113 protein-coding genes, 6 tRNA genes and 2 pseudogenes (1 of these 121 only partly in view) are annotated in these 109,818 nt (G+C 72.6%); 83 read left to right on the top strand and 38 right to left on the bottom strand.

The genetic code is table 11. From position 1 onward, the window contains the following. The 8 genes from ACWEVP_RS00605 to ACWEVP_RS00570 form a co-directional block, all read left to right on the top strand. Positions 1–84: the 3' end of an ADP-ribosylglycohydrolase family protein gene (locus ACWEVP_RS00605; RefSeq protein ID WP_452060493.1), read on the top strand. The gene continues 1,209 nt to the left of window position 1, outside the view; 84 of the gene's 1,293 nt are visible here — the last part of the coding sequence; its start codon lies beyond the left edge, outside the window; its stop codon occupies positions 82–84. Next, positions 81–1,103: a ribokinase gene (locus ACWEVP_RS00600; protein ID WP_452060492.1), complete on the top strand. Its 1,023-nt coding sequence runs from the start codon at positions 81–83 to the stop codon at positions 1,101–1,103. The genes ACWEVP_RS00605 and ACWEVP_RS00600 overlap by 4 nt, the downstream gene beginning before the upstream one ends. Next, positions 1,100–2,947, top strand: a complete 1,848-nt coding sequence (locus ACWEVP_RS00595; protein WP_452060491.1) for a formylglycine-generating enzyme family protein — start codon at positions 1,100–1,102, stop codon at positions 2,945–2,947. Before ACWEVP_RS00600 ends, ACWEVP_RS00595 begins: the two co-directional genes overlap by 4 nt. Beyond that, a complete protein-coding gene (locus ACWEVP_RS00590; protein ID WP_452060490.1) occupies positions 2,944–4,152 on the top strand; it encodes a CaiB/BaiF CoA transferase family protein in 1,209 nt (402 codons plus the stop codon). The genes ACWEVP_RS00595 and ACWEVP_RS00590 overlap by 4 nt, the downstream gene beginning before the upstream one ends. Then, complete coding sequence (locus ACWEVP_RS00585; RefSeq protein ID WP_452060489.1) at positions 4,149–4,964, top strand: HpcH/HpaI aldolase/citrate lyase family protein; 816 nt, start codon at positions 4,149–4,151, stop codon at positions 4,962–4,964. Before ACWEVP_RS00590 ends, ACWEVP_RS00585 begins: the two co-directional genes overlap by 4 nt. Before the next feature lie 42 nt (positions 4,965–5,006). After that, positions 5,007–5,429 (top strand): MarR family winged helix-turn-helix transcriptional regulator, encoded by a 423-nt coding sequence (locus ACWEVP_RS00580; RefSeq protein WP_452060488.1) that lies wholly within the window; start codon positions 5,007–5,009, stop codon positions 5,427–5,429. Positions 5,430–5,477: 48 nt separating this feature from the next. Then, positions 5,478–6,461: an alcohol dehydrogenase catalytic domain-containing protein gene (locus ACWEVP_RS00575; RefSeq protein WP_452060487.1), complete on the top strand. Its 984-nt coding sequence runs from the start codon at positions 5,478–5,480 to the stop codon at positions 6,459–6,461. Positions 6,462–6,523: 62 nt separating this feature from the next. After that, a complete protein-coding gene (locus tag ACWEVP_RS00570; RefSeq protein ID WP_452060486.1) occupies positions 6,524–7,750 on the top strand; it encodes a hypothetical protein in 1,227 nt (408 codons plus the stop codon). On the opposite strand, the gene ACWEVP_RS00565 is transcribed toward ACWEVP_RS00570, so the two are convergent. Further along, complete coding sequence (locus tag ACWEVP_RS00565; protein ID WP_452060485.1) at positions 7,747–8,715, bottom strand: DUF5937 family protein; 969 nt, start codon at positions 8,713–8,715, stop codon at positions 7,747–7,749. The genes ACWEVP_RS00570 and ACWEVP_RS00565 overlap by 4 nt on opposite strands. 69 nt (positions 8,716–8,784) lie before the next feature. Here ACWEVP_RS00565 and ACWEVP_RS00560 point away from each other — a divergent pair, with 69 nt between their 5' ends. After that, positions 8,785–9,990: an MFS transporter gene (locus tag ACWEVP_RS00560; protein WP_452060484.1), complete on the top strand. Its 1,206-nt coding sequence runs from the start codon at positions 8,785–8,787 to the stop codon at positions 9,988–9,990. Here the strand turns inward: ACWEVP_RS00560 and ACWEVP_RS00555 are convergent. The 3 genes from ACWEVP_RS00555 to ACWEVP_RS00545 form a co-directional block, all read right to left on the bottom strand. Continuing rightward, complete coding sequence (locus tag ACWEVP_RS00555) at positions 9,975–11,285, bottom strand: jacalin-like lectin (RefSeq protein WP_452061302.1); 1,311 nt, start codon at positions 11,283–11,285, stop codon at positions 9,975–9,977. The genes ACWEVP_RS00560 and ACWEVP_RS00555 overlap by 16 nt on opposite strands. 105 nt (positions 11,286–11,390) lie before the next feature. Then, positions 11,391–11,591, bottom strand: coding sequence for a hypothetical protein (locus ACWEVP_RS00550; RefSeq protein WP_452060483.1), 201 nt, complete (start codon positions 11,589–11,591; stop codon positions 11,391–11,393). Between the two features lie 2 nt (positions 11,592–11,593). Continuing rightward, a complete protein-coding gene (locus tag ACWEVP_RS00545; RefSeq protein WP_452060482.1) occupies positions 11,594–12,010 on the bottom strand; it encodes a DUF6010 family protein in 417 nt (138 codons plus the stop codon). Positions 12,011–12,218: 208 nt separating this feature from the next. Here ACWEVP_RS00545 and ACWEVP_RS00540 point away from each other — a divergent pair, with 208 nt between their 5' ends. The 12 genes from ACWEVP_RS00540 to ACWEVP_RS00485 all read left to right on the top strand — a co-directional run bounded on the left by ACWEVP_RS00540 (position 12,219) and on the right by ACWEVP_RS00485 (position 28,098). Continuing rightward, positions 12,219–13,691, top strand: coding sequence for an amidohydrolase family protein (locus ACWEVP_RS00540; protein WP_452060481.1), 1,473 nt, complete (start codon positions 12,219–12,221; stop codon positions 13,689–13,691). Next, positions 13,688–14,809, top strand: a complete 1,122-nt coding sequence (locus tag ACWEVP_RS00535) for a M20 family metallopeptidase (protein ID WP_452060480.1) — start codon at positions 13,688–13,690, stop codon at positions 14,807–14,809. The genes ACWEVP_RS00540 and ACWEVP_RS00535 overlap by 4 nt, the downstream gene beginning before the upstream one ends. Positions 14,810–14,841: 32 nt before the next feature. Next, positions 14,842–15,726 carry a GNAT family N-acetyltransferase gene (locus tag ACWEVP_RS00530; RefSeq protein ID WP_452060479.1) on the top strand — a complete coding sequence of 295 codons (885 nt, stop codon included), beginning with the start codon at positions 14,842–14,844 and terminating at the stop codon, positions 15,724–15,726. Next, positions 15,723–16,829 carry an o-succinylbenzoate synthase gene (gene menC / locus ACWEVP_RS00525; protein ID WP_452060478.1) on the top strand — a complete coding sequence of 369 codons (1,107 nt, stop codon included), beginning with the start codon at positions 15,723–15,725 and terminating at the stop codon, positions 16,827–16,829. Before ACWEVP_RS00530 ends, menC begins: the two co-directional genes overlap by 4 nt. Continuing rightward, positions 16,826–16,978 (top strand): hypothetical protein, encoded by a 153-nt coding sequence (locus ACWEVP_RS00520; RefSeq protein ID WP_452060477.1) that lies wholly within the window; start codon positions 16,826–16,828, stop codon positions 16,976–16,978. Before menC ends, ACWEVP_RS00520 begins: the two co-directional genes overlap by 4 nt. Positions 16,979–17,086: 108 nt before the next feature. Next, positions 17,087–18,466 (top strand): serine hydrolase domain-containing protein, encoded by a 1,380-nt coding sequence (locus tag ACWEVP_RS00515; protein ID WP_452060476.1) that lies wholly within the window; start codon positions 17,087–17,089, stop codon positions 18,464–18,466. After that, a complete protein-coding gene (locus ACWEVP_RS00510; RefSeq protein WP_452060475.1) occupies positions 18,463–19,353 on the top strand; it encodes a serine hydrolase in 891 nt (296 codons plus the stop codon). The genes ACWEVP_RS00515 and ACWEVP_RS00510 overlap by 4 nt, the downstream gene beginning before the upstream one ends. Continuing rightward, positions 19,350–20,936 (top strand): ABC transporter substrate-binding protein, encoded by a 1,587-nt coding sequence (locus ACWEVP_RS00505; RefSeq protein WP_452060474.1) that lies wholly within the window; start codon positions 19,350–19,352, stop codon positions 20,934–20,936. The genes ACWEVP_RS00510 and ACWEVP_RS00505 overlap by 4 nt, the downstream gene beginning before the upstream one ends. Beyond that, on the top strand, positions 20,933–21,913 hold the full coding sequence (locus ACWEVP_RS00500) for an ABC transporter permease (protein ID WP_452060473.1): 981 nt from the start codon (positions 20,933–20,935) through the stop codon (positions 21,911–21,913). The genes ACWEVP_RS00505 and ACWEVP_RS00500 overlap by 4 nt, the downstream gene beginning before the upstream one ends. A gap of 1 nt (position 21,914) precedes the next feature. Beyond that, positions 21,915–23,798, top strand: coding sequence for a dipeptide/oligopeptide/nickel ABC transporter permease/ATP-binding protein (locus ACWEVP_RS00495; protein ID WP_452060472.1), 1,884 nt, complete (start codon positions 21,915–21,917; stop codon positions 23,796–23,798). Then, entirely contained in the window at positions 23,795–24,724 is a 930-nt protein-coding gene (locus tag ACWEVP_RS00490) for an ABC transporter ATP-binding protein (protein WP_452060471.1), read from the top strand. Before ACWEVP_RS00495 ends, ACWEVP_RS00490 begins: the two co-directional genes overlap by 4 nt. Before the next feature lie 26 nt (positions 24,725–24,750). Further along, the gene (locus ACWEVP_RS00485; RefSeq protein ID WP_452060470.1) at positions 24,751–28,098 is read left to right on the top strand and encodes a serine hydrolase; all 3,348 of its coding nucleotides are present in this window, start codon (positions 24,751–24,753) and stop codon (positions 28,096–28,098) included. On the opposite strand, the gene ACWEVP_RS00480 is transcribed toward ACWEVP_RS00485, so the two are convergent. Further along, complete coding sequence (locus tag ACWEVP_RS00480) at positions 28,088–29,002, bottom strand: quinone oxidoreductase family protein (RefSeq protein ID WP_452060469.1); 915 nt, start codon at positions 29,000–29,002, stop codon at positions 28,088–28,090. The genes ACWEVP_RS00485 and ACWEVP_RS00480 overlap by 11 nt on opposite strands. A 76-nt stretch (positions 29,003–29,078) precedes the next feature. On the opposite strand from ACWEVP_RS00480, the gene ACWEVP_RS00475 reads away from it, so the two are divergent. After that, a complete protein-coding gene (locus ACWEVP_RS00475; RefSeq protein WP_452060468.1) occupies positions 29,079–29,486 on the top strand; it encodes a MarR family winged helix-turn-helix transcriptional regulator in 408 nt (135 codons plus the stop codon). A gap of 239 nt (positions 29,487–29,725) precedes the next feature. On the opposite strand, the gene ACWEVP_RS00470 is transcribed toward ACWEVP_RS00475, so the two are convergent. Then, positions 29,726–31,174, bottom strand: coding sequence for a DHA2 family efflux MFS transporter permease subunit (locus ACWEVP_RS00470; RefSeq protein WP_452060467.1), 1,449 nt, complete (start codon positions 31,172–31,174; stop codon positions 29,726–29,728). A gap of 194 nt (positions 31,175–31,368) precedes the next feature. On the opposite strand from ACWEVP_RS00470, the gene ACWEVP_RS00465 reads away from it, so the two are divergent. Beyond that, positions 31,369–31,443: transfer RNA gene (locus ACWEVP_RS00465), tRNA-Val, on the top strand. Between the two features lie 38 nt (positions 31,444–31,481). Continuing rightward, positions 31,482–31,553, top strand: a tRNA-Val gene (locus tag ACWEVP_RS00460). A gap of 164 nt (positions 31,554–31,717) precedes the next feature. Here ACWEVP_RS00460 and ACWEVP_RS00455 read toward each other — a convergent pair. Further along, a complete protein-coding gene (locus ACWEVP_RS00455) occupies positions 31,718–32,317 on the bottom strand; it encodes a TetR/AcrR family transcriptional regulator (RefSeq protein WP_452060466.1) in 600 nt (199 codons plus the stop codon). 77 nt (positions 32,318–32,394) lie between these two features. Here ACWEVP_RS00455 and ACWEVP_RS00450 point away from each other — a divergent pair, with 77 nt between their 5' ends. Both ACWEVP_RS00450 and ACWEVP_RS00445 read left to right on the top strand, forming a co-directional pair. Continuing rightward, entirely contained in the window at positions 32,395–33,177 is a 783-nt protein-coding gene (locus tag ACWEVP_RS00450) for a class I SAM-dependent methyltransferase (RefSeq protein WP_452060465.1), read from the top strand. A gap of 76 nt (positions 33,178–33,253) precedes the next feature. Continuing rightward, the gene (locus tag ACWEVP_RS00445) at positions 33,254–33,505 is read left to right on the top strand and encodes a DUF4287 domain-containing protein (RefSeq protein ID WP_452060464.1); all 252 of its coding nucleotides are present in this window, start codon (positions 33,254–33,256) and stop codon (positions 33,503–33,505) included. A 50-nt stretch (positions 33,506–33,555) separates the two neighbouring features. Here the strand turns inward: ACWEVP_RS00445 and lexA are convergent, their stop codons facing one another. Then, positions 33,556–34,209, bottom strand: coding sequence for a transcriptional repressor LexA (gene lexA, locus ACWEVP_RS00440; protein ID WP_364454794.1), 654 nt, complete (start codon positions 34,207–34,209; stop codon positions 33,556–33,558). A gap of 257 nt (positions 34,210–34,466) precedes the next feature. Between lexA and ACWEVP_RS00435 the strand changes: the two genes are divergently transcribed. The 3 genes from ACWEVP_RS00435 to ACWEVP_RS00425 all read left to right on the top strand — a co-directional run bounded on the left by ACWEVP_RS00435 (position 34,467) and on the right by ACWEVP_RS00425 (position 36,769). Further along, on the top strand, positions 34,467–34,979 hold the full coding sequence (locus ACWEVP_RS00435; RefSeq protein WP_452060463.1) for a lytic polysaccharide monooxygenase auxiliary activity family 9 protein: 513 nt from the start codon (positions 34,467–34,469) through the stop codon (positions 34,977–34,979). Positions 34,980–35,117: 138 nt separating this feature from the next. Continuing rightward, the gene (locus ACWEVP_RS00430) at positions 35,118–35,783 is read left to right on the top strand and encodes a HEAT repeat domain-containing protein (RefSeq protein WP_452060462.1); all 666 of its coding nucleotides are present in this window, start codon (positions 35,118–35,120) and stop codon (positions 35,781–35,783) included. Then, positions 35,777–36,769: a HEAT repeat domain-containing protein gene (locus ACWEVP_RS00425; RefSeq protein WP_452060461.1), complete on the top strand. Its 993-nt coding sequence runs from the start codon at positions 35,777–35,779 to the stop codon at positions 36,767–36,769. Before ACWEVP_RS00430 ends, ACWEVP_RS00425 begins: the two co-directional genes overlap by 7 nt. Positions 36,770–36,820: 51 nt before the next feature. Here ACWEVP_RS00425 and ACWEVP_RS00420 read toward each other — a convergent pair. From ACWEVP_RS00420 to ACWEVP_RS00410, 3 genes and pseudogenes are all read right to left on the bottom strand, one after another. Next, a pseudogene (locus tag ACWEVP_RS00420) lies at positions 36,821–37,091 on the bottom strand (hypothetical protein); the annotation flags it as partial. A 5-nt stretch (positions 37,092–37,096) separates the two neighbouring features. Then, positions 37,097–37,357, bottom strand: a pseudogene (locus tag ACWEVP_RS00415) (ABC transporter ATP-binding protein); the annotation flags it as partial. A 161-nt stretch (positions 37,358–37,518) separates the two neighbouring features. Continuing rightward, positions 37,519–37,812, bottom strand: a complete 294-nt coding sequence (locus tag ACWEVP_RS00410; RefSeq protein WP_452060460.1) for a hypothetical protein — start codon at positions 37,810–37,812, stop codon at positions 37,519–37,521. Between the two features lie 220 nt (positions 37,813–38,032). Between ACWEVP_RS00410 and ACWEVP_RS00405 the strand changes: the two genes are divergently transcribed. After that, positions 38,033–38,449 (top strand): hypothetical protein, encoded by a 417-nt coding sequence (locus tag ACWEVP_RS00405; RefSeq protein WP_452060459.1) that lies wholly within the window; start codon positions 38,033–38,035, stop codon positions 38,447–38,449. 58 nt (positions 38,450–38,507) lie between these two features. Next, complete coding sequence (locus ACWEVP_RS00400; protein WP_452060458.1) at positions 38,508–39,311, top strand: alpha/beta fold hydrolase; 804 nt, start codon at positions 38,508–38,510, stop codon at positions 39,309–39,311. A gap of 50 nt (positions 39,312–39,361) precedes the next feature. On the opposite strand, the gene ACWEVP_RS00395 is transcribed toward ACWEVP_RS00400, so the two are convergent. Continuing rightward, a complete protein-coding gene (locus ACWEVP_RS00395) occupies positions 39,362–40,582 on the bottom strand; it encodes an MFS transporter (RefSeq protein ID WP_452060457.1) in 1,221 nt (406 codons plus the stop codon). Positions 40,583–40,654: 72 nt separating this feature from the next. Continuing rightward, positions 40,655–41,590, bottom strand: a complete 936-nt coding sequence (locus ACWEVP_RS00390) for a LysR family transcriptional regulator (RefSeq protein WP_452060456.1) — start codon at positions 41,588–41,590, stop codon at positions 40,655–40,657. Positions 41,591–41,674: 84 nt separating this feature from the next. Between ACWEVP_RS00390 and ACWEVP_RS00385 the strand changes: the two genes are divergently transcribed. Genes ACWEVP_RS00385 through ACWEVP_RS00360 form a run of 6 tightly spaced genes read left to right on the top strand, consistent with a single transcriptional unit; the run spans position 41,675 to position 47,527 of the window. Further along, positions 41,675–42,637 carry a cyclase family protein gene (locus ACWEVP_RS00385; protein ID WP_452060455.1) on the top strand — a complete coding sequence of 321 codons (963 nt, stop codon included), beginning with the start codon at positions 41,675–41,677 and terminating at the stop codon, positions 42,635–42,637. Between the two features lie 29 nt (positions 42,638–42,666). Continuing rightward, entirely contained in the window at positions 42,667–43,797 is a 1,131-nt protein-coding gene (locus tag ACWEVP_RS00380; protein WP_452060454.1) for an FAD-dependent oxidoreductase, read from the top strand. A 19-nt stretch (positions 43,798–43,816) separates the two neighbouring features. Continuing rightward, entirely contained in the window at positions 43,817–44,743 is a 927-nt protein-coding gene (locus ACWEVP_RS00375; protein WP_452060453.1) for a VOC family protein, read from the top strand. Next, entirely contained in the window at positions 44,743–45,630 is an 888-nt protein-coding gene (locus ACWEVP_RS00370) for a fumarylacetoacetate hydrolase family protein (protein ID WP_452060452.1), read from the top strand. Before ACWEVP_RS00375 ends, ACWEVP_RS00370 begins: the two co-directional genes overlap by 1 nt. Then, positions 45,627–46,349, top strand: a complete 723-nt coding sequence (locus ACWEVP_RS00365; protein WP_452060451.1) for an SDR family NAD(P)-dependent oxidoreductase — start codon at positions 45,627–45,629, stop codon at positions 46,347–46,349. Before ACWEVP_RS00370 ends, ACWEVP_RS00365 begins: the two co-directional genes overlap by 4 nt. Positions 46,350–46,360: 11 nt before the next feature. Next, positions 46,361–47,527: an alpha/beta hydrolase family protein gene (locus ACWEVP_RS00360; protein WP_452060450.1), complete on the top strand. Its 1,167-nt coding sequence runs from the start codon at positions 46,361–46,363 to the stop codon at positions 47,525–47,527. Here ACWEVP_RS00360 and ACWEVP_RS00355 read toward each other — a convergent pair. Both ACWEVP_RS00355 and ACWEVP_RS00350 read right to left on the bottom strand, forming a co-directional pair. Further along, positions 47,473–48,108 carry a VC0807 family protein gene (locus ACWEVP_RS00355; RefSeq protein WP_452060449.1) on the bottom strand — a complete coding sequence of 212 codons (636 nt, stop codon included), beginning with the start codon at positions 48,106–48,108 and terminating at the stop codon, positions 47,473–47,475. The genes ACWEVP_RS00360 and ACWEVP_RS00355 overlap by 55 nt on opposite strands. Beyond that, a complete protein-coding gene (locus tag ACWEVP_RS00350) occupies positions 48,105–48,581 on the bottom strand; it encodes a MarR family winged helix-turn-helix transcriptional regulator (protein ID WP_452060448.1) in 477 nt (158 codons plus the stop codon). Before ACWEVP_RS00350 ends, ACWEVP_RS00355 begins: the two co-directional genes overlap by 4 nt. An 89-nt stretch (positions 48,582–48,670) precedes the next feature. On the opposite strand from ACWEVP_RS00350, the gene ACWEVP_RS00345 reads away from it, so the two are divergent. Continuing rightward, complete coding sequence (locus ACWEVP_RS00345) at positions 48,671–49,957, top strand: FAD-dependent oxidoreductase (RefSeq protein WP_452060447.1); 1,287 nt, start codon at positions 48,671–48,673, stop codon at positions 49,955–49,957. 318 nt (positions 49,958–50,275) lie between these two features. Here the strand turns inward: ACWEVP_RS00345 and ACWEVP_RS00340 are convergent, their stop codons facing one another. Together ACWEVP_RS00340 and ACWEVP_RS00335 are read right to left on the bottom strand one after the other, a co-directional pair. Further along, positions 50,276–50,959, bottom strand: a complete 684-nt coding sequence (locus ACWEVP_RS00340) for an ABC transporter ATP-binding protein (protein WP_452060446.1) — start codon at positions 50,957–50,959, stop codon at positions 50,276–50,278. Beyond that, the gene (locus tag ACWEVP_RS00335; RefSeq protein ID WP_452061301.1) at positions 50,956–52,032 is read right to left on the bottom strand and encodes an ABC transporter permease; all 1,077 of its coding nucleotides are present in this window, start codon (positions 52,030–52,032) and stop codon (positions 50,956–50,958) included. The genes ACWEVP_RS00340 and ACWEVP_RS00335 overlap by 4 nt, the downstream gene beginning before the upstream one ends. A gap of 135 nt (positions 52,033–52,167) precedes the next feature. Here ACWEVP_RS00335 and ACWEVP_RS00330 point away from each other — a divergent pair, with 135 nt between their 5' ends. From ACWEVP_RS00330 to ACWEVP_RS00320, 3 genes are all read left to right on the top strand, one after another. Next, positions 52,168–53,379: a sensor histidine kinase gene (locus ACWEVP_RS00330; protein ID WP_452060445.1), complete on the top strand. Its 1,212-nt coding sequence runs from the start codon at positions 52,168–52,170 to the stop codon at positions 53,377–53,379. Continuing rightward, positions 53,376–54,011, top strand: a complete 636-nt coding sequence (locus ACWEVP_RS00325; RefSeq protein WP_452060444.1) for a response regulator — start codon at positions 53,376–53,378, stop codon at positions 54,009–54,011. Before ACWEVP_RS00330 ends, ACWEVP_RS00325 begins: the two co-directional genes overlap by 4 nt. A gap of 161 nt (positions 54,012–54,172) precedes the next feature. Then, a complete protein-coding gene (locus tag ACWEVP_RS00320; protein ID WP_452060443.1) occupies positions 54,173–54,601 on the top strand; it encodes an SRPBCC family protein in 429 nt (142 codons plus the stop codon). An 87-nt stretch (positions 54,602–54,688) separates the two neighbouring features. Here the strand turns inward: ACWEVP_RS00320 and ACWEVP_RS00315 are convergent, their stop codons facing one another. The 6 genes from ACWEVP_RS00315 to ACWEVP_RS00290 all read right to left on the bottom strand — a co-directional run bounded on the left by ACWEVP_RS00315 (position 54,689) and on the right by ACWEVP_RS00290 (position 56,997). Continuing rightward, entirely contained in the window at positions 54,689–55,453 is a 765-nt protein-coding gene (locus ACWEVP_RS00315) for a DUF1206 domain-containing protein (protein WP_452060442.1), read from the bottom strand. Positions 55,454–55,662: 209 nt separating this feature from the next. After that, entirely contained in the window at positions 55,663–56,010 is a 348-nt protein-coding gene (locus ACWEVP_RS00310) for a TraR/DksA family transcriptional regulator (RefSeq protein ID WP_452060441.1), read from the bottom strand. A gap of 181 nt (positions 56,011–56,191) precedes the next feature. Then, positions 56,192–56,266, bottom strand: a tRNA-Val gene (locus ACWEVP_RS00305). 1 nt (position 56,267) lies between these two features. Beyond that, a tRNA-Cys gene (locus tag ACWEVP_RS00300) sits at positions 56,268–56,338 on the bottom strand. A gap of 24 nt (positions 56,339–56,362) precedes the next feature. Next, positions 56,363–56,435: transfer RNA gene (locus ACWEVP_RS00295), tRNA-Gly, on the bottom strand. Positions 56,436–56,571: 136 nt separating this feature from the next. Beyond that, positions 56,572–56,997 carry an SsgA family sporulation/cell division regulator gene (locus ACWEVP_RS00290; RefSeq protein ID WP_033293569.1) on the bottom strand — a complete coding sequence of 142 codons (426 nt, stop codon included), beginning with the start codon at positions 56,995–56,997 and terminating at the stop codon, positions 56,572–56,574. A 393-nt stretch (positions 56,998–57,390) separates the two neighbouring features. Between ACWEVP_RS00290 and ACWEVP_RS00285 the strand changes: the two genes are divergently transcribed. The 14 genes from ACWEVP_RS00285 to ACWEVP_RS00220 all read left to right on the top strand — a co-directional run bounded on the left by ACWEVP_RS00285 (position 57,391) and on the right by ACWEVP_RS00220 (position 68,659). Next, a tRNA-Val gene (locus ACWEVP_RS00285) sits at positions 57,391–57,462 on the top strand. A gap of 699 nt (positions 57,463–58,161) precedes the next feature. Beyond that, a complete protein-coding gene (locus tag ACWEVP_RS00280; RefSeq protein WP_452060440.1) occupies positions 58,162–59,688 on the top strand; it encodes a sugar transferase in 1,527 nt (508 codons plus the stop codon). Between the two features lie 450 nt (positions 59,689–60,138). Next, positions 60,139–60,753: a malonic semialdehyde reductase gene (locus ACWEVP_RS00275; RefSeq protein ID WP_452060439.1), complete on the top strand. Its 615-nt coding sequence runs from the start codon at positions 60,139–60,141 to the stop codon at positions 60,751–60,753. A gap of 132 nt (positions 60,754–60,885) precedes the next feature. Beyond that, positions 60,886–62,913 (top strand): threonine--tRNA ligase, encoded by a 2,028-nt coding sequence (thrS, locus tag ACWEVP_RS00270; protein WP_452060438.1) that lies wholly within the window; start codon positions 60,886–60,888, stop codon positions 62,911–62,913. Further along, a complete protein-coding gene (locus ACWEVP_RS00265) occupies positions 62,910–63,452 on the top strand; it encodes an HIT family protein (RefSeq protein WP_452060437.1) in 543 nt (180 codons plus the stop codon). Before thrS ends, ACWEVP_RS00265 begins: the two co-directional genes overlap by 4 nt. A gap of 62 nt (positions 63,453–63,514) precedes the next feature. After that, positions 63,515–64,045: a MarR family winged helix-turn-helix transcriptional regulator gene (locus tag ACWEVP_RS00260; protein ID WP_452060436.1), complete on the top strand. Its 531-nt coding sequence runs from the start codon at positions 63,515–63,517 to the stop codon at positions 64,043–64,045. Positions 64,046–64,134: 89 nt separating this feature from the next. Next, positions 64,135–64,761, top strand: coding sequence for a phosphatidylinositol phosphate synthase (gene pgsA, locus ACWEVP_RS00255; protein WP_452060435.1), 627 nt, complete (start codon positions 64,135–64,137; stop codon positions 64,759–64,761). After that, the gene (locus ACWEVP_RS00250) at positions 64,758–65,675 is read left to right on the top strand and encodes a phosphatidylinositol mannoside acyltransferase (RefSeq protein WP_452060434.1); all 918 of its coding nucleotides are present in this window, start codon (positions 64,758–64,760) and stop codon (positions 65,673–65,675) included. Before pgsA ends, ACWEVP_RS00250 begins: the two co-directional genes overlap by 4 nt. Positions 65,676–65,693: 18 nt before the next feature. Further along, positions 65,694–66,839, top strand: a complete 1,146-nt coding sequence (locus ACWEVP_RS00245) for a glycosyltransferase family 4 protein (protein ID WP_452061300.1) — start codon at positions 65,694–65,696, stop codon at positions 66,837–66,839. Then, positions 66,836–67,318 (top strand): NUDIX hydrolase, encoded by a 483-nt coding sequence (locus ACWEVP_RS00240; protein ID WP_452060433.1) that lies wholly within the window; start codon positions 66,836–66,838, stop codon positions 67,316–67,318. The genes ACWEVP_RS00245 and ACWEVP_RS00240 overlap by 4 nt, the downstream gene beginning before the upstream one ends. A 1-nt stretch (position 67,319) precedes the next feature. Then, complete coding sequence (locus ACWEVP_RS00235) at positions 67,320–67,589, top strand: hypothetical protein (RefSeq protein ID WP_452060432.1); 270 nt, start codon at positions 67,320–67,322, stop codon at positions 67,587–67,589. Further along, positions 67,586–67,843 carry a hypothetical protein gene (locus ACWEVP_RS00230; protein ID WP_452060431.1) on the top strand — a complete coding sequence of 86 codons (258 nt, stop codon included), beginning with the start codon at positions 67,586–67,588 and terminating at the stop codon, positions 67,841–67,843. Before ACWEVP_RS00235 ends, ACWEVP_RS00230 begins: the two co-directional genes overlap by 4 nt. 32 nt (positions 67,844–67,875) lie before the next feature. Then, complete coding sequence (locus tag ACWEVP_RS00225) at positions 67,876–68,142, top strand: hypothetical protein (protein WP_452060430.1); 267 nt, start codon at positions 67,876–67,878, stop codon at positions 68,140–68,142. A gap of 13 nt (positions 68,143–68,155) precedes the next feature. Next, on the top strand, positions 68,156–68,659 hold the full coding sequence (locus ACWEVP_RS00220; protein ID WP_452060429.1) for an XdhC family protein: 504 nt from the start codon (positions 68,156–68,158) through the stop codon (positions 68,657–68,659). 56 nt (positions 68,660–68,715) lie between these two features. On the opposite strand, the gene ACWEVP_RS00215 is transcribed toward ACWEVP_RS00220, so the two are convergent. Beyond that, positions 68,716–70,824, bottom strand: a complete 2,109-nt coding sequence (locus ACWEVP_RS00215) for an elongation factor G-like protein EF-G2 (protein WP_452060428.1) — start codon at positions 70,822–70,824, stop codon at positions 68,716–68,718. 130 nt (positions 70,825–70,954) lie between these two features. Here ACWEVP_RS00215 and ACWEVP_RS00210 point away from each other — a divergent pair, with 130 nt between their 5' ends. The 3 genes from ACWEVP_RS00210 to pdxS all read left to right on the top strand — a co-directional run bounded on the left by ACWEVP_RS00210 (position 70,955) and on the right by pdxS (position 74,424). Next, entirely contained in the window at positions 70,955–72,397 is a 1,443-nt protein-coding gene (locus ACWEVP_RS00210; protein ID WP_452060427.1) for an FAD-binding oxidoreductase, read from the top strand. Positions 72,398–72,427: 30 nt separating this feature from the next. Next, complete coding sequence (locus ACWEVP_RS00205) at positions 72,428–73,417, top strand: DUF5937 family protein (RefSeq protein ID WP_452060426.1); 990 nt, start codon at positions 72,428–72,430, stop codon at positions 73,415–73,417. A gap of 83 nt (positions 73,418–73,500) precedes the next feature. After that, positions 73,501–74,424: a pyridoxal 5'-phosphate synthase lyase subunit PdxS gene (gene pdxS / locus ACWEVP_RS00200; RefSeq protein ID WP_452061299.1), complete on the top strand. Its 924-nt coding sequence runs from the start codon at positions 73,501–73,503 to the stop codon at positions 74,422–74,424. Positions 74,425–74,428: 4 nt separating this feature from the next. Here the strand turns inward: pdxS and ACWEVP_RS00195 are convergent, their stop codons facing one another. Then, a complete protein-coding gene (locus ACWEVP_RS00195; RefSeq protein WP_086675259.1) occupies positions 74,429–74,992 on the bottom strand; it encodes a helix-turn-helix domain-containing protein in 564 nt (187 codons plus the stop codon). Positions 74,993–75,061: 69 nt separating this feature from the next. Between ACWEVP_RS00195 and ACWEVP_RS00190 the strand changes: the two genes are divergently transcribed. From ACWEVP_RS00190 to ACWEVP_RS00170, 5 genes are all read left to right on the top strand, one after another. Further along, positions 75,062–75,754, top strand: coding sequence for an AzlC family ABC transporter permease (locus tag ACWEVP_RS00190; RefSeq protein WP_452060425.1), 693 nt, complete (start codon positions 75,062–75,064; stop codon positions 75,752–75,754). Beyond that, complete coding sequence (locus ACWEVP_RS00185) at positions 75,754–76,074, top strand: AzlD domain-containing protein (RefSeq protein ID WP_452060424.1); 321 nt, start codon at positions 75,754–75,756, stop codon at positions 76,072–76,074. Before ACWEVP_RS00190 ends, ACWEVP_RS00185 begins: the two co-directional genes overlap by 1 nt. A gap of 142 nt (positions 76,075–76,216) precedes the next feature. Next, positions 76,217–76,834: a pyridoxal 5'-phosphate synthase glutaminase subunit PdxT gene (gene pdxT, locus ACWEVP_RS00180; protein WP_452060423.1), complete on the top strand. Its 618-nt coding sequence runs from the start codon at positions 76,217–76,219 to the stop codon at positions 76,832–76,834. 41 nt (positions 76,835–76,875) lie between these two features. Continuing rightward, a complete protein-coding gene (locus tag ACWEVP_RS00175; protein WP_452060422.1) occupies positions 76,876–77,631 on the top strand; it encodes a YebC/PmpR family DNA-binding transcriptional regulator in 756 nt (251 codons plus the stop codon). A gap of 86 nt (positions 77,632–77,717) precedes the next feature. Then, positions 77,718–78,269 (top strand): DUF4262 domain-containing protein, encoded by a 552-nt coding sequence (locus ACWEVP_RS00170; protein WP_452060421.1) that lies wholly within the window; start codon positions 77,718–77,720, stop codon positions 78,267–78,269. Here ACWEVP_RS00170 and ACWEVP_RS00165 read toward each other — a convergent pair. Beyond that, the gene (locus tag ACWEVP_RS00165; RefSeq protein WP_452060420.1) at positions 78,266–78,706 is read right to left on the bottom strand and encodes a cupin domain-containing protein; all 441 of its coding nucleotides are present in this window, start codon (positions 78,704–78,706) and stop codon (positions 78,266–78,268) included. The two genes, ACWEVP_RS00170 and ACWEVP_RS00165, sit on opposite strands and share 4 nt — an antisense overlap. A 73-nt stretch (positions 78,707–78,779) precedes the next feature. On the opposite strand from ACWEVP_RS00165, the gene ruvC reads away from it, so the two are divergent. The 8 genes from ruvC (at position 78,780) to ACWEVP_RS00125 (ending at position 88,018) form a co-directional block, all read left to right on the top strand. Beyond that, positions 78,780–79,364: a crossover junction endodeoxyribonuclease RuvC gene (gene ruvC / locus ACWEVP_RS00160; protein WP_364269660.1), complete on the top strand. Its 585-nt coding sequence runs from the start codon at positions 78,780–78,782 to the stop codon at positions 79,362–79,364. Next, positions 79,361–79,957, top strand: a complete 597-nt coding sequence (ruvA, locus tag ACWEVP_RS00155; protein WP_452060419.1) for a Holliday junction branch migration protein RuvA — start codon at positions 79,361–79,363, stop codon at positions 79,955–79,957. The genes ruvC and ruvA overlap by 4 nt, the downstream gene beginning before the upstream one ends. Before the next feature lie 8 nt (positions 79,958–79,965). After that, positions 79,966–81,033 carry a Holliday junction branch migration DNA helicase RuvB gene (gene ruvB, locus ACWEVP_RS00150; protein ID WP_452060418.1) on the top strand — a complete coding sequence of 356 codons (1,068 nt, stop codon included), beginning with the start codon at positions 79,966–79,968 and terminating at the stop codon, positions 81,031–81,033. Between the two features lie 120 nt (positions 81,034–81,153). Beyond that, positions 81,154–81,558: a preprotein translocase subunit YajC gene (gene yajC, locus ACWEVP_RS00145; RefSeq protein WP_452060417.1), complete on the top strand. Its 405-nt coding sequence runs from the start codon at positions 81,154–81,156 to the stop codon at positions 81,556–81,558. 218 nt (positions 81,559–81,776) lie between these two features. Next, positions 81,777–83,579, top strand: coding sequence for a protein translocase subunit SecD (secD, locus tag ACWEVP_RS00140; protein WP_452060416.1), 1,803 nt, complete (start codon positions 81,777–81,779; stop codon positions 83,577–83,579). Position 83,580: 1 nt separating this feature from the next. After that, the gene (gene secF / locus ACWEVP_RS00135) at positions 83,581–84,810 is read left to right on the top strand and encodes a protein translocase subunit SecF (RefSeq protein ID WP_452060415.1); all 1,230 of its coding nucleotides are present in this window, start codon (positions 83,581–83,583) and stop codon (positions 84,808–84,810) included. 1 nt (position 84,811) lies between these two features. After that, a complete protein-coding gene (locus ACWEVP_RS00130) occupies positions 84,812–85,330 on the top strand; it encodes an adenine phosphoribosyltransferase (protein WP_452060414.1) in 519 nt (172 codons plus the stop codon). A 339-nt stretch (positions 85,331–85,669) separates the two neighbouring features. Continuing rightward, positions 85,670–88,018 (top strand): RelA/SpoT family protein, encoded by a 2,349-nt coding sequence (locus ACWEVP_RS00125; protein ID WP_436385753.1) that lies wholly within the window; start codon positions 85,670–85,672, stop codon positions 88,016–88,018. On the opposite strand, the gene ACWEVP_RS00120 is transcribed toward ACWEVP_RS00125, so the two are convergent. Beyond that, entirely contained in the window at positions 87,994–89,250 is a 1,257-nt protein-coding gene (locus ACWEVP_RS00120) for an amidohydrolase family protein (RefSeq protein WP_452060413.1), read from the bottom strand. The genes ACWEVP_RS00125 and ACWEVP_RS00120 overlap by 25 nt on opposite strands. A gap of 45 nt (positions 89,251–89,295) precedes the next feature. On the opposite strand from ACWEVP_RS00120, the gene ACWEVP_RS00115 reads away from it, so the two are divergent. Next, on the top strand, positions 89,296–89,718 hold the full coding sequence (locus tag ACWEVP_RS00115) for a MarR family winged helix-turn-helix transcriptional regulator (RefSeq protein ID WP_452060412.1): 423 nt from the start codon (positions 89,296–89,298) through the stop codon (positions 89,716–89,718). Here ACWEVP_RS00115 and ACWEVP_RS00110 read toward each other — a convergent pair. Together ACWEVP_RS00110 and ACWEVP_RS00105 are read right to left on the bottom strand one after the other, a co-directional pair. After that, complete coding sequence (locus tag ACWEVP_RS00110; RefSeq protein WP_452060411.1) at positions 89,715–90,116, bottom strand: DUF1304 domain-containing protein; 402 nt, start codon at positions 90,114–90,116, stop codon at positions 89,715–89,717. The genes ACWEVP_RS00115 and ACWEVP_RS00110 overlap by 4 nt on opposite strands. Next, positions 90,113–90,529: a cupin domain-containing protein gene (locus ACWEVP_RS00105; protein ID WP_452060410.1), complete on the bottom strand. Its 417-nt coding sequence runs from the start codon at positions 90,527–90,529 to the stop codon at positions 90,113–90,115. The genes ACWEVP_RS00110 and ACWEVP_RS00105 overlap by 4 nt, the downstream gene beginning before the upstream one ends. A gap of 88 nt (positions 90,530–90,617) precedes the next feature. On the opposite strand from ACWEVP_RS00105, the gene ACWEVP_RS00100 reads away from it, so the two are divergent. From ACWEVP_RS00100 to ACWEVP_RS00090, 3 genes are all read left to right on the top strand, one after another. Continuing rightward, positions 90,618–91,637: a helix-turn-helix transcriptional regulator gene (locus ACWEVP_RS00100; protein ID WP_452060409.1), complete on the top strand. Its 1,020-nt coding sequence runs from the start codon at positions 90,618–90,620 to the stop codon at positions 91,635–91,637. Between the two features lie 114 nt (positions 91,638–91,751). Continuing rightward, a complete protein-coding gene (locus tag ACWEVP_RS00095) occupies positions 91,752–93,419 on the top strand; it encodes a hypothetical protein (protein WP_452060408.1) in 1,668 nt (555 codons plus the stop codon). Next, entirely contained in the window at positions 93,419–93,760 is a 342-nt protein-coding gene (locus tag ACWEVP_RS00090; RefSeq protein ID WP_452060407.1) for a hypothetical protein, read from the top strand. The genes ACWEVP_RS00095 and ACWEVP_RS00090 overlap by 1 nt, the downstream gene beginning before the upstream one ends. 8 nt (positions 93,761–93,768) lie before the next feature. On the opposite strand, the gene ACWEVP_RS00085 is transcribed toward ACWEVP_RS00090, so the two are convergent. Further along, positions 93,769–94,602 carry an alpha/beta fold hydrolase gene (locus ACWEVP_RS00085; RefSeq protein ID WP_452060406.1) on the bottom strand — a complete coding sequence of 278 codons (834 nt, stop codon included), beginning with the start codon at positions 94,600–94,602 and terminating at the stop codon, positions 93,769–93,771. 73 nt (positions 94,603–94,675) lie between these two features. Between ACWEVP_RS00085 and ACWEVP_RS00080 the strand changes: the two genes are divergently transcribed. After that, complete coding sequence (locus tag ACWEVP_RS00080; protein ID WP_452060405.1) at positions 94,676–95,455, top strand: enoyl-CoA hydratase/isomerase family protein; 780 nt, start codon at positions 94,676–94,678, stop codon at positions 95,453–95,455. A gap of 27 nt (positions 95,456–95,482) precedes the next feature. On the opposite strand, the gene ACWEVP_RS00075 is transcribed toward ACWEVP_RS00080, so the two are convergent. From ACWEVP_RS00075 to ACWEVP_RS00065, 3 genes are all read right to left on the bottom strand, one after another. Beyond that, positions 95,483–96,046 carry a hypothetical protein gene (locus ACWEVP_RS00075; RefSeq protein ID WP_452060404.1) on the bottom strand — a complete coding sequence of 188 codons (564 nt, stop codon included), beginning with the start codon at positions 96,044–96,046 and terminating at the stop codon, positions 95,483–95,485. Between the two features lie 65 nt (positions 96,047–96,111). Further along, positions 96,112–96,882: a LysM peptidoglycan-binding domain-containing protein gene (locus ACWEVP_RS00070; RefSeq protein WP_452060403.1), complete on the bottom strand. Its 771-nt coding sequence runs from the start codon at positions 96,880–96,882 to the stop codon at positions 96,112–96,114. Between the two features lie 282 nt (positions 96,883–97,164). Continuing rightward, positions 97,165–98,037, bottom strand: a complete 873-nt coding sequence (locus ACWEVP_RS00065; RefSeq protein ID WP_364465793.1) for a peptidylprolyl isomerase — start codon at positions 98,035–98,037, stop codon at positions 97,165–97,167. 147 nt (positions 98,038–98,184) lie between these two features. Here ACWEVP_RS00065 and ACWEVP_RS00060 point away from each other — a divergent pair, with 147 nt between their 5' ends. Both ACWEVP_RS00060 and ACWEVP_RS00055 read left to right on the top strand, forming a co-directional pair. Beyond that, positions 98,185–98,751 (top strand): MBL fold metallo-hydrolase, encoded by a 567-nt coding sequence (locus ACWEVP_RS00060; RefSeq protein WP_452061298.1) that lies wholly within the window; start codon positions 98,185–98,187, stop codon positions 98,749–98,751. A 2-nt stretch (positions 98,752–98,753) separates the two neighbouring features. Beyond that, entirely contained in the window at positions 98,754–99,395 is a 642-nt protein-coding gene (locus ACWEVP_RS00055; RefSeq protein ID WP_452060402.1) for a hypothetical protein, read from the top strand. Here the strand turns inward: ACWEVP_RS00055 and ACWEVP_RS00050 are convergent. From ACWEVP_RS00050 to ACWEVP_RS00040, 3 genes are all read right to left on the bottom strand, one after another. Next, positions 99,367–99,612 (bottom strand): hypothetical protein, encoded by a 246-nt coding sequence (locus tag ACWEVP_RS00050; RefSeq protein WP_452060401.1) that lies wholly within the window; start codon positions 99,610–99,612, stop codon positions 99,367–99,369. The two genes, ACWEVP_RS00055 and ACWEVP_RS00050, sit on opposite strands and share 29 nt — an antisense overlap. Before the next feature lie 73 nt (positions 99,613–99,685). Next, complete coding sequence (locus ACWEVP_RS00045; RefSeq protein ID WP_452060400.1) at positions 99,686–101,209, bottom strand: YibE/F family protein; 1,524 nt, start codon at positions 101,207–101,209, stop codon at positions 99,686–99,688. 71 nt (positions 101,210–101,280) lie between these two features. Continuing rightward, positions 101,281–102,258 carry a GlxA family transcriptional regulator gene (locus ACWEVP_RS00040; protein ID WP_452060399.1) on the bottom strand — a complete coding sequence of 326 codons (978 nt, stop codon included), beginning with the start codon at positions 102,256–102,258 and terminating at the stop codon, positions 101,281–101,283. A 97-nt stretch (positions 102,259–102,355) separates the two neighbouring features. Between ACWEVP_RS00040 and ACWEVP_RS00035 the strand changes: the two genes are divergently transcribed. The 4 genes from ACWEVP_RS00035 to ACWEVP_RS00020 all read left to right on the top strand — a co-directional run bounded on the left by ACWEVP_RS00035 (position 102,356) and on the right by ACWEVP_RS00020 (position 107,234). After that, positions 102,356–103,060 carry a DJ-1/PfpI family protein gene (locus ACWEVP_RS00035; protein ID WP_452060398.1) on the top strand — a complete coding sequence of 235 codons (705 nt, stop codon included), beginning with the start codon at positions 102,356–102,358 and terminating at the stop codon, positions 103,058–103,060. A gap of 102 nt (positions 103,061–103,162) precedes the next feature. Next, the gene (locus tag ACWEVP_RS00030; RefSeq protein ID WP_452060397.1) at positions 103,163–106,147 is read left to right on the top strand and encodes a BTAD domain-containing putative transcriptional regulator; all 2,985 of its coding nucleotides are present in this window, start codon (positions 103,163–103,165) and stop codon (positions 106,145–106,147) included. A 100-nt stretch (positions 106,148–106,247) separates the two neighbouring features. Then, positions 106,248–106,757, top strand: a complete 510-nt coding sequence (locus ACWEVP_RS00025; protein ID WP_452060396.1) for a hypothetical protein — start codon at positions 106,248–106,250, stop codon at positions 106,755–106,757. A gap of 99 nt (positions 106,758–106,856) precedes the next feature. Continuing rightward, complete coding sequence (locus ACWEVP_RS00020; protein WP_452060395.1) at positions 106,857–107,234, top strand: SPW repeat protein; 378 nt, start codon at positions 106,857–106,859, stop codon at positions 107,232–107,234. 20 nt (positions 107,235–107,254) lie between these two features. On the opposite strand, the gene ACWEVP_RS00015 is transcribed toward ACWEVP_RS00020, so the two are convergent. Next, complete coding sequence (locus tag ACWEVP_RS00015; protein ID WP_452060394.1) at positions 107,255–108,319, bottom strand: DNA polymerase ligase N-terminal domain-containing protein; 1,065 nt, start codon at positions 108,317–108,319, stop codon at positions 107,255–107,257. A 53-nt stretch (positions 108,320–108,372) separates the two neighbouring features. Continuing rightward, on the bottom strand, positions 108,373–108,843 hold the full coding sequence (locus ACWEVP_RS00010) for a hypothetical protein (protein ID WP_452060393.1): 471 nt from the start codon (positions 108,841–108,843) through the stop codon (positions 108,373–108,375). Positions 108,844–109,017: 174 nt separating this feature from the next. On the opposite strand from ACWEVP_RS00010, the gene ACWEVP_RS00005 reads away from it, so the two are divergent. Continuing rightward, a partial coding sequence (locus ACWEVP_RS00005) for an IS30 family transposase (RefSeq protein WP_452060392.1) occupies positions 109,018–109,818 on the top strand: 801 nt, incomplete at its 3' end.

Here is a 109,818-nt window from a genome sequence, read left to right as displayed (position 1 = left end):
ATCGCGACGTCGCTGCCGGGTGGCGAGCGGCGGATCGCGGACCTCGCGGCCCGCACGGCGGCGCTGGCGGAGGCCGGCCGATGACCGGCCGGCCGGTGCCCGACGGCCGGGCCGCACCCGGCACTCCGGCGGGCGGCCCGGCTTCCGCCGCCGGTCGAGTGGCGCCCGGCGACCGGTCGGCCGGCGGCGCGCCCCTTGGCGAAGGCCGCGCGGAAGGTGACCGGGCTTCGGCCTCCGGGCGGGTCGTGGTCGTCGGGTCGGCCAACGTGGACCTCGCCGTCGATGTCCCTCGGCCGCCCCGCGCCGGCGAAACCATCCTCGGGGAGCGCCTCCGCCGCAGCCCCGGCGGCAAAGGCGCCAACCAGGCCGTCGCCGCCGCGCTGGCCGGGGGCGCCGACACCACCTTCGTCGGCGCGCTCGGCGAAGACGAAGGCGCCGACCTCCTCCTCGTCTCCCTCGGGGGCGCCGGCGTCCGGACCGACCTGGTCGAACGGGCCGACGCGCCCACCGGTACCGCCTTCATCACCGTCGCCCCCGACGGCGAGAACGCCATCGTCGTCGCCCCCGGCGCGAATGATCACGTGCGGATCGGCGCGGCGCAGGCCGACCGGATCGCCGAGGCCGACGTCGTGCTCGCCCAGCTGGAAATCCCCCTCGACGTGGTGGCCGCGGCCGCCGCGGCCCGGAAGCCCGCGGCCCTGATGATCCTCAACGCCGCGCCGGCGCGGGACCTCCCGGACTCGCTCTGGGAGGTCCTCGACCTGCTCGTCGTCAACGAACACGAGGCCGCCGACCTCGCCGGCGAACCCGAAAAGCTGCTCGAGCGCGTGCCCGCCGTGGTCGTCACCCTCGGCGGGGAGGGCTGCGTCGTGCTCCGCCGCGACCACGAGCCCGTGCGGATCCCCGGCCTCCGCGTCGACGCGGTCGACACCACCGGCGCCGGCGACACCTTCTGCGGCGTCCTCGCGGCCGCGCTCGCGCAGGGCGCAAGCCTTCCCGAGGCCGCCGGACGAGCGACCGTGGCCGGTGCGCTCGCCGTCACCAAACCCGGCGCCCAAGCCGCCGTCCCCACCACAGCCGAGGTCGCAGGGAAGACACCATGACCTACCAGTTCGACCCCCTCGTCCCGCGGCCGATCGACCGTCCCACCGAGGTCCGCGGCCCCCTCGCCGACCTCGACGACGCCAAGATCTTCGCCGCACCGGCCGATCCCGCGGATCGCCCGGCGTGGCGCGCGAAGCTCCTCGAGTGGCGGGAAGACGCCCGGCGCCGGCACGGCTACACCGGCGCCGCCTACGACCGTCCACAAGCGGCTTGGTCGCAGACGTGCTACGCCGTCGCGCAGGTCTGGCTCTGGGACGAGCTGCTCTACGACTTCGACGCGCGCCGCTTCACCCCGGACCGCTTCCTCGACGACGCCCGCGCCCGCTTCGGCGGGCTCGACGCCGTCGTGCTCTGGCACGCCTACCCGGTGATCGGCCTCGACGACCGCAACCAGTGGGACTTCTACCGCGCCGTCCCCGGGCTCGCCACGCTCGTCGAAACCCTGCACGACGAAGGGCTGCACGTCTTCGTCGACTACAACCCCTGGGACGTCGGCACCCGTCGCGGCAGCGACGACCTCACCGAGCTGGCCGCCCTCGTCGAAGATCTGCAGGCGGACGGCGTCTTCCTCGACACGCTCAAGAAGGCCGAGCCGGACTTCGTCGACCGCCTGGAGGCCGCCCGGCCCGGCATCGTCCTCGAAGGCGAGTCCAAGCTCCCGGTCGAGCGGATCGAGGACCACACCGCGTCGTGGGCCCAGTTCTTCGCCGACTCGCCGGTGCCCGGCGTCCTGCGCGCCCACTGGTACGAACGCCGCCACATGCAGCACCACGTCCGCCGCTGGCACCGCGACCACAGCGAGGAACTCCAGTCCGCGTGGCTCAACGGCGTCGGCGTCATGGTCTGGGAGGTCGTCTTCGGCGCGTGGGTCGGCTGGTCGCCGCGCGACGCCGCGACCGTCCGCCGGATGGTGACGCTCCAACGCGCGGCGAAGGACCTGCTCCTCGAAGGAGAGTGGACGCCCCTCGTCGAGCTCGCGGAAGAAGCCGAAGCCGCGGGCGTTTACGCGTCCGCATGGGAACTGGACGGCCGGACACTGTGGACACTCGTCAACCGCGGCGACACCGACTACCACGGCCCGCTGCCCGGCACGGACCTCCTCGGCGGGGTACCGGCTCGCGGCATCGGCGCCGCCGTCGAAGGGTGGCTGCCGGACCTCCCGCCGTTGCCGCACGACCCGGATGCCCGCTTCCCGCACCGGATCGCCACCCGGAAAAGTCCACAGAGGACAACCGGCACGCCCGAAGCGGACGCTGTGGTCGTCCCGGCCGGTCCGTACGTGCTGACCGTCCGCTACCGCGCCCGGGAGACCGGCATGTACCAGGGAGCGCCCTATGTGGACGAATGGAAACCGCTCCCGCCGCGCCTGCACGACGCCCGCACCCTGCAGCGTGAAGGCGAATTGACCACCGCGGTGGCGATAGCGGCCACCGAAGTGACCAACGCGCAGTTCGCGGAGTTCGCGGCCGCCACCGGCCACGACTGGACCCCGGAGGGCGCTCCGGACGAGCCCGCCACCCACGTCGACCTCGACGACGCCCGCGCGTACTGCGCGTGGCGTGGTGGCCGCCTGCCCACCGAGGACGAATGGCAGCTGGCGGGGGAGAAGCTTCGCCGCGGCACCCCCGCCGTGTGGAACTGGACCGAAAGCGAACACTCCGACGGCCGCACGCGGTTCGTGATGCTCAAAGGTGGCAGCGACTACCGCGCCGGAAGCTCCGAGTGGTACGTCGAAGGCGGGGTCAAGGACCCGGACTACACCGTGAAGCTCCTCCTGCCCGGCCTGGGGCTCGCGCGCAGCGCCACCGTCGGCTTCCGTTGCGCGTGGGAGGTGCCCTCGTGACCGTCTCCCGTGACCCCTCGACCGGGGCGCTGGCCGGGCTGCGCGTCATCGACGCGTCCACGCTCTTCGCCGGCCCGATGGCCGCGATGCACCTGGGCGACATGGGCGCCGACGTGATCAAGGTCGAGCACCCGCGCAAGCCCGACCCGTCGCGTACCCACGGCGCCGCGAAGGACGGCGTAAACCTGTGGTGGAAGACCCTGGGCCGCAACAAGCGCACGGTGACCGCCGACCTCGGCAGCGAAGGCGGCCGCGAGGTGTTCCTCGCGCTGGCCACCACGGCCGACGTCGTGATCGAGAACTTCCGGCCGGGCACGCTCGAACGCTGGGGGCTCGGCTACGAGGAGCTGGCGAGCTGGAACCCGAAGCTCGTGCTCGCCCGTGTCACCGGCTTCGGGCAGCTCGGCCCCTACCGGTCCCGGCCCGGCTTCGGCACGCTCGCCGAGGCGATGAGCGGGTTCGCGGCGACCACCGGCGAGCCGGACGGGCCGCCGACGCTGCCGCCGTTCGGGCTCGCCGACGGTGTCGCGTCGCTGGCGACCGCGTACGCGATCATGGTCGCGCTGGCCGCGCGCGCGAACACCGGCCGCGGGCAGGTCGTCGACACCGCGATCATCGAACCGATGCTCGCCATGCTCGGCCCGCAGATCACGCGCTGGGACCAGCTGCGCACCGTCCAGCCGCGCACCGGCAACCGCTCGACCAACAACGCGCCGCGCAACACCTACCGGACCGCCGACGGCCAGTGGGTCGCGGTGTCCACTTCGGCCCAGTCGATCGCCGAGCGGGTGGTCCGGATGGTCGGCCGGCCGGACCTGGCCGGCGAACCCTGGTTCGTGAGTGGGGCCGAGCGGGCCCTGCACGCCGACGAACTCGACGAAGCCGTCGGCAAGTGGATCGGGCAGCGCACGCGCGACGAGGTCGTGGCCGCGTTCGAGGAGGCGCAGGCGGCGGTGGCGCCGATCTACGACGCCGCCGACATCGTCGCGGACCCGCAGTTCCGCGCGCTCGGGACGATCCACGAGATCGACGACGCCGAGCTCGGCCCGATGCTGATGCAGGGGCCGCTGTTCCGGCTGTCCGGCCACGACGGCGTCATCGGCTTCACCGGCCGCCCGCACGGCGCGGACACCGACGCGGTGCTGGAAGTGCTGGGGTTCTCGGCCGAACGGGTCGCCGAACTGCGCGAGCGGGGCGCGGTGTGAGCCCCCCGCTGACGTTCCTCTACACGCCGGCCGACCGCCCGGACCGGGTCCGCAAGGCCCTCGGCTCCGAAGCCGACGTCGTGCTCGTCGACCTCGAGGACGCCGTCGCCCCGGCGCGCAAGGACGAAGCCCGCGCGAACGTCCTGGAGCTGCTCGCCTCGGTGGCGCGGCCGGTGCAGGTGCGCGTCAACCACCCGAGCACGCCGTGGCACGACGCCGACCTCGCGGCGGTCGCGCGCCTGCCGCTCGCGGTGGGCGCGCGGCTGCCGAAGGTCGAGACACCGCAGGAGGTCCTGGCAGTCGAGGCCGTGCTGCCGGGCCGGTCGCTGCACCCGCTGATCGAGTCGGCGCTCGGTGTCGAACGGGCCCTGGAGGTCGCGACGGCGTCGACGGCGATCGCGTCGATCGGGCTCGGCGAGGCCGACCTGCGCTCGGACCTCGGCGTGGCCGACGACGCCGGGCTGGCGTGGGCGCGCAGCCGCGTGATCGTCGCGGCGCGGGCGGCCCGGCTCGCCCCGCCCGCGATGTCCGCTTACGCGAACGTCCGCGACCTCGACGGGCTGGCGGCGTCGTGCCGGGCGGGGCGAGCACTCGGGTTCCGCGGCCGCACCGCGATCCACCCGGTCCAGCTCGCCACGATCCGGACGGCGTTCTTGCCTACGCGCGAGGAGGTTTCGCGGGCGCGCGAGGTCATCGCGCGGGTCGCCGGGGCGACGGCCGCCGGGGTCGGTGCGATCGCGTTGCCGGACGGGACTTTCCTCGACGTGGCGATGGTGGAACAGGCGCGGACGGTGCTCTCGCTGGCCGACTAGTGGTGAAGCAACTCCAGGAGTACCTCAAGCTAAGCTCGGTGCATGGCGGTCGATGAGCTCGCGGCTTCGTTGCTGTACCAGGTGACGGCCCTGGCCGGAGAGGTTGCCGGCCGGATGCACGACGGCCTGGAGCGGCTGGAGCTCACCGGGCCGACGGCGAACCTGCTGTGGATCCTCGACCCGGATGCCGAGCCGCAGCCGCTGCGCAAGCTGGCCGCCCTCATGCGGTGCGACCCCTCCAACATCAGTCTGCTCAGCGCGCAGCTGGAGGAACGCGGGCTCGCCGAGCGGCGCCCGCATCCCCGGGACGGGCGCGTCCGGACGCTGGTGCCGACCGCCGAAGGCCGGAAGGTGCGCGAGCGGCTCCTCGCCGTCGTCGCCAGGCACTCTCCCTTCGCTCACCTCGGCGAAGAGGAACAGGTGCTCCTGCAGTCCCTGCTGGCCAAGGCACTCGCCGACCGGTAGCCGAAACCAGTTGAGCAGTTCCTTGAAATTCTCATGTATCTTGGGGGCATGACCACTTCGGCGGGCGCGAGACGGGTACGGCTGACCTCCACGGGAGGTCCTGAGGTGCTCCGGGTGGAGGCCATGCCGGTGCCGGAACCAGGCCCCGGACAGGTCCTGATCACCACGGAGGCCGCGGGAGTGGCGTTCCACGACATCTCGACCCGCCGCGGTCTCACTCCCGGCACCCTCCCGGAGGTCCCGGGGTTCGATGTCGTCGGGCACGTCGCACGGGTCGGCGCGGGCGTCGCGGAATTCACCGTCGGCCAGCGCGTCGGTGCCCTGATCGGCGCCGGCGGGTACGCGACGCACGTGCTGGCGCCGGCGTCGCGGACCGCCCCACTGCCCGAGGGACCTCCCGCCGAACACCTCGACGCGCTGATGCTCAACTACCTCACGGCCTGGCAGATGTTCCACCGGATGGCCGGGCCGGTGCCCGGCGAGGCCGTGCTGGTGCTCGGCGCCGCCGGAGGAGTCGGGTCGGCGTTGTCCCAGATCGCCAGGTCGGCGGGGGTCGAGGTCTACGGCACCTCCAGCCCGGGCAGGCGCGGCCGGGTTCAGGCGGGCGGCGCCACCTGGGTCGCGGACCAGGCCGCGGTGCCCGTGCCGGTCGCGGCCGCGTTCGACCCGGTGGGCGGCCCTTCGCTGGCGCGTTCCCGGCGTGTCACGAAACCGTCGGGTGTGGTCGTGTCGTACGGATTCAGCTTCGCCGCCGGAGCCGGCTACTCGAAGGCCGGCGCCATGACGCGCACCGTCGGCGCCCTCCTGCGGGCCAAGCTCACGCCGGGTCCCCGGGTCGCGGTGCACACCGTGGCACGCGCGGTGGACAAGGATCCGGCCGGGTTCCGGGCCGACATCGCGGCACTGGTCGGGCACCTGGCAGCCGGCGCCATCGAGCCCGAGGTCGTCACCCTGCCACTGGAGCAGGCCGCGGAAGCCCACCGCCGTCTGGAGAACCGCGAGGTCGACGGAAAAGTGGTGCTGGTTCCCTGACCACCACCCGCTAGTACGAGCGTTGTACGAATTTTGGATTCGCGTGTGGCGCACTGTCGCCCATGCGAATCCGTGAAGTCCTCCTCCTCGCGCTGGCCGTGGCGGCCGGCGCGCTGGCGCTGCCCGGGACGGCGAGCGCCGCCTACAGCGACCCCCTCACCACGACGACCAAGCAGAACCTGGTCTGGCACGCGACACCCGCCGCGGCGCTGACCGCGCTGGACAACGCGCTGCCGAACGTCAGCCTCAACACCGTCGTCAACGACCCCAGCTACCCGATGACCGGCTGTACCAGCGCCGAAAAGGCCGCGCTGCCCAAGGCGCCGGCGGCCGCCAAGTCCCTGTGCTGGGACTCCGAACGCGCGGGCAGCACCACCTGGGTCCCGCAGGGCATCACGACCTCCGGCGACGCCGACAACGACGGCATGTGGGGCGCGGACAAGATCATCCTGTCCGGCTGGCACGGCACCGACGCGCTCGGCCGCTACAACGACGCCCGGATCCAGGCGATCAACTACAACGACCCCGCCTCGGCCGCGCACCGGATGATGTACCTGGCCGTGCCGAACAGCACCGGCAGCAGCTTCTCCGGCGCGCAGGCCCACATGGGCGGGATGGCCTGGTACGGCGACAAGATCTACGTGACCGCCGTCGGGAACACCTCGACCGCCATCCGGGTGTTCAGCACCAAGCACATCCTGCAGATGACCGACACGACGTCGAACGCGATCGGCAAGACCTCGTCCGGGTACGCGGCCTGGACCTACAAGTACGCGATGATGCAGATCGGCTACTACACCTACGCCGGCGGCACGTGCAGCATGTCCTCCGACACCGGGGTGCCGTGCTTCTCGTCGCTGTCGCTGGACCGCAGCACGAGCCCCGCGTCGATCGTGACGACGGAGTACTTCTCCGACCAGAGCCTCCACGGCCGCCTGTACCGCTTCCCGATGGGCGAGGACTACCTGCTGACCGGCACGGCGTCCGAGGCGTTCCGCAGCTACGTGGGCAACATGCAGGGCGTGCTGTCCAACAACGGGAAGTGGTACGTGGCCCACAGCTCGGCGACGATCAACGGCCAGCTCTGGGCCCAGACGACGGCGGCGAGCACATCCGCGACCTGCGGCTCCACGGCGGCCTGCTGGGCGATCCACCCGGAGGCGCTGACCTACGACTGGTCGACCGGGCTGGTGTGGTCGCAGTCGGAGTGGTCGACCGCGGACTGCACGGCGCAGAACCAGGTCTGCGGCCGCGCGGTGTTCGCGGTGCCGCTGACCTCGCTGGGCTAGCCGCCGAGCAGGGACGCTCCGAGCGCCGTGGTCAGGTACAGCACCCGGCGCCCGGAGCGTTCCCGTTCGACCAGGCCGTTCTCGCGCAGCACGGCCAGGTGCTGCGACACGGCGCTGGGCGTCACGCCGAGCGCCCGGGCCAGCTCGGTCGTCGTGGCGGGGGAGCGCAGGGCTTCGAGGAGCCCGGCCCGCGCCCGGCCGAGCAGCCGGACGGTGCCGTCCGGCGGCGGCCGCGTCCCCGCCGTCCAGAGGGCGCCGCGGCCGCGGGCCGGGTAGCGGACCGTCGTCTGGGTGGACGTGTGCCGCTTGACCAGGACGTACGGCGAGCCGAGCACGACGGGGATGAGGACGAGCCCGCCGGGACCGCGGTGCACCGGGCGGTCGCCGGTCAGCAGCAGCCCGCCGTCGCGCCAGCGCAGGTCGGGGTGCAGGCCGTCGAACAGCTTCGCGGCGCCGCCGGTGGCGAGCGCTCGGGCGCGGTGGGCGACGTCGGCGTCGAGGACGGCCCGGATCCGCGGCCAGTGCGGGGCGACCAGCCGGTCGTGCGCCTCGCGCAGCTCCGCGGCGATCGCCGTCAACCCGGCCGCCGGCCGCTCGGCCAGGTCGCGGACGGTTCCCCGCAGGTCCGTGCCGAACACGCGGCCGAGGCTGGCGCGGACCTGACGGGCGGTCGTCCGCCGGAGCGCCGCCAGATCGTCCACTATGGACGGACCGGCTCCGCGCGGAGCGGGAACCAGGAACTCCGGCCAGCTCGGCCGGCCGTTGACGATCAGCGGCCACGTCCAGGGCAGGTCCAGTGGTATGCGGGCGAGCTCTTCTTCCGCCCAGCGCAGCCACGGCAGCACGGTCGCCTGCCGCTCGTACCCGCCCAGCTGCCGAAGGCACGCGACCGTCTCGGAGAGCGGGGAGATCGCGACGCGGGTCGCCGCCAGCTCTGCGACGCCGAGTTCGATCGTCAGGGCCATGCGCCCGAGTATGTAGCACCGCGCTAAATCCTGTCCCGGTCCGAGCGGGCGTCGGCAGGATTTCCGGCCATGACCTTGCCGAAGGCGTTCGGGCGGCTCTGGTGGGCCACCGGCATCGACAACCTCGGCACCGGGGCGTTCACCGCGGCGGTGCCGCTGCTGACCGTCACGGTGACCCAGGACCCGAGGCTCGTCTCGCTCGTCTCGGCGGCGGCCTACCTGCCGTGGCTGCTGCTGTCCCTGCCCGCCGGGGCGCTGGCCGACCGCCACGACCGCGCCGCCCTGATGTGGCGCGCGCAGGCGGTGCAGGCCGCGCTCGTCGCGGTGACCGCGGTCCTGGCCGCCCGCGGCGCGGCCGGGGTCGGGCTTCTCGTCGTCACGGCGTTCGGGCTCGGCGCGGGGGAGGTCGTCTTCACCATGGCGGCCCAGGCGATCCTGCCGGACCTGGTCACGCCGGCGCTACTGCCGCGCGCCAACGGCCGTCAGCAAGCGGTCACCACGGTCGCCGAACAGTTCGCCGGGCCGCCGCTGGGCAGCCTGCTGTTCGGCGTCGCGGCGGCGTTGCCGTTCGCGCTCGACGCCGTTTCGTTCGCGCTTTCCGCGGTGCTGGTCGCGACGCTGCCCCGCCGAACCCACGTCGTGCGGACGCGTTCCGCGGTCCGCGAAGGTCTGTCGTGGCTCTGGCGGCACCGGCTGCTGCGCACGCTGGCGATCCTGGTGGGCGTCAACACCTTCTGCGGCCAGCTCGCCTTCGCGACACTGGTTTTGCTCGCCACCGAGGTCGTGCACCTCGACGCTCGCGGCTACGGCCTGCTGCTCGCCGGGGCGGCGCTCGGCAGCGTGCTCGGCGGCCTGGTCAACGCTCGGGTCGTGGCCCGGATCGGGGCCCGGGCGGCGCTGCTCACCGCACTGGCGGCCAACGTCGGCGCGTTCGCGGGCGTCGGCCTGAGCCGCGGTCCCGTCGTGCTCGGCGGTTTCCTCGCCGTGACGGGTTTCGTGACGACCCTGTGGAACATCGTCACCGTCGGCCTTCGCCAGCAGCTCGTGCCGCCCGAGCTGCTGGGCCGGGTCACGAGCGCGTACCGCCTGCTCGGCTGGGGCCTGATCCCGGTGGGCAGCCTGGCCGGTGGGCTGGTCGCCCACGGGCTCGGTCCGCGGGCGCCGTACCTCGTGGCGGCCGCCGCGCGCGGGATCGCTTTGCTGACGGTGCTTCCCGTGCTGGTCCGGTCGCTGCGCAGTCCGTTGTGGACCTACGGCGGTCAGCGGCGCGTGTAGATCAGGCCCAGCTGGTCGACCTCGTCACCCGCGCGGCCGTGGAAGCCCGCGATCTGCCACCCGTCCGGAGCCGTCGCCGTGGTGCAGTCCGACGTCGTGGTGCCGCCGGCCAGGACGCCGCCCCGGTTCGTCGTGATGCGGGCGGAAAAGATCCGCGTGTGCCCGTTGTAGCTGCCGCGGCACAACTCGGCCGAGACGGCGTACTCGCCGTCGGCCAGCTGGTAACTCCGCGCCGTGCCGCCGGTTCCGCCGTGGCCGACCGTCGTACCGCCGGCGAGCGTCAAGCCGATCCGGTCGACGCGGCTGCCCGCGCTCAAGGTCAGCGTCGTGGCGCGGGCGGCGGGCGGAACGCGGTCGAGGTCGGTGAACGGCGTTCCGTGCGGGCCGCCGAAGTGGTCGCTCAGCCGGAACGCGGGATCGGCCGTCCAGCCGAACCGCACGGTCACCGGATCGTGGTCCGACAGCATCGCCCCCGACGCGTCGAGGAACGCGTTGTGCTCGTTGTTGTAGTACGTCGCGTCCAGGGAGATCTGCTTGCTGCCGCGGTAGAGCACCTTGTCGACGATCTCGCAGGCGTTGGTGACCGCGGTTTCGTCGCACACCAGGGGATCGCTGCCCGCCGCGGGCGGGACGCCGCCGCGTTCGAGCCGGACCCACGCGTCGGTCAGGCCGTTGTCGGCGGCGAACGCCCGGATCGTGTCGGCGGCCCGCGTGTAGCGCGTGTTGGTGTCGCCCATGACGACGACCGCGTTGCCCGCCGAATGCGTGGCGATGTACGCCGTGAGCTGGCGCAGGTTCGCCGCGCGCGACGCGAGGTCGCCCTCGTTCGTCCCCGCGTTCGTGTGGACGTTGTACGCGTCGACGTAGACGCCCTCGGCGAGCCGCAGCCGGGTGAACGTGAACCCCTTGGGCGTCAGGCAGTCGCCGGAGTCGAACTGGCACGAGTCCCAGCGGACGCGCTCCAGCTCGTCGAACGGCACGGACGACAGGCTGTTCAGCCCGCTCCCGAACCCGGCTCCGCCACTCGTCGGCGTCCGGTACGGGTGGGTGTCGGCCGCGTAGAGGTTGGCGTGGTAGTTGAAGTCCTCCTGGACGTGCACCACGTCGTACGGGCCGAGGCGCTGCCCGATCGCGGTCGTGCTCGGCGCGCGCGGGGTGGGCGCGCTGGAGATGCCTTCGGGCAGCCCGGCGACGTTGTAGGTCAGCACGCTGAAGGTGCCGCCCGCGGCGGCGGGGAGGGAGGTGGCGGCCAGCCCGGAGGCGGCCAGCAGGGCCGTCGCGAAGGCGGTGAACACTCTGCGCAAGGCGGTGTTCCTTCCGTGGCGGGGAAGCGGGAACAGCCGGCAGGTACGTGAAGGATTCTCACGTTAGCTGGTTGTTCGCGCTCACACAACCGCCCTTCAGCCCCCGGGGTGACCGCACGCGTAGACCGGCGCCGACGCCAGCCGGACACACGCCGGGCACTGGTTCACCGGCCGGTCGCGGCGCCCGTGAAAGGGGTGCCGGGCGCCGCACAGGGCGGTGAGCACTTCGCCCGGTCGCGGGTCCGGGTGGCACCGCGGGCAGAAGGCGTGCGCGGCGCGTTCGACGTCGGTGCTCATGCTCAGCCGAGTACCCGCGGCTCCGGCTCGCCAACCCGCCGGGACCGGGGCCACACCGAGCGGCCGCCGGTGAAGCACCAGATCGCGATCACCGGGTCGCAGAAGGCGCAGCCGAACGACGAGTCGTGCGCGAACGGCAGGATCGGCTGCCCCTTGAGGTGGTGCACGACGTCCCAGCCGGTGTGCAGGAGCCAGCCGATGCCGATGAACGTCCACGAGTCGAGCCCGCGGAAGGCGACGTAGGTCATGACCGCGCAGAACAGCAGCTCCCACGGCCCGAGCGCGCCGCCGGAGAGGTAGGCCGCGCCGGCGCCGCCGACCATGACGGCGTTGAACTTCCGGCGGTGCGGCTCGGCGATGAGGGAGCTGAGCGCGACGTAGAGGAGGCCGATCAGGACCGGCGCGAGCACTGCGATCATGATCGACCACGTTAGGAACGCGCCACCCGCCGGGCCAGTGGCTGTTCTGCCAGGCTCCGCCGATTTCTCGCCAGCGCGGCGGCCTTCGGTGCGCCGGACGCGACCAAGGTCACCTTGGGGCGCGTTCGTCCCCGCGGCTGAACCCCGCCGTCCCGATTCGTCGCAGCGGACGAACGGCCCCGCCCGAAAGCCACCTAACGTCGGCCCGATGCGAACACTTTTGCGGGGTGGCCGGGTCGTGGACCCCGGGAGCGGGTTCGACGGCGCCGCCGACGTCCTGCTGAACGGTGCCCGGGTCGAAGCCGTCGGTCCGGACCTCGAGGCCCCGGATGCCACCGGAGTCGACGTCAGCGGCCTGGTCGTCGGGCCCGGGTTCGTCGATCTGCACAGCCACGTGCACTCCGTCGCCGGGCAGCGGCTGCAGGCGATGGACGGCGTCACCACCGCCCTCGACCTCGAAGCCGGGCTCATGCCCATCGACCGGGCCTACGCCGAAGCCGCGGAAGCCGGGCGGCCGCTGCACTACGGCTTCTCGGCCTCCTGGGGTGCCGCCCGGGCGCAGGTGCTCGCGAACATCGCGCCCGACGCGAGCATCGACAGCGGCCTCGCCGTCCTGGGGAACCCGCGGTGGCAACGGAGTTCGTCCACAAAGGAACTGACCGCGTGGCTCGCCCTGCTCGAAGGCGAACTGGCGCGCGGGGCCCTCGGCATCGGCATCCTGATGGGGTACGCGCCCGCCACCGAGCCCGGTGAGTTCCTGGCCGTCGCGCACCTCGCCGCGAAGGCCGGTGTGCCGACCTACACCCACGTCCGCGAGCTCGTCGAGGTCGACCCGGCGATCCCCGTCGACGGCTCCGTCGAGATCGTCGCCGCCGCGGGGGAGACCGGGGCCGCGATGCACCACTGCCACGTCAACAGCACCTCCGGCCACCACATCGACCGCGTGCTCGCCACGCTCGAAACCGCCCGGAGCGAAGGGTCGCGCGTCACCGTCGAGGCCTACCCCTACGGCGCGGGCAGCACGGCCGTCGGTGCCGCCTTCATCGAGCCGGACCGCTTGCGGCTCAAGGGGTTGAAGCCCTCCAGCGTCGTCATCCTCGAGACGGGGGAGCGGGTGCGCGACGAAGCCCGCCTGCGGCAGCTCCGGAAAGACGACCCGGGCGCGCCCTGCCTGCTCGAGTTCCTCGACGAGGCCGACCCCCGCGAACGCGGGCTGCTGCACCAGGCCCTGGCCTTCCCCGACGCCGTCGTCGCCAGTGACGCGATGCCCGTGTACTGGAAGGACGGCCGCACCGAGAGCACCGAGTGGCCGCTGCCCCCGGGCGGCACGACGCACCCGCGGACCGCGGGCACCTTCGCGAAGACCCTGCGCCTGATGGTCCGCGAAACCGGGGCGTGGAGCTGGCTCGAAGCGTTCCGCCGCTGCTCGTACCTGCCTTCGCGGCTCCTCGACGACGTCGCGCCCGCCGCGCGCCGCAAGGGCCACCTCGGGGCCGGTGCCGACGCCGACCTCGTCGTCCTCGACCCCGCCGCGATCACCGACACCGCCACCTACACCGACCCGACCCGGCCGTCGGTGGGCGTGCGGCACCTCTACGTCGCCGGGGTTCCCGTGGTCAGCGGGGGAATTCTCGACACCGGCGCGCTGCCTGGTGAGCCCCTGCGGGGTGAGCCGCGGTGATCGGCGACATCGAGACGCTCGTCCGCTGCGAGTCACCTTCCGAGGACCACGAGGCAGTCGCCCGCAGTGCCGATGCCGTCGCCGCGATCGGCCGTCGCCTGCTCGGCGCCGAACCCGAGTTCATCGTCACCGACGGCTGCACGCACCTGCGCTGGCGGTTCGGCGACGGCGAGCCGCGGGTACTGCTGCTCGGCCACCACGACACCGTGTGGCCGCTGGGATCCCTGCGCACGCACCCCTTCGAGGTCCGCGACGGGATCCTGCGCGGACCCGGCTGCTTCGACATGAAGGCCGGCGTCGTGATGGCGCTGCACGCCGCCGCCGCGCTGCCCGATCGCGACGGGCTCTCCATCCTCGTCACCGGTGACGAGGAAATCGGCTCGCCGTCGTCGCGCCCGCTCATCGAGGAAGAAGCCAAGAGCTGCGACGCGGTCTTCGTGCTCGAAGCCTCGGCCGACGGCGGCGCGCTGAAGACCCGCCGCAAAGGTGTTTCCCTGTACCGCGTCGAGGTCGACGGCCGGGCCGCGCACGCCGGGCTCGAGCCGGAGAAGGGCGTCAACGCGGGGATCGAGATCGCCCACCAGATCCTCGCGATCGCCGCGCTCGCCGACCCGGCGAAGGGCACCACGGTCGTCCCGACCGCGCTCACCGCCGGGACGACGACGAACACCGTGCCCGCCAGGGCGAGCGTCGCCGTCGACGTGCGGGTGTGGGACACGGCCGAGCAAGATCGCGTCGACCGCGCCATCAGAAGCCTTGCCCCGGTGCACGAAGACGCGCGGATCCGCATCGACGGCGGGATCAACCGCGCGCCGCTGGACGCGGGTGCGTCGGCGGAGCTGTTCGTGCTCGCGAACGAACTCGCGGCCGGGACGCTCACCGAAGCCGCGGTCGGCGGCGCTTCCGACGGCAATTTCACCGCGGGGCTGGGCATTCCGACGCTCGACGGCCTCGGCGCGGTCGGCGGCGGTGCCCACGCCGACGACGAGCACGTCGTCGTCGCCGAGCTGCCCCGCCGGACCGCGCTGCTCGCCGCGCTCACCGAAACCGTGCTGGCGCAACGGAGTTCGTCCGCGCCGACGAACGCGCGGGGCGAAACCGGTGCGGGACAACGGTGACCGGCCGCCGGTCTCCGGCGAGGATCGGAGACGTGACAGAAGTCGTGACGAACACAGCCCCGCCGCTGCGGGACGAGGCGGCCGCCACGGCGGCCGCCGCCGCCACGGCCTCGGGGGTCGAAGTCCGGACCCTGGCCGAGGTCGCCGACCTGACCGCCGTGACCCGGCTCTTCGAGTCGATCTGGCGCCCGGCGCCGGGCAACCAGCCCGTGACGTCCGAGCTGCTGCGGGCCATGGTCTCGGCGGGCAACTACGTCGCCGGCGCCTTCGACGGCCCCGAACTGCTCGGCGCCTGCTTCGGGTTCTTCGGCGGACCCGCGAAGGGGGGACTGCACAGTCACATCGCCGGCGTCGCCACCGCCGGGCACGGCCGCGGCATCGGCTTCGCGCTCAAGCTGCACCAGCGCGCGTGGGCGCTGCGCCAGGACGTCCCGGTGATCTCGTGGACGTTCGACCCGCTGGTGCGCCGCAACGCCCACTTCAACCTGACCAAGCTCGCCGCTCTCCCCGAGCAGTACCTGCCCGACTTCTACGGCCCGATGAACGACGGCATCAACGGAGCCGGCGACACCGACCGGATCATGGCCGTGTGGCATCTGGCGAGCCCGGCCGTGCGTTCGGCCGCCGACGGCTCGCCCGCCCCCTTCGACGCGGCGGCGCTGAGGGCCCAGGGTGCCGCGGTCGCGCTGACGGCGGACGCCGGCGGCGGCCCGGTCACCGGACCGGCCGACGCGCCGGTCGTGCTCGTCGCCGTGCCGCCGGACATCGAGGCGCTCCGGCGCACCGACCCCCGGCGGGCCGGGGCGTGGCGGGTGGCGCTGCGGGAGGTGCTCGGCGGCCTGCTCGCCGGCGGCGCCTCGGTCATCGGATTCGATCGGGCCGGCTGGTACGTCGTCGCGAAGGAGCATTCGTCGTGAAACTCACCGGAGTGGAACTGCTGCGCGTCCGGATGCCCCTCGTAGCACCGTTCCGGACGTCGTTCGGCACGCAGGCCGAACGCGAACTCCTGCTCCTGCGCGCGGTGACGTCCGAAGGCGAGGGCTGGGGCGAGTGCGGCGCGATGGTCGACCCGCTCTACTCGTCGGAGTACGTCGACGGCGTCGAGCACGTCCTGCGGACCTTCCTCGTCCCCGCGCTGCTCGCCGCGGACGACCTCACCGCGAACAAGGTCGCGCCGCTGCTGGCGAAGTTCAAGGGCCACCGGATGGCCAAGGCCGCGCTGGAGATGGCGGTGCTCGACGCCGAACTCCGCGCGCACGGGATGTCCTTCGCGACGGCGCTGGGGTCCACGAAGGACTCGGTGCCGTGCGGGGTGTCGGTCGGCATCATGGACACGATCCCGCGCCTGCTGGACGTCGTCGGCGGCTACCTCGACGCCGGGTACGTGCGGATCAAGCTGAAGATCGAGCCGGGCTGGGACGTCGAGCCGGTGCGCGCGGTCCGCGAGCGCTTCGGCGACGACATCCTGCTCCAGGTCGACGCGAACACCGCCTACACGCTCTCGGACGTGCCGCAGCTGCAGCGGCTCGACCCCTTCGAGCTGCTGCTGATCGAGCAGCCCCTCGAAGAGGAGGACGTCCTCGGCCACGCCGAGCTGGCGAAGCACATCCGGACGCCGATCTGCCTGGACGAGTCCGTCGTCTCCGCGCGCTCGGCCGCCGACGCGATCACGCTCGGCGCCTGCCGGATCGTCAACATCAAGCCCAGCCGCGTCGGCGGGTACCTGGAGGCGCGGCGGGTGCACGACGTCTGCGCCGCGCACGGTGTGCCGGTGTGGTGCGGCGGGATGATCGAGACCGGCCTCGGCCGGGCGGCCAACGTCGCCTTGGCGTCGCTGCCCGGGTTCACCCTGCCCGGCGACACCTCGGCGTCGGACCGGTTCTACACCAGCGACATCACCGAGCCGTTCGTGCTCGAAGGCGGCCGGCTGCCGGTGCCGTCCGGGCCCGGCCTCGGCGTCACGCCGATCCCGGAACGGCTGGCCGAGGTCACCACCGCCAAGTCCTGGCTGACGTCATGACCACAGTAGACGCGGTGGCCGCGCGGGCCCGGGAGTACGCCCTCAAGGCGGCGGTCGCCACGTCGAAGGCGCGGGTCCGGGTCGCGGTGGCGTACGCGGCGGTCCGGGCCGCGCCGTCCCGGCGGTTCCGGCCGCGCGACCCGCGGTGATTCGTCCCCCGCGATGAAAGTTCCGCCGGGTCTCGTCGGTTTCGACGAATCGCCCGCCCCGGTCCCCGTCATAGCATCCCCGCAACGCCGGTTCCCAGAGAGGCAACCATGTCGAAACTCACCGAACTCGCCGCCTGGCTCGAAAGCCGGCTCCCCGCCGTCCTGGCCGAGCACGACGTGCCCGGCGCGGCCGTGGCCGTGTACGCCGGCGGGGAGATCATCGACCACGCGGCCGGGGTGCTCAACAAGGGCACCGGTGTCGAGGCCGACACCGACTCGCTGTTCCAGATCGGGTCGATCACCAAGATCTGGACGACCACGCTGGCCCTGCAGCTCGCCGACGAGGGCCTGCTCGACCTGGACCAGCCGGTGCGGAAGTACCTGCCCGAGTTCACGATCGCCGACGAAGACGCCGCCACGCGGATCACTGTCAGGCAGCTGATGTGCCACACCGCCGGCTTCGAGGGCGACATTTTCACCGACACCGGGCGCGGCGACGACTGCGTCGAGAAGTACGTCGCCACCCTCGGCGACGTCCCGCAGCTGTTCGCGCCCGGCGAGATGTTCTCCTACAACAACGCCGCCTTCTGCGTGCTCGGCCGGGTCGTGGAGGTGCTGCGCGGCAAGTCCTACAACGACTGCCTGGCCGACCACCTGTTCGTCCCCTTGGGACTGACGCACGCCGCGGCCAGCCCGTACGAGGCGATCCGCTTCCGCGCCGCGCTCGGCCACCTCACGCCCGAGCCGGGCGCCGACCCGCAGCCCGCCGGCGTCTGGGCGCTGGCCGCGTCCAACGCCCCGGCCGGCTCGATGCTCGCCATGCGCCCGCGCGACCTGGTGACGTTCGCCGGCATGCACCTGCGCGACGGCGAAGGCCCGGACGGCACCCGCGTGCTCGGCGCGGAAAGCGCCCGCGCCATGCGGGAACGCGTCGTGGAGCTGCCCGACCTCGGCCTGATGGGGGAGGCGTGGGGCCTCGGCTGGTCGCTGTCCGAAGGCGGCGAGGTCGTCGGCCACGACGGCGGCACGATCGGCCAGTCGGCCTTTCTGCGGCTCGTGCCCGGGCACGACGTCGCCGTGGCGCTGCTGACCAACGGCGGCAACCCGCTCGCCGTCTACACCGAGGTCGTCGGCCACCTCCTCAAGGAGCTGACCGGCATCGAACTCAAGGTGCCGCCGGTGCCCGACCCGGCCGCGCCGCGGATCGACGCCACCCGGTACGTCGGCGAGTACTCCTCGTCCGTCGCGGACATCACGGTCAGCCAGGACGAAGACGGCCGCATCTGGGTCGAGCGCGTCCCGAAGGGGATCTTCGCCGAGCTGGCCAAGCCGGAGAAGACCGAGCTGGTCGCGATGAACGGCGACACGCTGATCCTGCGCGAGCCGATGCAGGGGATGTACCTGCCGCACGCGTTCGTCGGCGACGACGGCACCGGCCGCGCGCTCTACCTGCACACCGGCCGCGCCGACCGGCGGGTGAGCGCGTGAGCGAAGTCGAACAACGGATCTCGGACGCCTTCCTGGCGGCCGGCGCGCGGGGTTTCCTGCACGCGCGGGAGATCGGCGGCGGGGGCGAAGTGGCCGTCGGCGCGGACGACCCGGTGGTGCTCGCGTCGGTGTTCAAGATCCCGGTCGCCGTCGCCTACGCCCGCGAGGTCGTCGCGGGCCGGCTCGACGAGACCGAGCGGACCCGCGTCGGGAAGCGGTACCGCATCGGCGGGATCGGCACCGCGGGCTGCGCGGACGACGTCGAAATGACGTGGCGCGACCTCGCGCTGTTCATGCTGACCATGAGCGACAACGCGGCGACCGACGTCATCTTCCACCGGGTCGGCCAGGAGGCCGTCGACCGCGTCCTCGCCGACCTGGGCCTGCACCGCACCCGGCTGATCGGCTGCTGCGAAGACCTCTTCGCGTCGGTACTGGCCGACCTGGGCGCGGCCGGGGACGCCGATCTCGACGCCGTGTTCGCCGGGGCGACCCCCGAGCAGACGTGGAAGCTCGCGGTGCTCGATCCGGAGCGGACCACGGCGTCGACCCCCCGCGAAATCACCACGCTGCTCGAAGCGATCTGGACCGACCGCGCCGGCGAACCAGCCGCATGCGAGCGGGTGCGCACGATCATGGCGCAGCAGATCTGGCCGCACCGGATCTCCTCCGGTTTCGGCTCCGACGTACGGATCGCGGCCAAGACCGGGACGCTCCCGGCGGTCCGCAACGAAGCCGGCGTCCTGTCCTACCCCGACGGCCGCCGGTTCGCCGTCGCCGTCTTCACCCGCGCGGACTCCCTCGCCGAGCGCCAGCCCGCCGTCGACGCCGCGATCGGCAAGGCCGCCCGCCTCGCCGTGGACCACCTCCGGAAGGAAACACCATGACCAGGATTCGGACGGCGGGGGTCGTGCTCGGGGTGCTCGCGCTCACCGCGACCGCCTGCGGGGGATCGGGCAGCGCCGGCAGCGCGGACGGCACGCCGGTCGACGGCAAGACGTTCAGCCTCGGCGTCGGCTCCGACCCCGGCAGCCTCGACCCGCACATGACCGTGCTCTCGGTGGCCATCCAGGTCGACCGGTTCCTCTACGACACGCTGCTGAACATCGACGACGCCGGCAAGCCGATCGCCGGGCTGGCCGCGAAGTGGGAGGCGTCGACGACGACCGCGTCCTTCACGCTCCGCCAGGGCCTCACGTGCGCCGACGGCAGCCCGCTGACCGCCGCCGACGTCGCGGCCAACATCAACTTCATCGGCGACCCGGCGAACAAGTCGCCCATCGCGGGGCTGTACATCGCCCCGGGCACCAAGGCGACCGCGGACGCGGCCGGCACGATCAACGTCACCAGCGGGAAGCCGGACGCCTTCCTGGCCCGCAACGTCGGCGGGGTGCCGATCGCCTGCGCCAAGGGGCTCGCGGACCGCAAGCTGCTCGCCAAGGGCGAGGCCGGCACCGGGATGTTCACCGTCACCGAGTCCGTGCCCAACGACCACTACACGTTCACCCGCCGCAAGGACTACGTCTGGGGCCCCGGCGACTGGAAGGCCGAACCCGGCCTGCCGGACAAGGTCGTCGTGCGGGTCGTCCCGAACACCACGACCGCCACGAACCTGCTGCTGTCCGGCGAGCTGAACGCGGCCCAGATCAACGGGCCGGACCGGCAGCGGCTGGAGGGGCGCAAGCTCTTCCACACCGACTTCACCGCGCCGATGGGCGAGCTGTTCTACAACCAGGCAGCCGGGCGGCCCGGGCAGGACGAAGCCGTCCGGCGGGCGCTGACCCAGGCGCTCGACCTGGCCCAGCTCGGCAAGGTGCTGACCAACGGCGCCGGCAAGCCGTCGAAAGGCATGATCACGAACGAGCCCGAGGTGTGCCCCGGCGACACCGTCACCGGCAACCTGCCGGCCCACGACCCGGCCGCGGCGGCGTCCGCTCTGGACGCGGCGGGCTGGCAGAAGGGCGCGGACGGCGTGCGGGCCAAGGGCGGCAAGAAGCTGGCGCTCACCGTCCTCTACGGCACCCAGCTCGGCCCGACGATGGCGCCGACCGCGGAGCTGGTCCAGCAGCAGTGGAAGTCCCTCGGTGCCGAGGTGACGCTCAAGGCGGTCGACAGCCCCGGCCTCAGCCAGGTCCTGTTCGGCACCGGCGAGTGGGAGGTCTCCCTCGGCCCGGTCGGCTTCTCGCTGCCGAGCCAGCTGGTGCCGTTCGTCTCCGGCCCGGCCGCGCCCGACGGGACGAACTTCGCCCACGTCGCCAACCCGGCGTACGACCAGGCGGTGCAGCAGGCGGCGGCGAAGCCCGGCGACGCCAGCTGCGCGGACTGGAACGCGGCGGAGACCGCGCTCATCAAGCGGGTGGACGCGGTGCCGTACTTCGACTCCGTCGTCCCGTTCTACGCCAGCGGCGCGAAGTTCGCCCTCAGCCAGGGCAGCCTGACGCCGACCTCGATCCGGATGTACGCGAAATGACCACGGCGGCGGCGCCCGCCGGCCTGCGGGGCTCCCCGTGGCCGGCGTTCGCCGCGCGGCGGCTGGCCCGGTTCGCCGTCTCGGTGTGGGCTTTGCTCACCGCGGCGTTCCTGATGATCCACCTGGTCCCCGGCGACCCGGTGCGCGCCTCGCTCGGCATGACCGCGCCCGCCGAGCTGGTGGCGGCGAAGCGGGCCGAGCTCGGGCTCGACGACCCGCTGTGGGTGCAGTACGGGCACTACGTGCGCAACCTGCTGTCCGGGGACTTGGGCACGTCGATGGCCAGCGGGCAGCCGGTCTCGCAGGTGATCGGCGACCGGTTGCCCTCGACCCTGCAGCTGGCCGTGCTGGCCTTCGCCGTCGTGGTCGTCGTCGCGGTCCCGGTCGGCGTCTGCTTCGCGGTGCTCACGCGCGGCGGCCGCCGCCGGGGCGCGGAGCTGGGCTTCACGTCGGTGAGCGTGTTCCTCGCCGCCATCCCGGAGTTCCTGATCGCGGTCGGGCTGGTGGCGCTGCTCGCCGTCGGCCTGGGCTGGTTCCCGGTGGCCGGCAGCGACGACGTGAGCTCCTACGTCCTGCCCGTGGCGGCGCTGGCCGTCGGGCCGGCGGCGGTGCTGTCCCGGATGATCCGGGTGGAGCTGCTTTCGGTGCTGGGCGCCGACTTCGTCCGCACGGCGCGGGCGAAACGGCTGCCCGCGCGGCTGGTGTACGTCCGGCACGCCCTGCCGAACGCGCTGACCGCGACGCTCACGCTCGGCGGGCTGATGCTGACCGGGATGGTGGCGGGCACCGTGCTCGTGGAGAACGTGTTCGCCTGGCCCGGCCTCGGTTCGACGATCGTGCAGTCGATCCTGCAGAAGGACTACCCGCTGGTGCAGGGGATCGTGCTCGTCTACGGCGTCGGCGTGCTGCTGGTGAACCTGCTGGTCGACGTCGTGCTCGGGGTACTGGACCCGCGCTCGGCCATTCGGGAGGCGTGAGATGGCGCGACGCGGATCGGCCTGGGCGGCGGCGGTGCGCACGCCGGTGGGCGCGTGCTCGGCGGTGCTGCTGGCGGGGGTCGTCGTGCTGGCGGTGCTGGCCCCGCTGCTGTGGGGCGGTGCCGCCGCGGCCATCGACACCGACGCGATCGGGCAAGGACCGTCCGGGGCGCACTGGTTCGGCACCGACGCCCTCGGCCGCGACCTCTTCTTCCGCACCCTGGTGGCGACGCGGCTCTCGGTCGGGCTCGCTGTGCTGGCCACCGCGATCGGCGTCGGCGTCGGGGTCGTCCTCGGGACGCTGCCCTCGGTGCTGCCGCGCTGGGCGGGCCGCTTGCTCACCGCGGTCGTCAACATCGCGGTGGCGTTCCCCGGCCTGCTGCTGGCGCTGTTCTTCGCGGTGATCTTCGGCGTCGGCACGCAGGGCGCGGTGCTGGCCATCGCGTTCGCGGTGGCGCCGGCGTTCGCGCGGCTGGTGCAGACGCTGTCGGCGTCCGTCGGCGGCCGCGACTTCGTCGCCGCGGCCAGGGTTTCCGGCGTCGGCCGGATCCGGCTGCTGGCCCGGCACGTGCTGCCCAACATCGCCGAACCCCTGGTCGTGAACGCGACCATCGGCGCGGGCTCGGCGTTGCTCGCCTTCGCCGGGCTGTCGTTCCTCGGGATCGGCGTGCAGGCCCCGGACTACGACTGGGGCCGGCTGCTGCGTGAAGGCCTGGACGGCATCTACGTCAACCCGGTGGCCGCGCTCGCGCCCTGCGGAGCCGTGGTCCTGGCCGGGCTCGCGTTCAACCTGGTCGGCGAAACGGTCGCCGGCGTGGTCGGGGTCCGGACCCGCACGTCGCGCCGCGCCGCGGGACCTCTGCCCGCCGGGCTCCCGGCGATGGCGGCCGAACCCGCCGCCGACGCGGTGCTGGTCGTCGAAAACCTCCGGGTCGCGTTCCCGGGCCCGGGCGGGTGGACCGTGCCGGTGCGCGGGGTGAGCTTCAGCGTCCGCCCGGGCGAGGCGGTCGGCGTCGTCGGCGAGTCCGGCTCGGGCAAGAGCCTGACCGCGCTGGCGGTGTCGCGCCTGATCGAGGCACCCGGGGTGGTCACCGCGGACCGGCTGGAGTTCGACGGCAAGCCCGTGGAGAAGGCACCCGACCGGGAGCTCGGCACGGCGCTCGCGATGGTGTTCCAGGACCCGATGACGTCGTTCAACCCGGCCCGCCGGGTGGGGCGGCAGCTCGCCGAGGTGTCCGAGCAGCACCACGGCCTGTCGCGGCGGGCCGCGTTCGCCCGCGCCGTCGACCGGCTGGCCGCGGTGCGCGTCCCGGCCGCGGCCCGGCGCGCCCGCCAGTACCCGCACGAGTTCTCCGGCGGCATGCGGCAGCGGGCGATGATCGGGATGGGCCTGATGGGGCAGCCGAAGCTCGTCATCGCCGACGAGCCGACGACCGCGCTCGACGTCACCGTCCAGCGCCAGGTCCTGCGCCTGCTCGCCCGCACCCGCGAAGCCGAAGGCGCGGCGATCCTGCTGATCAGCCACGACATCGCCGTCGTTTCCCAGACGTGCGAACGGATGCTGGTGATGTACGCCGGCCGCGTGGTCGAGGACCTGCCGACCGGGAGCCCGGCCCAGCACCCGTACACGCGGGCGCTGCTGGCCACGACGGTGGAGCTCGACACCGACCGCGACGAGCCCCTGGAAGTGATCCCCGGCCGCCCGCCGGAGCCGGACCAGGTGCCGGCGGGCTGCGCGTTCGCCCCCCGGTGCCCGCTGGCCTCGGACCGGTGCCGGACCGAGGACCCGGCGCTGGAACCGGCCGCGGGGGACCACCGGGTCGCCTGCTGGCACCCGCAGGTCGGTGTCCTTTCCGGACAGTCGCACGAGGAAGGCGCGGCATGAGTTCTCTCGAGTTCGCAGGAGTGAGCGTCCGGTACGGCAGGCTGACCGCCGTCGACGGCGTGACCCTGACCGTCCCTTCCGGACAGGTCGTCGGCCTGGTCGGCGAGTCCGGGTCGGGCAAGTCCACGCTCGCCAAGGCCGCCGTCGGGCTCGCGCCGGTGAGCGCGGGCCGGGTGCTGCTCGACGGCGTCGACGTGCGGCGGCTGCCGCGGCGCCGCCCGCTGCAGATGGTGTTCCAGGACCCGTACTCGTCGCTGGACCCGCGGATGGCGATCGGCGAGTCGATCACCGAGGCCATGCCCCGCGGCACGGCCCGCGGGGCGCGCCGCGCCGAGGTGGCCCGGCTGCTCGAACTGGTCCACCTCGACCCGGACCGGGCCGCGATGCTGCCGGGTCAGCTGTCGGGCGGGCAACGCCAGCGCGTCGCGCTCGCCAGGGCGCTGGCGGGGCAGCCGAAGGTGCTGATCGCCGACGAGATCACCTCTGCGCTCGACGTCTCGGTGCAGGGCGCGGTGCTCAACCTGGTCCGCGACGTCCAGCGGCGGCTGGCGCTGTCGATGCTGTTCATCTCCCACAACCTCGCCGTGGTGCGGTACGTCAGCGACGTCGTCGCCGTCATGTACCTCGGGCGGATCGTCGAGGCCGGGCCGGCCGAGCAGGTGCTCACCGACCCCCAGCACCCGTACACCCGGGATCTGCTCGCCTCGGCGCCGTCCACGCACCGCAACCTGCTCGCCGACACCGACGACCCGCTCGCCGACACCGAACCCGCCGACCCGCACCACCCGCCGTCCGGGTGCCGCTACCACCCGCGCTGCCCGATCGGCCCGCTCGTGCACACCGAGCGCACGCTGTGCGCCGAAGCCGACCCGGCCGACGACGCCGCCCACCGGCCGCACCGCGCGGCCTGCCACTTCGCCGCGTGAACCCGTTTCCCACAAGGAGATCCCGCATGACCCGACGTCTGGGCACCGACGACCTGTACGCCCTGGAGTTCCCCGAACAGCCGGCGATCTCGCCCGACGGCACCCGGATCGTCTACGCCGTGCGCACCGCCGACCGCGAGCAGGACACCGACACGCGCTCGCTCTGGCAGGTCGGCACCGACGGCGGTGCGGCCCGCCGGCTGACCCGCGGCCGGGCCGACGCGGCCCCGGTGTGGTCGCCGGACGGGACGCGGATCGCGTTCCTGCGCGCCCAGGACGGCCCGGCGCAGCTGTGGCTGCTGCCCGCCGACGGCGGCGAGCCCGAGCAGGTCACCACGCTGCCGCTCGGCGCGGGCACCCCGGTGTGGCGGCCCGACGGCGCCGAGATCGCCTTCAGCGCCCCGATCGACCTCGCCGCCGAAGAGGGCGAAGACGACGGCGCACAGGGCCGCCGCGCGAGCGCCCCGATCGTCGCCGACCGGGTCGACTTCAAGGCCGACGGCGCCGGGTTCCTGCGGACGCTGCGCAAGCACGTGCACGTCCTCGACGTCGCCACCGGTGAGATCCGCCGCGTCACCGCGGGGGACTGGCACGCGGGTGACCCGGCGTGGTCGCCGGACGGCGCCCTGCTGGCCTTCCCGGCGGCGCGCGACGCCGACGCCGACCTCACCTTCCGGTCTGCCGTCCACGTTCTCGACCCCGGCGACCGCACCGCCGAGCCGCGGCAGGTGGGTTCGGCCGAGGGCGTGGCCGGGACCGTCACCTGGACCGCGGACGGCGAAGCGCTGCTCGTCATCGGCCGCCTCGACACCGCGCCGGGGCACGCCGGGCTGCTGCGCGTGCCCCTGGACGGCGGTGAGACCGTCGACCTCGCCGCGTCGCTCGACCGCAACGTCATGCCGGGCGGCCCGGGCTACCCGGGTGCGGTGCCGCGGCTCGCCGGCGACGGCTCGACGGTCCTCTTCTGCGTCCGGGACCGCGGCTGCACGCACCTCTACGCGGTCGACGTCACCGGCGGCGAGCCGCGCCGCGTCTTCGGCGAGGCCGGCACCGCGGTCGACGGGCTGAGCGTCGCCGGGACCACCGCGGCGGTCGTGCTGACCACGCCGACGTCGTTCGGCGAGGTCGCGACGGTCGACGTCACCGGGGGAGCGGCGCGGGTGCACACCGCGCACGGCCCGGACGAGATCGAGCTGTTCACCCGCGAGGAACGCGAGTTCACCGTCTCCGACGGCACGGTCGTGCAGGGCTGGCTGCTGCGCGACCCCGCCCGCAGCGGCCCGCTCCCGCTGCTGCTCGACATCCACGGCGGCCCGCACAACGCGTGGAACGGCACCGCCGACGCCGTGCACGTCCACCACCAGGAGCTCGCTGCCCGCGGATGGGCGGTGCTGCTGCTCAACCCGCGCGGCAGCGACGGCTACGGCGAAGCGTTCCTGACCGCGGCGGTCGGCGCCTGGGGCGTGGCCGACGCCAAGGACTTCCTCGAGCCGCTCGACGACCTCGTCGCCGAAGGGGTGGCGGACCCGCGGCGGCTCGCGGTCACCGGCTACAGCTACGGCGGCTTCATGACGTGCTACCTCACCAGCCGCGACGACCGGTTCGCCGCCGCGGTCGCGGGCGGGGTGGTCAGCGACCCGGTCAGCATGGCGGGCACGTCCGACGCCGGGCACTACCTCGGCGTCGCCGAACTCGGCTCGATCCCGTCGGAGAACCGCGCGCACTACGCGGCGCTTTCCCCGCTGGCGCAGGTGGAAAAGGTGCGCACGCCGACGCTGGTGGTGCACGGCGCCGACGACGACCGGTGCCCGGCGGGGCAGGCCGAGCAGTGGTTCACCGCGCTGCGCGAGCAGGGCGTGCCGACCCGGCTGGTGCTCTACCCTGGCGCGTCGCACCTGTTCATCCTCGAAGGCAGGCCGTCGCACCGCGCCGACTTCAACCGCCGCGTCGTGGACTGGGTCGAGCAGTACGCGGGGGAGCCGGGCAAGCCGGCGCGGGTCCCGCTCGACGCCGCGCACTGGCGACGGCGGCTGGCCGAGCTCGCGCGCAAGTACCGCGTCCCCGGCGCGGCGCTCGGCATCCTGCGGCTCGACGGCGACGAGGTCGTCCAGGTGAGCCACGGCGTGCTGAACAAGGCGACCGGCGTCGAGGTCACCGACGACTCGGTGTTCCAGATCGGCTCGATCACCAAGGTGTGGACGGCGACCGTCGCGATGCAGCTGGTCGACGAAGGGCTGCTGACGCTGGACGCGCCGATCATCGATGTCCTGCCGGAGCTGAAGCTCGCCGACCCCGACGTCACGAAGAAGGTGACGCTGCGGCACCTGCTGACCCACACCAGCGGCATCGACGGCGACGTCTTCACCGACACCGGCCGCGGCGACGACTGCCTCGAGAAGTACGTCGCGATCCTCGACCAGGCCGCGCAGACCCACCCCCTCGGCGCGACGCTGTCCTACTGCAACTCGGGATTCGTGCTCGTCGGCCGGGTGATCGAGAAGCTGACCGGCAAGACCTGGGACGCGGCCCTGCGCGAGCGGCTGTTCACCCCGCTCGGCCTCAAGCGGACGACCACGCTGCCGGAGGAGGCGCTCCTGCACCGCGCCGCGATGGGGCACGTCGCGGCCGGGGACGCCGAGCCCGAACCGGCGCCCGTGTGGGGATTGCAGCGCTCGGCGGGCCCGGCCGGGCTCATCACGGCGTCCACGGACGACGTGCTGGCGTTCGCCCGCCTGCACCTGACCGGCGGCCTCGGCCCGGACGGCTCGCGCCTGCTCTCGGCCGAGTCAGCCCAGGCGATGACCGAAGAGCAGTTCGAAATGCCGGACAAGGACACCCTCGGCGACTCGTGGGGCCTGGGCTGGATCCGCTTCGGCTGGGACGGCCACCGCGTCTACGGCCACGACGGCAACACGATCGGGCAGGCGGCGTTCCTGCGGATCCTGCCGGGGCACGGGCTGGCGGTCACGCTGCTCACCAACGGCGGCAGCACCCACGACCTGTACGAGGAGCTCTACCGCGAGATCTTCGCCGAGCTGGCGGGGGTCGCGATGCCGCGTCCGCTCGAACCGGCCGTGCCGGCTCCCGACGTCGACGCTTCGGAGTTCCTCGGCGTCTACGAGCGGGAGTCGGTCCGCACCGAAGTCCTCGACCGGGACGGCAAGCTGTGGCTCCGGCAGACCGTCACCGGCCCGCTCGCCGAGCTGGTGCCGGAGCCGACGACCGAGGACGAGCTGGTGGCGGTCGGCCCGGCGCACTTCGCGTACAGCCCGGCGGGCATGCGCGGCTGGGTGTCGGTGACGTTCTACGAGCTGCCGACGGGGGAGCGGTACCTGCACTCCGGCGTGCGGGCGACGCCGAAGGTCAAGGAGTGACGACGATGCGCTGAGTGCTCCCGGTGTCCCGCCAGGCTCGTCCGACGTCCTGGAGGGGCACCGGGCGCGCGTCGATCCGGAAGCTCCCGATTTCGCTCACGAGCGCCTGGAGCTCGGCGACGATGTCCCGGGTGGGCACCGAACCCTGGCCGCTGCCGACGAGCTGCAGGCGCGCCGCCCGGAGCGCGGCCGACGGGAGTTCGATCGCCGGCCCGGCCACCGAGCCGATCTCGACCCACGTCAACGGGCGGCCCCGGTCCGCGCGCTCGGTGACGATGGTGCGCAGGGCAGCGGTGGTCGGCGGGCCCCAGACGTAGTCGAGGACGACGTCGACGTCGGCGGCTTTGCCGAGGTCGCCGAAGGTTCTGGTTTCGTCCGCCTCGACCCCGGCGAGTTTTTCCGGATCGCGGCCGGCGGCGATCACCCGGCCCGCGCCGAGGTGCTTCGCGACCTGGACGGCCAGCCGTCCCGCGTTCCCGGTCGCCCCGAGCACGAGGACGTCCTGCCCGGCGGTGAACTCGATCCGCCGGCGCAGGGCGATCCACGCGGACATCGCGGGGTTCATGCCCGCGGCGACGGTGACGGGGTCGGCGTCCGCGGGCAGGACGACGCTGCGTCTGACGTCGACGACGGTCCGTTCGGCCATCGAGCCCAGCGTCGTGTCGGGCAGGACGAAGTACCGGAGCGTGCCATCGGGGGCCCGGCCGACGCCGTCGATGCCGGGAACGAGCGGAAGTTCACCCGTTCCGGTGTAGTGCGAGCCGTCGGCCTGGGAGCGGACCCGCGGGTGCAGCCCGGCGGCGAGGACGTCGACGACGACCTCGTCTTCGCCGCGGGACCCGGGATCGGCGAAGTCCCGGTAGGTGGGCGGAGTACCGAACTCGGTGACGACGGCTGCGTGCATGACGGCTCCTGAGTTAGTTGGGAATGCCCACTACTTTAGATGGCATTCCCAACTAGTTCAAGGTAGTCTCGACGGCATGACCGAACCCGACGAGGTGCTGGACAACCTGGCCCAGGTGTCCTTCGCGGTGATGGCGGTGCTGAGCCAGGTCGCGGCGGCGCACGAGCTTTCCCTGACGCAGCTGCGGGTACTGGGCATCCTGCGCGACCGCACGCCGAAGATGGCGGAGCTGGCGGCGCACCTCGGGCTGGACCGGTCATCGGTGAGCGGCCTGGTCGACCGCGCGGTCCGCCGCGGCCTGGTGCTCCGGGAGGCCAGCCGCGACGACGGCCGGTCGGTGCGCGTCAGCCTGACCCCGGCGGGCGTCGCCCTGGCCCGGGAACTGACGGCGGAGGTGTCGCGGGCGATGGCGCCGCTGACGGCCGGGCTGGGCACGGCCGACCGCACCCGCCTGGGCGTCCTGCTCGGGCGGATGCTGGCATGAGCCCGGTCACGTCGGGGAACACCGGCGTCGCCGCGGCGTTGTAAGGGCTGTCGGTACGGAGGAGTCCCCGAGCCTCACCCCTTGCCTTCACGGAGTGCCAGTCCGGCTGGAGCCGTGGAGCGCCACTCGCCGCGAGGCGACCCCCGTACCGGCCTCGAACTCCCGCTTCCGCTCGCAGGTCTCCCCCCAGCCTTCGCTGAGCGGAAGCGGGACTTGTGTCCTCAGTGGACCGACTCGGGTCAGTGGTGCGAAGCCGCGTTGGCGCCGGGCACCGACTTCCGGATCAGCCAAGTCCCCGCGAAGGCCAGCAACCCGATCACCCCCGCCACCACGAACGCCGCCCGCAAGCCCGAAGCGTCCGGCCCGGCGGCCGCCGCGTCCGCGCTCCACACGGTCGCCACGCTCACGAACACCGCCGTCCCCAGCGCGCCCGCCACCTGCTGCAACGTCGACAGGATCGCGCTCCCGTGCGAATACAGGTGATCCGGCAGCACACCCAGCGACTCGGTGAACAACGGCGTCATCATCAGCCCCAGCCCGGCCATCAGCAGCACGTGGATCCCGATCACCGCGATCAGCGGCGAACCCGGCCCCAGCGTCGTGAACAGCCACAGCGACGCCGCCATCGCCGCCGCGCCCGGGATCACCAGCGGGCGCGCGCCGACCTTGTCGAACAGTGCCCCCACCGGACGGCCCAGCAGCCCCAGCACCAGCCCGCCCGGCAGCACCGCCAGCCCGCTCACGAACGTGCTCGTGTGCAGCACCGTCTGCAGGTACAGCGGCAGCAGGATCGCCGCCGCACCGATCAGGCACACGAACAGCAGCGCCGTCAGCACCAGCGCCACCACGAAACTCCGGTGCGTGAACGGCCGCAGGTCCAGCAACGCCCGGTCACGGCGCTGCAACCGCAGCTGCCGCCACGTGAACACCACCAGCGCGACCACGCCCACGACGATCGGCACCCACGCCGGCACCAGCGGCGCCGCCCCGGCCTGCTCGCCACTCGACGACAACCCGTACAGCACCCCGCCGAACCCGATCGCCGACAGCAGCACCGACGGCACGTCCAACGGCACCCGCCGCGTCTCGCTCTCCAGCCGCAGCTGCAGCGCGCCGGTCACCAGCGCCGCCACCGACAGCGGCAGCACGATCCAGAACATCCAGCGCCAGCCCAGCGAAGACAGCACCGCGCCACCGATCGTCGGCCCGATCGCCGGCGCCACCGCGATGACGATCGTGATCGTGCCCATCGTCGCGCCACGCCGCTCCGGCGGCACCAGCCGCATCACCGTCGTCATCAGCAACGGCAGCATCACCGCCGTCCCGCACGCCTGCACCACCCGCCCCGCCATCAACATCCCGAAACCCGGCGCGAGCGCGCTCAGCAACGTCCCCAGACTGAACGCCGACAGCGAAAACAAGAACACCTGCCGCGGCGTGAACCGCTCCAGCAGAAACCCCGTCGTCGGGATGACCACGGCCATCGTCAACAGGAACCCGCTGGTCAGCCACTGCACAGTCGTCGTCGGCACCCGCAGGTCGACCGTCAGGTCACGCAACGCGACACTCAGGATCGTCTCGTTCAGGATCATCACGAACGCGGACAGCACCAGGACCCCGATCAGGAGCCCCGGCCGCGCCGGAGCGCGGTCCAGGTCGGCGGGCGGAGTGGACACGGTGTCGGTCATCGGGGCGGAAGCTCTCTCGGTCGGGCGCACGGGCCCGGCGACGGCCGGGGCGAAGGCATGCGGTCTCCTTGCAGTCTGCCCGTTCCGTCGCCTTCGTGTCACGGCGGTTTCGGCGGTGCCCCCGGTCACAGGGGACCCCCTGCTGACGCTCCGGAACCGTCCGATATGCTTCAGCAAGTACGGAGTTCCGCAGCGCGCGATTAGCTCAGCGGGAGAGCGCTTCCCTGACACGGAAGAGGTCACTGGTTCAATCCCAGTATCGCGCACCACGAGCCCACCCCCGGGAACTCGTGGAAGTTCGTACCACGGGCGATTAGCTCAGGGGGAGAGCGCTTCGTTCACACCGAAGAGGTCACTGGTTCGATCCCAGTATCGCCCACGAGATGGTTGAGAGGGTCATGTTCGCGGAAAGCGCGAACATGACCCTCTCGTTGTGTCTTGTGGAGGCCGAGCCCCCACGCCCCCGCCGGGGGCAAGCCCCCGGACCCCCGCTTGTGGTTGCGTTGGGTGGCCGGGTGCCGGTCTGTCCTTAGTGGACTTTCTTTACAGAAGCCTGCGCTGGACTACGTCCGCTGTCACCGTGTTCACCAGCTTCTCCAGCTCCGCCGGGTCCGGCAGCGTGTGCTTTTTCCGGCCTGCGAACAACAGGTGGCTTGCTCCGATCAAGGAAAGGGCCAAGGAGTCCACGTTCGCGTCCGCCGCTATGCGGCCCTGCGCTCGCTCTGCCTCCAGATACGTCGAGAGCATCTCCCTTGCCTCCGCCAGGAACGGCAGTCCGTCGCCCGGCCGGCGCAGACGTGTACGAAGCTCGTCGCGGAAGAACACCAAGCTCGTCAGCGCTATCGAAACCGGATCGAACAGCTCCGTCAGCGCGTCCGTCAGGTTTGCCGAGACCGTTCGCGTTCCCGCCGACGCCTCCAGGATCGCCGACTGGTCCGCCAGACGGGCTATCCGGTCCTTCACCAGCTCCGCCAGGAACTCGTCGAAGTCCGTGAAATGCCGGTGCAGCACGCCCTTCGCCACGTCCGCTTCGGCTGTCACCGCCCGGCTCGTCAACGCGTTCGGGCCCTCGCGGAGCAGCACTCGCTCCGCCGCCTCGAACAGCTGCTTGCGTACGTCGCGCAAGTGGACACCGGTCGGCATGGCCCCATTCTCCGTTACGCCCGCGGCGAACGCTCGGGCGGTTGCCCGAGTGGGCGAGTGCCCATTATAGTGGGCGCATGCCCACTCAGCCTCACGAAGCCCGTCACTTCGCCGAATCCTTCGGGGTCGACACCGAACGCTACGACCGCGCCCGGCCCGAGTACCCCGCCGGACTCGTCGCTCGCGTGGTCGCCGAAAGTCCTGGTCGCGACTTCCTCGACGTCGGCTGCGGTACCGGCATCGAGGCTCGGCAGTTCCGGGCCGCCGGCTGCCGGGTGCTCGGTGTCGACCCCGATCCGCGGATGGCCGCGTTCGCGCGGGCCACCGGCGTCGACGTCGAGGTCGCGAAGTTCGAGGACTGGGACAGCGCGGGGCGGACCTTCGACGCCGTCGTCGCCGGGCAGGCCTGGCACTGGGTCGATCCCGTCGCCGGCGCGGCCAAGGCGGCCGGCCTGGTGCGTCCGGGTGGCCTGCTCGCCGTGTTCGCGCACGTGTTCCAGCCGCCGGCCCCGGTGGCGGAAGCCTTGGCCGACGGCATCCGGCGGGTGGTGCCCGGCTCGCCGTTCGCGGGGGAGTCCAGGAGTGCCGCCGAACTCTACGACGTCATGTTCACCAAGTTCGCCGACGGGATCCGGGACGCGGGCGGCTTCGCCGCGCCCGAGCGGTGGTCCTTCGCGTGGGAACGGACCTACACCCGCGACGAATGGCTCGACCTCCTGCCCACGACCGGCGGCCTGACGCGGCTCGAGCCCGGCGCGCTGGCGGACGTCCTCGGTGGCGTCGGCGCGGCCATCGACGCTCTCGGCGGTGGCTTCACCCTCGAGTACACGACCTTGGCGGTCGCGGCGAAGAAGGCTTGACAAGAAAAGTTGTCGGTGAGACCTTGGTGGCAAGCACGACGTACCGAACGAGCTTCGGCCGGAACTGGGAGTCACCATGTCTTTTCAGGCTTACCTCGACAACGCCGAGAAGCAGACCGGCATCACCCCGCGCGCCTTCCTCGACCTCGCGGCGGAGAAGAACCTCACTAAGCACGGCGAGATCATCACCTGGCTGAAGACCGAGCACGGCCTCGGCCACGGTCATGCGACGGCGATCGCCCGGCTGGTCACGAAAGGGCCGGAGTTCGTCGCCGCGCACCACGCCGAAGGGGTGCTGCACCTCGACGGGGTGGCCGCCCGCTCCTGACCGAGCCCGCAGGACCGGCCGCGACCGACCCGGTCACGTGGTGAAGCGGGTCAGACGCTCCGCAGCACCGAGACGACCACGCCCAGGATCGCCGCCCGGTCGCCGTCGATGACGGCGTAGGCCGGGTTGCGGGGCTCGAGGTAGACGTGGCCGTCGCGGCGGCGGTACACCTTGACCGTCGCCTCCTCGTCGATCATCGCCGCGACGATCTGGCCGGAGTGGGCCTCGGTCTGCTGCTTGACCACGACGATGTCGCCGTCGCAGATGGCCGCGTCGATCATCGAGTCGCCGCGCACGCGCAGGCCGAAGACGGTGCCGCGCCCGGTCAGGTCGCGCGGCAGCTTGAGGACGTCGTCGACGTGCTCCACGGCCGAGATCGGCGTGCCGGCCGCGATGTCGCCGACGACGGGGACGGGCACGGAGTCGGCGTCCGCGGCGGGCGCGCTGCCGTGCAGGAACGCGCGGACGTCCATCGGGCGCGACACCGTGGCGCCGCGGCGCAGGAAACCCTTGTCCTCCAGGCTCGCCAGGTGCTTCGACACCGACGACGTCGACTGCAGGCCGACGGCCTCGCCGATCTCGCGGGTGCTGGGAGAGTAGCCGTGGCGGACCACCCAGTCCCGGATCACGACCAGGATCTTCTGCTGCCGCTCCGGCAGGGCCGAGGCGTCGAGGTGCTCGAACGTGTCGTCGTAGGTGGTCACCGGCGGAATCCTAGAGGCAGCCGCGGCGCGCGGTGCGGCCTGGTCACCTCGCGCGGTCCCGCTGACCGGAACACCGGGTGACAGTTGGCGTCTTACCAACATGAACCTGGACTTTGCCAGCTGTTGACCTGATGTCCGATTCGCCGTATGGTCTAGACCACAATTTTCCTTCGCTCGAACCCCTTCCCGGCGCGGTGGGCATCCCCACCGCGGCTTCGTCGTACCCGGGAAACGAGCCTGTCCCCGAAGGAGCGTCTATGAACCGCAAACTGGCCGCCGCCGCGGCGGGTGCACTCCTCGCCCCGGTCCTGGTGGTGGTGAGCCCCGCCGGCACCGCGAGCGCGCACGGCTACGTCAACGCCCCGGCCAGCCGCCAGGCGCAGTGCGCGCAGGGCACGGTGTCCTGCGGCGACATCAAGTACGAGCCGCAGAGCGTCGAAGGGCCGAAGGGCCTGAAGTCCTGCGACGGCGGCAACTCCCAGTTCGCCGAGCTCAACGACGACGGCAAGGGCTGGCAGGCCTCCCCGGTCGGCACGACGGCCACGTTCACCTGGACCTTCACCGCCCGCCACCGCACGAGCAACTACGAGTACTGGATCGGCGACGACAAGGTCGCCGACATCAGCGGCAACGACCAGCAGCCTCCGGAAACCGTTTCGCACCAGGTGAACCTGGGCGGCCACCCGGGGCGCCAGACCGTGCTGGCGGTGTGGAACATCGCGGACACGGCGAACGCGTTCTACAGCTGCATCGACCTCCAGGTGGGCTGAGACCCCGGCCGCCCGGGAGCGCGCGGCTCCCGGGCGGCCGGTTCCCGCGGCCGTTCACCCGAACGGGATCACCTCGCCTGCCGCCGCTTGACCTTGACACTGTGACAAGGTCTTCACTGGCGGCTGGAGGTGATCCCCATGAACCGGAACCAAGACCCACGCCTGGTCGCCGCGCTGGCGGCCGGCACCTCGTCGACGCGCCTGGAGGCGGCGCTCGCCGCCGGCACGCTCGCCGACCCCGGCCTGGCCGACGCCCTCGTCGGCCGGTGCGCGGTCGAGCCGGACTTCTTCGTGCGCGACATGCTCACTTGGGCCCTGACCCGGCTGCCCGCCGAGAGCACCGTCCCCCGGCTCGTGGCCGAGCTCCGTTCGGAGCGGGCGCAGGCCAGGAGCCAGGCGTTGCACACGCTGTCGAAGATCGGCGACCGGACCGCGTGGCCCGCGATCACGCCGGCGCTGCTCGCCGACGCCGACGACGAGGTCAAACGCAGCGCGTGGCGGGCCGCCGTCGTCCTCGTGCCCGACGGCGGCCGCGAGGAGCTGGCCGGGCAGCTGGCCGCGCAGCTCGGGCGCGGCGACCGGGACACGCGGCTGAGCCTCAGCCGGGCCCTGGCCGCGCTCGGGGACGTGATCGAGCCCGTCCTGCGGACGGCGCTGGCCGCCGCCGACCCGGCGGTGCGCGCCCACGCCCGTGCCACCGAACGGCTCCTGCACGACCCGGACGCGGGGTTCGACCTGGCCGTCGACGAGGCGAAGCGGGTCGTCGCGCTCGGCCCGGAGCGCGCCGGGGGAGCGGCGTGCTGATCGGCGAGGTGGCCCGCCGGTCCGGGGTGAGCACGCGGATGCTGCGGCACTACGACTCCCTCGGGCTGGTGCGGCCGACCGGCCGCACCGTCGGCGGCTACCGCGAATACTCCGAAGCCGACATCCGCCGGATCTTCCACGTGGAAGGCCTGCGCTCACTCGGGTTGTCGCTGCGGCAGATCGGCGACGCGCTGGCGGACCCGGACTTCCCGCCCGCCGTCCTGGTCGGCGACCTCATCCGGCGGACCGAGGACCGGCTGAAGCGGGAGAACGAGCTGCTCGAACGGCTGCGGGCGATCGACGCCTCGGCCCCCGACGGCTGGCCCGACGTGCTGCGCGTCGTCGAGCTGCTGCACGGGCTCGACTCGCCCCACGCCGCGCGCCGGCAGCAGGCCGTCCTCGCCCCGGCCGAGGACGGGCCGGTGCCCGCCGACGTGCTGGCCAAGGCGGTCCTCGCCGAGTCCGACGCGTACGTCGCCGGCGCGCTCCGGTGGGCGCTGGCGCGGGCCGGCGGCGACGCCGTGGCGAGCCTGGCCGCCGGCCTGCGCTCGGCCGACGCCGGCGTCCGGCGGCGCGCGGTCCGGGCGATCGCCGAGCTGCCCGGCGACGAAGCCGCGTCGGCCCTGGTCGGCGCGCTCGGCGACCCGGACCCGGCGGTGCGCCGGACCGCCGCGCTCGCGGCGGGCAACCGCGGCGGCAGCGCGGCGGTGCCGGTCCTCGCCGGCATGGTCGTCGAGGGCACGAACGACGTCGAGGCCGCCGAGGTCCTGAGCTGCCTGGCCACCGAACACGGCTGCGCGGAGCAGGTCATGAGCGCGATCACCGGCGCGCTGGCGAACACCGCGGACCCGGCGGTGCGGATCCGCCTGACCCAGGCGCTGGCCGAGCTGCCGCCGTCCCTCGCCGGCGACGTCCTGCGGGACCTGGCCCGCGACGACGACCAGGCCGTCGCCCGCGTCGCCGCCGCACTGGTGGCCGACCGGTGACCCGCTCCCACACGGCACTAGACCCAGGAGATCTTGCGGCGGTAAACGGCCGCCCTCCGCCGTTTCGGCGGTGAGGCCGGCGAGCACCGCGATCCACGTCAGCGCCAGGGTGAACAGCAGCAGGATGCCGGTCACCGCCAGCCACGCCGTGACGTCCGCGCTCGAGCGGAAGCCCATCAGCGCCGCCGAACACGTAGCCGAACATCAGCATCATGGCGATCGGCGTGACCGCGGTCGTGATGACGGTGTCCAGGCTGCGCGTGACGTGCTTCAGCGACCGTCCCAACAGGACGGTCGTGTCGCCGAGGACGTGCGTGGTCATGGTGCTCACCTTTCCTGGCGGGAGCCGAAGACGTCCTCGAGGGTCGGCTGCTTCTCGACGAGTTCGACCTCGGCGGGCGGCAGCAGCCGCTTGAGCTCGGCGAGGGTGCCGTCGACGATGATCCGGCCCTCGTGCAGGATCGCGATCCGGTCGGCGAGCGGCTCGGCCTCGTCGAGGTACTGGGTCGTCAGCAGCACGGTGGTGCCGCGTGCGGCGAGGCCCTTCACCGTGTCCCAAACCTCGATGCGGGCTTCGGGGTCGAGGCCACGACCTGATCGCCGATTCACCGGAAGCGTGAGCGCGATGGCGGACTACCGGGACGGCGGGCGCTGCCAGGCGTGGAGCCGCAGGGCCACGGTCGAGGAGCGGACCTTCCGCCGGTAGCGTCGATGATTTCCGCCTCGTGCGATCCGGCGCCCGGCGGGGATCAGAGCTGCCCGGTGCCGAACTCCGTGACCCAGCGGTGCGCGGTCCCGCACGCCTCGGCTTCGGTGGTGCGCAGGTGCTCGACGACTTCGCCGTCGGCCCACAGCATGAGCGCGACGACGCCGGGCCGGATCGGGGTCAGCCCGATGAGCCGGCGGTGCCCGTTCCCCTCGACGATCCGCTCGGCGGTGAGCCACTGCCCGGTCGTGCCGGTGCGGGTGACCGTCCAGCCGGGATCGGTCGTGAGCTCGGCCACCGACCGGGGAACGAGCTCCACCCGCTGTTCGTCGTGCATGGCCACCTACCCCGCATGGTTACCCTCATCCGGTGATCCACGGATGAATCTCAGGTTAACAACGTCTGGCACGGCGTTCGCGTGCAGGCCGCTGACCTGGGTCTTCACCGCGTGTCCGGCCGGTCGGCGCACCGCCGGCGTGCCACTGGCGGTGTCCTCGCGTGGTCATGATCCACTACGGTGTGCCGGAACCTGGGGGCCGCGACCGCAGGGAGCCCTCATGCCGACTCTCACCACCGTGGCCGACTGGACGATCACCGCGTCCGGGGACACCGCGACGTTCACCCACGCCTCCGGCGGCGGCTACTGGGCGCCGCGGGTGTGGAACGGGCGGGGGCTCGCGCTCGCCAAGAACGACCTCCCCGCCTTCGACAAGGCACTCGGCGAGGTGCTGAAGCTGCCCATCTACTGGCTGGCCCGCGCCCGGCGCCGCGACGCCGCGGCCGGGCAGGCGGTGGTGTGGTCGGAGCCGTGGTACGACCCGGACGACGAGTTCGTCTACCTCACCGGCCCATGCCGGACCGGCGAGCCCGCCGCGGGCTACCGGCCGGCGACGGCGTTCGGCATCGATCTGGTTCACCTGCGTGGTCTGCGGATCAGGATCGCCGCCTACCTCGCGTCACCGGCCGGCTCCTGAGGTGGCAGCGTCAGTTCGGTGTCAGGGCCGTGTCAGCCCGCGCCGCCACAGTGCTCTCATGACCAAGAACAGCACCTCCTCGACCGCCACCTCGACCTGGACCGGCCTGGTGCCGGTCGACGACACGGCCTTGGCCGTCACCGACACCGGCGGCCCCGGCATCCCCGTCGTCTACCTCAACGGCCAGTTCGCCACCCAGGGCTACTGGAAGCGCGTCCTCGCCGACCTCGGCGACGGTTTCCGCCACATCACCTACGACGAACGCGCCCGCGGCAAGTCCGCGCGCTCGGCGGACTACTCGTTCGCGGCCGCCGTCCGGGACGTCGACGCGGTCCTCGATGCCCGTGGCGTCGAGAAAGCTCTGGTGGTCGGCTGGTCCTACGGTGCCTTCGTCGCCGCGCACTGGGCCGGCCGGAACCCGGAACGCGCGCTGGGCGCGGTGTTCGTCGACGGCGCGCAGCCCTACGACTGGCTCGACGACGCCATGGAACAGCGCATCCGCAAGCTGTTCAAGCGCATGAGCTGGTTCCTCCCGCTGCTGCGCCCCACCGGGCTCGCGCCGCGGATGTCGGCCGATCAGCAGGCCGAGAGCAACATCGAGCTCGGCAAACTGTCCCGTGTGGACGAACTGGGTCCGGTGCTGGACGCCATCACCGTCCCCGCCCGCTACGTGCTGGCCTCCGGAACCTCCTTCGGCAGCAAGGGTGATGAGCAGGAACGCGTCCGCTCCGGTGTCGCCGCGGTGGCCGCCCGCAACCCGCACATCACCGTCCACGCCAAGGTCGCCAGCAACCACGGCGCCATCCTGCGCAAGGACCACCAGGAGGTCGCCGGCGCCGTGCGGGAAATCGCGCTGGGGTGACGCGCCCGGCCGCCGGGGTCACGCGGCTCGCGACCGAGCCGTGTCACCGGTCAGTCCCTGGTGACGTCGAGCGGCTGGTCGTTCCGCCGCAGCAGGACCGCGGTCAGGACCCCGGCGATGACGGACGCGATGCCGAGGACGGCGAGCGCGCCCTGCAGCCCGCCGGTACCGGCGCCGATCGCCGCGAGGGTCAGCGGGCACGCGAATTCGCCGATGAACAGCGTGCCGGTCCACAGGCCGGTGCCGCGGCCTCGCTGGTCGAACGTGAGCCGGTTGACCGCCCACGTCAGCAGGGTGGGCAGCAGCATGCCGGTGCCGAAGCCGGTGAACACCGCGCCCACGGTGATGACGGCCGGCGACGCGGTGGCGAACACCAGGAGCAGGCCGGTACCGGCGAGGCCGAACTCGGCCGGCAGCAGGAGCCGGGGCGTCTTGCCGGACAGGCGGCTGAACGCGATCGCCCCCGCGGCGGTCGCCAGGGACATGACCGCGGAGATCGCGCCGATGGTCCCGGTGGCCGTCACGCCGACGCCGGTGAGCACGAAGGACAGTTCGACGATCAGGGCGTAGAAGACGATCCCGCCGAACAGGGTGACGAGGCAGGGCGCGGCCAGCTGACGCCAGGGCAGTCTCGCGAGGTGCGTGACCGGCCGGCGCCTCGGTTGCCAGAGCTTGAGCGCCATGGGGATCGCCAGCGGGGCGGCGACGGCGTACAGCCAGAACGGCGTGCGCCAGCCCGACGCGCCGAGAACACCGCCGAGAGCGAGGAACGCGGTGGCCGACAACGTCGCGACCAGGGTCTGCAGGCTCAGGTACCGCGCCCGGCGCGCGCCGGACCAGTAGTCGCCGATGAGGGTGGTGCAGCAGGTCATGATGGCGCCCTCGCACAGCCCGACGAGGACGCGGCTCGCGAGGATCGCGCCGAGCGAGTCCACATAGAGCGGAGCCGTCCCGAACACGGCGTACGCGAGCATCGCCAGCAGCAGCAACCGTTTCCGGTCGATCCGGTCGACGACGACGCCGGCGAACGGCGCGGTCAGCCCGATCAGCAGCGCCGGCGCGGTCAGCACGATCGGGACGAGGACGTCGGCGCCCGGCGTGTCCGCGAACGCCCGGGACAGCTGCGGCAGGACGGGGGCGATGAGGACGGCGCCGAGCACCGACAGGCAGCTCCCGGCGAGCAGCAGGACCAGCTGGACCCGCCCGGCGGTCGCCCCTCGGCCGGTGGACGTGGCTGCCGGTGACAGGTTCACCGCTGGGGTTTCGGGCATGTCGGCACCTGAGTTCCGTCGTTGGGTCAGGGAGGTGCCGAAAGTGTGGGTTCCGCGCCGGGAAAGCGGAAATCACTTCTGGTGAACCGCGGTATCAGCGCGATGGATGCCGTCGGCGATCCGCGCCAGCAGGTCGCGGAGGTACTGGTGCTCCGGGTCGTGCTCGTACATCGGGTGCCACCAGACCGCCTCGACGAGTGGCCCGGCTTCGAACGGGCACGGCAGCGCCCGCACGTTCGTGTCGGCCGGGATGCGCTCCGCGAGCCGCCGCTGCAGCAACGCCACCCGGCCGGTCCCGGCGACCAGGCCCGGGACGGTCAGGAAGTTCTCGGTGACGACCTGGACGTGCGGCTCGATGCCGAGGATCCGCATCTGCAGCGCGGCCGGGGTCGACGCGGTGGGCCCGTGGTAGGAAACCACCCACGGCATGGTGCGCAGCTGGTCCACCGTCAGCCCGGTTTCCACCGCCGGGTGACCGGCGTCGACCAGGCAGACCCAGTCGTCGCGGTGGAGGTCCCGGTGCGGCAGGCCGTGGAGGAAGCCGTGCGGCAGCACCAGCAGGTCGATGCCGGTGAGGGCCTGGCGGGCGTTGTCGACGATCGCCGGCGTGTTGGCGATGAACCGCACGCGGGCGCCGGGCGCCTCGCGTGCCAGGGTGGCGGCCAGTTCGGCGCCGAGGACCGCGACGCCGTAGTCGCTCATGGCGAGGGAGAACTCCCGGGCGGTGGTCGCCGGGTCGAAGTCGGGCTCGGCGGCGAACACGCGCTCGACGCCGTTCACCGCCGTGCGCACGCGGCCGCGCAGCTGGACGGCCAGCGGCGTGAGGCGGTACTGGTTGCCGAAGCGGGCCAGCAGGTCGTCGCCGAAGTGGCGGCGCAACCGCGCCAGCTGGGCCGACACCGCGGGCTGGCTGAGGCCGACCTGCTCCGCCGCGCGGCTCACGCTGCGGTGTTCGAGCAGCGCGTCGAGCGTCACGAGCAGGTTCAGGTCCAGACTCGCCAGGTTCACCACCTCAGGTTATCCACCGGGTGGATAGCGTGCATCACCTATTTCGTCTTCCCTGATGCTGTGGTCCGCCGCACAGTGAGCGGCATGGACCGCACCGATCCCGAAGCCGCGATCGCCGCCGCCGCCAAGCGCTGTTCCAACTGGGGCCGCTGGGGTGCCGACGACGTCCTCGGCACCCTGAACTTCCTCGACGAAACCAAGCGCCGCGAAGGCGCGGCCCTGGTCCGCCGGGGCGTCAGCTTCTCCCTGGCGCAACGCTTCGACGCCGACGGCCCGCAGAAAGGCTGGCGGCGGCGGACCAACCCGGTGCACACGATGCTGGACACCGGACTGGACGCCGAGCGCGGCACCCAGGGCTTCCCGCACGGCATCGGCGGCGCCGACGACGTGGTGTTCATGCCGCTGCAGGCGTCGACGCAGTGGGACGGGCTCGGCCACATCTTCGACCACGGCGTGGCGTGGAACGGCCGCCGGGCCGGCGACGTCGTGACCAGCGAAGGCGACCGCGTCACCGGGATCGAGACCGCGTCGGGCCGGATCGCCGGACGCGGGGTCCTGCTCGACGTCGGCCGCGCGCTCGGCACGGACGGCGAACTGCCGGACGGGTTCGCGATCACCGCGGCGCACCTCGAGGAAACCCTGGCCGCGCAAGGGGAAACCGCGCGCGTCGGCAAAGGCGACCTGCTCCTGGTGCGGACCGGGCGGCTCGCCCGGGCGCGGCGCGAGGGCTGGGGCGACTACGCGGGCGGGCCCGCGCCCGGGCTGTCGTTCACCACCGCGGACTGGCTGCACGACACCGAAATCGCCGCGATCGCCACCGACACCTGGGGGTTCGAGGTCCGGCCCAACGAGTTCGACGACGCGTTCCAGCCGCTGCACCAGGTCGCCATCCCGCACATCGGGCTGTTCCTCGGCGAGATGTGGGACCTCGACGCGCTGGCCGCGGACTGCGCCGCCGACGGCCGGTACGAGTTCTGGCTGACCGCCGACCCCCTGCCGGTGACCGGGGCGGTCGGCGCGCCGGTCGCCCCGATCGCCGTCAAGTAGTCCATTCCGGACCGGACGAAGGAGTCCCCATGCCCGCCGTGCACACCGTCCTCGTGGTCGGCAGTGGCCTCGCCGGTAGCGCGACCGCGATCCACCTCGCCGCGCACGGCGTCGCGGTCGACCTGATCGAGCTGAAGCCGGACATCGCCGCCGTCGGCTCCGGAATCACCCTGCAGGGCAACGCCTTGCGCGAGCTGCGCAAGCTCGGCGTCTGGGAAGCCGTGCGGACGCAGGGATACAGCTTCGACAGTCTCGGCCTGCGTGCCCCGGACCCCGCCGGGACACTGCTCGCCGAGCTCCCCGACGTGCGGACCGGCGGCCCCGACCTGCCGGCCACGGTGGGGATACCCCGGCCGGACCTGGCGCGGATCCTGCACGAGCGCGCCGGTTCGGCCGGGGTGAAGATCCGCTTCGGGCTCACGGTGACCACGTTGGCGCAGGACGCGAGCGGCGTCGAGGTCACGTTCTCCGACGGTTCGGCCGGCCGCTACGACCTCGTCGTGGGCGCCGACGGCATCCGCTCGACGGTCCGCCGGCTGCTGGGCATCGAGCCGGGGATCCGGCCGACGGGCATGGGCATCTGGCGCGCGTTCGGCCCGCGTCCGGCTTCGGTGACCCGGACCGACCTGTTCTACGGCGGCCCGTCCTACATCGCCGGGTACTGCCCGACCAGCGAGGACACGCTGTACGCCTACGTCGTCGAGGCCGCGCAGGACCGCGGCGGCCTGTCCCCGGCGGACCAGCTCGCGACCATGCGCGAACTCGCTTCGGCGTACCACGGCCCGTGGGACGACGTCCGGGCCACGCTCACCGACGCGTCCCGGGTCAACTACACCCTGTTCGAGACCCACGTCCTGCCGGCGCCGTGGCACCGCGGGCGCGTGGTGCTGATCGGCGACGCCGCGCACTCCTGCCCGCCCACCCTGGCCCAGGGCGGGGCCCAGGCCCTCGAAGACGCAGCCGTGCTGACCGAGCTGCTGCTGGCCGCGGAGACCCTCGACGACCGCGTCTGGACCGAGTTCGCCGACCGCCGCTGCGCGCGGGCGGCCACGGTCGTCGAGGCGTCCGTCCAGCTCGGACAGTGGCTCCTGGGCCGGGAACAAGGCGACGTCCCGGGGCTGATCGCCCGGATCGCCGCCCTCGTCGTCGAACCCGCCTGACCCTCCGGAGGAGAACGAGATGATCACCCACCTGCGGCACGTCGACCTCGCCGTGCCGGACCTGGCCCGCCAACGGGACTTCTACACCGGTGCCTGGGGCCTGAAGACCGAGCACACCGACACCGGTGTCGCGTTCCTCGCCGCGGAAGGCTCGCCCGAGCAGTACGTCGTGCGGCTGCGCCAAGCCGGTGACAAGCGGATCGACCTGATCGCGTTCGGCGTTGCCACCCCGTCCGATGTGGACACGCTCGCGGCTCGCCTGGCCACCGCGGGGGTGACCCTCGTCCACGAGCCCCGGGCGCTGCACACGCCGGGCGGCGGCTACGGGTTCCGGTTCTTCGACAACGAGGGCCGCACGATCGAGATCAGCGCCGGCGTCGCCGTCCGCGCCCACCGCAGGATCGAAGCCGGCGAAGCGGTCCCGGTCCGCCTGTCCCACGTCGTGATCAATTCGGCGGACCCCGAGGCGACCCGGGCGTTCTACGAGAAGCACCTCGGGTTCCGGTTGTCGGACATCCTGACCCACCCGCGGATGGGGGAGATGATGTGGTTCCTGCGGGTGAACTCCTGGCACCACAGCATGGCCATCGCCCGGTGCCCGCACCCGTCGCTGCACCACGTGTCGTTCGAGATGCGCGGCCTGGACGAGTACATGCGCGGCACCGGACGGCTGCTGCGCGCGGGTGTCGAGAAGATCTGGGGGCCGGGCCGGCACCTGGCGGGCAACAACACCTTCAGCTACTTCCTCGACCCGCACGGCAACACGGTGGAGTACACGACCGAGCTGGAGCTCGTCGACGAGGACACCTGGCACCCGCACCTCTACGACTTCAGCGACCCCGAGGTGTCCGACCAGTGGGGCACGGCGAACGCGATGAACGAGTTCGTCGCCCGGAAGTCGTTCAACGACCCCGACAAGGGTCTGTTCGTGGCGCCCCCGGTCTGATGCGCTTCGCCACCTACGAGCACGGCGGTACCGTGCACGCGGGCGTCGTCTCCGGCGACGGCGTCCACGCTTTCCCGGCCGGGGTGACGGTGCTCGACGTGATCCGCGGCGGACCGGCCGTCCCCGGCGGACCCTCGGTGCCGCTGGCCGAGGTGCGGCTGCTGCCGCCGCTCGATCCGCCGAGCGTCCGGGACTTCGTGGCGTTCGAGGAACACGTCGAAGGCATGGTCGCACCGGGGTCGGTGCCGCCGGAGTGGTACGAGGCGCCGACGTTCTACTTCACCAATCCCTGCGCGCTGGTCGGCGCGCACGACGACGTGCCGGTCCCGCCGGGCTCGCGGCTGTTCGACTTCGAGCTGGAGGTCGCCGCCGTGCTGGGCCCCGACGGGATCTTCGGCTACACGATCCTCAACGACTGGTCCGCCCGCGACCTCCAGCGCCGCGAGATGAAGGTCAACCTCGGGCCGGCCAAGGGCAAGGATTCGGCCACGACGCTCGGCCCGTGGCTCGTCACGGCCGACGAACTCGAGCCCTACCGCGACGCGGACGGCTTCCTGGCGCTGGACCTGCGGGTGGCGGTCAACGGCGTGCAAGTGGGGCAGGACCTGCTGTCCAACATGGGCTGGCCGTTCGAGGAGCTGGCCGCCTACGCCGGCCGGGGTACCCGGCTGAGGGCCGGCGACGTCCTGGGCTCCGGGACCTGCGGCAACGGCGGCTGCCTGGCGGAACTGTGGGGCCGCGGTGGCACGCAGGAGCCGCTGCGCCCGGGTGACGTCGTGGAGATGACGGTCGAAGGCATCGGGACGATCCGCAATACCGTCGTCGCCGGGGCAGAGCTGCCGCCGGTCCGGCCGGCCCGCTCGCGGCCGCGGCGGCGGTCGCGGTGACCGGCAAGGTCGTGGTCGTCACCGGTGCGGCACACGGCATCGGCGCGGCGACGGCGCGGCTGCTGGCCGCGGCAGGCGCACGCGTGATCGGCGTCGACCGTGCCGAGGACCCCGGCCTGCCCGGCGTCGAGCACCACCGGTTCGACGTGACCGACGACGACGGGTGGGCGGGGCTCGCCGCGAACCTCGGGCGGGTCGACGGGCTCGTCGCCGCCGCGGGCACCACCTGGCGGACCCGGCTCGGCGAGCTGGCTCCCGGCGACCTGGCGCGCGTGCAGGACGTCAACGTCGGCGGCGTCCTGCGGGCCGTGCAGGCGGTGGTGCCGCTGATGCCGCCCGGTGGGTCGATCGTCGTGACCGGCTCGGCCGCGGCGCTGACCGGGCACTACCCGCTCGCCTACACCGCGAGCAAGTGGGCGCTGCGCGGCTTCGTCAAGGCCGCGTGCCTGGAGCTGGGCGGCCGGGGCATCCGCGTCAACGCCGTGCACCCCGGGTACATCGAAACCCCGATGACGGAGTCGGCGCCGCCCGGCTTCCGGGCCGCGAACGTCGCCGAGACCCCGCTCGGCCGCACCGGGACCGCCGAGGAGGTCGCCGCGCTCGTCGCGTTCTTGATCGGCGACGCGGCCTCCTACATCTCCGGCGCCGAGATCCCCGTCGACGGCGGCCTGACCGCGCACGGCGGCGTCAAGTCGATCAGCGAAGCCGCCCGAACCTGAAAGGGAACCCCGTGTTCGAATACTTCCCCGGCAACTACGTCTGGAACCTCGGCGTGGTCGCCGCGCTCAACAGCGGCGGCCTGATCGACGAGGTCGACCGCGCCTGCCGCCCCATCCGCGAAGCCGCGGCCCGGGGCTCGGACGCCGGAACGCCGGACTTCCTGCGAGCCTGGACCGCGCTCACCGACCAGCTCGTGACCCGAGCCGAGCAGGCCGAGAAGGCCGGGCACGCCCGCACCGCCGGCGAACTGTACTTCCGGGCCACGAACTACCTCTGCCAAGCCGAGCGCATGCTCGCCCACGCCGACCCGAACCGGCTGCCGACCTACCGCCGGGTCCTCGAACTCGCGCAGAAGTCCTTCGACCTTCGCGACCGGCGGATCTCCCGGGTGGCGATCCCGTACGAAGGCACGACCCTGCCGGCCTACCTTTCCCTGGCGCCGGCCACCGACGCCGGGCCGGCCCCGGTGATCGTCCTGGTCAACGGCTTGGACTCGACCAAGGAGCACATGTACAGCTCGGCGCACTGGCGGGAGCTGGCCGAGCGCGGGATCTCGTGCCTGATGCTCGACCAGCCCGGCACCGGCGAAGCCCTGCGCCTGCAAGGCCTCACGGCCCGCATCGACGCCGAAGCCTGGGCGGGCGCGGCCGTGGACTGGCTCGAAACGCGGTCCGAAGTGGACACCGGCCGGATCGGGATCGTGGGCTGGTCCCTGGGCGGCTACTACGCGCCCCGCGCGGCGGCGTTCGAGAAGCGGTTCGCGCTGTGCGTCGCCTGGGGCGCGAACCACAACTGGGGCGCGGTGCAACGGCGCCGCCTGGAACGCGAGGGGGAGCGGCCGGTCCCGCACTACTGGGAGCACGTGCTGTGGGTCTGGGGCCAGGACGACCTCGACAGGTTCGTCGCCTTGGCCGACGACGTGCACCTGGACGGCGTGGTCGAGAAGATCACGGTCCCGTTCCTCATCGCCCACGGCGAGAACGACCGCCAGATCCCGCTGGAGTACGCCCACCGCTCCTACGACCAGGCGGTCAACTCGCCTCGGCGCGAATTGCGGGTCTTCACACCGGAAGAGGGGGCGACCGAGCACATCGGACTCGATCACCTGCCTTATGTCAGCACCTACATCGCCGACTGGGTGATGGACCGGTTCGGCGAAGGGTGCGTGCCGGTGTAGCGGCGAGCGCGCCACTCGGTCAGGGTGATCAGCCCGGCCAGCGTCGCCGGGGCCAGCACCGAGGTGGCGACGACGGCGGCGGTGAGCGGCAGGCTGTAGATCACCACGAACGCCACCGCTCCCTCCGCCACCAGGCCCGCCGACCAGGCGACGGTGAGCCGCCGGTGCACCAGGCGGAACCCGCGGTCCGCGGCCCACCAGCGGTCGAACCCGCCGGGATCGCCGGACAGGTCACGGCGGATGCGCGCGATGAGCGGGCGGCGGAAGAGCAGGCTGAGAGCCGCGAACCCGCCGATGGCCGAAGTGATCACGAAGTCCTTGGCCAGCTCCAGGCGAGCGTCGCCGGTCACCGCCGCGACGACCACGCCGAGGGCGAAGCGGGCCAGCACCAGCACACCCAAAGTGGTCAGCTCACGCTTGCGCACGTACTGCGCGGCGAGGACCAGCACGGACACCCCGGCCGCGCCGACCAGCGCCCACACCGGCGGCCAGCCCACCGACGTCAGCAGCAGGTAGCTGCCGACCGGAACGCCGACGTTCTCCGCCACGGCCAGGAGCAGCCGCCGCCACGACCGGTTCACGAACCCGGCCGCCGTGCGGTGCGCCCGCTCCGGTCGCGGGCGGCGATCAGCTTGTGCAGCAAGGCAGTGAGCATGCCTGCCTCGTACGGAGCCAATCCCAGCTGGGCCGGTTCGTTGAAGTCCCGCATCGACTCGGCCGCGGCGGCGAGTACCCGCCGGCCGTGCTCGGTGATCCGCACCGGCGCCGGTCTGCCCCGGCCGCCGGGTCCTTCGCGCCGAAGCAAGTCCCGGGCGACGAGATCGCTGATGATCGCCGTCATGCTCTGCGGCCGGACCAGTACCCGCCGGGCCAGCTCCGCCTGCACCAGGCCGGGTGATTCGGCCAGCTGGGCCAGGACGCCGAACTGGACCGGCGTGAGCTCGTGGCGGGCGAACAGTTCGTACAGCTCACGCGCGAGCGCGTGGTAGGCCTGCACCACCGCCCAAGCCGGGAGGTCCGCCAGCGCGACCGAGTTTCGGTTCGAGTCAGTCACCTCGCCAAAGTATCAGCTGGCTGATAGCTTGGCGAGACGAGCAAGGAGAGTTCGCTCGAGAACTATCAACCGGCTGATTCGGAGTGGCGATGCGCGTGATCGTTGTCGGAGCCGGCGTCGGCGGGCTCGTGCTGGCTCAGGGACTGCGGCGCGCCGGAATCGAGGTGACCGTCCACGAGCGGGACACCGAGCTGGCACTGACCGGGGGCTACCGGCTGCACCTGAATCCGGCCGCGACGGCGGCGCTGCGGCGGCGGCTCCCGGCGCCGCTGTTCCAGGCGGTGCTGGCCAGCAGCTCGGGATCGAGGTCGTCCCGGCAGTTCGGGATCCTGGACCACCGGCTGCGGCAGCTGGCGCGGATCCCCCGAGGCGACGACGGCGAGCACCTGATGATCGGGCGGATCCCGCTGCGCCGGCTCCTCGGCCACGGCCTGCGGGAGGAAATCCGCCTGGGTGCCGAGTTCACCGGCTTCGCCCACGACCCCGATGGCTCCGTGACCGCGGAGTTCGCCGACGGCTCCCGCGAAACCGCGGACGTGCTCGTCGGCGCGGACGGCGCCCGATCCGCTGTGCTGACCGCCCTGACGGGCGCCGCCACGGCCCGCAAGCTCGCCACCTTCGGGCTGGCCGGCAGCGCCGCGCTCGACGCGGAGATCCGGTCGGCGATGCCGCCGGCGCTGCGGCACGGTCCGGCCTTCGCCCTCGCCCCCGACGGCACGGCGGTGTTCCTGACCCTGCACGACCCGGCCACCGCGCCCATCGCCGCGCAGGCCTGCCGCGACGTGCCCGCGATCGTCGAACCCGGGTACGTGGTGTGGGGTGTCGTCGTGCCCACCGTCGGGGACGACGCCGCCGGCGACGCACCGCCACTCGCCGAGGCACGGCGGCTGCTGGCCGGCTTCGCGCCGTGGATGCACGCGGTGCTCGACCGGTCCGACCCCGCCCAGGCCACGCGCTTTTCCCACTACGCCGCCGATCCGGCCGCCGACCTGACACCGTGGCCGGTGCAGGCCGTGACCGCGCTGGGGGATGCCGTGCACGCCATGCCGCCCACCGGTGGACAGGGCGCCTCGACCGCGATCCGCGACGCCGACCTGCTGACCGGCCACCTCGTCCGCGCGGCCGGCGGGCACCGCGACGAGGTCGCCGGTTCGTCGCCGCGGGGCTTGCCGGTCGCGACGGCACTGCACGACTTCCACCGCGACATGACCCGTTACGCGGTGCCGGCGCTGCGGGAGTCGCTGCAGCCGTTGCGCTGGCAGCGCTGGCTGGCGGCACCCGCCGCCCGCCCGCTGCTGCACACGGCGTTCGCGATCGCCGGGACAGCGGCCGCTCTGCGAAGTGCGGCGCGACCGGCACTCGCCGTCGGACGGTGAGAGCTTTCCCCGTCTCGGCGACGCGACCCCAAACCCGTGAGTTCCGCGCGATCGTGGCGGCCGCGGTCCTCGTCGGCGCCCGCCTCGTCGGTGCCCAGTACCGAGTCGGCGGCGCCTTCTCCCCGAACACGAACCGCGGACAGATCCGCGTCGAGGCCAGGGTCGGCACTAGCCGGGTCGGGGCAGGTGCCGGACACGTCGAGCACCACCCTGGAGCTGCCCGGCACCCTGCCGGCCATCGGCACGGCCGACACCTTCGTCGTCGACACCCGGATCGAGCACCCCGAACCGGACAGCGAGGGTGAGCCGCGCCGCGGGTCAGCGGGCCGGATCCGGTACGCGCAGCCGACCGTCCCGGACTTCGGTGACCTGGTCGACCGAGGTGAGGTGGGTGCGGTCGTGCGTCACCAGGACGGTCGCGGTGGCCCGCTGGTGGGTGAGGCGGGTGATGAGGTCGATGACCGCGGCGCCGCGCTCGTGGTCGAGCGCGCTGGTGGGTTCGTCGACCAGGAGGACGGTCGGGTCGTTCATCAGCGCCCGGGCGATGTTCACGCGCTGGCGCTGGCCGCCGGAGAGCTGGTGGGGGCGGCGGGCGGCCTGGGGTGCGAGGCCGACGGCGTCGAGCAGGTCCAGTGCGCGGGCGCGGGCCTTGGCCGGGGAGCGTCCGTCGATGCGGGCTATCACCTGGAGCTGTTCGGCGGCGGTGAGCGCGGGCAGCAGGTTGGGCTGCTGGAAGACGATCCCGATCGTGCGCCGGCGCAGGTCGGTGAGCTGTCCCCGGGGCAGGCCGGTGGCGGTGGTGCCGTCGACGACGACGGTGCCGGAGTCGGGCGTCACGAGCGTGGCGGCGACGGCCAGCAGGCTGGACTTACCGGAACCGGACGGGCCGGCGACGGCGGTGAGGCTGCCGCGGGGGACGTCGAGGGTGACCCGGTCGAGGGCGGTGAGGCGGGTGTCGCCGTCGGGGTAGGTGAGAGTGACGTCGGTCAGGGTGAGGCTCATCGGGTGCTCCCCAGTGCGGTCAGCGGGTCGACGGAGGTGATGCGGCGGATCGCGAGCGTGGCGCCCAGCGCGCCGAGCAGGACCATCACGGCGGCCGGGACGAGCACCGTGGCGGGGGTGAGGACGAAGGGGATCGCGGAGCCGCTGAGAGCGGCGCCGGCGGCGGCGGCGAGCCCGGTGCCGGCGAGGGTGCCGCCGGCGAGCAGGACGAAGGCCTGGCCCAGGGCGTCCTTGAGCAGCGTCGCCGTGGTCGCGCCCAGGGCCTTGAGGATGGCGACGTCGGCGCTGCGCTGGATGGTCCAGACGGTGAAGAAGGCGCCGATGACCAGGGCGGAAATGGCGAACAGGAAGCCACGCATCAGCTGCAGGGAACCGTTCTCGGACGAGTAGGAGCCGATCGCGGACAGCGAGTCGTCCCGGGCGACGGTCCTGGTTCCGGCTGCGTGGTCGGTGGACTCGATGGCGGCGCCGGCTGTGGTGGTCAGGGCGATCACGGTCGCGTCGCCGCCGGTCGGCGGGGCGACCGTCCGCCAGGTCTCGAGCGTGGTCCAGATGACGGGGGTGTGGCTGAAGGAGGCGTCTCCGGCGACGGCGGCCACGGTCAGCCGCCGTCCGGCCAGGGTTACGTCGTCTCCGGGCCGGATGCCCAGGTCCGCGGCGGCTGTGGTGGACAGGATCACGCCGTGCTCGGTGAGCTTGACGCCGTCCGGGGCGAGGGCGGAGCCGGCCCGGACACCGAAGGCCGAGACGCCGGTGCTCCGGGCGCCCGCGGTGGCCCTGGTGGTCGTGATGCCCAGCGGTTCGGCCCTGGTGACCCCGGGGGCGGTGGACCACTGCCGCACCTGGGTGTCGGTGACGGCGGAGTCGGCGTAGGACACACCCTGGTCGCCGCTGGGTGCGGCGAAGGCGATCTTGTCGGCGTCCAGGCCGGTGATGGCGGAAACGTTCTGCCGGCCGAGCCCGGCGGTCAGCCCGGACAGCAGGCCGACCAGCAGGGTGATCAGCACGATGACGGCGCCCATCAGGGCGAACCGCCCTTTGGCGAACTTCAGGTCTCTCCAGGCGACGAACATGGCGTCGATCGTCGTCGCGAACGTCCGCTGCGGCATCGCGCCGGGGATGGCACTTCCCGGGCCGGAGGGCGGCGCGCCGGTTCCACCTTTCGATAGAGGTGGTTCCCGCCCCGGCTCCGTAGCCTGGGAGGCACTGTGACCGCCGCCCCTGCCCTGACCCCGACCAGCCGGGTGCTGACCTGGTGCCTGCACCTGCTGGTCGTCGCCCTGCTCGGCTTGGCGGCGGCGCGGGCCTTGGCCGGGGGACAGCCCCGGGCCGCGGCGGTCGTCGTGGTGGCGGTGGCCTGCGGTGTGATCTACGCGGCCGGGCCGCTCCTGCCGCACGTCCGTGCGTCCCGGCGGGCCGCCGCGGCGTGGCTGGGTGTCCTGGGCGCCGGGTGGCTCGCCCTGGTGGTGCTGACCGGCGACGGGGTGTGGGTCGCCTTTCCCCTGTACTTCCTGCAGCTTCACCTGCTTTCGCGCCGGAGCGGGCTGACCGCGGTGATCGCGACGGCGGTGGCCGCGATCGCGGCGTTCGCCGCGCACCAGGGTGCCTTCAGCCCGGCCGCCGCGATCGGCCCGGCGCTCGGTGCGGCCGTCGCGGTCGCCGTGGTGTGGGGATACCAGGCGCTGTACCGGGAAAGCGAGCAGCGGCGGCGCCTGATCGACGAGCTGACCGCGACCCGCGCCGACCTGGCCGAGGCCCAGCACGAAGCCGGGGTGCTGGCCGAACGGGAACGCCTGGCCCGCGAGATCCACGACACCCTCGCCCAGGGGCTGTCGAGCATCCAGCTGCTGCTGCGGGCCGCCGGCCGGTCCCTGCCCGAAACCTCGGGCAACGCCGCCCGGTACGTGGACCAAGCACGCCAGGCGGCCGCGGACAACCTCGCCGAAGCGCGCCGTTTCGTCGTCGCCCTCACGCCGCCGGCGCTCGACGGCACCACGCTCGCCGGCGCACTGGAACGCTTGTGTGCCAACACCAGTGGCCGGCACCGGATCACCGCGCGCTTGCACCTCGCCGGTGCCGTGGTGCCGCTGCCGACCGCGCACGAAGTCGCCCTGCTGCGCGTGGCCCAGGCCACCCTCGCCAACACCGTCCGCCACTCCGGCGCCACCGCGGTCGAGCTCACCTTGAGCTACCTCGGCGACGAGGTCACGCTCGACGTCGTCGACGACGGCGCCGGCTTCGACCCCGACGCCCGGCCGGCGTCCGACCCCGGCGAAGGCGGGTTCGGGCTGGCCGCGATGCGGGCCCGCACGCGCGCGCTCGGTGGTTCCCTCACCGTCGGGTCGGCACCCGGCCACGGCACCGCTTTGACCGCCCGGCTTCCCCTGTCCGGCGACACCCCGCGCGAGGCCCGTCCGTGACCGAGACGCCGATCCGCCTGCTGCTGGCCGACGACCACCCGGTCGTGCGCGCCGGGCTGCGTGCCGTGCTGGAGACCGAGCCCGGTCTCGTCGTGGTCGCCGAAGCCGCGACGGGCGAGGCCGCGGTGATCCGGGCGGCCGAGGGCGACATCGACGTGGTCTTGATGGACCTGCAGTTCGGTGCGGGGATGAGCGGGGCCGAAGCCACCGCGGCGATCACCGCACGGCCCGGCGCGCCCCGCGTCCTGGTCGTCACCACCTACGACACCGACGCCGACACCCTGCCCGCCATCGAGGCCGGGGCCACCGGATACTTGCTCAAGGACGCCGATCCCGACGACTTGGCCGCCGCCGTGCGCACCGCCGCGGCCGGACGCACCACCTTGGCGCCGACCGTCGCCGACCGGCTCCTCGACCGGATGCGCCGGCCCGCGGTCGCGGTGACCCGGCGCGAGCTCGAGGTGCTCACCCTGGTCGCCGACGGGCTGTCCAACCGGGCCATCGCGCGGCGCCTCCAGCTCACCGAAGGCACGGTGAAGTCGCATTTGGCCCGCTGCTACACCAAACTCGGCGTCGACTCGCGCACCGCCGCCGTCGCGACCGCCATCGACCTGGGTCTCATCCGCCGCTGATCCTCATGGGCTCCAGATGGGTCGGTGTCAGCGGGCGACCGTCGACTCCCTGATTGCGCAGCGAGCGCGCGGGGTACCCGAAACGCGCTGCGCGGCCACGGTCGTGTCCTCAGTGGACCGTGTCGCCCACCGGCCGAAAGGAAGAACGCACCTTGACCACTGTGTCCCGTACCTTCACCGTCGATCCCGCGCCCGACGTCGTCGTGCCGTACCTCGCCGATTTCGGCCACGCCGAGCAATGGGACCCCGGCACCGAGCGGTGCAGCCGCAACGACGACGGGCCCGTGCGGGTCGGGTCGTCGTGGCACAACACCTCGAAGATCGCGGGGGTCGGCACCGAGCTGACCTACACGCTCGAACAGCTGTCAGCCGACCAGGTCGTGCTGGTGGGCCGCAACGACACCGCGACCTCCACCGAGACCATCGACATCGTCCCCGACGGGACCGGGTCACGCATCACCTACACCAACGACCTGGAGTTCAAGGGGGCCGCGAAACTCGCGGCGCCGCTGGGCAAAGTGGTGTTCGAGAAGCTCGGCAACGACACCGAGCGCCAGCTGACCGACGTGCTCAACGGCCTGGCTCGGTAGAGCGGTCGATCTCGACCGCGCGGGGTCGGAGTGCGCGGCGGCCCGAGAACCCTGTCCCCGTCGAAAGGAGTGCGCGGGCGGCGGCGGTCAGATCTTGCGGTAGCGGCTTTCGAGGAGTGCGAACACGCCGAAGAGGGCGATGCCGGCGGCCAGGGCGAGCAGCAGTGCTTGTCCGTAGGGCTGGAGCGCGAGCGTTTTGAGCGCGGGGTCCAGGCCGCCCGCTTTGGCGGGGTCGTAGTCGAGGGCGGCGACGATGAACATGGCGCCCACGGTGCCGTAGGCGATCGCCATGGCGATCCAGCCCACCTGGCCCAGTCGCTCCGTCGATCGCCGGACCGCTCGGGACGTTGCGGTGAGGTCCAGGTCGTGGACGAACTTCTTCCGGAGCCCGCGGTAGCCGAGGAAGGCCGCGACCACGATGACGGCCCCGCCGGCGACGATCACCGCGGCGGCTCCCCAGGGTTCGGCCAGCACGGTGGCCACCACCGACCCCGCCTTACCGGAGCCGCCGGTCGCGATCTTGCCGGCGCTGTAGGCGACGAGGCCGTACAGCACGACCTCGACCCCGCTGGTCGCGCGCCGCACCCACCGCCGGCGTGGCGCGGCGTGGCGGTGACCGGTGATCGCCTCGGTGAGCTGCCACAGCGCGAGCAAGCCGGTACCGGCGGCGATCACCCAGAGCAGCCAGGCCCCACCACTCGAGGCGACGATCTGCAGGGCGCCGGCCTTGTCGGCCTTCTCGTTGTCGCCGAGGGCGACCTGAGCGGCCAGCCAAGCGACGACCAGGTGGACCAGGGCGTAGCAAACCAGCCCGATCCGGGCGATCAGGGTGAAACCTCTGAAGTCGGGCACGCGAGGATCCTGGTACATCCGGGCCCGGTTGACCAGAGGCCGGCGCGACCTGCTCGCGGCTGTGGTCCTGACGATTCGCTCGGCGGGGTGCGCAACCGTCCAAGTCGTTCATGTCCGGCTCGCCGGCGATGGCCGGTCGCGTCGGGCCGGCCTTAGTCCAGGCTGCAACTGGTGGGGTCCACCGTGCGTCCAATTCGGACTCGGGGTCATCACCTCCGATTCGCGCAGGTGATGCAGATCCTCGTGGCAGGCAAGGCGAGCAGCCGGTCCTCCGCGATCGGACCGCCGCAGCGTTCACAGACTTCGTAGACACCGGCTTCCACGCGTTCCGCGGACTTGTTCAGCGCCGCAAGGTCGTCCTGCGCCTGCCGCAGCAAGGCCTGGACCTGTGCCCGCTCGAAGGCGATGGTCGCGCCTTCGGGGTCGTGTTCGTCGTCGCCGCTGTCGAACTGGGAGGTCGCCACGATGTCGTCGCGTTGCCGCGCCAAGGCCGCGACCAGTCGCTCGGTCTCGGCGCGAGCCCCCTCGATCAACTCCGTCGCGACGCGCTTCTCCACGTTTCCGACGATACGCCCGGCGATTGGTGATCTCCGCCGCCGAGCAGCCGGTGGTGGCGCTGTATCCGGGGGAGCGGGCGAAGCTGGTGCCGTGGTTTCCGCACCTGCGGTCGCGCCTCGGGGCCCATCGTCATCCGACGACTGAAGCCCCGCTCCTCCGAGGAGGAACGGGGCTTCGTGATGGTGCGCGATACTGGGATTGAACCAGTGACCTCTTCCGTGTCAGGGAAGCGCTCTCCCGCTGAGCTAATCGCGCGAGGTGGAGACGGGATTCGAACCCGTGTACACGGCTTTGCAGGCCGTTGCCTCGCCTCTCGGCCACTCCACCGTGACAGGCCCGAGAGCCTTTCCGAGCGGATGACGGGATTCGAACCCGCGACCCTCACCTTGGCAAGGTGATGCGCTACCAGCTGCGCTACATCCGCACTTCCCGGCTGCGGTTCGGGAGCTCCGGGGCCGTGGCCCTGTCGCTCACCCCGTCGCCGTGGTGTGGGAAAACCATATCGGACCCCGGAAACGGCTCCGACACCGGGGTGTCACTGAGCCGTTGCAGGCCCGTCATCAGGCCAGATCGTGCGGGATCAGGTGCGTGAGCGCGTCGTCGACGTCGACCCACAGGTGCTCGTTGCCCGGGAGGACCACGTCGTACGTCCGGTCGAGGAAGTCGGCCAGCTCCTGGGCCGACGCCTCGAACATGGCGTGCCCGGACGGCGAGTTCAGCTCGATCAGCACGGACTCGGGGTCTTCGACCGAAGGGCGGATGCGGACGTCCCCGTCACCCGCGTCGGCCAGCAGGCCGTCCGCGAGGAGGTCACGCGCGTACACCCACTCGACCCAGCCGGCGCGGCCGGTGCGGAAGGCGGCGACGACCGCATACGGGTCGCGTGTGTCGTAGCGCAGCTCCACCTTGACCGGAACCGCGGGCGTCCGCGGCGCCAGCAGGTCGAAGACCGCCGTCGAGCGGAGCGTCACGTGATCGTTGCGCATCGTCCTACCCTTCGTCTCCCTTCCCGGCCCGGCCCGGCCGAGGGCGTCACCACTGGGACGCATCGGGAGGCCGATTCCGTCGCAGGTGCGCCGCACATCACCCGTACGGGCCCATCAGCCCCCGTTTGCGCCCGTGTTCACCCGCACGGCGCGCGATCGACCGGCGCGCCCCGTGTGGGCCCACTTCTCCATACTGCGCGGTTTAGCCGCCGGGCGATAGCACCGTCGCACGGATGTCGAACGTCGTGTCGGGCGGCCCCCGCCAGCCACAACCCCGGCTAGCTCGGGGTTGTTCGTTCCGTACTCACCGGTAAGCGGAGTGTGGTCGGCCGAGACCACCCGTTTGCAGGCGCCCGGAAGTCGTACGCTAGTGTTCTGGCCAACACCGCGAGCGGGCGATTAGCTCAGCGGGAGAGCGCTTCGTTCACACCGAAGAGGTCACTGGTTCGATCCCAGTATCGCCCACGCGAGAGCTGGTAGAGCCCTGTCCGCGAACTGCGCGGACAGGGCTCTCGCTTTTGTGTCTTGTGGGGGCCGAGCCCCCACGCCCCCGCCGGGGGCAAGCCCCCGGACCCCCGGGCCGTGGTCACCTTTGTGAGGTTGGCCACGAGTGTGGTCCTCGTTACCCCCTAAGCGGAGTGAACGATCCGTTCGACGCGTCCGTATCTGTCCACGAGAGGGGTTCCCGGGCGACCGCGCGAGCCCCGTTGAAATGCCTCTGAGGACTGTCGTCGCGGCGATCTTCCGTGGAACGAGTCGGGCGCGCGACGATCGTCGCGGACGAGTCGGCCGGGTCCACTGTGGACCCGTGGGCGCGTGCAGTGTCCACAGTAGAGCCGAGGGGCCCGTTCGGCCGTTCGGAAGAGCGCGGGTCCACCCGGGTGCGGGCATCGCCCTTCCGGCTACGTTCCGTAGTTTTTCCGGGGATACGCGCTATTACGCATCGTCATCATCTTGTTATCTTGCGGCCATTTTCTGGCGGGAAAGACGCGCGGCATGTGGCTGGAAATCCTTGTAACGATGCTGAGAGGGTCGCCGATACCTTGCCGTGTGAAGCCCTCCGCGGGCGCCGCGCGAGATCCAGTAGTGGTGACTGTACGAAATCACTTCCGGTGACGCAGCGTGCTTGCGGACCCAACCCGATCCCTGGTCCCGGGAGGTCAGATGGAAGAGTCGGTGCGGCCGTCGTACACGGTGAGCCAGCCACCGCCGCACATCGACCTCCAGGCCATTCCCCGCCCCGCCCAGCGGGACGAGCGGCAGGCCGAACCGGCCGCCACGCCGTCCCCCAAGGCACTGCCGGCGGCCTGGGAGGCGAGATACAGAGCCTGGGTCATCGGCAGCGACGTCTTCATCACGCTGCTGGTGATCGCGATCAGCGCGTTCGTCATCGATCGTGTTGCCCCGCACGACATGCACGCCTTCGGCACCATCCTCGCCGTCTTCGTCTCCCTGCCCGCCAGCCGGGCCTGGAGCCCGCGCGTGCTCGGCGAAGGCGCCGAGGAATACCGCACCCTGGGCCGCGGCTTCATCACCGCCGCGGTCCTGGTCGCGCTCGGCGGCCTGCTGTTCGGCGCGCTCGAGGTCCAGGTCTGGGTCTTCGTCGTCGTCCCGGCGATCGCGCTCGTCGCCTTCCCGCAGCGGTACCTGCTGCGCCAGGTGCTGCACCGCAAGCGCGCCAAGGGACTCTGCCTGCTGCCGGTGATGGCCGCGGGCAGCCCGGAAACCGTCGCCGACCTGATCGCGCGCACCAAGTCCGAGGTCCACGTCGGCTGGCGCGTCGAGGCGGCGTGCACGTTCACGGGCCACGGCGCCGACCGCGACAGCGGCGAAATCGACGGCGTCCCGGTCGTCGGGCGCCTCGACGAACTGTCCCGCTACGTGCGGCGCGGCGGCTACCGCGTCGTCGCGATCACCGCGGACCAGTACTGGACGCCGAAGCGCTTGCAGCGCCTGGCCTGGGACATGGAGGGCACCGGCGCGGAAATGGTCGTGGCGCCCGTCCTGATGGAGGTCGCCGGCCCTCGCCTCAACGTCACCGGCGTGCTCGGGATGCCCCTGCTGCGCGTCACGGCCCCGATGTTCACCGGCGGCCGCCGCGTGGTGAAGGAGATCGTGGACCGCGCCGGCTCGGCGTTCCTGCTGACGCTGCTTTCCCCGCTGCTGCTGGTGATCGCGCTGGCGATCAAGCTCAACGACCGCGGCCCGGTGATCTACCGCCAGCGCCGCGTCGGCCGCGACGGCGCGACGTTCACCATGCTGAAGTTCCGCACGATGGTCACCAACGCCGATGAAATCCGGAAGACCCTCGAGGCGGACAACGAAGGCGCGGGCCCGCTGTTCAAGATGAAGCGCGACCCGAGGATCACCCGCGTGGGTGGTTTCCTGCGCCGGTATTCGCTCGACGAGGTGCCCCAGCTGTTCAACGTGGTGGCGGGGAAGATGTCGCTCGTCGGCCCGCGGCCCCCGCTCCCGGAGGAAACGGCGCAGTACGCCCCCGACGCCCGCCGCCGCCTGCTGGTCAAGCCGGGCCTGACCGGGCTCTGGCAGGTCAGCGGCCGCAGCGACCTGACGTGGGCCGAGAGCATCCGGCTCGACCTGCGGTACGTGGAGGACTGGTCGCTGGCCCTCGACCTGGTGATCCTCTGGAAGACCTTCCGCGCGGTGATGGGCGGGCAGGGCGCCTACTGACCCGTTCCGGCCGCGCGTCGCGCACCACGGCCGCCGATCCCCGCCGAGGGGGGTCGGCGGCCGTGTTCGCGTGTCAGGGAGGGTGGCCGGTCGCCCTCCCCGACGCGGGCCGCACGGCCTGGCCGGCCGCCACCCCTCCCGGCGGGCGACCGCGAGCTGGGCCGGCCGGGTGTTCTTTCCTTCATCGCGGCCGGTTCCCCCACTCATCAGGCCGCCGGAGCGCCGCTGTTCGCCGCGCGGGCCCTGCACCTGTCGCGCGACCGGGGATGCGCCGTTCGCCGCGGTGGCTCGGCACCCGGCGGACCCGGTCGGCTGACCGCCCGTAGCGGCCCGTAACCGCCGCCTCACGCTTGTGATCCACTTCACCGGTCCGGCATGGTTGAACGCGAAATAGTTCAACGCTCAACCTGGTTGCACGGGGTACCCGACCAACGGAAGGAACCCAGCCCCATGACCACCTTTGCCGAGCAGACCGAGGCCCTCGAGCTTCCCGCGGACGTCCAGAACCTCCTCTTCCGCGAGGCTCGCACGGCCAACAGTTTCAGCTCCGAGCCGGTGACCGAGGAGCAGGTCCGCGCGATCTACGACCTCGTCAAGTGGGCCCCGACGTCGATGAACACCCAGCCGCTGCGGGCGCTGGTGCTCCGGACCGCCGAGGCGAAGGCCCGCCTGCTCCCGCACATGGCCCCGGGCAACCGGGACAAGACCGAAGCCGCGCCGCTGACCGTCGTGCTCGCCGCGGACGTCGACTTCCACGAGAACATCCCGCAGGTCTTCCCGCACGCCCCGCAGGTGAAGGACAACTTCTCCGACGAGCAGGGCCGCGTCGAGTTCGCCAAGCTGAACTCGCTGCTGCAGGTCGGCTACTTCATCATCGGCGTCCGCGCCGCCGGGCTGGCCGCCGGCCCGATGACCGGCTTCGACGCCCAGGGCGTCGACGACGAGTTCTTCGCCGACAAGAAGTGGCGCTCGCTGGTCGTCGTCAACGTCGGCAAGCCGGGTGAGAACCCCTGGTTCGACCGCCTGCCGCGGCTCGACTTCGACCAGGTCGTCGAGACCCTCTGACCCCGCTTCGACGGGCCGTCTCCGGAACCGGGGGCGGCCCGTCCGGCGTTCCCGGACGCGCGTGAGGCGCGCGCGGGCCGCCGACTAGCATCGACGACGTCATCTTTGTCACTCCAGCTTGAGGAGCCGATCGTGTCCCAGTCGCCCCCCGTTTCCCCCGTGGCCGCCTCCCGCGTGGTGGTACCGGCGGGCACTACGGCGGGCGCGGCGGTCCGCGAAGCCGGCCTGCCGACCAAGGGCGAGGACACGATCGTCGTCGTGCGCGACGCCGACGGGAAGCTGCGCGACCTCGCCTGGGTTCCCGAGGCCGACGCCGAGGTCGAGCCGGTCGCCGCGAACACCGAGGACGGGCGCAGCGTCATCCGGCATTCGGCGGCGCACGTGCTCGCCCAGGCCGTGCAGCAGCAGTTCCCCGACGCCAAGCTCGGCATCGGCCCGCCGGTGAAGGACGGTTTCTACTACGACTTCGCCGTCGAGAAGCCGTTCACCCCGGAAGACCTGCAGGCGCTCGAAAAGCGCATGAAGCAGATCGTCAAGGGCGCCCAGCAGTTCTCGCGGCGCGTTTTCGACTCCGCGGACGAGGCGAAGAAGGAACTGGCGGACGAGCCGTTCAAGCTCGAGCTGGTCGACCTCAAGTCCGAAGTGGACACCGACGAGGTCATGGAGGTGGGCGAGGGCGAGCTGACCATCTACGACAACCTCGACCCGCGCACCAAGGAACGTGTCTGGAGTGACCTCTGCCGTGGTCCGCACGTGCCGACCACGAAGTTCATCCCCGCGTTCACGCTGACCCGCGTCGCCGCCGCGTACTGGCGGGGGAGCGAGAAGAACCCGCAGCTGCAGCGGATCTACGGCACCGCGTGGGAATCCGCCGAGGCGCAGGACGCCTACCTCGAGCGCATCGCCGAGGCCGAGCGCCGCGACCACCGCAAGCTTGGCGCCGAGCTCGACCTGTTCTCCTTCCCCGAGGAGATCGGCTCGGGTCTGCCGGTGTTCCACCCGAAGGGCGGCATCATCCGCCGCGAGCTGGAGAACTACTCGCGCCGCCGCCACGAGGAGGCCGGCTACGAGTTCGTGAACACCCCGCACATCAGCAAGGGCGAGCTGTTCCACACCTCCGGCCACCTGCCGTACTACGCGGACACGATGTTCCCGCCGGTGCAGTTCGACGAGGAGAACTACTACCTCAAGGCCATGAACTGCCCGATGCACAACCTGATCTTCCGCTCGCGCGGGCGGTCCTACCGCGAGCTGCCGCTGCGGCTGTTCGAGTTCGGCACCGTCTACCGCTACGAGAAGTCGGGCGTGGTGCACGGCCTCACCCGCGTGCGCGGGCTGACGATGGACGACTCCCACATCTACTGCACCAAGGAGCAGATGCCGGGCGAGCTCAAGTCGCTGCTCAAGTTCGTCCTCGACCTGCTCGCCGACTACGGCCTCTCCGACTTCTACCTCGAGCTGTCCACCCGCGGGGACTCCGACAAGTTCATCGGCGAGGACTGGGAGTGGGAGGAGGCCACCGAGACGCTGCGGCAGGCCGCCGTCGACTCCGGGCTCGAGCTGGTCCCGGACCCGGGCGGCGCGGCCTTCTACGGCCCGAAGATCTCGGTGCAGGCGAAGGACGCCATCGGCCGCACCTGGCAGATGTCGACCATCCAGCTGGACTTCAACCAGAACAAGCGGTTCGAGCTCGAGTACACCGCGCCGGACGGCTCACGCCAGACCCCGGTGATGATCCACCGTGCGCTCTTCGGCTCGATCGAGCGCTTCTTCGGCGTGCTGACCGAGCACTACGCGGGCGCGTTCCCGGCGTGGCTGTCGCCGGTGCAGGTGGTCGGCATCCCGATCACCGCCGACCAGGTGGAGTACCTGCAGGACGTCGAGAAGGCGTTGCGCGCCAAGGGCATCCGCGCCGAGGTCGACGCGAGCGACGACCGGATGCAGAAGAAGATCCGGACGCACACCACGCAGAAGGTGCCGTTCATGCTGCTGGCCGGCGCGAAGGACGTCGAGGCGGGCGCGGTGTCCTTCCGCTTCCGCGACGGCGGCCAGATCAACGGCGTGCCGGTGGCGAAGGCGGTCGAGGCGATCGCGGAGTGGGTCGAGCGCCGCGAGAACGCGTCGCCGTCGGCCGACGCGCTGGAGACGGTCGTTCGGTGAGTGAGGGTCCCGAGCTCGTCGAGCAGCAGGGCATCGGGGTCCAGGACGCGTTCCAGCGCCTCTGGACCCCGCACCGGATGGCCTACATCAAGGGCCAGGACAAGCCGGAGAACGACGAGGACACCGGTTGCCCGTTCTGCCGCATCCCGTCCCTGGACGACAAGACCGGGCTGATCGTCGCGCGCGGCGAGCAGGTCTTCGCGGTGCTGAACCTGTACCCGTACAACCCGGGCCACCTGATGGTGGTGCCGTACCGGCACGTCGCGGACTACCCGGACCTGACGGTCGAGGAGACGCGCGAGGTCGCGGAGTTCACCCAGCACGCGATGCGGGTGATCCGCGCGGTTTCCGGCGCGCACGGGTTCAACATCGGATTGAACCAGGGCCACATCGCGGGTGCGGGCATCGCGGCGCACCTGCACCAGCACCTGGTGCCGCGCTGGGGCGGGGACGCCAATTTCATGCCGATCATCGGGCAGACGAAGGTGCTCCCGCAATTGCTGGGCGAGACGCGGGACATGCTGGCCGACGCCTGGTGAGAACCGATTCGGCGGAGCCGGAAAACCCTTATTGAGTGTTCAACCGAGGGTATGATGGGGGTATGTCCGAAACCCGATGGCTCAGCGACGACGAGCAGCGCGTCTGGCGTGAGTTCAACGCGGCCACCCGCATGCTCAGCGCGCACCTCGAGGGCCAGCTGCAGCACGACTCGGGCATGCCGCACACCTATTACGAAGTCCTCGTCGCGCTCTCCGAAGCCGAAGGCCGCCGGCTGCGGATGAGCGAGCTAGCCGACGCCCGCCAGGCGTCGCGAAGCCGGCTCTCGCACGCTGTCGCGCGGTTGGAAGCCAACGGCTGGGTGCGGCGCGAGGCCTGCCCGACCGACAAACGCGGCGCCTGGGCCGTGCTCACGCAGGAAGGCTTCGCCGCCCTCGAAGCGGCCGCGCCCGGGCACGTCGAGGCGGTCCGCGAGAGCCTCTTCGACCCGCTGACGCCCGAGCAGGTCACCGCGCTCGGGGAGATCAGCGCCGCGATCCGGCAGCGCCTCTCGCCGAAGTGCGCCGCCGCGCAGGCCGCCGAAGAGGCGCGCGAGTACCGCGGCGACGTCGTCGCGCTGCCGAAATCGGGCTGAGCCGGGGCGGCGCGTCGGGTTCACCGGGGTGGGTCGATAGGCTGCATTCGCCCACCCGACCCTCGTAGCCAGGTGCCTCAGACGAACCGATGCTCAATATCTTCGCGCGTGCCTCCGTTTCCCGCGTCACCGACCCGATCGGCCAGGCGCTGGTCCGCGCCGGGCTGACCCCGAACGCGATGACCGTGCTCGGCACCGCCGGCGCCGTCGCCTGCGCCCTGGCCTTCTTCCCGAACGGCTACCTGCTCTGGGGCACCTTCACGGTGTGGGGCTTCGCCATGCTCGACCTCCTCGACGGCGCGATGGCCCGCGCCCGCGGCTACGGCACCCCGTTCGGCGCGGTGCTGGACGCGACCTGCGACCGGCTGGTCGACGGCGCGCTGTTCGCCGCCATCGCCTGGTGGTGCTTCGTCGTCGACGACAACCACCCGGCCGCCGCCGCGGCGCTGCTGTGCCTGGTGCTCGCCCAGGTCATCTCCTACGTCAAGGCCCGCGCCGACGCCTCCGGCCTGCCGGTGGACGGCGGGCTCGTCGAACGCGCCGAGCGGCTGATCATCGCCCTGGTCGGCACCGGCCTGCACGGCTTCGGCATCCCGTACACCGTGGACGTGACGCTCTGGCTGCTCGCCGTGCTCTCGGTCGTCACGCTGCTGCAGCGCTTCCTCGCCGTGGCGAAAGCGGCTCGCGAGGCCGCCGCCGGGGAGCAGCCGGCATGACCAGGCTGTCCGAGCGGCTGAGCGCGTTCGGCTACGCGGCCGGCTGGAAGCTGGCCGGCTGGCTGCCGCCCGGCTTCGGCGGGACGGTCTTCTCCCTCGGCGCGGACCTCGCCGTGAAGCGGGACGGCGGAGGCGTGCGGCAGCTGCGCGCCAACCTCGCCCGCGTCGTGCCGCAGGCGGACGAGGTCGAGATGGACGAGCTGACCCGCCGCGCGATGCGCTCGTACGCCCGGTACTGGCACGAGACGTTCCGCCTGCCCTCGATGGACCAGAAGGAGGTCAGCGAGAAGGTCGCGGCCTCGATCACCGGCGTGGAGAACCTCGACGCCGCGCTCGCCGAGGGCAACGGCGCGGTGATGGCGCTGCCGCACAGCGGGAACTGGGACATCGCCGGCGTGTGGCTCGCCGACTACCTCGGCGGCTTCACGACGGTCGCCGAGCGGCTGAAGCCCGAGTCGCTCTACCGCCGGTTCGTCGAGTACCGCGAGTCGCTCGGCTTCGAGATCGTGCCGCTGACCGGCGACAGCTCGGCGATGCGCGTGCTGCTGAAGCGGCTGCGCGAGAACAAGGCCGTCTGCCTGGTGGGCGACCGCGACCTGACCACCAGCGGCATCCCGGTGAAGTTCTTCGGCGAAAAAGCCCGCTTCCCCGGCGGCCCGGCGCGGCTGGCCGCCACGACCGGTGCCGCGCTGATCCCGGCCGGCTGCTGGTTCACCGAGGACGGCTGGCAGATCCGGCTGCACCCGCGCATCCGCGTCACCGCGCGCGCCGAGGTCGCGGCGGCCACCCAGGCGCTGGCCGACATCTTCGCCGGCGACATCGCCGCGCACCCGGCCGACTGGCACATGCTGCAGAAGTTCTGGCCCGCCGACCTCGAGGCCGGCGAGCGGGTCAGCCTCGAAGAAGCGAGCTGAGGCGTGGCCGCGCGCCCGATGCGGATCGGGATCGTCTGCCCCTACTCGTTCGACGTGCCCGGCGGGGTCCAGGGGCACGTGATCGACCTGACGAAGGCGCTGCTGGCCCGCGGGCACCGGGTGTCCGTGCTGGCGCCCGCCGACGAAGACGCCGAGCTCCCGGAGTTCGTGCACCCGGCCGGGAAGGCGCTCGGCATCCCGTACAACGGCTCGGTCGCGCGGCTGCAGTTCGGCCCGGTGTCCTACGCGCGCGTGCGCCGCTGGATCCGTGACGGCGACTTCGACGTCCTGCACCTGCACGAGCCCGCCGCGCCGAGCCTCTCGCTGCTGGCGCTGCTGATCGCCGACGGCCCGATCGTGGCGACGTTCCACACCGCGACCACGCGCTCGCGCACGCTGTCGGCGTTCCAGCCCGTGCTGCGGCCGCTGCTGGAGAAGATCACGGCGCGGATCGCGGTCTCCGCGCTGGCCCGCCGGGTCCAGGTGGAGCACGCGGGCGGTGACGCCGTGGAGATCCCCAACGGCGTCGACGTCGAGTTCTTCTCCTCGGCGACGCCGTTGCCGGGCTACCCGCGGGCCGGTGGCACGGTCGGGTTCGTCGGCCGGTTCGGCGAGCCGCGCAAGGGCATGGGCGTCCTGCTGGAGGCGCTGCGGCGGATCCTGCCGGAGTACGAGGACCTGCGCCTGGTCGTGGTCGGCCGCGGCGACTCCGAGCAGCTGCGCCGCGACGCCGGCCCCGAGCTGGCACCGCACCTGGAGCTGCTCGGGCAGGCCGACGACGTCGTCAAGGCCCAGGCGCTGCGCAGCGTCGACGTCTACTGCGCGCCCAACACCGGCGGCGAGAGCTTCGGGATGATCCTCACCGAAGCCATGGCGGCCGGGACCCCCGTGCTGGCCAGCGACCTCGACTCGTTCCGGCGCGTGCTCGACGACGGCCACGCCGGGATGCTCGTCGAAACCGGTGATCCCGCGGCGCTGGCGGACGGGCTGCGCGAGCTGCTCGGCGACCCGGCGCGCCGGGCGTCGCTCGCCGCGGCGGCGGGAGAGCGCGTCACGATGTTCGACTGGTCGGTGGTGGCGACGCAGGTGCTGCGGGTCTACGAGACGGCCGTGGCCGCCGACCCCCGGCGCGTCGCGGCGCCGGAGCGGGAGCCGGCCCGGTGAGCGTGCTCGGCTGGCTGCTTCCCCTGCTGGCGCTGGTCGTCGTGCTGGGCGGGCTCTTCCTGGTGGCGACGGCGAACCGGCTCGACCGGCTGCACGTCCGGATGGACGCGGGCTGGGCCGCCCTCGACGCGGCGCTGGCCCGGCGCGCGGTGGTGGCGCGCGCGGTCGCGGTGGTGCTGGGCGACGCCGACCTGCGGGCCTCGGCCGAACGCGCGGAAGCGGCGCCGCGTGCGGACCGCGAAGCCGAAGAAGGCGACCTGACGCTGCAGCTGGGCCGCGTCGACCGGACGGGCCTGCCCGCCGAGCTGGCCGAGGAGCTGACCGACGCCGAGCACCGGGTCGTGATCGCCCGCCGCGTCCACAACGACGCCGTCCGCGACACGCTGCGCCTGCGGCGGCGGCGGAAGGTGCGGTACTTCCGGCTGGCGGGGACGGCGCCGCTGCCGGAGTACTTCGAGTTCGCCGAACCGGAGGTCTGACATGTGGTGGGTGGTCGTCGAAGAACAGCGCGGCGGCGGGGACGCCCGCGCCTGGAACGTCACGAAGACGAAGCCGGCGGGCGGCGACCGCGCCCACGCCGACGAGGTGGCCCGGCGGCTCGCGTTCGAGCACGAGCCGGTGCACCCGTCGGGGGTCAAGGAGCGCAAGGTGCTGCGGGTCGGCGACGGCTACCTGGTGATCGCGACGGGGCGCACCCAGACGTTCCACTTCCGCGTGACGCTCGGCGAGACCGTGACGGCACCCGCATGAGCTGGTGGGTGGTCGTCGAGGAGCAGCGCGGCGCGGGTGACGGCCGGAACTGGTCGCTGTCCGAGACGTTCTCCTACGACGACCGGGCGACCGCCGAAGCCGAGGCGGACCGGCTCGCGCGGGAGTACGAGCCGGCCTACCCGTGGTCGCCGAAGTCGCGGACGGTCCTGCGCGGGCCCGGCGGATACCTGGTGATCGTCGTGGGCCGGACGTCGACGTTCCACTTCCGGCTGAGCGTGCTCGAAGAGCTCTGAAACCGCCGCGGGGCCCGTCGCGTCGGATCGGCATGAGTACGTGGTGGGTGGTCATCGAGGAGCAGGGCGGCATGGGCGACGGCCGGGGCTGGGGCGTCGCCGACGCGGCGGGGTACCCGGACCGCGACACCGCGTTCGGCGAGGCGTACCTGCTTGCCAAGCAGCACCGGCCGCCGCGGCCGGCGTCGCCGCAGAGCCGGGTCGTGCTGCGCGTCAGCGACGGGTACCTGGTGCTCGTGAAGGGCAAGACCGACGTGTGGCAGTTCCGCGTGACGGTGGGCGAACAGGGCGGCGGCTGACACACTGGGCGGCATGAGCGAGACCTGCGACGTCGCCCACGGCAAGGCCGAGGCGGACGCCGGCGTGCGGACCCTGGTGGCGGTGTTCGCGTCGCCGGTTTCGCGGTACCTGCTGAAGTTCGCCCGCGACCTCGGCTACCACGTGGCGCTGTTCGAGCCGGACGCCGCGCGCGCCACCGACGTGCCCGACGGGATCGAGGCGGACACCACGCTGCCGCCGCTGGACGGCTCGGCGGACGTCGTGGTGACCGACCACCACCGGCCGGAGCTCGGCGAGGTGCTGAAAGCGGCGCTCGGCGGGAACCCGCGCTGGATCGGCGTGCTGGGCAACCCGCGCCACCCGGGGCCGCACGTGGCCGCGTTGCGCGGGCTGGGCGTGACCGAGGACGACATCGCCCGCGTGCACCGGCCGGTCGGGCTGAACATCGGCTCGCGCACGCCACCGGAGATCGCCATCGCCACCCTGGCCGGCCTGCTGGCCGACCGCAACGACCGCCCCGGCGGCTTCGACTTCTGACCCCCGGTCGTGAGTGAGAAACAGGGTGGGAAGACTGTTTCTCACTCACGACCGGGTCAGTGCACCGCCATTCCTTCCGGCATCGGCTCGAAGCGGGCGTGGCGGCGGGTGAACGTCGCCGTGCCCGACGTCATCGAGCGCAGGTCGATCAGGTAGCGCACCAGTTCCGTCGCCGGGACCTCCGCCCGGATCACCGTCCGGCCGCCGTCGCCGGCCTCCGTGCCCAGCACCCGGCCCCGGCGCGAGGACAGGTCGCCCAGCACCGTGCCGAGGTGCTCGTCCGGCAGCCGGATCGCCACTTCTTCGAGGGGCTCCAGCATCGTGATGTGCCCGTTCGCCGCCGCCTCGCGCAACGCCAAGGCACCCGCCGTCTGGAACGCCGCGTCGGAGGAGTCGACGCTGTGGGCCTTCCCGTCGACCAGCGTGACCTTGACGTCGACCACCGGATGCCCGTCGGCCAGCCCGCGCGCCAGCTGGGCCCGCACGCCCTTCTCCACGCTCGGGATGAACTGGTGGGGCACCGAGCCGCCGACGACCTTGTCGACGAACTGGAACCCGCCGCCGCGGGGCAGCGGTTCGACCTCGATGTCGCAGACGGCGAACTGGCCGTGCCCGCCGGACTGCTTCACGTGCCGCCCGTGTCCCTTGGCCGGTTTGGTGAACGTCGAGCGCAGGCTGATCTTCACCGGTTCGGTCTCGACGTCCGCGCCACCCGCGCGCAGCCGCGAGAGGACGACGTCGGCGTGCGCCTCGCCCATGCACCACAGCACCAGCTGGCCGGTCTCGGCGTTGCGGTCCAGCCGCAGCGTCGGGTCGCCGGCGACCAGGCGGGAGAGGTTGCGGGCGAGGGTGTCCTCGTCGCTGCGGGTCTTCGCGACCACCGCCACCGGCAGCAACGGCTCCGGCATCGCCCACGGCTCCATCAGCAGCGGCTCGTCGGGGGAGGAGACGGTGTCGCCGGTCTCGGCCGAGCCGACCTTCGTCAGCGCGCAGAGGTCACCCGCGACGCAGTAGGGCACTTCCCGCAGGTTCGCGCCGAGCGGGGAGTAGAGGTGCGCGACGCGCTCGTCGGCGTCGTGGTCCTCGTGCCCGCGTTCGGCGAGGCCGTGCCCGGACACGTGCACCGGCCGCTCCGGCCGCAGCGTCCCCGAGAACACCCGGACGAGCGACACCCGGCCGACGTAGGAGTCGACGGCCGTCCGGACGACCTCCGCGGCGAGGGGGCCCGCGGGGTCGGCGGTGATGGCGGCGTGCTCCCCGCCGTCCGGCGTGGTGACGTCGGGTGGCTTGTGCTCCAGCGGCGAGGGGAACGCGCGGACGATCCCGTCGAGCACCTCGGCCAGGCCGATCCCGCTGGTCGCGCACACCGGGATCACCGGGTGGAACGACCCGCGCGCGACGGCGGTTTCGAGGTCGGCGATGAGGGTTTCCTCGGCGATCTCCTCGCCGGCGAGGTAGCGGTCCATCAGGGACTCGTCCTCGCTCTCGGCGATGATCCCTTCGATCAGCTCGTTGCGGGCCTCGGCCATCCGTTCCAGGTCGGCCGGGTCCGGCTCGCCGAGCTTCGGCGGGTGCCCGCCGGAGTAGTCGAAGTACCGCTGGGTGATCAGCCCGACCAGGCCGTCGCCCGCGGGCAGGTACAGCGGCAGCACGCCGTCGCCGAACGCGGCCTGGCACGCGGCGATCTCGGCCATCGCGTCGGCCCGGTGGTGGTCGAGCCGGGAGACGACGACCGCGCGCGGCATCCCGACCGCCGCGCACTCTTCCCACACCGCGACCGTGGCCGCGTCGACGCCCTCGGCGGCGCAGACGACGAACAGCGCCGCGTCGGCCGCCCGCAGCCCGGCCCGCAGCTCTCCGACGAAATCGGCGTACCCGGGTGTGTCGATCAGGTTGATCTTGTGGCCCTGGTGCAGCACCGGCGCCACCGAGAGGCCGACCGACCGCTGCTGGCGCACCGCCGCGGGGTCGTGGTCGCACACCGTCGTCCCGTCGACCACCGAGCCCGCGCGCGGGACGGTGCCGGACGCCGCGAGCAGCGCCTCGGTGAGGGTCGTCTTCCCCGAGCCGGACGGGCCGACGAGCACGACGTTGCGGACCTTGGCGGGGTCGTCCACAGCGACGGCGGCCCCGGTGTCGGCGTTCTTGGCTTGTTTGTCTGCCATGACGACTCCTCGGCGAACGGCTGGTGTACGGGATGTGTCCTCGATCACACACCCGCTACCCTGGTCACGGCAAGGCAGGGCCCCCGGGACCAGCCGAATGCCCGGGGGGACACGGGGCAGGGGGAGTGACGTGGACAGGCGGGCTTTCTTGCGTATTTCCGGAGCGGTGCCGGTGGCGGGCCTGGCGGGGTGGCCGCCGCCGGACGACTGGGAGCGGCTTCGGAAGCGGCTCTCGGGGCCGCTCTTCCGGCCGGGCGACCCGGGCTACCCGGAGGCCAAGCAGGGCTTCTTCACCATGTACGACAACCGCATGCCGGCCGCCGTCGTCGGCGCCGCGCGCGTCGAGGACGTGCAGGCGGCCGTCGGCTTCGCCGCCCGGCACGGCTTGCCGGTGGTGGCCCGCGGCGGCGGGCACAGCTACCCCGGCTATTCCACAGTGGACGGCGGGATCGTCGTGGACCTGAGCCGGTTTTCCGGGATCGAGGCGCGCCCGGACGGCCGGGCGGCGATCGGCGCCGGTGCCCGGCTCGGCCCGATCGCGACGACGCTCGCCGCGGCTGGCCGGGTCCTGCCGGCGGGCAGCTGCGGCACGGTCGGCATCGCCGGGCTCGCCCTCGGCGGCGGGGTCGGCGTGCTCGACCGCAAGTACGGGCTGACGTGCGACCACCTGGAGGCGGCGCGGGTCGTCACGGCCGACGGCCGCGTGCGGACGGCGTCGGCGACGGCGGAGCCGGACCTGTTCTGGGCGCTGCGCGGTGGCGGTGGCGGCAACTTCGGGATCGTCACCGGCTTCACCTTCCGGACGGTGCCGGCCGCCGACGTCGCCACCTTCGCCCTCGAGTTCCCGCCCGCCGCCGGGGCCGCCCTGCTGGCCGCCTGGCAGGAGTGGCAGCCGGCGGCGCCGGACGAGCTGTGGTCGGGGATGGGGCTGGCGTGGAACGAGGCCACGCTCGGCGGCACCTTCCTCGGGCCGCGGGCGCGGATGCACGCGCTGCTCGAAGACCTCGTCCGCCGGGTCGGCACCGCGCCGGCCGGGTGGAACGAGGGCGTCCAGGACCACCTGAGCGCGATGCGCGCGTTCGACGACCAGGAGTCCCGGCCGTCGGCCGCCGCGGACCGGGGGACCTACGTCGGCACGTCGCGGATGCTGACCCGGCCGCTCGCCGACCCGGGCGCGGTCGTCGGCGTGCTGACGCGCGACACGGGGGTCCGCACGATCGTCGACTCGGCGGGCGGCGCCATCGCGCGCGTCGGCCCCCGGGAGACGGCGTTCCCGTACCGGTCGGCGCTCGCCAGCCTGCAGTTCCTGCACGGTGCGGAACCGGAGAACGGCGGCGAGGAGGGCGCCCGGCGTTCGCTCGCGGCCGTGCGCGACGGGCTCGGGCCGGAGTTCGGCCGCACGGGCTACGCCAACTACCTCGACCCGGAGATGCCGGACTGGGCGGAGGCCTACTACGGGGTGAACCTGCCGCGTCTGCGAGCTGTCGCCCGGAAGTATGACCCGCGAGGAATTTTCGCTTTCCCGCAAGGACTTTCGGTGCCCCGCTCGACTGTCCAAATCGGAGAGACGTAAGCTCCGCGGCACTCGGCAGAGAGGCAGCGCGTGCTCGACCTGGCATTCTCCACAGAGGACCTGGCGCACACCCGGTTCGCGTTCTCCCCGGCGTGGGAGGTCGTCGCGAGCGTGCGCGTCCTGAACCAGCCGGGGGAGCACGCACTGCACCTGCCGTGGGTCAAGCGCGCCACCGCCGCGCTCGACGAGGCCGGGCTGGACATCGGGCTGCTGCGCGACCTCGTCCCGCTGCGGCACCTGCCCGGTTTCCTGGCCGCCACGCCGTCGACGCCGCTGCCCGACCTCGCCGACGAGCTCGCGGACCTGCGTGACGTCCCGCCCCGCGTCGTCCGGCGCGAGCTGGACGCGATGGCCGGGCCCCGCACGCCCGCGCTGAACCGCTTCCACCGCGAGCCCGAGGCGGGGCTCGACCGGCTCGCGACGCTGATGGAGCGGTACTGGGACCTCGTGCTCGCCCCCGACTGGCCGCGCATCCGCGCGCTGCTCGAGGCCGACGTGCTGCACCGGTCGCGGATGCTGGCGCAGGGCGGGGCCGCGGAGCTGTTCAACGACCTGACGCCGCTGGTCCGCTGGCAGGGCGGCACGCTCACCGTCGCCCACCGCCACCTGCACGCGGCCGTGCCGCTCGACGGGCGCGGTCTGGTGCTCGTGCCCTCGGCGTTCGTCTGGCCGCGGGTGTTCTCGAAGACCGACCCGCGGTGGCAGCCGGTGCTGCGCTACCCGCCGCGCGGGATCGCCACGCTCTGGGAAACCGGCACCGCCACCGCGCCCGGTGCGCTGGCCGCCGTCGTCGGCCGCGGCCGGGCCATGCTGCTGACCGAGCTGACCGCGCCGGCGTCCACCGCCGAGCTCGCCCGCCGGACCGGCCTCAGCGCCGGGGCGGTGTCGCAGCACCTCGGCGTCCTGAAGGCGGCCGGCCTGGTCAGCGGGCACCGTGCCGGACGTCACGTGCTCTACGCGCGGACGCGGGCCGCGGAAGTCCTGGTCGCGGGCGTGCCGGAAAGTGGACTCCCGAGATAGCCGCGTACTGGCCTGCTTGAAGGGTCCACCCCGGACCTACCCTCGGAGACGTACCCCCCGATTTCGTGTCGAAAGGCCCCGTCGTGTCCGAGCAGCAGACCACTCCCGCCAGTGGCACCGTCCAGTCCGTCACCGGCACCGCCAAGGTGAAGCGCGGCATGGCCGAGATGCTCAAGGGCGGCGTGATCATGGACGTGGTCACCGCCGAGCAGGCCAAGATCGCCGAAGACGCCGGCGCGGTCGCGGTCATGGCGCTGGAGCGCGTGCCCGCCGACATCCGCGCCCAGGGCGGCGTCGCGCGGATGAGCGACCCCGACCTGATCGACGGCATCATCGAGGCCGTCTCGATCCCGGTGATGGCCAAGGCCCGCATCGGCCACTTCGTCGAGGCGCAGGTGCTGCAGTCCCTCGGCGTCGACTACATCGACGAGTCCGAGGTGCTCACCCCGGCCGACTACGCCAACCACATCGACAAGTGGGCCTTCACGGTGCCCTTCGTCTGCGGCGCGACCAACCTGGGCGAGGCCCTGCGCCGGATCACCGAGGGCGCGGCGATGATCCGCTCCAAGGGCGAGGCCGGCACCGGCGACGTCTCCAACGCCACCACGCACATGCGCAAGATCCGCCAGGAGATCCGGCGGCTGCAGTCGCTGCCCGAGGACGAGCTGTTCGTCGCGGCGAAGGAGCTGCAGGCGCCGTACGAGCTGGTTCGCGAGGTCGCCGAGGCGGGCAAGCTGCCGGTGGTGCTGTTCACCGCGGGCGGGATCGCCACCCCGGCGGACGCGGCGATGATGATGCAGCTCGGCGCCGAGGGCGTGTTCGTCGGCTCCGGCATCTTCAAGTCCGGCAACCCGGCCCAGCGCGCCGAGGCGATCGTCAAGGCGACGACGTTCTACGACGACCCCGACGTGCTGGCCAAGGTTTCGCGCGGCCTGGGCGAGGCCATGGTCGGCATCAACGTCGAGGAGCTCCCGGAGCCGCACCGCCTCGCCGAGCGCGGCTGGTGACGGTTCAGACGTACTCGGAGATCTCGACGCCGTAAGTGCCCGGCTCGAGGGCTTCGAAGATGTGCGGGACGTCGCCCGGGTAGGAGATGTAGTCGCCGGGGTTCAGCTCTTCCGGTGCCTCCAGCACACCCACCCGGGCGCGTCCCGCGCACAGCACGATGTGCTCCATCACGCCGGTCATGTGCGGGTCGGACCGCCGCGGCGTCCCGGGTTCCGCCCGGATGAGGTACATGTCCCGCCGCGCGGACGGGGGACAGGCCGACAGCAGCGTGCACGCGTAGTCGGCGTGTTCGGCGAACACCGTCGGCCCCTTGCCCGCCCGGATGACGCGCACCTTCGGGCGCTCGGGCTCGACCAGGCGCGAGAACGGGACGTCGAGGGCGACGCCGAGCGCCCAGAGCGTCTCGACGCTGGGGTTGCCGGTGCCGGACTCGAGCTGGGACAGCGTCGACTTGGCCAGCCCGGCTCGGCGTGCCACCTCGGTCAGGGACAAGCCCGCTCGGGTCCGTTCGCGGCGCAGGGATGCCGCGATGATCTCCAGTGGTGCGCCCGTCGTTTCCTGCGACATTGCTGTTCGCTCCATCGGTCGTTCTGTTCGCCTTGACGAACACGGGGCCTTGTGTTCACCATAGAACACATGCGTTCGATATGGCGAACACTCGATCGGGGCCTCGCCCGCGACATCGGCCTGGTCTGCTTGGCCGATTGTCTCGTGGGGGTGTCCTACGGGGCCATCGCGGTGAGCTCGGGCTTCCCGCTGTGGCTGCCGATGCTGATGTCGCTGCTGGTCTTCGCCGGCGCGTCGCAGTTCATGTTCATCGGGATCGTGGCCGCGGGCGGCAACCCGTTCGCCGCCGTTCTCGCGGGCCTGCTGGCCAACGCGCGGCACCTGCCGTTCGGTTTCGCGCTCGGCGACGTGCTGGGCGAGCGGTGGGCGGCCCGGCTGGCGGGCAGCCACCTGATGATCGACGAGTCGGTGGCGTTCGCGCTGGCCCAGCGCGAGGCGGGCCACCGCCGCGCGGCGTACTGGGCGTGCGGGATCGGCCTGTTCGCGTGCTGGAACCTCGGCGTGGTCGCGGGCGCGTTCGCGGGAACGGCGATCAGCGACACGGACGTGTTCGGCCTCGACGCGGCGTTCCCGGCGGTGCTGCTGGCCCTGGTGCTGCCCTCGCTGCGCGACCGGGCGGCGCGGCTGCCGGTGCTGATCGGGGTGGTGGTCGCGCTGGCCGCGACGCCGTTCCTGCCGGCCGGGCTGCCGGTGCTGCTCGCGCTGGCGGGTGTCTTGGTGGGTGCGCTGGCGAAGGAGCCGCAGGTGCAGGAGGTGCGCTGATGGACGGGGTCGAGCTGCTGGTCGGCACGGCGGTGCTGGCGCTGGGGACGTTCGCCTTCCGGTTCGCCGGGCCGGTGCTGCGCAGCCGGGTCAAGCTGTCGCCGCGAGCGGAACGGCTGATGGCGCTCGCCGCGGTGGTGCTGCTGGCGGCGCTGGTCGCGGTGAGCGCGCTGACGGAGGGACACGGGTTCGCGGGCTTCGCCCGGCCGGCGGGGGTGCTGGTGGCGGGGGTGCTGGCGTGGCGGAAGGCACCCTTCGCGCTGGTGGTGGTCGCGGCGGCGGCGACGGCGGCACTGCTTCGGCTGGCCGGGGTCCCCTGACCGGAGGCCGGCCTGGCTCGGCGGGCGGGTCGCTCGGGGGTCGCGTGGGGAGCGGGGGCGGACGACGTGACCGGGGCTGACCTGCCGCGAAGGCGGGGAGCGGGAGCGTCTAGGCTGGTGGGAAGGTCTTTCGGGAGGTCGGGTGTCGTCGGAACCGGTCATCGGTGTGCTCGCCATGCAGGGCGCCGTGCGGGAGCACGTCGCCATGCTGGAGGAAGCGGGCGCGCGGGCCAAGCCGGTCCGGCGGGCCACCGAGCTGTCCGAAGTGGACGGTCTGGTGCTGCCCGGTGGCGAGTCGACCACCATGTCGAAGCTGCTCGAGACGTTCGAACTGCTCGAGCCGCTGCGGGCGCGGATCGCCGAGGGCATGCCCGCCTTCGGCTCCTGCGCCGGGATGATCCTGCTGGCGCGGCAGACCCTCGACGGGCGGCCCGACCAGCAGCAGCTCGGCGGGCTCGACGTCGTCGTGCGGCGCAACGCCTTCGGCAGGCAGGTCGACTCCTTCGAGGCCGGCCTCGACTTCGCCGGGGTCGACGGAGAAGTGCACGCCGTGTTCATCCGCGCCCCGTGGGTCGAGAAGGCCGGTGACGGCGTCGAGGTGCTGGCGACGGTCAGCGGCGTGCCCGGCGTCGAGGACGACACCGCTAGGATCGTCGCGGTCCGGCAGGGGGCGGTGCTGGCGACCGCGTTCCACCCGGAGCTGACGCCCGACGTGCGGGTGCACCGGCTGTTCGTCGACCTCGCGCGGAAGGCAGCCTGAGACGCGGTGCCCGGCCGGGGTACGGAACAGATGGAGGAGAGATGAGCGGCCACTCCAAGTGGGCCACCACGAAGCACAAGAAGGCCAACCTCGACGCGAAGCGCGGCAAGCTCTTCGCGCGGTTGATCAAGAACATCGAGGTGGCCGCCCGCACGGGCACCGGTGGTGGCGACCCGGATGGCAACCCGACGCTCTACGACGCCATCCAGAAGGCCAAGAAGAACTCGGTCCCGCAGGACAACATCGAGCGCGCCCGCAAGCGCGGCGCCGGTGAAGAGGCCGGCGGTGCCGACTGGCAGAACATCACGTACGAGGGCTACGGCCCCAACGGTGTCGCGGTGCTGATCGAGTGCCTCACCGACAACAAGAACCGCGCCGCGATGGAGGTCCGCACCGCGCTCACCCGCAACGGCGGCTCCCTCGCCGACCCGGGCTCGGTCGCCTACATGTTCAACCGCAAGGGTGTCGTGCTGATGCCGAAGGCCGGCGCCACCGAGGACGACGTCCTGATGGCGGTCCTCGACGCGGGTGCCGAAGAGGTCAACGACCTCGACGAGAGCTTCGAGATCGTCTCCGAGGGCGGCGACCTGGTGCCGGTGCGCAAGGCCCTGCAGGACGCCGGCTTCGAGTACGAGTCGGCGGAGCTGACGTTCCTCCCGACCGTCAGCGTCCCCCTGGACGCCGACGGCGCGAAGAAGGTCTTCAAGCTGATCGACGCCCTCGAAGACTGCGACGACGTCCAGAACGTCTACGCGAACTTCGACGTGTCCGACGAGGTGCTCGCCGAAGTCGGCTGAGTTTTCCCTTGCACCGCAAGGAACCAGGGCCCGGGCCGGAAACTTTCCGGCCCGGGCCCTGTGCTCTCCCCGGATCCTCAGGCAGAATGTGCGCCGTGACCTCGACGACCCCCGCCGCTTCCGCCGACATCACCGCCGAACTCTCCGCCGAAGAACTGCGCCTCATCGAATGGATCGAGACGCAGGCGAAGGAGCGCGGCAACGCGGTCATCACGGTCGCCGGGGACGACGAGGGCGCCGGCTACTGCTTCACCGCCTGCGCGTGGGCGCTGCACCACGTCCCGGAGGCCGTCGTGGTCGGGCTGCCCGACCAGATGGGCCAGGTGCTGCTCGACGCCTACGTCGACCGCGCGGCCAACGGCGAGATCTTCGAGGTCGGCCGGCGCTACGACGACTTCTTCGAGGGTGTCCCGGTCGTGCTCGAGCGCGTCAACAAGGGGCACTACCCGGAGTACTTCGGCACGGCCTTCCTCATCTACCCGGACGGTGACTTCCCGGCGCTGCAGCTGATCGTCGCGACGCCGGAGGGCAAGTTCCCCTGGCACCCGGACGCGCCCGAGGGCTTCGCCCGGTGGCAGCCGGTGCTGACCGAGAGCGGCGACCCCGAAAGCTGGACCCCCGGCGTCGACGGCCCCTAGAACTTCCGCAGGTCGGCGGCCGCTTCCGGGTACCGCCGGGCCAGTTCCGCGGCGGACTCGAACTCGACGCAGTCGTCGGTGTAGGGCGGCACGACGACGGTGCCCAGCAAGCTCCACTCGCGGGTCGTCACGGTCGCCTGCCACGTCCCGGCGGGCACCACCACCTGCGGACGTTCCCCGGCGGCCACGTCGGTGCCGAGCACCGGCCGCTCGATCGAGCCGTCCGGGTGCAGCAGCAGCATCGCGGCCGGCGCGCCCGCGTGGTGGACCCACACCTCGACGCGGTCCAGCCGGTGCGGCGCCGAGCGCTCGGGCGCGACGAGCAGGTAGTAGATCGCGGAGCCGGCGGCCGAGCGCCAGCTCTGCGCCCACTGCCCGCCTTCGATCGGCAACGGCTCCAAGCCCAGGTGGGTGACGAAATCCGACGGCTCCGGCATGTCATCCATCCTGCCGCAGACGCGCCCAGTAGCCTGCAGACTCGAACTGATGTTCGCGGCGGGAGGAATGCGGGTGCGGGTGCTCGGGGTCGACCCCGGTCTGACCAGGTGCGGCCTGGGGGTGGTCGACGGCGGCAAGGGCCGGGCCGTCCGCTGCGTCGCCGTCGACGTCGTGCGGACGCCGGCCGACGCCGACCTGGCCCACCGGCTGCTCGGCATCTCCGACGAGGTCGAGCGGTGGATGGACAAGTACAAGCCGCAGGCCGTCGCCGTCGAGCGCGTCTTCGCCCAGCACAACGTCCGGACCGCGATGGGCACCGCGCAGGCCGGTGGCGTGGTCGCACTGGCCGCCGCGCGCCGGGGCCTGCCCGTCGTCTTCCACACGCCGAGCGAGGTCAAGGCCGCGGTCAGCGGCTCCGGCCGGGCGGACAAGGCCCAGGTCACGGCCATGGTGATGCGGCTGCTCAACCTCGAGGTCGCGCCGCACCCCGCCGACGCCGCGGACGCCCTCGCCCTGGCCATCTGCCACCTCTGGCGCGAGCCGATGCGGGCCCGGCTCGCCGAAGCCGAAGCCCGCGCGGCCGAAATGGCCCGCACCCACAAAGCCCGCCTCGCCGCGGCGGCGAAACAAGCCAAGAACCCTGGAGCAGCGCGATGATCTCGTCGGTACGCGGAGAAGTCCTCTCGGTCGGCCTGGACCACGTCGTGGTCGAGGTGGGCGGGGTCGGCTTCGCCGTGCAGGCCACCCCGGCGACGCTGGCCACCCTGCGCCGCGGCGAAGAGGCCCGGTTGCACACCGCGCTGGTCGTGCGCGAGGACTCGCTGACGCTGTTCGGCTTCGCCGACGCCGACGCGCGCGAGCTGTTCGGCCTGCTGCAGACGGTGTCCGGGATCGGGCCGCGGCTCGCCCTGGCCACCCTCGCCGTGCTGGACCCGGACAAGCTGCGCGCCGCGTTGGTCGAAGGCAACATCACCGTGCTCACCTCGGTGCCCGGCATCGGCCGCAAGGGCGCCGAGCGGCTCACCCTCGAACTGCGCGACAAGGTCACCGCGCTCGGCGGCGCCGACGGCGCGCCCGCGGTCACCGCGCCCGGCGCGCTGCGCTCGGAGGTCGTCGAGGCCCTGGCCGGCCTCGGGTTCCCGGCCAAGCAGGCCGAGCAGGCGGTCGACAGGGTCCTCGCCGACGGTGACGGCCACACGACCGCGAGCGTGCTGCGCGCCGCGCTGGCCACCCTCGGCCGGAAGCGGTAGGCGCGGCCGTGGAGTATGAAGCCGTGGACGAGGACGAAGCCCTCTCGGCGTGGGCGCAGACCGGCGACCGCGACGTCGAGGGCACGCTGCGGCCCCGCAAGCTCGACGAGTTCGTCGGCCAGCCGCGCGTGCGCGAGCAGCTGGAGCTGGTGCTGGAAAGCGCCCGCCGCCGCGGCGTGCCGCCCGACCACGTCCTGCTCTCCGGGCCGCCCGGGCTGGGCAAGACGTCGATGGCGATGATCGTCGCCGCCGAGCTGGGCGCGGCCATCCGGATCACCTCCGGCCCCGCGCTGGAACGGGCCGGTGACCTCGCCGCGATGCTGTCCAACCTGGCGCCGGGCGACGTCCTGTTCATCGACGAGATCCACCGGATCGCCCGTCCCGCCGAGGAGATGCTCTACCTGGCGATGGAGGACTTCCGGGTCGACGTCGTCGTGGGCAAGGGCCCGGGCGCGACCAGCATCCCGCTCGAGATCGCCCCCTTCACGCTGGTCGGGGCGACCACGCGGTCGGGTTCGCTGACCGGCCCGCTGCGCGACCGCTTCGGCTTCACCGGCCAGATGGAGTTCTACACCGACGCCGAGCTGGAGCTGGTCGTCCGCCGGGCCGCGACGATCCTCGACATCCCCATCGACCGGGACGGCTGCGCGGAGATCGCCGGCCGGTCGCGGGGCACGCCCCGGATCGCGAACCGGCTGCTGCGGCGCGTCCGCGACTACGCCGAGGTCCGCGCCGACGGCAAGGTCACCCTCGAGGTGGCCCGCGCCGCGCTGGCCGTCTACGACGTCGACGAGCTCGGTCTCGACCGGCTCGACCGGGCCGTCCTCACCGCGCTGACCAGGTCGTTCGGTGGGGGACCGGTCGGCATCTCGACCCTGGCGGTCGCCGTGGGGGAGGAGGCGACCACCGTGGAAGAGGTGTGTGAGCCCTACCTCGTGCGCGCCGGTATGCTCGCCCGCACCCCGCGCGGCCGGGTCGCCACCGCGGCGGCGTGGGAACACCTCGGCCTGGTGCCTCCCGCGGACCTCCCGGGGCGCCCGGACCAGGGCGGGCCGTCCCTGTTCGACGAGGACTGAGCGGCTCGTACCGGCGGGTGGGTGCTGGCGTCCGCGCTGGTACCTGGCACACTTGACAGGAGCACATACCCAAGAACCGGACATTTCGGCATGCCGCCGGTGTCCGTCGAACGGAGAATCATGCAAAGTCTATTGCTGCCCCTGCTCCTCGTGCTCGTCCTCGCCGTGCCGCTGGTGATGAGCACGCGCAAGCAGAAGAAGCAGCAGGCGGCGCAGCAGGAACTGCAGAACAGCCTGGCGCCCGGTGACCGCGTGATGACCACCTCGGGTCTCTACGGCACCGTCGCCGACGCCTCCGGCGACACCACGATCGACATCGAGATCGCGCCCGGCGTCGTCACCACCTGGCTGCGGCTCGCGGTCCGCGAGAAGGTCGAGCCGGTCGTCGAGACCGACGAGGACACCGTGGACGAGGCGGAGGCCCCCGCCGAGGAGCCGATCATCGAGTCGACCTCCGGCATCAAGGACGACGAGCCGCAGACCACGGCTCAGGTGGCCCCGCCGCTGGAGCACGGCAAGAAGTAGGCCCTCGCGGCACCCTGGGCGGGTCGCGGGAACGCCCGACGAAAGTCGGTGTGGCCTCGCACGCCGGGCTCACGCAGCACCGAGTAGTGTCTCGGTGCTGCGTGCGTGTCCGCCGTCATACCCGTGCCCGGGAGTGAATCGCACACAGTCCCTCCCGGTAACCCTCCGGGCGGGCACCGCTTAGTTGGGGCAACCCAGTCCGAGGAGACCGAAGCACCGTGGCATCATCGGCCGGGCATCTCCGCCCGGGACGCTATCTCGCCTTCTTCGCCCTGATCGTGATCGTGCTGTACGCGCTGGTGTTCCTCACCGGCAACCACAAGCCGACCCCGAAGCTGGGCATCGACCTGCAAGGCGGCACCCGGGTCACGCTCACCGCCCGCACCCCCGACGGCGGCCAGCCCACCCGCGAATCCCTGAACCAGGCGCGCCAGATCATCGAGCGCCGCGTCAACGGGATCGGCGTCAGCGGCACCGAGGTCCTCCTCGACGGCAACAACGTCGTCATCACCGTCCCCGGCGAGCAGGGCGACCAGGCGAAGAACCTGGGCAAGACCGCGAAGCTCGGCTTCCGCAAGGTCGTCGCGAACGCGACCCAGCCGGTCGTGCCGCCGCAGACCACCACCCCGCCGCCGGCCACCGGTACCCCGACTTCGGGCGCGCCGACGTCCGGTGCCCCCAGCAGCTCCAAGCCGCCGGCCGCTTCGTCGAGCGCGCCGCCGTCCAGCCCGGCCGCCGGTGGCGGCGGTGCCGCGGGCGCCCCGGCGCAGCAGCAGAGCACCACCCCGGCCCCGCCGAGCAGCAGCACCACGCCGCCGCCGGCGTCGAGCCAGGCCCCCGCCCCCTCGGACGGCTCGGTCGACGCCGACACCGCGAAGCAGATCCAGGCGGCCAAGGCGCTGCGCCAGGACCCGAAGCTGATCGGCGCGGACGGCACCCCGAACCAGGACCTCGTCGCGAAGGCGATGGCGTCGCTCACCTGCGCGCCGAACGCCAAGGACGCCCTCGAAGGCAACGACGACCCGAAGCTGCCGCTGGTCGCCTGCGGTGACCACAACACCTACAAGTACCTGCTGGAGCCGGAGTTCCTGCCGGGCACCGAGATCGCCGACGCGACCTCGGGCTACGACCAGCAGCGCGGCCAGTGGGTGGTGAACCTCAGCTTCAAGGGCGAGGGCACCAAGATCTGGGCGGACTTCACCTCGAAGAACGTCAACCAGCAGGCCGCGTTCGTCCTCGACACGCAGGTCGTGTCCGCGCCGAACATCCAGGTGGCCATCCTCGACGGCAACACCCAGATCACCGGCAAGTTCACCCAGTCCGAGGCGAAGGACCTCTCGGACATCCTGAAGTACGGCTCGCTGCCGCTGTCGTTCGCTTCCTCGGACGCGACCACCGTGTCGGCGACGCTCGGCCTGGCCTCGCTGCAGGCCGGCCTGATCGCCGGCGGCATCGGCCTGCTGGTCGTCTTCATCTACTGCCTGTTCTACTACCGGCTGCTCGGCGTGCTCACCATCCTGTCGCTGGCCCTGTCCGGCGCGCTGGTGTTCGCGGTGCTGGTGCTGCTCGGCCGCTGGATCGGCTACACGCTGGACCTCGCGGGCATCGCCGGCCTGATCATCGCCATCGGTATCACGGCGGACTCGTTCGTCATCTACTTCGAACGGCTCAAGGACGAAATCCGGGAGGGCCGGACGTTCCGGTCCGCGGTGCCGCGCGGCTGGGTCCGCGCCCGGCGCACCATCCTGGCTTCGGACGCGGTGAGCTTCCTGGCCGCGGCCATCCTGTACGTCATCGCGGTCGGCGACGTCCAGGGCTTCGCGTTCACCCTCGGCATGTCCACGGTGCTCGACCTGGTGGTCGTGTACCTGGTGACGCACCCGCTGGTGGCCATGGTGTCCACGTCCAAGAACGCGTTCCTGTCCAATCCGAGGCACCTGGGTCTCGGCGCCGTGCAGCAAGTGGGTTCGCAGCGTAAGAAGTCGACCTCGGTCGGCCGCGCGAACGTGAAGGAGGCCTGACGTGGGGGTCGAGGAACTGGGCACGGACGCCGAAGGCAACGCGAAGGCGCCCGCCAAGCCCGGCAAGAAGGAAAGCGTCTTCCACCGGCTCTACGTCGGCACGGGCGCGTTCGACGTCGTCGGCAAGCGCAAGCGCTGGTACGTCTTCTTCGGCGCGCTGGTGCTGGTCTGCCTCGCGTCGATGATCATCCGCGGGTTCAACCTCGGCATCGAGTTCGAGGGCGGCACGCAGATCCAGATGCCGGCCAACGGCACGCACGGCGTGATCACCGAGCAGCAGGCCAAGGATTCGTTCGAGAAGGCGCTCGGCCGCCCGGCGGCCGAGGCGCAGAAGGTCGGCACCGGTGCGGCGTCGACCATCCAGATCCGCACGGACACGCTGAACGCGGCCGACGTCGCGAAGGTCAAGCAGGGCCTGTTCCAGGACCTGGGCCCGAAGGGCAGCAACGGCCAGCCCAGCGTGCAGGCGATCAGCGACAGCGCGGTGAGCGCGTCCTGGGGCGGTGAGATCTCGCAGAAGGCGCTGATCGCGCTCGGCGTGTTCCTCGTCGCGGTGGTCATCTTCCTGGCGATCTACTTCGACCTGCGGATGGCCGCGGCGGCGCTCGTCTCGCTGCTGCACGACATCCTGGTCACCGCCGGTGTGTACTCGCTGATCGGCTTCGAGGTCACCCCGGCGACCGTGATCGGCCTGCTGACGATCCTCGGGTTCTCGCTGTACGACACGGTGGTGGTGTTCGACAAGGTCCGCGAGAACACGCGCGGCCTGCTCGGGCTGACCCGCCGCACCTACGGCGAGGCCGCCAACCTGGCGCTCAACCAGACCCTGATGCGGTCGTTCAACACGGCGTTCATCGCGCTGCTGCCGATCCTGGGCCTGCTGATCGTCGGGTACGTCCTGCTCGGCTCGGGCACGCTGCAGGACCTCGCGCTGGTGCAGCTCACCGGTACGTTGGTCGGCGTCCTGTCGTCGGTCGCGCTGGCGACGCCGCTGCTGGTCGACTTCAAGATGCGCGACCCGAAGTACGCGCAGCAGGCCGAGCGGGTCCGCCAGCGCCGCGTCACCCAGGAGCGCAAGGCGGCGGGCGAAGAGGACTTCGACGCCGGGGACGACGACGCGCTGGCCAAGGAGCTGCGCAAGGAGAAGGCGTACGCGGCCGCGGCCAGCGTCCCCGCCCGGATCCAGAAGCAGCGTCCGCAGGGCAAGCCGGCCGGAAAGCGGAAGCGCTGACGTGGAGCTGAGCGACGCCCTCGGCCTGATCGCCGAGGTGCCGGACTTCCCCGAGCCCGGCGTGCTGTTCCGCGACCTGAGCCCGCTCTTCGCGGACGCGGGTGCGTTCAAGGCGGTGACCGACGCGCTGGCGGAGACGCTGGCGCCCGGTGTCGAGGCGCTCGCGGGTGTCGAAGCCCGCGGGTTCCTCCTCGCCGCGGCCGTCGGGTACGCCCGCGGCCTCGGCGTGGTGCTGATCCGCAAGCCGGGCAAGCTGCCGCAGGTGGCGGGCCGGGTGGACTACGCCCTGGAGTACGGCACGGCGACGGTCGAGCTGCCCGCGGGCGTGGTGAAGCCCGGCCAGCGCATCGCGATCCTGGACGACGTCCTCGCGACGGGCGGCACGGTCGCGGCGACGGGCAAGCTCCTGGAGGACGCGGGAGCGGTGGTCGAAGGCGTGTCGGTGGTCCTGGAACTGGGCGCGCTGGGCGGCCGCGAGGTGCTCGGCGGCCGCAAGGTCCACGCGCTCAAGACCTGCTGAGAGGGCTGCCAAGGCCGGGTCGTCGGAGCGGGGCTCAAGGCGGGCCCGGCACTCAACCCGCACCGCACGCCACCCAGGGCTCCCCGCAACCCCGATCCGAAGCCCCAACACGGCCGGCAGTGCCGGGTCAAGGCACGCTTTCCCGCCTTGACGCGGTACTGCCGGCCGTAGTCACAATCGGGCGTCGGGGTGGTGGGCCTTATCCGCTCAGTGAATCCGCGCGGTAATGCCGCAGGTGACAGGCCCCACATCCCCCTGAACGGGCGCACCCGAGAGGGCCGCGAGGCGCAACGGCTACCCTGGTGGTTCGAACGGCCGCACGAGCAGCAGGAGGTGCGGGTGAGCCAGGAGCTCGACGCCGCGGTGCCCGCGAAAGAGGGCGCCCAGCAGAACGGGCAGGCGGCGGCCCAGCCGCCGAGGCCGAACGGCGCGGCGCCGAACCCGTCCGCGACCCGGCGGGTCCGCGCGCGGCTCGCCCGGCGGATCACCGCGCAACGCGCCGCCCCGGTCAAGCAGGTCCTCGAACCGCTCGCCGTCATCCACCGGGAGCTGCACCCCAACGCCGATCTCGGGCTGCTCCAGCGCGCCTACGACGTCGCCGAGGAACTGCACCGGAACCAGCGGCGCAAGTCCGGCGACCCGTACATCACCCACCCGCTCGCCGTCGCCACCATCCTCGCCGAGCTGGGCATGGACACCACGACCCTGGTCGCGGCCCTGTTGCACGACACGGTCGAGGACACCGGCTACGCGGTCGAGAGCCTGAAAGCCGACTTCGGCGAGAAGGTCGCCGAACTCGTCGACGGCGTCACGAAGCTGGACAAGGTCAAGCTTGGCACCTCCGCCGAGGCCGAGACCATCCGCAAGATGGTCATCGCGATGGCCAAGGACCCCCGCGTCCTGGTCATCAAGCTCGCCGACCGGCTGCACAACATGCGCACCATGCGCTTCCTGCCGCCCGAGAAGCAGGCCCGCAAGGCCCGCGAGACGCTCGAAGTCCTCGCCCCGCTCGCGCACCGGCTCGGCATGGCCACGGTCAAGTGGGAGCTGGAGGACCTCGCGTTCGCGATCCTGCAGCCCAAGAAGTACGACGAGATCGTGCGCCTGGTCGCCGACCGCGCGCCCTCGCGTGACATCTACCTGCGGTCGGTGATCACGGACCTGACCAGCAACCTCGTGTCGTCGCGGATCACCGCGAAGGTCGAGGGCCGGCCGAAGCACTACTACTCGATCCACCAGAAGATGATCGTCCGCGGCCGCGACCTGGACGACATCCACGACCTGGTCGGCGTCCGGATCCTCGTCGAGGACGTCCGCGACTGCTACGCCGCGATGGGTGTCGTGCACGCGCTGTGGCAGCCGGTGCCCGGGCGGTTCAAGGACTACATCGCGCAGCCGCGCTTCGGCGTCTACCAGTCGCTGCACACCACCGTGATCGGCCCGGACGGCAAGCCCCTCGAGGTGCAGATCCGCACCTACGAGATGCACCGCACCGCCGAGTACGGCATCGCCGCGCACTGGCGCTACAAGGAAACCAAGGGCACGCACACCGGCAACGCCATGGACGTCGACGAGATGGCGTGGATGCGCCAGCTCCTCGACTGGCAGCGGGAAGCGGCGGACCCGGGCGACTTTCTCGAGTCGCTGCGCTACGAGCTGGCCTCCCGCGAGATCTTCGTGTTCACGCCCAAGGGCGACGTCATCACGCTGCCGGTGGACTCGACGCCGGTGGACTTCGCCTACGCCGTGCACACCGAGGTCGGGCACCGCTGCATCGGCGCCCGCGTCAACGGCCGCCTGGTCGCGCTCGAACGCAAGCTGGAGAACGGCGAAGTCGTCGAGATCTTCACGTCGAAGGCGGAGAACGCGGGGCCGTCGCGCGACTGGCTGCAGTTCGCCGGCTCGCCGAAGGCGCGCGCGAAGATCCGGCAGTGGTTCGCCAAGGAACGCCGCGACGAGGCGATCGAAGGCGGCAAGGAAGCCATCACCAAGGAGATCCGCAAGGTCGGCCTGCCGATCCAGCGGCTCGTCTCCGCGGAGTCGATGGGCGCGGTCGCCACCGAGCTGCGTCACGCCGACATCTCCTCGCTCTACGCGGCGGTCGGCGAGGGCCACACGAGCGCGAAGCACGTCGTGCAGCGGCTGGTCGCGCTGATCGGCGGGGTCGACGCGGCGGAGGAGGAGCTCGCCGAGCGGGCCACGCCGTCCACGGTCACCCGGCGCCGGGGTTCCAACGACGTCGGCGTCGTCGTCAAGGGCGCCAGCGACGTCTGGGCGAAGCTCGCGCGGTGCTGCACCCCGGTGCCGGGCGACGAGATCCTCGGGTTCGTCACCCGCGGCGGCGGCGTTTCGGTGCACCGCACCGACTGCACGAACGCCGGTGACCTGCAGTCCCAGCCCGAGCGGCTGGTGGAGGTCGAGTGGGCGCCTTCGGCGTCCTCGGTGTTCCTGGTGGCCATCCAGGTCGAGGCGCTCGACCGGCACCGCCTGCTGTCGGACGTGACCAAGGTGCTGGCGGACGAGAAGGTCAACATCCTCTCGGCGTCGGTGACCACGTCCCGCGACCGGGTCGCGGTCAGCCGGTTCTCGTTCGAGATGGGCGACCCCAAGCACCTCGGCCACGTCCTCAAGGTGGTCCGCGGCGTAGAGGGCGTCTACGACGTCTACCGCGTGACTTCGGCTTCCTGACCGATCCCGGAGACGCCGGCGATCCGCTCGCGCGACTCCAGGAGCCGCGCGCGCAACGGCGGTAGGTCGACGCCGAGCAGGCGCCCGTGCCGTTTGACCGCCTTCCCGGCGACGTAAACGCTGTCCACCAGCCCGGGGTGACCGGCGCTGACGATGGTGCGGACCGGGTCGCCGACGGGGAACACCGAGAGGTCCTCGGCGTCCAGCAGGACCAGGTCGGCGTCCTTGCCGGGGCTGAGGCTGCCGGTGTCGCGCCCGCAGGTCCGGGCGCCGTTCACCGTGGCGCACTCGAGGACGATCCGCGTCGTAAGGCCCCAGTCGACGGCCAGTGCCGTGCGCATGGCGCCGAACAGGTCACCGCCGGCGGACAGGCAGTCGTCGACCGACAGTGACGGGCGCAACCCGGCGGCCAGCGCCCGGCCGGTGATCAGCGGCTCGAAGCCCATCTTCAGCTCGACGTCCGGGCTGACCGACACCGAGGAACCGGCGTCAGCGAGCATGGCCAGCTGGTCGTCGGAGAGGCCGTTGCCGTGCACGATGGTCGTGCGGTCGTCGAGCAGGCCCCGCGCGCGCATGCCCTCGATCGGACGGTCGCCGTGCCGCCAGCCGCCGGTGCCGTGGACGTGCACGCTCACCGGCAGCCCGAGTTCCCGCGCCAGCGCGACATCCGCGGCGGTCTCGTCCATTGTGGACACCACCGGACCGCGCAGGCCGAGTGCCATGTCATCGCCGGGCAGCAGCTTTCGCACCCGCCGGATCTCCGGTGCGATGTCCGGCCCGTCGGCGCCGTAGCAGAAGATCGAGTGGCCGGGTGCGTCCTGCAGCCCGGCGATCGCGGCGTCGGCGTTCTCCGGGTGGAGGGCGCAGTGGAACCAGTCGAGCATGGTCGTGACGCCGGAGTTCAGGGCCTCCAGGCGCCCGAGGAGGTTGCCCAGGTAGACGTCCTCGGGCCGGTAGTGCGGTTTGAGCTTGCCGTGCGCGGCGGCGCGGTACTGGTCGAACGTCCAGTCCGCGCCGAGGCCGCGGAACGCCGTCTGCCAGGTGTGGCGGTGGGTGTCGACGAACCCGGGCAGCACGATCTTCCCCGTCGCGTCGACGATCTCGGCGTCGACGTCGAGCGTGGCGCCGACCGCGGCGATCCGGCCGTCCTCGATGAGCACGTCGCCACGGGGAAGGTCCCCGAGCGCCGGGTCCATGCTGACCACCATGCCGCCGCGCAGCAGTGTTTTCATCGGTCTCCTCCAAGAGTTGACGCGTCAACTCTGTATGCTACTCCCATGTTGGAGCCGGCGGAGTGGGAGTTCTGGGACACCTGGATGCGCGCCCACCGGCTGCTCGTCCGCGAACTCGACCGCGGGCTGCAGCGCGACTGCGGCATCTCGAAGGCCGAGTTCAGCGTGCTCGTGACACTGGACCGGCCGATGCGCGTCGGCGAGCTCGCCGACGCGCTCGACTGGGAGAAGAGCCGCGTCGCCCACCTGCTGACGCGGATGGAGCACCGCGGCCTGGTGGCGCGGACCGAGGACGGCGCCACCGGACGGCGCACCGGGATCGAGCCGACCGAGGAGGGCCGCCGGACGGCGGAGCGCGCCACCCGGGCGCACGGCGCCAACATCCGGCGGCTGGCCCTCGACCGGCTCACGCCCGAGCAAGCCGCGGCGATCCGGGCGTGGAGCGAGCAGCTGCTCGAGTCCGGTTAGAACAGTGCCGCGACCAGGGCGACCAGTGGCGGCACCGCCTGCGCGAGGGCACCGCCCCGGCCCGCGCCGCGCGGCCGGCTGAGGGCGAGCAGGTCGGACACGCCGAGGGCGATCCCGGCCAGGGCCATGTACGCGCAGGCGTAGAGCACCAGCGCACGCCCGGCCCCGGCCTGACCGGTGTGCAGCAGGACCAGCCCGGCCACCGGCCCGGCGGCCAGGAACAGGTTGTAGAAGCCGACGTTGAACGACCACAGCCGGGTGGCGGGCAGGTTCGCCGTGGGGATCTTGAAGATGCCCTCGTGCACGCCCGGCCGTTCGAACAGTACGACCTCCCACGTGAACGCGAGCAGGTGCACCAGCGCGGCGATCCCGGCGAAGACCTGGACCACGGCGTTCACGGCCGCACCAGCTCGACGCCGTGCCGGCTCGCGACCTCCGGGATCCGCTCCGCCGGTGCCTGGTCGACGTCGCGGAAGAAGCGGCCCATCGCGTCGGTCAGGCTGACCGCGAGGAACTTCGCCGACGGCGTGTGCACGGTGAAGGTGTTGACCGCGCCCGCCGGGATGCTGATCGACGCGCCGGGCCCGAGGTCGTGCAGCTCGCCGTCGACGTAGACCGTGATGCGGCCGTGCAGCACGTAGAAGCTCTTCGCCCAGGGCTCGGCGTGCGGCGGGACCGACGGCCCGCGGGGCGCGTCGACCTCGAACAGCTCGTAGGCCCCGCCGGTGTGCTCGGCGCCGACCTTGACGGTGATCAGGGCGTCCTTCGAATCGAATTCCGGGCCTTCGCCCGGTGCGCTGAAGTGGGTCATGCCACCGATGCTGGGCGCCGCTGTGGCCGGGGGACATCCCGTGAATGTGGGATACCCGCGCCGGCGGTCCGCGGCGCATACTGCCTCCATGTGGGAGGGTCGGGCGCAGGGCGCGCGGCGCGACATCGCCGCACTCGCGACGGCGGGCCTCGGGGTCGCCGAGCTGCACGCCGCCGCCATCGAGCTGGTCGAGCGGGTGGTGCCCACCGAGCTGACCTGCTGGGCGTCGCTGGACCCGGACACCGCGGTGATCAGCTCGATGACCAGCGGGCGCGCCCGGATCCCCGGTGAGTTCGAGCCGCTGCTGGCGACGTACGAGTACGACGGCGCCCAGCCGCACACCTTCGCCGAGCTGGCCGCGCGCCCGGTGCCGGTGGCCCGGCTCTCGGACCTGCCGCACCGGGACGTCGAACGCAGCGGCCGGCTCAACGACGTCTGGCGGCCCCTGGGCCTCGGCCACGAGCTGCGCGCGGTGTTCCGCGTCGACGGGACGTCGTGGGGCGCGGCGGGCCTGGTGCGGCGGGGCGAGTTCAGCGACCGCGAAGTCGAGTTCCTGACGGCGATCGCGCCGGCCGTGGCGGCCGCGACGCGGGTGGCCGCGCGCACGCGCGACACGGGGGAGCGGGCGGACGCGGCGATCGTCGTCGCCGGCCCGGACGGCAGGCAGCGGGCGGCCACCGCGGCGGCCGCGGCGTGGCGGTCCGAACTGGACGAAATCGCGCCCGGCCGGTTCGCGGTGCTGCTGCGGGCGGTGGTCACCGGTGCGCGGGCGGCGTCGTCCGGCACGTTCCGCGCCCGGGTCCGCGACGCCCGCGGCGGCTGGATCGTGTTGCACGCCAGCAGGTTGGTCGCCGAGGACGCCGACGAGACGGTGGTGACGGTCGGCCGCGCGTCGGGGGCCGAGCTGCTGAGCGTGCGGCTGGCGGCCTACGGCCTGACCGCCCGCGAGCGCGACGTCTGCCGCGAGGTGCTGGCCGGCCGGTCCACAGTGGACATCGCGGAGCGGCTCGGCATCTCGGCCCACACGGTGCAGGACCACCTCAAGTCGGTGTTTGGCAAGGCGGACGTGCGGAGCCGGGGCGAACTGACGGCGAAGCTGCTTTCCTGACCATTCCGCGCGCGGGAAACGGCCGTGCCGGTTTCGCCCGGAATTGCGGTGCCGGTTTTTGCGACTGCATGCTACGGTCCGCAAATTGCAGGGCGGCCGAGCCGAGGGGGCAGCATGTCCGACGACACCACGCGCTACCTGTGTGCGGCTTCGTACCTCGATCCCCGCTACAGCAAAGAGGCGATCACCGAGTTCCTCGTCGAGCCGACCCGGCCGGTCCCGCCGTCACCGGGCCTCGACGCCGGCCGCGTGCTGACCGAGGCGGTGCGGGCGCGGGCACGCCGCAAGAACTACGACGGCCTGCTGGTCGGGCTGATGGCCGTCGTCATCGGGTTGTCGTGGGACAACCCGCTGCTGTACGGCTGGATCGTGCTGTCGGTCATCCTGCTCGTGGCGCGGAGCGGGAAGAACGCGACCGCGAACGACCGCGTGTTCAACCCCCGGACGATCGCGCTGCTCCTCGCCGCCGCCGTGGTCGCGTGGCTGCTGCTGCTCTACTCGGACGAGATCTTCGACTCCCGGAGCTCGTATTCGTCGCGCTACGCCGAGGACATCGACTTCGGCGACTCCTCGGGCGACGACACCGCCCGGGTCGTCCTCGGCATCGTGCTGGCCGTGGTCGTGCTCATGGTCGTCACCTTCGAGCGCTGGTCGCTGTGGAACCTGCTGACGACGCGCTTCAAGCGCTTCGCCCCGCCGTCCCCCGACACCGGCAGCCTCTCCGGGTTGTTCACCGAAGACTTCCGCGCGCAGCTCGGCCGCTACCAGCGGGGTGACGAGTTCGCCGGGGCGCCGGGCGCGCCGCTGGTGGTGTACCGCGGCTACAAACCGTTCGTGGGCGCGGGTTTCCGCCGGGACGCCTGGTCGATGGCGATCCCGCTGGAGCGGCTCGACGACGACGAAAGCGACCCGGAGACGCGGCGGGAGCTGACCACCGAGACGTTGTACGAGGAGATCCGCGGGGCGATCGCGAACCTGCGGGAGTCGGCCGCGCTGTCGCCGGACCGGCGGCTGGGCGGGCTGACCGTGACCGACGCCGTGTTCACCCCGGCGGCCGAGCTCATCGACCACCTCACCGACGCCGAGGCCGCGTCCTTCCTGCCGGACATCGAGTACCCGCCGCACACCCGGCTGACCGAAGCCGACGTCGAACGGATCCGGCGCGAGCCGAAGGAGTGGGCGCGCTACTACCTGTGCTTCCAGGTGGAGACCTGGGACCGGGATCTGGTGCTCACGACGTTCCTGCACGTGGCGGTGGACGACACGACGCTCTACGTCGAGTGGACGCCGTTCATGCTGCCGCCGATCAAGGCCGAGTACCGGGTCGTGGACAAGATGCGGCAGGAGTCGCTGCGCCCGTTCGGGCAGGGGCTGCTCGCCTGGCTGGAGCTGCCGGCGAGCCTGCCGGGCCGGATCGCGAACCTGGCGTCGTGGATCCGCCAGCCGAAGCGCGAGGCCGGCGTCCTCGACCCGGAGCGCTACGGCGCGTCGAGCACCCTGCGCGAACTCGCGGCGGTGAACCTGTTCGCCGACTACTTCCAGCTCGTCGACGTCGAACGCTACGAGAAGATCATCGGAAGCAGGCTGCTGCCGACGATCGGCAAGCTGCTCGCCGACGCCGGGTTCTCGACGGCGCAGTTCGACGAGCAGGCCGCGGTCGTGATCAACAACGACATCAGCATCGCCGGCGACAACCGCGCCCCGATCACCCAGACCGGGCAGCGCGGCCCGCGGCCGCGCGTGCCGAAGACAACCGCGCGCAATGCCGGAACGGAGGCCTGATGGGACACCGGATCACGAACAAGGTCAGCATCGGCGGGGACAACTCGGGCCGGATCACCCAGACCGGCATCGAAGGCGGCAGCGCCGACGAGACGGTTTCCTCGCTGCTGCAGCTGGTCGAGCGGCTGACGGCCGAAGTGCGCGGGAAGGATCTCGCGAAGCAGGAGGTGCTGGAGGACACGCTCACCGACCTGGCGGAAGACCTCCGCGCGGGCGACGCGGCGGAGCCGGCGGTGGTGCGCAGCCGCTGGGAGAAGGTCAAGGGCCTGCTGGGCGGGCTGGCCCAGTTCTCCGAGCTGGTCGCGAAGATCTCCGACCAGGTCCAGAAGATCTTCACCTGAGCGCCGCCTCAGAGCACTTTCCGCAGCAACGCGGTGACCTCGTCCGGCCGTTCCATCCCCGGGAGGTGGCCGGTGTCGGGGAGTTCGACGAGCTCCGCGTTCGGCAGCGACGCCGCGAGGTGGTGGGACAGCTCGACGAGCCCGCGGGCGTCCGCCGTCCCGATCACCACCGTGGCGGGGGTCGTGATCTCGCCCAGCCGGTGCCGGGTGTCCGGGATCTTCTCCGTCCACTGTGGAGCGGTCCAGTCGTGCCGGTAGACCTGCTCGCACATTTCCCGCACCAGCGCGAGCATTTCCGGCGGCAGGACCGAGACGTCCCGCTCCGGCCCGGCGACCAGGTAGCGGATGTTCGCCTCGGCCATCGCGCGCACATCCGTCTCGTCGACGTCGATCTCGCGAGCGGCGTACTGGGCGAGCCGCCCGGCGGGGAGTATTTCCGTGGTCAGCCGCGCGATGTCCCGTTGCATGTGGTCCGGCCACGGGTGCCCGGTCAGGCCCGAGCCGAGCAGCGCGAGCCGGGTGATCCGCTCCGGCGCGGCCAGGGCGGCGTCCAGCGCGCACGCCCCGCCCATCGACGCCCCGACCAGCGCGGCCTGCTCGATCCCCCGGGAGTCGAGCAGGGCCAGCAGGTCCTCGAAGTGGGCGTACTCGCCGGGGCCGTCGGCGGTTTCGCCGAAGCCGCGGCGGTCGTAGCGGATCACCCGGTGCGTGGCGGCGAGCGCGGTGAACTGGGCGTCCCACATCCGGCGGTCGCCGATCGCGGCGTGCAGCAGCACGACGGCGGGCCCCTCTCCCGCTTCGTCGTAGCCGAACGCCGTCCCGCCCACCTCGATCGTCGCCATGGGCCCAAGCTAGCCACCCGACCGTGTCACACACCGCAGTTTTCGCTCAGGGCGAGCGATTAAGGTGCCAACCATGACCGACGGATTCGACCTGACGCGCGACGGCGAAGTCGCCCGGCTCACGCTGACCCGCCCGGAGAAGATGAACGCGATCACCTACGGCATGTGGTCGGCGATCCCGGACGTCGTGGCCGAGGTCGACGCCGACCCCGCGGTGAAGGTGCTGGTGATCGCGGGGGCGGGGAAGCACTTCTCGGCGGGCGCGGACATCAGCGAGTTCGGCGAGCTGCGCACCACTGCCGAGGGCGCGGCGAGCTACGACAAGGCGGTCGAGGGTGCGGTGGCGGCGCTGACCGCGCTGCGCAAGCCGTCGGTGGCGATGATCCAGGGCAACTGCATCGGCGGCGGCTGCCAGATCTCGGTGGCCTGCGACTTCCGCTTCGCGGCCGAGGGCTCCCGCTTCGGGATCACGCCGGCGAAGCTCGGCATCGTCTACCACTTCGACTCGACGCGCCAGCTCGTGTCGCTGGTCGGCCCGGCCCACGCGAAGTACTTCCTGCTGTCGGGCGAGCTGATCACCGCGGGCCGCGCCCGCGAGATCGGCCTGCTCAACGACGTCTTCCCGGCCGCCTCGCTGGAGGCCTCGACGCGGGAGTTCGCCGCGACGCTCTGCTCGCGCTCGCAGGCGTCGATCCGCGGGATGAACCGGATCATCGAGAAGATCGTCGCGGGCCAGGAGACGTCCGACGCCGAGGTCGAGGAGATCCGCTCCGAGGCCCTGCACGGCGTCGACTACGCGGAGGGCGTCGCCGCGTTCCTGGAGCGCCGTCCGCCGCGGTTCACCTTCCGCTGAAACCGTCCACTTCGGACGGTTTGGGTCTCAGCCATCCAGGTAGGCGTGGAAGTGCTCGGCGACGACGTCGGTCACCCCGGCGGGGTCGAGCCGCCCGTCGATTTCGATGACGCGGATGCCGAGCTCCCGGGCCGAGCGCACGGCCTGCGCGGCGAGCATCCGGTCGCGCGTCAGGCGGCTGCGCTGTCGCGGGATGGCCGGCTCGTCCGGCCGGTGGCGCAGCTGGTGCTGGCGGAACAGCTCGGTCGGCACCAGCACGACCATCCGGCTCGGCGAATCCACGAGCGGGGCGACCAGTTCCGGGCGCAGGCCCCGCCCCTCGGCGACGATCGGCCGCGGCGAGGTCAGGGCGCGCAGATCGGCCAGCGCGCACTCGAACCGCTGCCGGAATTCGGCGAGCACGGCGGTCAGCTGGTCACCGGCCGGGACGTCGTCGGCCGGCGCGGCACCGGGCCGGGCCCGGTCGTCGTGGTGGTAGGTCGTCAGCCCGTGCCGCGCGGCCAGCAGCCGGGCGACGGTCGACTTGCCCGTCCACGGGGCACCACCGATCCAGAGCGTCTTGCGCAGCGTCCCGAACGGATCCGAGGTCATCGTTCGACTATTGCGGCACCGGCGCCCCGAAGGCCAGAGTTCCGGCGCTGGTTGATCCGTTCAGCTCAGGGCTCGGTTTCGCCGTCGACGACCAGCACGGTGGCGTCGTCGGCGAAGTCCGGTTTCCCGCCGAGCCGGAAGTGGAACCGCGAGCCGGGCCGGACGGCCGCGATCACCTGGGTTTCGGCCGTGTCGAGCACGATGATCGAAAGCTCGGTCGTGATCGGCTCCGGCCGCAGGACCTCGGGCACCACCGGGATCGGCAGGGTCCCGCTGACCGAGCCGGAACCGTCGTCGGCCCCGGCGTCATCGACCGGTTCGAAGGGCGGCGGCGGGACGAGCCGCGGCCGGCGCCGCCACCAGAGCCCGGCGATCAGGCCGGTGAGCAGTCCGCCGGTGCCGCTGACGGCCGACGCGAGCCCGACGCCGAGACCGGAGGGTTCTTCGACGGGGTCGGCTTTCGGAGCGGGCGCCGGGGGAGTGCCCGGCAGTGGCCCGAACCGCACGGCGGGGTCCCGGGCGTCGTCGGGCAGCTGCAGCACCTGGCCGGGTTCGATGGCGGTGGGGTCGGTGAAGGGCGTCCCGTCGGGTCTCGGCCGCCCCCGGTTCAGCTCGAAGATCTCGGGGAACCGGGTGCCGTCACCGAGAGCGCGCTCGGCGATCTTGAACAGCGTGATGTCGTCGGGGTTGCCGGCGTGCGGCACGACGTAGTACTTGACGGCCGGCGGAGGCGGCTGGGTCTGCGCGAGCGCCGGACCCCCGGCGAGCACGGCGCAGAGGACACCGGCGGCCCCGGCTCGCCCGAGCACGCGGCGCACCGCGGGGTTCGCGACCATCGTCGGCACCTCTCCCCGGCGACCCCGGCGGGTCCCGGTGTTGCCCCTTTACACGGGGCCGGAGCGAGTGCGGTTCAGATCTCGTCCCACGGCACGGTTTCGTACGCCTGCGCGGGCAGCCTCACCGCGCGTCCCGGGGGTCGACTTCACCTGCGGCAGATCACGAGCCCGCGGACCCGCCCGTCCCGGACCTGCATCGCAGTGAAATGGCCGTAGGAGGTCATTCCCGCGACGAAGGCGCCCGGGCCGAGCGGGTCCCGTTCAGCTCGATGCGCGCCGTCACTACTGGACGGTGACGCCCGTGAACTTCACCTGCTTCGTCGGCGCCCCGGTGCCGTCCTGCGGGTTCGGGTTCGCGATGCCGGCCTTGGCGACGGCGTCGAGGACTTTCAGGCCCTCGTCGCTGATGCTGCCGAACACCGAGTAGTCCGCCGGGAGGCCGTCGGCGTTGCCGTAGACCATGAAGAACTGGCTGCCTCCGGAGTTCGGGGCGGACGTCTTCGCCATCGCGAGGATGCCGCGGCCGTACTTGATCTCCGGGAACGCCTCGTCCGGCATCGTGTAGCCGGGGCCGCCCTGACCGTCCTGCGTCGGGTCGCCGGTGGCCGAGGGGTCACCGCACTGCAGCATCTGCAGGCCCTCGGTGCCGAGCCGGTGGCACATGGTGTCGTTGTAGAAGTTCTGCTTCGCCAGGCTGACGAAGCTCTGCACCGCGCAGGGCGCCAGCGCCCGGTCGAGCGTCAGCGGGATGTCGCCCGCCGTGCTCTTCAGCGTCACGTTCACCGTGCCGGTCGACGGGACGTTCTTGCCGTCGGGCAGGTTCACCTTCTTCGGCGCCTTGCCCGTCGTGTCGGCCTTGAAGTCGCACGTCGTCGGGTTCGGCAGCGCCGTGGCCCGCTTCGGCAGCGCCGTGCGCTGCGTCGGGATCTGGAGGTCGGTCGGCGGTGGGGCGGCCGAGGACGACGCCGCCGTGTCGGTGGCGTCACCGCCGTTGGCGCTCACGATCCACACGACCACGCCCGCCACGACGAGCACGGCCACGCCGACGACACCAGCGCCGATCCTCCTGCGTCGCTTCTGCTGCTCCAATCGGCGCTCGAGCTGCCTCTCGAGCTTGCGCTTCGCAGCTTCGCGGCGCTGCTGGTTGGTCGCCACCCCGTACCCTCCAGGTTTCCGCTCGTGTCACACGTCTGAGGTAGCGGCAGTGTATGGGCACAGCCTGTGAGGACCATGTACAGGGCCCGCTAGTCTCAACCCGATCGTGATCGGCGCCATCCGGCGCGGATGTCCGGGAGGCGTTCGGTGCTCGTCGTCGGGTTCGGCAGCGGCCCGCTGCAGGCCAACTGCTACCTGCTGGCGGCGGCCGCCGGCGGGCCCTGCGTGGTCGTGGATCCGGGGCAGGAGGTGACCGCCCCGCTGACCGCCGCGCTCGCCGAGCACCGGCTGGTCCCGGCGGCTTTCGTGGCCACCCACGGCCACGCGGACCACGTCGCTTCGGCCGCTTCGCTGTCGGCTGAGCACGGGGTGCCGCTGCACCTGCACCCGGCCGACGCGCAGCTGTACGACGGCGACAGCGTCCCGCTCGAGTCCGGCGGCTTCGCCGGGCTGGACATCGACGTCCGGCCGGTGCCGGGGCACACCCCGGGCTCGGTGGTGCTGGGCCTGGCCACGGCCGAGGGCGGCCGGATCGCGCTGACCGGCGACACGCTGTTCGCCGGCTCGGTCGGCCGCGGCGCCGACCCCGGGGCGGTGCGCGAACTGCTGACGAGCCTGCCGGACGACACGGTGGTGCTGCCGGGCCACGGCCCGGCGACGACGATCGGGCGGGAACGCGCGGGCAACCCGTTCCTCGCCGGGACGGGGGCCTGAGCATGGCGGAAGAGACCACCGAGCGGCTGGCGCTGTTCGAGGAGGACCCGCGCGGCCGCCGTCGCCGCGGGATCTCGGGCCTGATCGGCGTGGTGATCGTCGCGGCCGCGTTCGGCGGGGTCGCCGGCCTGATCGGCGGCACGCTGATCGGGCTGGTCGTGGCGCTGGTGATCGCGCTGCCGCTGCTGTACGTGATGGCCGTCAGCATCCGCCGCCGCGTCTGGCTGGAGGGCTCGACGCTGCTCGTGCGGACGTGGGGCCTGCGCCGCGTCGACCTGACCGCCGCGACGCGGCTCGACCTGGTGATCGGCGACGTCCGCGGCTCCCGCACGGTCAGCCTGCTGGTCAACGCCGGGCAGCGCGGCAAGGTGGCGAAGGTCGACCTCGCGGTGTTCTCCGGCACCGGCGGCCGCGAGCTGGGCATCCTGCAGCTGCGGAAGCTGGCGAACGCGCTGATGAACAACACCGAGGCGAACGGCCTGGTGTTCGGCGAGCTGCTGGTCGCCGAGCTGAAGGCCGAAGCGCGCGGCTCCGGCGTGGCGGACCGCCCGCTCTACCGGCTGGCGTCGGTGGCGCCGTCGGGCAAGTACGTGCAGCGGTTCACGATGGAGGCGGTCAGCCGGTTCGTGGCGACTCTCGACTGAGCTCCTCGTCCGCCTCGCGCAGCTGCTCGAGCTGGTAGACGAGCTCCGGGACCTCCTGCGCGATGTAGGCGGCGAGGCGCTCGACGTGGTGCAGGGTGGCGCGGACGTCCTCCAGCGCGGCGGCGATGCGCGGCAGCGACTCGACGGCCTGGACCGTGGCCGTGGCGACCCGCAGCGCGCCGCGGACGAGGTACCTCGGTCCGGCGAACAGGAACACGGCGCCTCCCCGGGTCGGCTGAGGCCTTCCTACCGCGTTCGCGCAGGTCGGGCTCGGCCGGGGTGCGCCGGTGTTACGGGTGGGACGGAACGGCCTTCGTGGTGCTGCTGAGGTACCCGGCGGGCTCGCGGGAGGCGATCAGCGCGGCCAGGATCGTGGTCACCGGGACGGCCGCCACGATGCCGACGCTGCCCGCGAGCGTCCGGACGATCTCCTGCGCGATCTCTTCGCTGCCGAGCAGGGCGCCCAGCCCGACCCCGGAGATCGACGAGTACAGCAGCACCGGCAGCGCGGCCCCGGCGTAGGCCATCACGAGCGTGTTGACCGCCGACCCGACGTGGTCACGGCCGATCCGCAGGCCCGAGCGGTACAGCTCCTGCCAGGTCAGGTCCGGGTTCGCGCGCCGCAGCTCCCAGACCGCGCTGGTCTGGGTGACCGTGACGTCGTCGAGCACACCGAGCGCGCCGATCACCACGCCGGCCAGCAGGAGCCCGCGGGAGTCGATGCCGTGGCCGAGCGACCCGATGAGCGTCGACGTGCTGTCGTCGAGACCCGTCAGCGAGGCCGCGGCGGAGAAGATCGCCGACAGGACGCCGATGAGGGCCAGGCTGACCAGCGTGCCGAGGACGGCCGCGGACGTTCTCGCCGACAGCCCGTGCGTCAGGTAGAGCGCGATGAACATGATCGCGCCCGACCCGGCGATGGCCACGACCAGCGGGTTTTCCCCGGCCAGGATGGCGGGGAGGATGAACAGCGCGATCACGACGAAGGACAGGCCGAGCGCGACGAGCGCGGCCAGGCCCTGCCAGCGGCCCAGCACCAGCACGGCGACCGCGAAGAGCGCGGCGAGCACCAGCAGCGGGGTGCCGCGCTGGAAGTCCACGAGCTGGAAGCTGGCCGGGTCGCCGGCGTTGCCACCGTTGTAGGCGAGCACCACGGCGTCGCCCGCGGCGAACCGCGGCGTGCTCGGCTCGATCGGGACGGTCAGCTTCAGCTGCTTCCCGCTCGCCGGGCCGTCGGTCATCGTGAGGTCGACGGTCAGGCAGGGCTTGGCGTTCGGGTCCGTCTGGTCGCCGACCTGGACCTGCCCCTGGGCGAGGCACGGGCCGGTGGCGGTCGCGGTGATGTCCGCGGCGACGGGCGTGCCCTGCGGGACGACGCTCGTCGGATCCGGCTTGCCCCAGGGGTAGAGCACGATCATGCCGACGACCGTCGCCAGCGCGAGCGGGGCGAGCAGCCAGATCAGCAGGAGCTTGACGCGCTTCGACGCCGGGGCGGCGGGCCCGTGGCCGTGCCCGTGGCCGTGGCCGGTTTCGGGCTGGGGCTCGGGTTTCTTGGCGGGACGCGGCTTGACCGCGGCGGAAACCCGCTGCGGCCCGGTGTCCCCGCGCCGGGCGGCGCGCTGCGGTCCGGTGTCGGCGCGGCGGCGAGCGGGGTCCGCGGCGCGGCGCGCGCCCTCGGGCGGCGGGGTCCGGCGAGCCGGTTTCCGGGGCGCACCGGGCGTTCCGGACGTACCTCGTGCCGGCGAAGGGGACACCTCGTCCGTGATCCGGCGAATCGGGCCGGTGGCGTCGTCGTCGGTGTCGGGGCGGTTCACGCGGACATCCTGACAGCGGGATCGCACCGCCCGCGCGAGGGGCCGCCGAGGGTCCGGTTCGTCCCGGTGCGTCAGCCGTAGGCCTGGCGGACGTGGACGCGCCGGTACGCCGACGGCGGGGTGTCGAAGTGGTCGAGGAAGGCCTGGCGCAACGTCTCCGTCGAGCCGAAGCCGCAGCGGCGGGCGATCGTCGCCAGCGGGAGGTCGGTGCCCGACAGCATCCGCGCCGCGTGCTCGGTGCGGACCGTGCGGACGTACTTGCCGGGTGTCGTGCCGAGGTGGGCGTCGAAGAGCCGGGTCAGCTGGCGGGTGCTCAGGCCCGCCCGGACGGCCAGCGCCGGGGTGCCGAGGTCGGCGTCGAGGTGCTCGGCGATGTACGCCGTGAGGTCGCGGACCTCGCGGTGCTCCGGCGGCGGGCCGGCCAGGAACAGGCTCACCTGGGCCTGGTTGCCGGGCCGCTGCAGGTACGTCACCAGCGACCGGGCGACTTCGCGGGCCAGCGTCGGCCCGTGGTCGGCCTCCACCAGTGCCATGGTCAGGTCGAGCCCGCTGGTCACCCCGGCGGCCGTGTAGACGTTCCCGTGCTGGATGTAGAGCGGCACCGGATCGACCGTGACCGCCGGGTAGGCGTCCGCCAGCTTCGCCGCCCAGCGCCAGTGGGTCGTCGCGCGGCGGCCGTTGAGCAGGCCCGCCGCGGCGAGCACCTCCGCGCCGGTGCAGACCGACGCCACCCGCCGGCTCGTCTGGGCCAGCCGCCGGATGTGGGCGAGCACGCGCTCGTCGGACGCCGCCGTCGTGCTGCCCCAGCCACCGGCGACGACCAGCGTGTCGAGGTCGGCCGCCACCTGGTCGAGCCGCAGGTGGGGCTGCAGGACCAGGCCGGAGCACGTGCGGATGGCCTGGCCGTCGATCGTGGCCAGCCGGATCTCGTAGGGCGGGCGGGCCCCGTGGCGGTTGGCGGCGTCGAAGACGTCGGCGGGGCAGGCGACGTCCAGCAGCTCGACGTCGGGGAAGCCGACGATCGTGACCCGTCTGGGTGAACCTGCCATGATCGCACGCTAGCAGCCGGACCGGCCTTCGGACGCGGTTCGCAGGATTTCGGACATCGGCGTCCGGCGAACCGGACGGCGCCGCCAGGGTGGGGCCATGACCGCTGACCAGAAGACCCTCGCCTTCGTCGTCTACCCGGGCCTGACGCCGCTGGACCTCGTGGGCCCGCTCCAGGTGCTGAGCGCACTGGCCCAGATGGACGCCGGCTACCGGACCGTCGTCGTGGGCGCCACCAGGGACACCGTCGGGACCGACACGCCGCTGAGCGTCGCGCCGAGCCACACGTTCGACGAAGTGCCTTCGCCGTACGCGGTGCTCGTGCCGGGCGGCACGGTGCCGACACTGCGGGCGATGGCGGACGAGCGCCTGCTCGCCTGGCTGCGCTCCGCGGCCGCCGGCGCCGAGCTGGTGACGTCGGTCTGCACCGGCTCGATGGTCCTCGGGGCCGCCGGCCTGCTCGAGGGCAAGCGGGCGACGACGCACTGGATGTTCCGGGACCTGCTGGCCGGGCTGGGCGCGACGCCGGTCGCGCGGCGCTGGGTCGAAGACGGCCGGGTGATCACCGCGGCGGGCGTGTCGGCGGGCATCGACCTCGCGCTGCACCTCGTGGAGCGGCTGGCCGGGCGGCAGGTCGCGACGAACGTCCAGTTCGCCATCGAGTACGACCCGGAGCCGCCGCAGGGCCGTCTGGACTGGGCGAACCAGCCCTACGGCGACCTCAAACCGCTGCGCGAGCACACGCTGCGGGCCGGGCTGGCCGATCACCCGGAGCTGCTGGGCAAACTGATGGCAAACGCCTGAACCAACGTCGTCGGCCATCCGGGTGATCGAGGGAAAAGCCCAGCATCGCCACGGCTAGATTCAGCTCGCTCGATCAGGTGATCTCGCGGGTGGGGTGTAGTCGTGCGGTTCCAGGTCCTCGGTCCGCTGACCGCCTCCGTGCCGCTGCCGTCGGCGGCCCAGCCACGGCGGCTGCTCGCCGTGCTGCTCGCGCGCGCCGGCCAGTTCGTCGGCCGCGACACGCTGGTCGACGAGCTGTGGCCGGACGGCGCGCCGTCGAGCGCCGCGGCGATCGTGCAGGTCACCGTGTCGAAGCTGCGCAAGACGCTCTCGCCCGGCCTGGGGGCCGCCGAGGCCGGGCAGCGCCTGCGGTCCGGGCCGCGGGGCTACGCGCTGGCCGTCGAGCCGGGGGAGCTGGACGCGGACGACTTCCTCGCCCTGCTGGCCGCGGGCGCCGACGACCGGGCGCAGCGCCGCCGCGCGCTCGAACGGGCGCTGGCGTGCTGGCGGGGCGACGCGTTCGCCGACGTCGCCGGCGGGCCGCTGCTGGAGGCGCACAAGCTGTGGCTGGAGGACCGGCGCTCGGCGGCGCTGCTGCAGCTGGTCGAGCTGGAGCTCGCCGACGGCGACGGCCGGGCGGTCGTCGAGCGGCTCGACCCGGTCGTCGCGGCCCGGCCCGCCGACGAGCGCTTCGCCGCCAGGCTCGCGTCCGCGCTCGGCGCCGTCGGCCACCGCGAGTCGGCGCTGGAGGTGCTGCGCCGGACGCGGCGGGCGCTCTGGGAGGAGGCGGGGGTGTGGCCGGGCGACGACCTCGTCGCGGTGTACCGCCGGATCGCCGGCACCGAATGGACGACGCCGGGCCCGCCCGCCCAGCTCCCGCCGGCGGTGCCCGACTTCACCGGCCGCGTGGCCGAGCTCGCCGGCACCGTCCGGGCCCTGCGGGGCCCCGGACCGGTCGTGCTGCACGGGGCCGCCGGGGCCGGGAAGTCGGCGCTGGCCGTCCAGGCGGCGTGGCGGACGCGCCGCCGCTTCCCCGACGGTCAGCTGACCGCCTCGCTGCGGGACGCCGAGCCGGCCACCGTCCTCACCGGGTTCCTGCGCCTGCTCGGCGCCACGCCGGCCGAGCTGGCCGACCGCGCCGGCCTGACCGGGGTGTGGCGCAGCTACACCGCCGACCGGCGGCTGCTGGTGCTGCTGGAGGACGTGACGTCCGAAGCGCAGGTGCGGGCGCTGCTGCCGAGCGGGCCCGGGTGCGCGACGCTGGTGACCACCCGCCGCGAGCTGCCCGGCCTGTGCGGGGCGCGGCCGGTCCCGGTCGGCGGTCTGTCCACAGAGGACGCCTGGGCGCTGCTGGCGGCGATCGTGGGGGAGGCGCGGCTGCGTGCGGAACCCGCGGCGGCGCAACGGGTTCTCGAGTGCTGTGCCGGGCTCGCGCTCGCGGTCCGCGTGGCGGGGGCGAAGCTCGCGGCGCGGCCGGACCAGCGGGTGGCCGAGCCGGCGACCCGCTTGGCCGACGACCGCCGCCGGCTCGACGAACTGGCCACGGGCGACCTTTCGGTCCGGGCGGCGGTGACTTCGGCCCTGCGGGAGCGGCCGCCGGCGGACCGGTCGTTGCTGAGGTCGCTGGCGGCGTTCGACGGACCGGTGCCGGACTGGTGCGCGGCGGCGCTGCTGGACCGTCCGGTGGAGGAGGCCCGCGAGCGGCTCGAGGAGCTCGCGGCGACGCACCTGGTGGAGCGGGACGCGGCGGAGTCCGTTGCCGTGGAACAGACCGGAGGAGACGAAGCTCGTGGTCCGCTCTCCCGGCGGGCCGGCCGCACCGGAACCCGCTGGGCCGTCCCGCCGTTGACGCGGCTCGTCATCACCGAAACCCCGGAACCCGACCCCGCGGCCCTGCGCCGCGCCTGCGAAGTCACCCTTGCTTTCGCCGAGCACGCCCGGGGCCTGTCGCGGACCGATGCGCCGAAGCCCGCTCCCGGGGTCTGGGCGGCCGAAGAGACCGCCCACCTCGCCGCGGCCGCGCGGCTCGCCGGAGCGCACGGCTGGCACGACCTCACCGAACGGCTCGCCGACGCCTGCACCGCGCTGGCCGGCACGCCGTGGCTCGGCCACGCCGCCCGGGCGGTGTCGGTGCTCGGGCTGGCCGCCGCCCGGCGGCGGCGGGACCCGCGCGCGGAAGCCGAAAAGCTCTACAACCTCGGCTCGGTGCACTGGCAGCACGGCCGCGGCCGGCAGGCCCGCAACTACTTCGTCATGGCCGAAACCCGCTTCCGGCAGCTCGAGGACCCGCAGGGCACCGGCGCGGTGCTGGCCGCGCTCGCCGACGTCCACCTCGACAGCGGTGACCCCCGCGCCGCCGAAGCCGAGCTGGTCGAGGCCCTCGGCCTGCTGCGCGCGTGCGGCGACCGCCACGGGCAGGCCGCCGCGGCCGCGCAGCTGGGGTCGCTGGCCGAGGACGTCGGGGACGTCCGGCGCGCGGTCGAGAGCTTCGAAGCCAGCATGCTGCTGGCGAGCGAGTGCGACGACGGCCGCGGGCACGACCAGGCCGCCAAGCGCTACGCCGACGTCCTGCGCCGCCACGGCGGTTACGACCGGGCCGCCGACCTGCTCACCGGCGCGCTCGGCGGCGCCGTCCGCACCCGCGAGCGGCACTGGGAGGCGCACGTCCTGCGCAGCCTGGGCGCGCTGCACACCGAGGCCGGCGAGCCGGGTGACGGCGAACGCCTCCTGACGCGGTCGCTGGAGCTGTTCGAGCAGATCGGGCACCGGCACGCCGCCGCCTACACCCACCGCTGCCTCGCCGAAGCGCGCCGCCGCGCGGGCGATCCGGCGGGCGCGCGGTGGCACCTGCGCGTCGCGATGGGCGTGTTCCGCGAGCTGCGCGACCGCCGCGGCGCCGGCTACACCCTGCTCAGCCTCGGCCGGACCCACGCCGACGAGGGGGCCGCCCCCGAGGCCGCGCGGCTCCTGCGGACGTCGGCCGGCCTCTTCCGCGAGCTCGGCTTCCCGTTGTGGGAGCTGCGCGCGCTGGGGGAGCTCACCGCCGTCACCGGTGAATCCCCGGCCCGGGACCGCGCTCGTGAAGTCTTGACGAAGATCAGGACCTGACCGGGGCCGGCCCCGGTGCGCGGCGCGGGCGTTTGGCGAAGTTATGGCCCTCCCGATTTGGCTGCCGCCGTTCGGATCGTCGTACCCGAGGAGGCAAGGCATGCCGGGACAACGAATGCTCGCGCGCGTGGCAGTGGGACTGACCGCGACGGCCGCGACGGTGGTCTGCGCGACCATCGGCACCGCGTCGGCGAGCGTCGAGGTCACCAAGCTCACCCAGTCGCAGGCGGCGTCGCAGCTGTCCGCCGCCGGGGTCACGCACTCGTCGAGCGGGGGCTGCACCGACCGCTACAACTCGACCTGCACGTCGTACGAGCAGATCAACCAGAGCACGGTCAGCGGCGTGATCACCCTCAAGCGCGCGAGCGGCTGCGCGATCAACATCACCGGCGGGACCGAGACCGGGCACGCGTCCGGCACCTACAGCCACTGGAACGGCTACAAGGTGGACATCTCGCACAACAGCTGCATCGACTCCTACATCAAGAACAGCTTCTCCTACATCGGCCTGCGCGGCGACGGCTACCCGCAGTGGAAGGCCGGCTCGGGCAACCTCTACTGCGACGAAGGCAACCACTGGGACATCACGTACTACACCTGCGGCTGCTGAGGTCGGCCCCGGCCGGGGCCTGCCCGTTCCGAGGGCTGCGGGCAGGCTCCGGTTACCGGCCGCTACCACGGGGTACCTCTCCGGGGTGGAGGTGAAGAAATGACTTCGCACAGCACCCCGGCCGGCAAGCAGCGGACCGCCGTCATCGGCGCCGCCGCGGGTTTCGTCCTGCTCGCCGGTCTCTACCTCGTGCTCGCCCCCTGGGTCACCGGCTTCGGCGGCGCGGGCGTGCTCGCGCTGAGCAACACCGTCGTCGGGTTGGTCTTGGTCGCGCTGGCGATCGCCCGCACCGCGACGCGGCGCCTGCGTTTCCTCGGCTGGGTCGTCCCGGTGCTGGGCGCGTGGACGGCGCTTTCGCCGTGGCTGCTGCGCTCCGCCGCCGAGACGCAGCCGTCGGCCGCGGCGCTCACCGGCAACGTGATCGCCGGCGCGGTGGTCGTGGTGGCGGGCGTGGTCGTGCTCGTCCGCGGCGACTGACCGCCGTTCCGCTCAGCCGCTCAGTTCGCGATGAACACCCAGTCCCCGGAGCCGGGCCGGTAGGGGCTGCCGGCCCGCTTGGCGACCACGCCGGGCAGGCCGTGCTGGCGGCTGGCGCCGAGGACGTCTTCGCCGCCTCCGGCGAAGTAGCGGGGGACCTGCCAATGGCGGTCGGTCACCGGCAGGCCGTCCAGCAGTTCCCGGCGTTCGGTGTAGGGCAGGTCCAGGGTCGGCCTGCCGTCGAGGTGCAGGACGTCGCAGGCGAAGTAGAACACCGGGCAGTGCGCCTTGAGGCGCTTCGCCGCGTTGCCGTCGGCCCGGCGGCGCTCCTCGAGCCCCTGGGGGTGGGGCTTGCCGTCCTTGATCACGACGACCTCGCCGTCCAGCAGCACTTCCGTCGACCCGAGCTCTTCGCCCAGCTTGTGCAGGTCGGGGTAGCGGCCGGTGACGTCGGCGCCGGTGTCGTCGTGCGCGGTGACGCGGCCGCCGGAGACGAGCAGCATCGTGCGCAGGCCGCCCCAGGCGAATTCGTAGGCCCAGTCGTCGTCATCGGCGGGCAGCTCGCCGGGGACCGCCGTCATCGGTTCGAGGAATTCCGGGGCGTCTTCGTGCCCCGGTTCGGCGGGGTCGAGCCGCCGCAGCATCCAGTCGCGGTCGTCGTCGGCGTTGTGCCGGTTGAGGAAGAGGTACTTGCCGCGCGCCCGCTCGCCGTGGAAGACGACCTCGACCTTGTGGTCGTTCCAGTGCAGGGTTTCGTACTTCCCCGTGTCCCACACGGTCATCCGGCCGCCGCCGTACTCGCCGGCGGGGATCTCGCCCTCGAAGGTGAGGTACTCCATGGGGTGGTCTTCGGTGTGCACCGCGAGCCGGTTCACCCCGGGGGCGAGCGGCAGCCCTCGCGGGACGGCCCAGGACACGAGCACGCCGTCGCGTTCCAGCCGGAAGTCCCAGTGCAGCCGGGAAGCGTGGTGCTCCTGGATGACGAAGAGGTCGTTGCCCCCGGGTTCCGGCGGGCCGTCGGGCCAGGGTTCGGGGGTGCGGTCCCGGCCGCGTTTGCCGCGGTACTCCTCGAGCCTGTCGGCCATCGGCGCCCGGTACCCCTTCCGCTCGGGAGCGTCCAGGGTACCGGGTGACCGGATCAGCCGTACTGGCAGACGGACGCGGTGCGGTAGCAGTTCGCGTAGTGGCTGATCTGGTGGTCGACGTCCGTCAGCCGGATGACGACGTGCTCGACTCCGCCGGGCACGGTCGCGCTCAGGCCGTGGGTCCCGATCGACCCGGTCACGTTGACGCCCTGGTCCGCGCAGGCCTTCTGCCCCGAGCCGGGGAACTCGTAGGGGGCGGTCACCTTGGCGGACCCCTGGTAGCCGGTGGCTGTCACCGTGATGCACTCGCCGGCCCTCACGAACAGGCTCGTGTCGCCGATGGTGACGGTCTTCAGCGACGTGGACCAGCTCAGGCTGCCGCTGAGGGCGGTAGCCAGCGTTCCGGAACTGTGGTTGACGTTGACGGTGAAGCCGGCGGGCGCTGCCGAGGCCACACCGGCGGTGGCCGAGACCAGCGCGGCCGCGGTGCCCGCCGCGGCGGCGATCCGAACGAGGTTGCGCATCGTTTCTCCCCTTCGTCGCGGAGCCCGGTGGCTCCACCGGCACCGGAACGCTCCGCTCCGCCTCGCGGTTGAGCCCGGCACGCCCGGTTCACCCGTTCGCTCGCGACGAAGAAGGCCCCCTCACCGCTTGGGTTCTAGTGGTGGTTGCAATGCCTGAGCTGTTCAGGGGTTGCAGTGTTCGAGATCCGGGAGGATCGCTCGCCTCAAGGTCCGAGGAAGCTGAGCGACGAGCGCCAGGCCTATCTTGATCTTGTGGCGCGAGGTGTGGGAACAGCCCAGGCGTGCCGGATCGTCGGGATCAACCGGCGGACCGGTCACCGATGGCGGACCGGACGGGCAAGCCAGGCCAAGGCCGGGCGGGAGACCGATCAACAGTCTTCCGCCCGGCCTGAGCCGTCGGTGGGCAGATTCCTGAGCGCGGACGAGCGGATCGTGATCGCGGATCTGCGACGCGAGGGCCGCTCGCTGCGGGCTATCGCTGCCGAACTGGGCCGCAGCCCGTCCACGATCAGTCGGGAACTGGCCCGCAACAGCCATCCCGGCTCGGGCGACTACCGCCCGCATGCCGCCCAGGCCCGCGCCGAGTCCCGCCGCCCGCGGCCCAAGACGGGCAAGATCGCCGCCTGCCCCGAGTTGCATGATCTGGTGCAGGGCATGCTGGAGGACAAGTTCAGCCCGGAGCAGATCAGCCGGCGGCTGCGCCGCGATCACCCCGACCGGCCGGAGCTGCACGTGACCCACGAGACCATCTACCAGGCCCTCTACGTCCAAGGCCGAGGCGAACTGCGCCGCGAGCTCACCACCGCGTTGCGCACCGGTCGAACCGTGCGCACACCCCGCCGCAGCAGTGAGCAACGCCGGCCACGCTTCACCGCCCCGGTGGTGATGATCAGCGACCGCCCCGCCGAGGCCGACGACCGCGCGATCCCTGGTCACTGGGAAGGCGACCTGATCATCGGCGGGGACGGAGCATCA

This window comes from Amycolatopsis sp. NPDC003865 (assembly GCF_053605345.1).
This window is presented reverse-complemented; position numbering and strand designations above follow the sequence as displayed.

Bases quoted from the DNA above. Each gene is read 5' to 3' on its own strand.
- ACWEVP_RS00400 (WP_452060458.1), top strand. From the start codon at position 38,508: ATGACCAAGAACAGCACCTCCTCGACCGCCACCTCGACCTGGACCGGC.
- ACWEVP_RS00290 (WP_033293569.1), bottom strand. From the start codon at position 56,997: ATGCGCAACGATCACGTGACGCTCCGCTCGACGGCGGTCTTCGACCTG.
- ACWEVP_RS00485 (WP_452060470.1), top strand. From the start codon at position 24,751: ATGACCCGACGTCTGGGCACCGACGACCTGTACGCCCTGGAGTTCCCC.
- ACWEVP_RS00165 (WP_452060420.1), bottom strand. From the start codon at position 78,706: ATGCCGGAGCCGTCGGATTTCGTCACCCACCTGGGCTTGGAGCCGTTG.
- ACWEVP_RS00235 (WP_452060432.1), top strand. From the start codon at position 67,320: ATGTGGTGGGTGGTCGTCGAAGAACAGCGCGGCGGCGGGGACGCCCGC.
- ACWEVP_RS00435 (WP_452060463.1), top strand. From the start codon at position 34,467: ATGAACCGCAAACTGGCCGCCGCCGCGGCGGGTGCACTCCTCGCCCCG.
- ACWEVP_RS00020 (WP_452060395.1), top strand. From the start codon at position 106,857: ATGACTTCGCACAGCACCCCGGCCGGCAAGCAGCGGACCGCCGTCATC.
- ACWEVP_RS00170 (WP_452060421.1), top strand. From the start codon at position 77,718: ATGTGCGCCGTGACCTCGACGACCCCCGCCGCTTCCGCCGACATCACC.
- ACWEVP_RS00190 (WP_452060425.1), top strand. From the start codon at position 75,062: ATGCGTTCGATATGGCGAACACTCGATCGGGGCCTCGCCCGCGACATC.
- ACWEVP_RS00230 (WP_452060431.1), top strand. From the start codon at position 67,586: ATGAGCTGGTGGGTGGTCGTCGAGGAGCAGCGCGGCGCGGGTGACGGC.
- ACWEVP_RS00085 (WP_452060406.1), bottom strand. From the start codon at position 94,602: ATGGCGACGATCGAGGTGGGCGGGACGGCGTTCGGCTACGACGAAGCG.
- ACWEVP_RS00410 (WP_452060460.1), bottom strand. From the start codon at position 37,812: ATGCACGACGAACAGCGGGTGGAGCTCGTTCCCCGGTCGGTGGCCGAG.
- ACWEVP_RS00560 (WP_452060484.1), top strand. From the start codon at position 8,785: ATGACCTTGCCGAAGGCGTTCGGGCGGCTCTGGTGGGCCACCGGCATC.
- ACWEVP_RS00540 (WP_452060481.1), top strand. From the start codon at position 12,219: ATGCGAACACTTTTGCGGGGTGGCCGGGTCGTGGACCCCGGGAGCGGG.
- ACWEVP_RS00335 (WP_452061301.1), bottom strand. From the start codon at position 52,032: ATGTTCGTCGCCTGGAGAGACCTGAAGTTCGCCAAAGGGCGGTTCGCC.
- ACWEVP_RS00570 (WP_452060486.1), top strand. From the start codon at position 6,524: ATGCGAATCCGTGAAGTCCTCCTCCTCGCGCTGGCCGTGGCGGCCGGC.
- ACWEVP_RS00220 (WP_452060429.1), top strand. From the start codon at position 68,156: ATGAGCGAGACCTGCGACGTCGCCCACGGCAAGGCCGAGGCGGACGCC.
- ACWEVP_RS00405 (WP_452060459.1), top strand. From the start codon at position 38,033: ATGCCGACTCTCACCACCGTGGCCGACTGGACGATCACCGCGTCCGGG.
- ACWEVP_RS00100 (WP_452060409.1), top strand. From the start codon at position 90,618: ATGTGGGAGGGTCGGGCGCAGGGCGCGCGGCGCGACATCGCCGCACTC.
- pgsA (WP_452060435.1), top strand. From the start codon at position 64,135: ATGCTCAATATCTTCGCGCGTGCCTCCGTTTCCCGCGTCACCGACCCG.
- ACWEVP_RS00595 (WP_452060491.1), top strand. From the start codon at position 1,100: ATGACCTACCAGTTCGACCCCCTCGTCCCGCGGCCGATCGACCGTCCC.
- ACWEVP_RS00480 (WP_452060469.1), bottom strand. From the start codon at position 29,002: ATGCACGCAGCCGTCGTCACCGAGTTCGGTACTCCGCCCACCTACCGG.
- ACWEVP_RS00505 (WP_452060474.1), top strand. From the start codon at position 19,350: ATGACCAGGATTCGGACGGCGGGGGTCGTGCTCGGGGTGCTCGCGCTC.
- ACWEVP_RS00490 (WP_452060471.1), top strand. From the start codon at position 23,795: ATGAGTTCTCTCGAGTTCGCAGGAGTGAGCGTCCGGTACGGCAGGCTG.
- ACWEVP_RS00095 (WP_452060408.1), top strand. From the start codon at position 91,752: ATGTCCGACGACACCACGCGCTACCTGTGTGCGGCTTCGTACCTCGAT.
- ACWEVP_RS00550 (WP_452060483.1), bottom strand. From the start codon at position 11,591: ATGAGCACCGACGTCGAACGCGCCGCGCACGCCTTCTGCCCGCGGTGC.
- ACWEVP_RS00380 (WP_452060454.1), top strand. From the start codon at position 42,667: ATGCCCGCCGTGCACACCGTCCTCGTGGTCGGCAGTGGCCTCGCCGGT.
- ACWEVP_RS00340 (WP_452060446.1), bottom strand. From the start codon at position 50,959: ATGAGCCTCACCCTGACCGACGTCACTCTCACCTACCCCGACGGCGAC.
- ACWEVP_RS00010 (WP_452060393.1), bottom strand. From the start codon at position 108,843: ATGCGCAACCTCGTTCGGATCGCCGCCGCGGCGGGCACCGCGGCCGCG.
- ACWEVP_RS00120 (WP_452060413.1), bottom strand. From the start codon at position 89,250: ATGAAAACACTGCTGCGCGGCGGCATGGTGGTCAGCATGGACCCGGCG.
- ACWEVP_RS00080 (WP_452060405.1), top strand. From the start codon at position 94,676: ATGACCGACGGATTCGACCTGACGCGCGACGGCGAAGTCGCCCGGCTC.
- ACWEVP_RS00545 (WP_452060482.1), bottom strand. From the start codon at position 12,010: ATGATCGCAGTGCTCGCGCCGGTCCTGATCGGCCTCCTCTACGTCGCG.
- ACWEVP_RS00445 (WP_452060464.1), top strand. From the start codon at position 33,254: ATGTCTTTTCAGGCTTACCTCGACAACGCCGAGAAGCAGACCGGCATC.
- ACWEVP_RS00470 (WP_452060467.1), bottom strand. From the start codon at position 31,174: ATGACCGACACCGTGTCCACTCCGCCCGCCGACCTGGACCGCGCTCCG.
- ACWEVP_RS00430 (WP_452060462.1), top strand. From the start codon at position 35,118: ATGAACCGGAACCAAGACCCACGCCTGGTCGCCGCGCTGGCGGCCGGC.
- ACWEVP_RS00195 (WP_086675259.1), bottom strand. From the start codon at position 74,992: ATGTCGCAGGAAACGACGGGCGCACCACTGGAGATCATCGCGGCATCC.
- ACWEVP_RS00500 (WP_452060473.1), top strand. From the start codon at position 20,933: ATGACCACGGCGGCGGCGCCCGCCGGCCTGCGGGGCTCCCCGTGGCCG.
- ACWEVP_RS00450 (WP_452060465.1), top strand. From the start codon at position 32,395: ATGCCCACTCAGCCTCACGAAGCCCGTCACTTCGCCGAATCCTTCGGG.
- ACWEVP_RS00075 (WP_452060404.1), bottom strand. From the start codon at position 96,046: ATGACCTCGGATCCGTTCGGGACGCTGCGCAAGACGCTCTGGATCGGT.
- ACWEVP_RS00345 (WP_452060447.1), top strand. From the start codon at position 48,671: ATGCGCGTGATCGTTGTCGGAGCCGGCGTCGGCGGGCTCGTGCTGGCT.
- ACWEVP_RS00055 (WP_452060402.1), top strand. From the start codon at position 98,754: ATGGCGGAAGAGACCACCGAGCGGCTGGCGCTGTTCGAGGAGGACCCG.
- ACWEVP_RS00225 (WP_452060430.1), top strand. From the start codon at position 67,876: ATGAGTACGTGGTGGGTGGTCATCGAGGAGCAGGGCGGCATGGGCGAC.
- ACWEVP_RS00580 (WP_452060488.1), top strand. From the start codon at position 5,007: ATGGCGGTCGATGAGCTCGCGGCTTCGTTGCTGTACCAGGTGACGGCC.
- ACWEVP_RS00275 (WP_452060439.1), top strand. From the start codon at position 60,139: ATGACCACCTTTGCCGAGCAGACCGAGGCCCTCGAGCTTCCCGCGGAC.
- ACWEVP_RS00070 (WP_452060403.1), bottom strand. From the start codon at position 96,882: ATGGTCGCGAACCCCGCGGTGCGCCGCGTGCTCGGGCGAGCCGGGGCC.
- ACWEVP_RS00280 (WP_452060440.1), top strand. From the start codon at position 58,162: ATGGAAGAGTCGGTGCGGCCGTCGTACACGGTGAGCCAGCCACCGCCG.
- ACWEVP_RS00115 (WP_452060412.1), top strand. From the start codon at position 89,296: ATGTTGGAGCCGGCGGAGTGGGAGTTCTGGGACACCTGGATGCGCGCC.
- ACWEVP_RS00215 (WP_452060428.1), bottom strand. From the start codon at position 70,824: ATGGCAGACAAACAAGCCAAGAACGCCGACACCGGGGCCGCCGTCGCT.
- ACWEVP_RS00035 (WP_452060398.1), top strand. From the start codon at position 102,356: ATGACCGCTGACCAGAAGACCCTCGCCTTCGTCGTCTACCCGGGCCTG.
- ACWEVP_RS00455 (WP_452060466.1), bottom strand. From the start codon at position 32,317: ATGCCGACCGGTGTCCACTTGCGCGACGTACGCAAGCAGCTGTTCGAG.
- ACWEVP_RS00495 (WP_452060472.1), top strand. From the start codon at position 21,915: ATGGCGCGACGCGGATCGGCCTGGGCGGCGGCGGTGCGCACGCCGGTG.
- ACWEVP_RS00600 (WP_452060492.1), top strand. From the start codon at position 81: ATGACCGGCCGGCCGGTGCCCGACGGCCGGGCCGCACCCGGCACTCCG.
- ACWEVP_RS00105 (WP_452060410.1), bottom strand. From the start codon at position 90,529: ATGACCCACTTCAGCGCACCGGGCGAAGGCCCGGAATTCGATTCGAAG.
- ACWEVP_RS00565 (WP_452060485.1), bottom strand. From the start codon at position 8,715: ATGGCCCTGACGATCGAACTCGGCGTCGCAGAGCTGGCGGCGACCCGC.
- ACWEVP_RS00185 (WP_452060424.1), top strand. From the start codon at position 75,754: ATGGACGGGGTCGAGCTGCTGGTCGGCACGGCGGTGCTGGCGCTGGGG.
- ACWEVP_RS00260 (WP_452060436.1), top strand. From the start codon at position 63,515: ATGTCCGAAACCCGATGGCTCAGCGACGACGAGCAGCGCGTCTGGCGT.
- ACWEVP_RS00175 (WP_452060422.1), top strand. From the start codon at position 76,876: ATGAGCGGCCACTCCAAGTGGGCCACCACGAAGCACAAGAAGGCCAAC.
- ACWEVP_RS00245 (WP_452061300.1), top strand. From the start codon at position 65,694: ATGCGGATCGGGATCGTCTGCCCCTACTCGTTCGACGTGCCCGGCGGG.
- ACWEVP_RS00385 (WP_452060455.1), top strand. From the start codon at position 41,675: ATGGACCGCACCGATCCCGAAGCCGCGATCGCCGCCGCCGCCAAGCGC.
- yajC (WP_452060417.1), top strand. From the start codon at position 81,154: ATGCAAAGTCTATTGCTGCCCCTGCTCCTCGTGCTCGTCCTCGCCGTG.
- ACWEVP_RS00575 (WP_452060487.1), top strand. From the start codon at position 5,478: ATGACCACTTCGGCGGGCGCGAGACGGGTACGGCTGACCTCCACGGGA.
- ACWEVP_RS00515 (WP_452060476.1), top strand. From the start codon at position 17,087: ATGTCGAAACTCACCGAACTCGCCGCCTGGCTCGAAAGCCGGCTCCCC.
- ACWEVP_RS00250 (WP_452060434.1), top strand. From the start codon at position 64,758: ATGACCAGGCTGTCCGAGCGGCTGAGCGCGTTCGGCTACGCGGCCGGC.
- ACWEVP_RS00375 (WP_452060453.1), top strand. From the start codon at position 43,817: ATGATCACCCACCTGCGGCACGTCGACCTCGCCGTGCCGGACCTGGCC.
- ACWEVP_RS00520 (WP_452060477.1), top strand. From the start codon at position 16,826: ATGACCACAGTAGACGCGGTGGCCGCGCGGGCCCGGGAGTACGCCCTC.
- ACWEVP_RS00015 (WP_452060394.1), bottom strand. From the start codon at position 108,319: ATGGCCGACAGGCTCGAGGAGTACCGCGGCAAACGCGGCCGGGACCGC.
- ACWEVP_RS00040 (WP_452060399.1), bottom strand. From the start codon at position 102,258: ATGGCAGGTTCACCCAGACGGGTCACGATCGTCGGCTTCCCCGACGTC.
- ruvA (WP_452060419.1), top strand. From the start codon at position 79,361: ATGATCTCGTCGGTACGCGGAGAAGTCCTCTCGGTCGGCCTGGACCAC.
- ACWEVP_RS00090 (WP_452060407.1), top strand. From the start codon at position 93,419: ATGGGACACCGGATCACGAACAAGGTCAGCATCGGCGGGGACAACTCG.
- ACWEVP_RS00370 (WP_452060452.1), top strand. From the start codon at position 44,743: ATGCGCTTCGCCACCTACGAGCACGGCGGTACCGTGCACGCGGGCGTC.
- ACWEVP_RS00475 (WP_452060468.1), top strand. From the start codon at position 29,079: ATGACCGAACCCGACGAGGTGCTGGACAACCTGGCCCAGGTGTCCTTC.
- ACWEVP_RS00395 (WP_452060457.1), bottom strand. From the start codon at position 40,582: ATGCCCGAAACCCCAGCGGTGAACCTGTCACCGGCAGCCACGTCCACC.
- ACWEVP_RS00025 (WP_452060396.1), top strand. From the start codon at position 106,248: ATGCCGGGACAACGAATGCTCGCGCGCGTGGCAGTGGGACTGACCGCG.